We start from the raw sequence: 113,613 nt of genomic DNA on the forward strand, positions 1-113,613 counted from the left end.
CATGGTCGGTTCGCTGAAAAGCCGGATGCGCGGGTTCTGCGCCGTGCCGGTGACGGCCACGCCCACGCGCACGTCTTCCAGATCGGGCCGGGTGGCTTCGATGTCGAGGCGCGGGTTCTCGGGCGGGCCGCTGAAGCTGATGATGCTGCGGTCGACCCTGAGCTTCTGGCCGTAGGCCGCGTAGGTGCCGTCGACCGCCTGGATGTTGCCCTGCACGGCGAGCTTGTTGTTGGGGCTGGTCAGGCGCAACTCGCCTGCCAGCCGGGTGTTGAGGCCGCGGCCCTTGAGCACGAAGGCCGGTCCGAGGTCGGTGCGCAGGTCGAGCGTGACGGTGCGGCGGCTGCGCGGTGCGGCAGCGCGCTCGCGTTGCAGGGCCTCGGTTTCGGCGCGGACCACGCGGACATCGTCGGCCAGGCTGGGCGCATCGCTCTGGGTGAAGTCGAAGCGGCCTTCGTCGGCCTGCACGCGGCCCTTGAGGGTGGTGCTGAGGGCGTCGAACGTCAGGTCGGCCTCGCCGCTGGCGACCACGCGGCGGTCGACTCGCTGCAGTGCAGCGAAGTGGTCGGCGCGGATTTTCAGTACGGCGCGCGGTGTGGCGCCCAGCTGCGCGTCGCCGCTGGCGCTGAGCGTGCCGTTGCCGGCGCGCACGCTGAAGGTGTCGATGCGCGCGGTATCGCCCGCGAGCGTGACCTTGACCTGCGCGTCACGCCAGTCGACGCCCTGCAGCACGTTGCGTACGGCGATGTTGTCGCCGGCGAGTTCGCCGCTGAATTCCGGCGCGCCGAAGCGCCCGCTGACGCGCGCCTGCGAGCCGAGCCGGCCGGTGAGCCGCCAGCCCGCCGGCAGCCAGCGGCCCCAGTTGCCGAGCTGCGCCACCTGCAGGTCGATCTTGCCCTGCACCGGCGCGCGGGCGTCGGGCCACAGGGCTTGCGGTGGCGCGGTGACGGTCTGCTCACCCAGCAGGTAGCCGAGGTTGCCGCCCGTGATGAGCTGGCTGAGCTGCCAGCGGCCATCGTGCGCCGCCAGCGCGAGCTTGAGGCCGACCAGCCCCAGGCGCTGCGGCGGGCTGCCGGCCTCCAGGTCGGTCACGGTGAGGTCGCCGCTTTCGCGGTGGATGTCGGCGTCGGCCTGAAAGTGCTCGGGCGTGGAGCGCACGTTGATCTGACCCGCCAGCCGCAGATCACCGCCCCAGCCAAAGCCGGGCTGGGCACGCACCAGCAGCGGCGCGACGATCAGCGGCTCCAGCCGGGCGCGCAGTTGCAGACGGGCGCCGGGTGCGCCGGCCTGGGGGCCGACCGGCGTGCTGGCGCGGCGCCAGTCGAGCTCATCAAGCGCCAGCCGCGCGTCCAGCAGGGCCAGCCGCGTGGCGCCCATGCTCAGGTGCAGGCCGGTGGGATCGCTGATCAGGCTCAGGGCGGTGGGTTGCAGCAGGAGCAGCGGGGCGGGTAGGGTGGCTGCGGCGGTTGTCGCGGCTTTGGCCGATGCGCCGGTCTTGACCTCCGCCGCACGCAGTTCCAGTTGCTGCACCAGTCCTTGCCAGCCCAGGCGCTGCTCGGCGGGCTCGTTGAGCCAGCTGCCCTTGGCCTGCAGGCGGGCCGCCCACAGGCTGGGCAGCGGGTTGTTGCCATTGCCGTTACTTTCTGCACTGGCCTTGACCGGCCCGGCTTGCGCGAGCGCGAACGTGATTTCGTGCGCCGCGCTGGTGCCGCTGGCCTGCAGCGTCAGGTCTTGCAGCCGGCTGCTGGAGGTCTGCAGTTGCGCCAGCCGCGCCTGGATGACGAGCGGATCTTGCGACTGGCTGCCCAGCCGCCAGTCGATGGACAGATCGCGCAGGTCGATGCTGGTGGTGGCTGCCGGGGTGGCTGCCGGGGTGATGGCATCGGCGCTGCGTTCGCTCCACTGCAGCACGGGCAGGCTGACGTGGCCGCTGCTGCGCAGCCGGGGCCAGCGGCCGTCGATTTCGGCCTCGCCCACGCTGCTGCCGCTCAGGCGCAGGGCGGTTTGCTGCGGCGCGAACAGGCGCAGCCAGGGCTGCAGGCGCTCGAACGAGCTGCTCTGCCAGGCCAGCCGCCAGCGGTCCTGCGCCTGCAGCGGGTCGAGCTCGCCGTGGGCTTGCAGCGCGATGGCGTTGGGGCCGGGATCGGTCACGGTCTGGCTGGCTGCAGGCGGGCCGAGCCGCAGGTCGATGTCGGCCACCAGGCGCGGCAGATCGCGCGGCACCGGCACGCCGGGAATCAGGTCGGCGGCGCTGGCCGCACCCTTGGCGGCGGGGGCCTTGCCAGCCACGCGGGTCGAGTGCAGTGCGAGCCGGCCGCTGACCGGTTGGCCGGCCAGCAGGCTGGGCATCAGGTCGACCTGGGCCTGGCCTTGCAGCAGCGCCAGGCGGCCCAGGCCATGCTCGTTCTGGCTGCTTTGCGGCAGCTGCAGGTCGAGCGTGGCACGGCCGTCGAGGCGGTGCGGTCCTGCGCTCAGCAGGCGTTGCAGTGTGCTGTCCGGCCCGGTGCGGGTGGAGTCGGCAGGCGGGCGCTGCGGCAGCGGCGCGGTGGCGGGGCTGTGCCACCACAGGCTGGGGTCGAAGGCGCGCAGCTCGCTCTCCAGCTGCAGCTTCCACAGCGCGGCGGTGCGCTGTAGTTCGCCGCGGGCTTGCAGGCGCGCGGCGCCGGCCTGGATCTGCAGGTCCTGCACGTGGAGCTTCTGCGGGTGGGCGTCAGCTGCCAGCTTGAGGCGTGCGGCGGGCAGGCCTGCGCCCATCAGCTGGCCTTCCAGGTCGGTGGTCAGCGTGGTCTGCCAGGCGGGTGGTGCGCCGGGCAGGGTGTCGTTCCGGGCGGCATCCAGCGCCAGATCCAGGTCCCAGGCCAGCGGCCCGCCCAGCTGCAGCGCCGGCGCGCGGCTGTCGAGGCGTGCGGGCCGCACCTCGGTCAGCTGGGCCGTGAGCTGGAGTGCCAGCCGGCGTTGTGGTGCCGTGCCGCTGACGGCCCAGCGGCCTTCGCCTTGTACCTGGCCGGCGGATTGGCTGGCGCTGCCGAGTTCCAGCTGCAGCGCCTCGACATGGCCGATCTCGGGCTGTTGCGCGTCGCTGTGCGCCAGCAGATCGAGCCGGCGCACCGGCAGCTGACCGGTCGACCACGCGCCGGCCAGGCTGTTGCGCAGCGCAGCGTTCAGGCGCAGGCCGAGCGGCTTTCCGGCCTGCGCGGCCGGCTCGAAACCCAGATCCAGCTCGCCGCTGAGTGCCGTGCGGGGCAGGTTGCTGGCGAGCGCGGCCAGGTCGAGCGCTTCCAGCCTGGCCTGCAGGCGGGCGACGGGCCAGGGCTGCTCCAGCTGCAGGCGGGCCTGGGCGTCCAGGCTCTGGCCGTGTCCACGCAACTGGGCCACCAGCGACAAGTCCGCCAGCGGGCCTTGGCCCTGCACGCTCATGTGCCAGTCGCCGGGGGCGGTGTGGGCGGCGACCGGATCGATTTCGGCGCCCGCCTTCAGGTTCAGCGGCGCGGCGGCGTCCAGCGTGGCCTCGCCGGTGGCCTGCAGTTGATCCCAGCGCAGGCTCAGGCCGCGCAGGGTGTGGACCGCGCGCGGGCCGGGTGCCAGCGTCAGCGCAGCACGGGCCTCCTGGATGGGGTGGGCACCGAGGTCATCGGCCTCGATGGCACGGACGCGAATGGCGTCGATCTGCAGCCCCAGCGGCAGTGTCAGGCGGGTCGGCAGGCGCACCGGTTGGCCGTCGGACGGGCCGCGCAGCGCGATCCGGTCGGCCTCCAGGCGCGTGACCTGCAGGTGCGGCGCGCCTTGCGTCCACGACCAGCGCAGGCCCTGCCAGCGCAGTTGTTCCACGCTCAGATGGCGGGTGGTGCCCATGGGCACGGTCAGCCGCGAGGCCTGGAAATCGCCCCGCAGCAGCGCGCCTTGCGGCTGCTCGACCTGCACGTTCACGCCCAATGACGGCAGCGCGGCCAGCAGCCAGGCGCTGCCGCGTGCCGTGAACGGCAAGCTCAGCACGGCGCCCAGCAGCAGCAGCGGCAGCACGCACAGCAGCACGGTCAGCGTGAAGAAGCGGCGCCCGGTGCGCACCGGGGTGGGTGTGGTGGGCGTGATGGGGGCCGCAGCGGAAGAGGGCGCGGCGTCGTGGAGGTCGCTCATGTCAGAACGTGATGCCCACGCTCAGGTGCAGCCGGAATTTCTGCGTGGCCTGACCGTAGGCCAGGTCGATGCGCAGCGGCCCGACCGGGCTGCGCCAGCGCACGCCGACGCCATAGCCGTAGGCCGGGCGATAGTCTTCCCAGCGGGTGGCGGCATTGCCGGCGTCGACAAACACGGCGCCCCACCAGGCGGGCGAGCGGCTGCTGAACGGGCGTGCCAGCTCGAAGCTGGCGTTGGCCATCACGCGGCCGCCCACGCTGGTGCCGTCTGCTGCCGTCGGCCCCAGGCTCTGGTAGCCGTAGCCGCGCACGGTGTCGTCGCCGCCGCTGCGGAACAGCAGCGTGAAGGGCACGGCCACCTCGCTGGCCGAGTAGACCTCGCCCAGCTGCAGCCGCGCCTGGCCGTACCAGTTGGCGCCGGGCGTCCAGTAGCCGGTCACGCGCGCCAGGCTGCGCCCGAACCAGCCGGCCTGGGCCGTGCTGGCGAAGGAGCGGCCCACGCCGGCTTCGGCCGACAGGCTCACGCCGCGGGTCGGCAGAACCGGGTGGTCCAGATCGCGCCAGACCCACTGGTAGTTGTAGGTCAGCGACGAGGCGTCATCCACCGCGCCCCCGTCGCTCAGGCTGCGCGTGAAGGCACGCTGCCACTCGAAGTAGTACAGCCGCTCGATGCGCTCGCCGTCCTGCGTGCGGCCCAGGCGCACGCGTTCGCTGGTGACGTGCAGGCCGCTGGCCTCGGTACTGCTCAGCGCCAGGCCGACCAGATTGCGGTGCGGCCCCGGCAGCGGGTGCGAGGTCAGGTCGACCTGCGCGATCTGCTGCTGCCGACCGAGCTGCAGCTTGGTCTTGGCCTGCCAGCTGTAGTCGAGCGGACGCTGGTGCAGGTGCTCGATCGTCACGCGCGGGCCGGTGGCGTCGGACATGCCGATGCCGAAGGTGGCCTGCTGGAGCGCCCGCTCGGTCACGCGCACCGTGATCGGTGCGGCGGCGGCATGCGCGGTGTCGGGGTCGAACTCCACGGCCACGGCATCGAACAGCCCGGACTTGACCAGCCTGTCCTGATAGTCCAGCAGCGGCTTCTCGCGCAGCGGCTGGCCTTCGCTGAAGGTCAGCAGCGCCTGCAGCGCAGCCGGGCGGACGTGGTCGAGGCCTTCGAAATGAACGGTGCCAAAGCGGAACAGCGGCCCGCTGTCGGCCACGACGTACAGCCGGGCCTGATGCACCTCGGGTGTCTTGACTTCGACCTCGGCCACCGTGCCGCTCCAGCTCGCCTGGGCGTAGCCCTCGGCGCGCAGCAGCGTCAGCGTGCTGGCCTTGGCATCGCCCCAGGCGTCTTGCGTGTAGGGCCGGCCTTCAGACAGCGGCCAGCGCTGGCGCAGGCTGTCGATGAGGGCCTGTGCGTCCTGGCGGACGGCGGCCGTGGCGGCGTCGGTGGTCTCGGCTTGTGCGGCGAGTTCGCCGGCCACCTCCAGCCGCACTTGCTCGACGCGTGTGAGCGCGCCCGGCCGGGCGTCCACGCGCACCTTGACCGGCTGGCCGGGCGCTGCGGTGCCGACCACGGCGGCGCTGACCTGGGCGTCGAAATAGCCCTCGGTCTCCAGCAACTGGCGCGCCTGCAGCGGTGCGGCGGCCAGCAGCCGGGCGAGTTCGGCGCGGGTGATGCCTTCGGCCGAGGCGTTGTCCACGCGCTGGAAACGCGCCAGGTCGAGGTAGCGCTCCAGCAGCGCGCGCAGGTCCTCGGGGGCGTCGATCGTCAGCTGCCAGGTGATCAGGCTCTGATCGACGCTGTCGGGGTTGTCCGCGCCGGTGGGCTCCTGCAGACTGATGTCCGGCCCGGCAGGCGCGGCCAGCTCGACCGGAACGACCGCCCGGCTCGGGACTTGAGCCTGTGCGCCCGCCATCAGCATGGCGGCGGTAGCCGCCAGCAAACCCTCGCGCCGCATCACTTGGACAGCAAGCGCATGGCCTGGTCCAGCCCGGCCAGCGACATCGGGAACATGCGCTGGCCCATCAGCTGCTGCACCAGGGCGACGCTCTGGCGGTACTCCCAGACGCCGACGGGCTCGGGGTTGATCCAGGCGAACTTGGGGAAGGCGTGCGTCAGGCGCTGCAGCCATTCGGCGCCGGCCTCGGCGTTGTTGTATTCGACGCTGCCGCCCACCTGCGTGATCTCGTAGGGACTCATGGTCGCGTCACCGATGAAGATCAGCTTGTAGTCGCGGTTGTACTTGCGGATCATGTCCCAGGTGGACAGCTTCTCGGCGTGGCGGCGCTGGTTGTGCTTCCAGACGTGGTCGTAGACGCAGTTGTGGAAGTAATAGAACTCCAGGTGCTTGAACTCGCTCTTGGCGGCTGAGAACAGCTCTTCGACCCGGTGGATGTGGTCGTCCATGGTGCCGCCCACGTCCATCAGCAGCAGCACCTTGACCTTGTTGTGGCGCTCGGGCACCAGTTTGATGTCGAGCAGGCCGGCGTTGGCTGCCGTGCGGTGGATGGTGTCGTCGAGGTCGAGCTCGGTCTCGGCGCCTTCACGCGCAAAGCGGCGCAGGCGGCGCAGCGCGATCTTGATGTTGCGGGTGCCGAGTTCGAGCGTGTCGTCGTAGTCGCGGAAGGCGCGCTGCTCCCAGACCTTGACCGCGCTGCGGTTGCGTCCCGGCCCGCCGATGCGTACGCCGGCCGGGTTGGTGCCGCCGTGGCCGTAGGGGCTGGTGCCGCCGGTGCCGATCCACTTGGCTCCACCTTCGTGGCGCTCTTTCTGCTCTTCGAGACGTTTTTTCAGCGTCTCCATCAGCTCGTCCCAGCCGAGGGTCTTGATGCGGGCGCGCTCCTCGGCGCTCAACTCGCGCTCCAGCACCTGGCGCAGCCAGTCGAGCGGAATGTCACGGTTGAAGTCGGTCAACAGCTCCACGCCTTTGAAGTAGGCGGCAAAGGCGCGGTCGAACTTGTCGAAGTGGGCTTCGTCCTTGACCAGCGTCAGGCGCGCGAGGTGATAGAACTTGTCGACCGTGGGGCCGCCGTCGTCATCGAGCACGCCGGCCTGCAGCGCTTCGAGCAGGCTCAGGAATTCCGGAATCGAGGCCGGCAGGCGGGCGCTGCGCAGGGTGTAGAAGAAGTCGATCAGCATGGGAGGCCAGGGTCTGGCGCCGGTAGGAAGTCACACGGCGCCCGGCCTTATTGTGGCTTCCCCGGCAGGCGGTGCGCGGCCAGCCAGCTCAATACTTCCCGGTACCAGAGCCGGTTGTTGCTGGGCTTGACGATCCAGTGGTGCTCGTCCGGAAACCACAGCAGCCGGGCGGGCACACCGCGCGCCTTGAGGGTGTTGTAGTAGGCCAGTCCCTGCGCGTCGGGCACGCGAAAGTCCTGCGCGCCGTGCGTCACCAGCGTGGGCGTGTCCATGTCGGCGGCGTAGGTGTGCGGGCTTTGCGAGGCGACCTGCGCCGGGTCGTCCCAGTAGGGCGCGCCCAGCTCGCGGGCGTGCCAGACGTAGGCGTCGTCGGCAAACATCGCCGTCCAGTCGAAGCAGCCGGCGTGGCACACAAAAGCCGCGTAGCGACCCGCCGGCACGCGGCCGTTCAGCCACGCCGCCAGGTAGCCGCCGTAGCTGCCGCCGGCGGCATAGAGCCGGCGTGCGTCGGCCCATGGCTGGGCCAGCAACCAGGTGCTGGCGGCTTCGATGTCCTGCAGTTCCAGTTCGCCCCAGCGCTGGGTGATCGAGTCCAGAAACGCGTAGCCGAAGCCGCTGGAGCCATGGAAGTTGACGCACGCCACCACATAGCCCGCGCCGGCCAGCACCTGCTGGTTCCAGCGCCAGTGCCAGTTGTCGGCAAAGGCCGAATGCGGCCCGCCGTGCAGCAGGTGCAGCACCGGATAACGCTTGGCCGGATCGAAATCGGGCGGATAGATCAGCCGCATCTGCACCGTGTCGCCCAGGGCGCCGCTGATCGGCACCAGCTCGCTGTGCCCGAAGCGGTGGCGTGCCAGCAGCGCGTCGTTGAAGTGCTCGATGCGGCGCAGCGCCTGGCCCGGCAGCGCGCCCGGAATCAGCGCGCGGATCTGTGGCGGCTGGTCGATGTGGTCGAGGTTGAGCACCGTGGTGCCGGCGCGCTTGTCGAAGCTGTTGACCACGCCTGTGTGCTCACCCCTCAGGTCGCCATTCACCACGCGCTCGGCTCGCGCATCCGGCAGATCAAAGCGCCAGAGCGGCCGGGTGCCCTTGTCCTCGGCCAGCAGCAGCACGGCCTGGCCGTCTTCCTCCCACAGCAGCGGCGGGTTGACGACGTGGTCCCACGCCGCGCTGACCACCTCCCAGCGGCCGGTTTCGCTGTCCCATAGCGCCAGCTGCGCCGGCATGGTGTGCTTGACGCCCTGGTGGCTGGCCACGAAGGCGATGCGGTCGCCCGCCGGGCTGTAGCGCGGCGCCAGGCAATCCCAAGCCGGGTCCTGCACCAGCGTGCGCCAGTGGCTGGTGAGCACGTCGATCTCCGCCAGCGCGAATCGGTGGTCGATTTGCTTGGTGGGCGCCGGGTCGTGCGCGAAGACGATGCGCGCGCCGTCGGGTGCGATGTCGAAGCACAGCGCGTCCGGGTCGGTGCGCGTCAGCTCCAGCGGCGTGCCCTCGAACAGGTCGTGTACCTCGCCGCTCGCCACGTCCAGCACGTGCAGGTGCGGCACGCGGTCCTGCGGCAGGTTCTGGTTCCACCAGCGGTAGAGCGTCTCGCTGGTGGCGTAGCCGGTTTCCTGGCGCTCTTTCCAGGCCTTGAGGCGCCGGGCCTGCGCGGGGGCGCCACGCTCATCCGGCCAGACCCAGCTGATGAAGGCGATGTGCTGGCCATCCGGAAACCACTTGAAGGCCTCGACGCCGGTGGCGACCGTGGCCACGCGGCGGGCCTCGCCGCCATCGGGCGCGATCAGGTAGAGCTGGGGCGCCTCGTCCTTCTGGCCTTGCTGCTCGCGCTGGGCGATGAAGGCGATCTGGTCGCCGTGCGGGCTCCAGGCGGGCTGGCCGTCCTTGTCGCCGCCCTCAGTCAACCGGCGTGGCGCACCGCCCAGCGTGGAGAGCAACCACAGGCTGCTGCGGCTCTTGTTGTCGGTCAACGAGGGCGTGGCGACGGCGACCACCGCCTGCGCACCGTCCGGGCTCAGGCTGGGGGCGCCCAGGCGGTCGAGCGCCCAGAGGTCGTCGATGCTGAAGGTGGCGGGGGCGGGGGCGGGGGCTGGAGCAGGAGCAGGAGCAGGAGCAGGAGCAGGCGTGGCAGTCATCTGGGCTCTCCTCGGGATGCCCGCCGCAGTTTCAGCGCGGCTGGGCCAGTTGCCAGCTCAGGTGCTGGCGCACCGTGGGCCATTCTGGCGCGGTGATGCTGTAGACGCAGGTGTCGCGCAGGCTGCCGTCGGCGCTGCGCTGGTGGTGGCGCAGGATGCCGTCAAGTTGCGCGCCCAGGCGCTCGATGGCGCGGCGGCTCTGCTGGTTGAAGCGGTGCGTGCGCAGCTCGACGGCCAGGCAGTCCAGCGTCTCGAACGCATGGCGCAGCAGCATCAGCTTGCACTCGGTGTTGAGGGCGCTGCGCTGCACCCGCTGCGCCAGCCAGGTCGAGCCGATTTCCACGCGCTGGTGCACCGGGTCGATGTGCATGAAGGTGGTCATGCCGGCCGGCACGCCGTGGGCATCGAGCACCGTGAACGGCAGCATGCTGCCGGCGGCCTGCAGGCCCAAACGCCGGTCGATCTCGGCAGCCATGCCTTCGGGGCTGGGCACCACCGTGTACCAGAGGGCAGGCAGGTTGCCTTCACGGGCGGCCTCGGCCAACGCCGGCGCGTGCTCCGGCGCCAGCGGCACCAGGCTGGCGTGGTGGCCGCGCAGGCTGACGGGCTGCAGGCGCAGGTTGGGCCAGGCCATCAGCGTGGGCCCCGGGATTTCTTGGCGGCCGCGCGGGCTGCCTTGACTTCTCGGCGGGAGGGCTCGTCCTGGCTGGCCTGTGGCGGCTGTTGCGGTGTCGGGCGCAGCAGCTTGCGCGCGGCTGCCTTGCCCATGCCGGCGCCCAGGCCGACCAGCAGGATGCCGGCGATCGACGCGCCGCTCCAGCCCTGCTCGCCCAGGAAGTCGAAGCCCAGCGCACGGGCGATCAGGCCGCCGGCCAGCGCGCCGCCCACGAAGCCCAGCGCATCGACCAGACCCTCACCGAGGGCGTTTTTCATTTCTTGATTCATAGGACTCTCAACGGTTTTTCAGCGGTTTCTGGATTGCATGAACACGAGTTTTTCGAACAGCGTCAGGTCCTGTTCGTTCTTGAGCAGCGCACCCACCAGCGGCGGGATGCTGACCTTGTCGTCGGTGCTGCGCAGCACCTCGGGCGCAATGTCCTCGGCCACCAGCAGCTTGAGCCAGTCGATCAGCTCGCTGGTGCTGGGTTTCTTCTTGAGGCCCGGCAGGTTGCGCACGTCGTAGAAGCTCTTGAGCGCCGACGCCAGCAGCTGCGGCTTCAGGCCGGGGAAGTGCACATCGACGATCTGGCGCATCGTCTCGGACTCGGGGAACTTGATGTAGTGGAAGAAGCAGCGGCGCAGAAATGCGTCGGGCAACTCCTTCTCGTTGTTGCTGGTGATGAAGACCAGCGGGCGGTGGCGGGCCTTGACCAGCTCGCGCGTCTCGTAGACGTAGAACTCCATGCGGTCGAGTTCGCGCAGCAGGTCGTTCGGAAACTCGATGTCGGCCTTGTCGATCTCGTCGATCAGCAGCGCCACGGGCTGGTCCGCCGTGAACGCCTGCCAGAGCGTGCCCTTGACGATGTAGTTGCGGATGTCGCTGACCTTGTCGCGGCTGGCCGCATCAGCCAGCTGGCTGTCGCGCAGGCGGCTGACGGCGTCGTATTCGTAGAGGCCTTGCTGCGCCTTGGTCGTGCTCTTGATGTGCCACTGCAGCAGCGGCAGGCCGAGTGCGCTGGCTACTTCCTCGGCCAGCAGGGTCTTGCCGGTGCCGGGCTCGCCCTTGACGAGCAGCGGACGCTTGAGCGTGATGGCCGCGTTGACCGCCAGCATCAGATCGGGGGTGGCGACGTACTGGTCGGTGCCGGTAAATTTCATCGTGGCGTGAAACAAGTCATGAGTTCGATTCAGTATATCGACCGCATCTCTTGCCGCGCCTGACGCCGCCGTGCCGGTTTCAGGCGCCGGGCGACAGCAGCCGCTGCAGGTAGATCACGTCCAGCCAGCGGTCGAACTTGCGCGCCACCTCGCGGAAATGGGCGCAGCGCTGGTAGCCGGCGCGCTCATGCAAGGCGATGCTGGCGGCCTGTTCGGCGCAGGCGCCAGCGATCAGGCAGTGAAAGCCGTGCTGCTGGGCCGATGCGATCAGCCGCGCCAGCAGCCGCGCGCCGATGCCGCAGCCGGTGTGGTCCGGGTGCAGGTAGATCGAGTTTTCCACCGTGTGGCCGTAGCCGCCGCGCGTCTGGTGCGGCGCCAGCGCGGCCCAGCCGATGGCGGCGCCATCCAGCTCGGCCACCCAGATCGGGTGGCGCTCGTCGCGCCCGGTGATGAAGGCGCGGCGGCTCTCGAGCGTGACTGGCTCGGTCATGAAGGTCGAGGTCGAGTGGGCGATGTAGTGGTTCAGGATGGCCTGAATCGCCGCTGCATCGTCGGCCCGGCCCGGGCGCAACAGCAGTCGGTCGGGTGTGCCCGGGCCGGCGGCGGTCATGGCGGCGGTCACGGCAGCGGCGGCAGGCCGTGGCGGACGCGGGCGCGGTTGCAGGCGTCGTCGCCCCGGCCCAGCGGCGCCAGCATGCCGAACTCGCGGCAAGGCCCAGGTCGCCATTCATAGATGCCGCAGCTGGCCTTTTCGCCCACCGTGCCGACCAGCGCCGCGCAGCGCGGGCGGGCGTGGTCGGTGCCGCGCAGGCGGGCGGTGGTGTCGGTGACGGCCACCGTCAGCCCGTCCGGCACGCAGCCACCGCGCGACTGCAACTCCTCGGTCGAGAAGTCGACCCGGAAGCTGGCGCAGCAGGCGCCGCAGTTCAGGCAGGCGTTGTCGTGGCTCACGCCAGACGCGCTTGGTGGCGGGCGATCTGCAGCCGCACCTGCGCCGGCGCGGTGCCGCCCAGCGTGTTGCGGGCGTTGAGCGAGCCGGCCAGCGTCAGCGCCTCGTGCACGTCGGCGGTGATGGCGGCGTTGTAGCCCTGCAGCGTGGCCAGCGGCAACTCCGACAAGTCCTTGCCCAGCGCGATGGCGTCCTTGACAGCGTGCGCGACCACTTCATGCGCGTCACGGAAGGGCAGGCCCTTCTTGACCAGGTAGTCGGCCAGGTCGGTGGCGGTGGCGTAGCCGCGCAGCGCGGCGCGTTCCATCGCCTCGGCCTTCACCGTCAGCCCGCCCGAACGCGAGCCGTCGGCCGCGACCTCGCCGCCGATCATCTCGGCCATGATGCGCAGCGTGTCCTTGACCGTGTCCACCGTGTCGAACAGCGGCTCCTTGTCTTCCTGGTTGTCCTTGTTGTAGGCCAGCGGCTGGCCCTTCATCAGCGTGATCAGGCCCATCAGGTGGCCGACCACGCGGCCGCTTTTGCCGCGCGCCAGCTCGGCGACGTCGGGGTTGCGCTTCTGCGGCATGATCGACGAGCCGGTGCAGTAGCGGTCGCTCAGGTTGATGAAGCCGAAGTTCTGGCTCATCCAGATGACGATTTCCTCGGCCAAGCGCGAGACGTGGATCATCACAAGCGTGGCGAAGCTGGTGAACTCGATGGCGAAGTCGCGGTCGCTCACGGCGTCGAGGCTGTTCTGGCAGACGCCGTCAAAGCCTAGCGTGCGGGCGACGCGTTCACGGTCGAGCGGGTAGCTCGTGCCCGCCAGTGCAGCCGCACCCAGCGGCAGGCGGTTGACGCGCGTGCGCAGGTCGGCCAGCCGCTCGGCATCGCGCGCGAACATTTCCACATACGCCAGCAGGTGGTGCGCAAAGCTCACCGGCTGCGCCACCTGCAGGTGGGTGAAGCCGGGCAGGATCACCTCGACGTTCTGGCTGGCCACGTGGACGAGGGCCCGCTGCATCTCGGCCAGCAGCACGGCAGTGGCGTCGATCTCGCCGCGCAGCCACAGCCGCACGTCGGTGGCGACCTGGTCGTTGCGCGAGCGGCCGGTGTGCAGGCGCTTGCCGGCGTCGCCGACCAGGCTGGTCAGACGCGCTTCGATGTTGAGGTGCACGTCTTCCAGGTCGAGCTTCCACTCGAAGGTGCCGGCCTCGATCTCGGCGCGGATCTGGCTCATGCCACGCTGGATGTCGGCCAGGTCCTGCGCGCCGATGATGCCTTGGGCGGCCAGCATCTCGGCGTGGGCGAGGCTGCCGTCGATGTCTGCCTGCCAGAGGCGCTTGTCGAAGAACACGCTGGCGGTGTAGCGCTTGACCAGCTCGCTCATGGGCTCGGAGAAGAGCGCGGACCAGGCTTGGGATTTCTTGTCGAGTTGGTTGGTGGACATGGTGGCGGGTAGGCAGGGTTCAGATGAGGCGGCGGCCTTGGCAGGCCGGCATGCCTCAAATTGTAGGGAGCCGGTGCCCCGGCTCCCGCTGCACCGTTCAGCGCTCGACTGCGCCGAGGTCGGTCCTGCTGCCCTTGACGGTGCGCGCCACCGGCTTGAAGCTGCTGTCGAGTTGGTAGTCCACCGTGTAGGCGGCTGCGGCGCTGGGGCTTGCCACGCCTGCATCCACCAATGCCGAGCCTGCCAGTGGCACGCCTGTGCTGCGGTCGAACGGGGCCACATTCGCGCTGGCGCCGGTGATCAGGTTGGCCGTGCCGTTGAGCTGGCCAGTGACCGGGTGGTAGATGTCCGAGTCCAGCCAGCCGTTGCTGATCCAGTTGACGCCCAGGTTGACGATGCCGCCCGAGGTGTAGCTGGCGCCGACGTCCTGGCCCGCACGCAAGGAGCGGTTGCCGATCTGCACGCTGTCGTTGAAGTAGATGACGTTGTTCCAGACCTCGGCTTTTTCTTCGGTGGTGGACAGCTGGAAGATGGCCGCGCCGCTGCCGGTGACCTCGATCGTGTTGTTGAAGAAGTAGAGCGTGCCCTTGCGGTAAAGGCGCTCGTCACCCTGGTCGCCGCCGTAGTGGATGAAGCTGCCGATGTCGCCGCTCTTGCGGATCATGTTGCCGTAGACGAAGCTGCTGCGATAGGCGGGATCGGGGATCGCGACGGTTTCAAAGTCGTTGGCGTCCACCAGGTCGACTGCATGGGCGCCGTCTTCGATCAGGTTGTAGCGCACCACCGTGCCGGTCGAGCGGTCCTTGATCGAGTTGCCCATGGCGCCGCTGCGCAGCGCACCGTAGCGGTTGAACTCGATCACGATCCCTTGGCTGGCGGTGTAGGTGGTGTGCTCGTGGTCATCACCCGTGATGCCGTTGCCCCAGAAATAGTTGCCGGAGATGCGTATGTTCTTGGTGACGGAAAAGTCGCCCTCGTTCTTCGAGATGGTGTAGACCGCCTGGACGCAGTCGCTGATTTCGTTGTCGGCAATCAGGATGTTCTGGCCACGGTTGATGTTGATGCAGGCGCCGAAGCCGTCATAGGCTTGTGTGACACCCGCATGGTTGCTGAACGTGTAGGACGGATGCAGCTTGCGCAGGTTGAGGCCGTGGATCTGGATGTAGTTCGGGAAGCTTGTGTACTCAGGCTGATTCGACTTCAACATGATCAGGCTCTGTGCTTCCAGCTGGGCACGAAACACGTTGCTGCCCGAGATGCGGTCACCGTAGGCTTGTGTCTGCCGCGTGGTGGCGCCGTCGCCTTCGATGATCGGGCGCTCGTTGTTCGGTCCGCGTACACCGCACACCCGGATGGGGGCGTTGGCGGTGCCGGTCGACGTGATCATGAACTTGCCCTTGTACGGTGCAGCCCGGTAGAAAAGGCGCACGCTGTCGCCGGCCTTGAGGTTTTCCCACGGTACCTGATCCAGTGCGGTGTAGGTCTTGCCATCGCCCACCTGGTAATCGGTGGCTCCACTCACGCCTGAAGGCTCGCACGCCGGCAGGTTGAGTACGGCCAACGGCGGCGCAGGCGTGGGCGCTGCAATCGGTGACGGGCTGGGGGATGACGGGCTTGGCGTTGGGCTGCTGCTGTCCACCGGCGCCGTGCTGGGGCTGGCTGCATCGGTGGTGGCGCTTCCCCCGCCACACGCAGCCAGGGAACCGCTCAGCATCAGCGCAGCAAAAGCCCAGCGGGCGCGGAATTGAGGTGTCAGAGCGGCCATGGTGTCTTCCCTGAAAGCGGTGTTGAAGGCGGCATGATATTTTTTATGCATGAAATCTGAATCGTCAAATGACAAAGCGGCCACAAGCCCGCGAGGGCTTGTGGCCGCTTGCCAGGGTGCTCAGCGTTCTACCGCGCCCAGGTCGATGGCGGTGCCATTGATCGCGCGGGCCAGCGGCTTGTAGCTGCTGTCCAGCTGGAAGCTGACGGGGTAGCCGGTGGCGCCGCTCACGTTGGCCTGGCCCTTGTCGAGCAGCGCGCTGCCCGCCAGAGGTGCAAGCGTGGTCAGGTCAAACGGTGCGCTGCTGCCGGTGATGAGGTTGGCACTGCCGTTGAGTTGACCCTTGATCGGGTGGTAGATGTCCGTGTCGAGCCAGCCGGTCCGGATCCAGTTCACCCCCAGGTTGAGGATGCCGGCCGGTGTCCAGTAGGCCGTGTTCACGCCGTCCTGGTTCATGCGCATGCTGAGGGTCTGCACGCTGGGGTCGAAGTAGAACGCGTTGTTCCATGCCTGCACGGTTTCCAGCGTGGTGGAGATCTGGAAGATGGCCGCGTAGCTGCCGGTGCCGTAGATCGTGTTGTTGAAGAAATAGAGCGTGCCGCGGCGGAACAGCGACTCGCCCCAGTTGGCGCCGGGAACGCTGCCGGCGTGGTCACCCCCGTAGTGGATGAAGCTGCCGGTGTTGCCGTTCTTCTTGATCTGGTTGCCGTAGACGTAGGTGCTGCGGTAGGCGGGATCGGCCAGGGCGGTGAGGGGGAAGTCTTCGGCTTCGACCAGATCGATGGCGTGTGCGCCTTCCTCGATGCGGTTGTAGCGCACCACGGTGCCTGCAGAGCGGTCCTTAATGGCATTGCCGCCGGAGCCTGCGCGTACCGGGCCATAGCGGTTGAACTCGATCACGACACCCTGGCTCTCGGTGTAGGTGGTGTGCTCATGCTCGTCGCCGACGACACCATGACCCCACATGTAGTTGCCTGCAATGCGGATGTTCTTGGTGACGGAAAAGCTACCGTCATCGGTCGACTTGGTGTAGATCGCTTGCGTGCAGTCGCTGATCTCGTTGTCGGCAATGGTGATGTTGTGTCCGCGATCCACCCACACGCAGGCGCTGAAGGCGGTGTAGTTGCGCTTGGCACCGCCGGTGTCGGTGTAGCTGTGACTGGTGTGACCGTGCGTGATGTTCAGGCCGTCGATCTGCACGTACTGCGGTACGTTGGTCCAGCTGCGCGCGTCGCCCTTGATCAGCACGACCGAGCGGCTTTCATGGATCTGGCGCGTCGCTGCGTCGCCCGAGATGAGCGAAGCTACTGCGGGACGTGACGTCGCGCCGTTGCCATCGATGATCGGGCGCTCGTTGCTGGGGCCACGCACGCCGCAGACACGGATCGGTGCACTGGCCGTGCCTTGTCCGGTGACCAGAATCTTGCCCTTGTAGGGCGTGGCGCTGTAGAAGATGCGCACGGTATCGCCGCCCTTGACGGCCTCCCATGGCACTTGATCAAGGCTGGTGTAGGTCTTGCCGGCGCCCACTTGGTAGTCGGTGCCATTGCCGGAGGCTACGCAGGCGCTCAGGCCCAGGGTAACGGCCGGTGCGCTGGGGGCAGGGCTGGGCGCTGGCGTGGGGGCGGGCGCCGGTGCTGGGGTTGGAGCAGGAGCAGGAGCAGGAGCAGGAGCAGGAGCAGGAGCAGGAGCAGGAGCAGGGACCGGAGTCGGGGCTGGTGCTGGAGTCGGAGCCGGGCTGTGCTTGGTGCGACGACGGTGCAAGGCGTCCAGCGTCAGGTCGGTTGTCGTGCCGTCACTTGTCGCGGTGTCTGCGGCTGCGACGGTCGAGGTGTCTGCCACTGTCTTGTCTGCGCTCAGGGCACTGGTGGTTTCAGCGATGGTGCTGTCGTTACCACCTCCACATCCGGTCAACGCACCGGTCACGACCAGACCCGTGAGGGCCCACAGGGTTCTGACATTGGCTAATTTCATTTCGCTGCCTCTTGGACTCTTGCTGCAGGTGATGGCGGTATATCGACCGATCTGCTTTCTTCTTGAATGCGTAGATCGGTCTGCGCCGCCAGCGAGAGTCGCGAGGGGGTTCCAGGCTTGTCAGGCGGACCCCATCACGACGGTGAAGTCACGATAGGGGTGCGCTGCCTGAGCCCTGTTAACAAAACGGGCAAACGTAAGTGCGGGGCAGCAGACAGGTGGCCTGCTCAAGTGCAACTGGCTGAATCATCCGGTAATGCGAACACTGAACCAATTGAAAAACGCAACGACCAGGGTGTGCACGAGCACACGATTTGGTGGTTGTGGCATGTCGCAGATGCAACGGGATATTTCGAAATCGACCTATGGTGGTGGTCGTTTGTGGTTCTGAGCGTCACCGCTTGGTGACGCTTGGTCACGGATGCTGACGCGCCGGTACGTACCAGCACAGGCTCATGCCGAGATCCTGAGCCTCATGCCATGAGCTTTTACTGGCCTTCGAAGGCGCCCAGATCCATCGCTGCACCACGTTGCACGCGCGGGACCAGTCCAGCCGGGGCCATGAACTCGTGTGTGACACGCAGGCTGTCTGCTGAAATACCTGCTGGCCATGCCATGGCGCCGAGCGCGCCCTGGTCACGTCCAGGCGATCCCGGCAGCGGTCGTCCATCGGGGCCCACGGACGGATCACGCCCTTCAATCAAGCGGCCGGTGACGGTGACCTTGGAGCTGCCACCTGGCCCGCTGTTCGTCCAGTCGCGGCTGATCCAGTTGACGTCATCCATGCTGATCAGGCCCGACTCCTGACCCACCCGCAGTTGAGTGCTGCCGTTCATGGCGATGACGTTGGCGCGGGCGCTGATCTTCTGCTCTGCGGCAGGGATGTCGAACAGGATCGAGTACCAGTAATCGAGCTTGTCCATGCGCATCAGCACAGTATTGTTGTAGAAAAAGAGCGTGCCCAGGCGGAAGTAGCGCGGGTCGTTGTCGCCGCCCCAGTGAATGAGCTTGGCCGAGTAGGTACGGGTTTTCTGCTTGGCATCGTTGACGATCAGGTTGCCGTAGACCCAGGCGTAGGGGTAGTAGGGGTCTTTGAGGACTTGGGGCACGCCACCTTCGATCTCGACCAGATCGAGCGCCCGTGCCGCGGCTGCGATGTGGTTGTAGCGCACCACGGTGGCGCTGGAGCGATCCTTCAGCGACGAGCCCACGGCGCCCGGAATCAGCTGGCCGATGTAGTTGCCCTCGTAGAGCGATCGCATGGCCTGGATGTAGAGGTTGTGCTCGTAGTAGCTGCCGGCGTTGCCGTTGTCCCAGATCCGGTTGGCGCGGATCACGATGTGGCTGCTGGCCTCGTCGCCGGACTTGCTGTTGACGAACAGGCCGTTGCCATTGCCGGTGATCTCGCAGTTCTCGACCAGCAGGTGGTTGACCACCACGGCATAGATGGCCGCAGCTCCTGCGCTGTAACGCCCTGGGGTGCTGTCTTGTGCGGTGTAGCTGTTGCCCTTGTGGGCGCCAGTGATCATCAGGTTCTTGAACTGGATGTGCTGCGGCCGCCAGCCGTAAGGATCCTCGCTGGTCTTGTAGAGCAGGAAGACGCCCAGGTGTTCGCTGTACTGCTTGCTGAAGAAGCGCCGCTCGCGGGCGTCACGCACCGTCACCGCGTTCTCGCCGCTGATCACCGGGCGATTGCAGCGCGCATCGGTCACGCCGTTGATGATGATCGGCGCGTCAGCCCGTCCCTGGCTGCGGATGCCGATCTTGCTGCGGTACGGCTCGGCCCGGTGGTAGATGTTGACGACATCGCCTGCGCCCAGCGACAGCCATGGCACGTCGGTCAGGTCGCTGAACTTCTTGCCTGGCCCCACGTCGTAGGTTTTTCCGCTGCCCACCAGCGGCTGCGAGCAGCCGTTGGGGTTGAGCGTGGTTTGCGGGGCCGGTGGCCATGGCGGATCGGCCACTGCCGTCGCCGAGGTCCTGCGGTTGACGGGACTGTTGCTGGCGGTGCTGCTGTTGTCCGCACGCGCAGCCAGTGGCAGTGGCAGCGGTTGTGGCTCGGTGCCGCTGTCGACCTTGGGCACCGAGACGATCTGTGCCGGGCTGGCTGTCAGGTTCAGCAGCAGGGCCAAGCCCAGAGAGGCTTGAACGGCATGACGCATCAGCAGCGTCGGTTGAAAACGCAAAATGGCTCGGTTCACAAGCACTCCTGGCAATGGTTTTCACTCTGTGGAGACAGATGCGTTGGCCCGGGTCGGCGCACCGCATAACATCATCCATTCTTCCATTTGGCTGGTTCGTTTTCATGCGTTTGCTGCACATTGTTGATTCCCTTGAGTTCGGCGGACTGGAGCGCGTGGTCACCGACCTCGCCATAGAGCAACAGCGCCAGGGGCATGACGTGGCGGTCTTCAGCCTGCTCAACACGGAAGGTCTGGCACCTGAATTGCGCCGGGCCGGTATCGAGGTCGTGATCGGTGGCAAACAAGGTTCGGTCGACCTGCGCATGCTGCGTAGCTTGCGCAACGTGATCCGCAGCCGGCGTGTCGAACTGGTGCATGCCCACAACTTCGTCCCTAACTATCACGCGGCTGCCGCCACTTTGCTGATGCATCGCAAGCCGGTCATCGTGGGGACTTGCCATGACATGGGCACCCGGCTGTCCGACAAACGGCTCAGCCGTTACTACCGCTGGTCGTTGCCCTACACCGCCGGATTGGCCATGGTGGGCAAACAGGTGCACGACCGCTTTGTGAACGACGGCTATGTGCCGGCCGAGAAGGCCGTGACGGTGCTCAACGGCATTCCGGTCGAGCGCTTTCGCTGGACGCCCGAGCGCCGTGCGGCCGCGCGCGCCAGCCTGGGAGTGGCGCCGGATGAGTTACTGCTCGGTGCGGTGGGTCGGTTGGTGGGCCTGAAGAACCATCGTCTGCTCATCGAACAGATGCCTGCGCTGATCAAGCAGTTTCCGCGCTTGAAACTGGTGGTGATCGGCGGTGGGCCGTTGCAGCAGGAGTTGACGGCGCTGGCGGACAGCTTGGGTTTGGCGGATCGCGTGATGTTGCTGGGTCAGCGTGCCGACGTGGCTGATCTTGCAGCAGGTTTCGATGTCTTCGCGATGCCGTCGCTGACGGAGGGCTTGTCGATCGCGTTGTTGGAGGCCTGCGCCACGCGGCAGGCCATCGTGGCGACCCAGGTGGGCGGCAACCCGGAGATCGTGCGTGATGGCATCACGGGTTTGCTGGTGCCCCCGGCAGATGGACCGGCGTTGCGCGAAGCCGTGGCGCGCCTGTTGCAGGACGCTGTCCTGCGCGATCGCCTGGCCACCGAGGCCTGCGTCTGGGTCACTGAGAACGCCTCGATGCAGAACCTCGCGCGGGCCTACGAAGACTTCTACCAGCGGTGCCTGGTGACGCGTTAAGTGCCCGCTTGCGGCAGCGGCTGGCGGCTGCTGCTGCGCCAGCCTGAGCGTATGCGGGCGCGGATCGGCTCCTCGAAGAAGCGGAACGACAAATAGGCCAGGCCGACCGAGCCGGCAAGGGCTGCTGCCACGCCCAACGCGGAGCTGCTGCTCATGGCCTCCACGCGCTTGTAGATCGGCTGGGTGATGAACGGGTGCATCAGGTACATGCCGTAGGAGACTTGTCCGATCAGCACCAGTGGGCGCAGGTTCAGCAACCGAGCTACCCATCCTTGGCCACTGGCCGCGATGAGCATCAATGGAATCAGCAGGGCCAGCAAGACAGGCTCCAGCGCAAATGCCAGGCCGAACTTGAGCGCCACATTCGGGTGCAGGTATGTGGATACGGCAGCCAGCAGGCCGATCAACAGTGGGATAGACCACCAGTGCCGCGCTGCTGCATCGAATCTTGACTGCCAGAGAGGCTGGCGCAGCAGCACGGCCAGCAGGCAGCCGATGAGCAGATGGTCTGCACGGGTTTCCAGCGCGCGGTAGAGGTAGATCTCGCTGACGCCAAACCCTAGCATCAGCAGCGGGCGCAGCAGCCAGACACCCAGGATCAGCAGCGTCAGGGAGACTTCCAGTCGCACGCGACGGGCACGCAGGCCGACCAGCGCCAGTGGCCATATCAGGTAGAACTGCTCCTCGACGGCCAGTGACCAGCAGTGCGACAGATAGTGAGTCGGCGCACCGGTGAACGCCTGGTAGTAGTTGATCAGATAGACCACCGAGCTGCCGATGGCGCCCCAGTCCACCGGTTGGCGCCGCAGCGTCAGCAGCAGGTAGCCCACCAGAAGGTAGGCAAAGAAGATCGGCAGCAGTCGTGCAGCGCGCCTCAGGTAGAACCTGCCCATGTCGATGGTGCTGCGTTCGTCCAACTCGCGCAGCAGCATCCAGGTGATGAGAAACCCACTCACCACGAAGAAAAGCTGAACCCCGTCGATGATCAGCAGAGGTCCGATGCCGGGCAGTTCCAGATGCAACAGCAGGACAGTCAGTACCGCCACCATGCGCAGAAAGTCCAAGCCTGGCAGGTGATCCTGCTGAAGTACGCTCTTCAGTGAGATGGGGCTCATGGCGGGGCTCACATTCAGTAATGTGCCGATTACCGGCTGCTGCGCTGCCACGAGCCGCCATAGCGGCCCGTCGCGTAGCGCCATGAGGCGACCAGGAAAGCCCAGTTCAGCGCAAACAGGAAGGCCACCAGCTTGAGTGGCTTTGGCAGGCGCCAGCCTCGGTTGGTGGCCGCCAAAAGGGCTGCAGCACCCAGATAGCTCAGGGCTTGAGCCAGGGCAGACCAGCGCCAGACCCACGAATCCACAGCCAATACACACGATGCGGCCAAGGCCACGATCAGCAGGTGCGGTGCCACCCAGCGCAGTACCTTGTGCGAGATGTAGGAGAAGCGCGTGGCAACTGACGTGCGTAGTAGATATTCCGGGTGCCGAATCAGTGCCTGGAAGTTACCGATGCCGATGCGCACGCGGCGCTTGAACTCTTCATCAATGCGCTCGGGCGTGTCTTCTTCGGCCCAGGCGCGCGGTTCATAGCGCAACTGCGCCGGCGCTGCAGCCACGTTCATGGCGACGCAGAAGTCATCACATATGGTGTCCGACGCCAGGGGTTTCCAGAGCGCACGACGAATCGCATAAATCGCCCCGTTTGCACCCAGCAGGGCACCCAGTCGGGCTTCGAAGAACTTCAGGAATTGCTCGATGCGCCAGTACAGACTGTCCTGGTTGTCGCCACCGGTGCCCCTCAGGCGCAACTCGCCGCTGACACCGCCCACTTCCGGGTCTTCAAAGCCTACGACCAGTTTCTTGAGTGCGTCCGGGCGAAAGAAGGTGTTGGCGTCCGAGAACACCAGGATAGATTCGCTGCCGCGCGAAACCAGATCATTCAGCACGCTGGCCTTGCCGCGGTTTTGCTCGAAGGCGAAGCCCTTGATTCGCGGCTCGTGGCCGTAGCGACCCAGGATCTCGGCACTCCGGTCACGGCTGCCGTCCGAACCGATATAGGCGGTCAGCCGGTCGGCGGGGTAGTCGAGTGCGAGCAGGTTGTCGATGCGTTGACCGAGATGGCGCTCTTCGTTGTAAGCCGAGATCACGACCGCCACCTGTGGCCAGTCCGAGTTCTGTTCAGCGTCGTTGCGGCGATCCAGTTTTCGGAAGACGAAGGCTGCATCGCGCATGGCCTGGCTCAAGCCCGCGATGAAAAAAAGTACCAGCGGGTAAAGCGCATAGGAATACACCACGGCGCCTATGCAACCATAGACGAGCGCTGTCAGCGAACCCTCGAGCACGGTGTCAGGCCGCCTTGGCCATTTCGGCCGGGTGCGGTCGATAGCCAGGGCGTTTCACGATCAGGTCGCGGTACTCGCCAGGCTCACCGGCCAGATTGGCCTCGGCAGCCTTGGCGATGTTGTACATCTCGCGTGCGCTCACATAGTGCAGCTTCCAGTCCACACCGTCGTTGTACTTGGTCTGCAGGTGCTCGAAGGCCTCGCGCATCTTGGGGCCCAGCAGGGTGTTCATGTCGCGCTCCTGGGTGCCATGGGTGTGCACCTTCACGAAGATCCACTCGGGCTTGCCTTCGACGTGGATGCCTGTCTCGATCCAGGCGTCCACACGCTCTTTGGTAGGCGCCGAACTGGTGCGCACATCTGCGTTCTCGATGCGCGGGATGACGCCGAACTTGCGGTTGTGCCACATGAAGCCCAGCGGGCCCTGGATGATCATCAGATCGCCACTCGGTTTTCCACCGACCCGAACACGTACGCCGTGGTCGTGCGACTTGCCGTGGTGTGGATCATCCTTGGCGTAATAGATGCTGTTGATGATGCTGGTCTGGCAGGGGTCCGGCGCGGCGGGCAGCGTGTAATCCACATAACAGCCTTCTTCGCGCAGCACGATCAACTCGTTGTTGACGCCGCAGCCAAAGCCGTCCGGGTGTGCGTTGTCCAGCGCCCAGTTGCCATGGATGAAGGCCCATTGCGGCTGTCCTGTTTCAGGGTGCACGGGCAGCGCGTCATGGCGATCCACCAGGATTCGGGTGAAGTCGCGCAGTTTCTCCCGCAGGCCCGCTTCTGTGTCCTGATCGTGATGCAGGTGAATCTCGATTTCGCCCAGACCCATGCGGCAGAGTTCGACGATCTTGTCCAGATGCTCGGGCCGGTATTCCTCGCCCGGGTAGAAGAAGGAGTGAGCGGGCTGCCGACCGTCAGCATCACGCAGACCTTCGCACAATTTGGGGTAATCGTCGCGCCAGCGTTGCACGCGTTCGCACTCGACTTCGTAGCTGGGCCGGCGCCACATCGGCTCGTAATGATCGACAAAACAGAACATTACATGACGTGTCGTTCCTGCAGGCACCGGTGTCCGCCAATCCTGCTTCAAGTAGCTGTTGAGCCACAGATGAATGTTGCGACGGCGGATGAAGACGATCAGCAAGCCTGAAAAGGCGATAAGGATGACGAGAATACCGAGCAAAAGACGCATCATGGGCTTGAGGATCGCTCAAAGAAGTCGAAGGGAACTGGATAAGTTACTGCGAAGTAGGCTGTGAGCCTCAAGCTCGTCGGCAGGGTTAATCCGGAGCACTTTGGACTCTAGCATCGTGTTTTGTCGGTTCGGTGCCCGGGCGTCAACCCCACGGATGACCTTGAGAACAACTGCGCACCACTTGCGATCACATGAATCTGTTATTTCGCACTTCAGGGCTGACGTGGGTTGTTCTTGCGTTGATGTACGACCTGCTCGCACACGGCCAGGGTGTCTGCGGCCACGTCGTCCCAGGTGCGTCGAATCTGACGGGCAATGACTGTTTCGTCCCATGAGCGGTGCAGCACATCCCACAAGGCAGTGACCAGTTTTTCAACGTCACGCGGCGGCACCATCACGCCGTTGCTTGCGTTGACGATCTCCTTGATCCCACCGACATCGGTGGCGACCACCGGCCGGCCGCACGCGATGGCCTCGACCAGCACGTTGGGGTAGCCTTCGCTCCAACTGGGCAAGGTCAGCAGGTCGCCAGCGTTGATCCATTCCGCCACGGTCTCGGGTGGCAGGCCACCGGGCAGGTGCACGCGTCCGGCCAGCCCTGCGTTGCGAACCAGTTCGATCAGGCCGTCCTTCATCACGCCATCGCCGACCAGCGCAAGCGTGATCTTGGGATCCCTCGCGGCAAGTTGCTGGAATGCGGCGATCAGCTCGCGCAGGCCTTTGGCCTCGATGAAACGTCCGACGTAGACGATCATCTTCTCGTCCTGCGCAATGCCGTGCTTGGTGCGCATCGCCTCGCGTCCCAGCAGCTTGAAGACCGAGGTGTTGAAGCCGTTGACCACGGTGTGAACCCGATCGGCGGATGCGCCGAACTCCCTGACCGAGTACTGGCGCATGGCTTCGCTGACGGTGATGACCGCATCGGCGCCAGAGATGGTCTTGCGTGTCATGTGATCGTTGATGCCCGAGCGGACATGGATGTCCGAGCCCAGCGCGCCGATCACGCAAGGGATGCCGAGCGTCCTGGCGCAGCGCAGGGCGGCGTACCCGTCAGGGTAGACCCAGTAACCAATGATCACGTCAGGGGCGAAGCGGCGTGCCCGCGGTGTCAGGATCCAGCTGGCGATGTGGCCGTTGACACCGCGGCTCACCACTGGCAGGGCAGGGTAGTCGTAGGCCTCGACGTCGCAGCCTTCGAGCTGATAGTCCGAGCCGACCTGGCCGTAGATGTAGCTCTGCGAACGCAGGCCCGGAATGCGCGGGTATTGAAGTGTCTGGAAATAGGTTCGTACGGTGGCCAGCTTGCTGAGGGAGCGTACCGTCTCGTGGATGAAGCGCCCGCGTGTCAGGTCGTAGGGCACGGGCAGCATGGGTGTGACGACGGCGATTCTGAGCATGTCGGGTAGCGTGTAGTTGGACGAGTCTTGGTCCCCAGGAGGGGTCAGGCCCCAAGCCGGTTGATGACGATGAAGCCGTATACCGCGACCAGGCTGGCAATCAGGTAGAAAACCGTGGTTTTGGCCCAGGGCACTTCAGCGAGTTGCGTGCGCAGCGGGCCTTCATCTGCGGACTGTTTGCCGATCCACCAGGCTGCGGTGCACAGCGCCAGCACGAAGTACATCGAGGGTGCATAAGTCCTGGACAGGAACCAGGCGCAGGTCAGGAAACCGACCAGTGCCGCCCGGAGTTGTCCCGCCATGTGCTTTTCAGCGCGGCCGTCGGGCAGGTCGTCCGCCACGCGGCTGAGGCTCTTGAAAATCAGCACGATCAGGCCAAGCCAGATGAAGTAGCCCACCAGGCCCAGCTCCGAGAAACCGAGCACGTAGGAGTTGTGTGCCGTCAGCCGGTTGTGGTCGCGGAAGTTGCCGTAGCCCGCGCCGAAGATCGGATACGACCGGATCAGCTGGATGCCGACGGTCCACGCCTCGATGCGCTCCTCGGCCGAGCGTTCCTGGCTGGAGAACCCCCGGCCCGCAGCCATGTTGCCCACGATGGCAACCAGGCCCAGCACGCCCAGCAGCATGAAGGTGCGCAGCGTGCCGAGCGTGCGCCGCACGCTGAAGAACAGCAGCGAGGCAATGCCCACCACCGCACCGCGCGACTGGGTCAGCATGATGGCGTAGGCCACCGTGGCTCCGGGCGCCAGCACCACCACCAGATTGCGCAGCCAGCGCCCGCGAATCCACGCTCCGCCCAGCAGCGGCAGCACCACGACCAGTGCCTGTGCCAGGTCATTGGGGTCGCTCAGGAACCCCATTCCACGGATGCGCCAGAGATACCAGCCCGAGGTGTCCTGCGCGGGTATGAGTTGCGCAGCATCGGTGGCCGAGACGTCGGTGCCTGCCAGTTCCGCATCGTCATGAGCGCTGCTGTTCTGTCGCAGCACGAGTTCTCTCGCCCGCTCACCCGTGTGATAGGCGTTGATGCTGAGCGCAGAGGCCATGATCATGGCGATCGAAAAAACCGCGCAGGTGGCTTTCAGCCGTCGCAGCGAAGTGATGTTGAGCACGGCCAGCACGAACAGCATGACCGAAGGGCTGAACTCGCTGAGCGCCACCACGGCGCCGCCCGCCCAGCCTGCCGCCACCTTCGACACCGCCACCGCGACACACAGTGCAACCAGCAGCCACAGGTGCGTGGCGCGTGCGGCGATTTCCTTGCGTGAGATGGCGCGGCCCAGGGCCAGCACGAAGGCGAGACCCCAGATCAGCATCATCGGCCGGTATTCGTTCAGCGCAGGCGCGAACAACTCGATCGGCCGGAAAAAGCTGAGGAAGATATAGAGCAGGAAAAGTGCGAATGTCATTGCCGCAGGCACATCAGAAGGGTGTTCTCCTCGCCAGTGCAGGAGGTGCTGGGCGTCGAGACAATAGCCGCAGGATGTTAGCCGCAGCACCACGACAGAAAAGCGGCACAGTTGGTCACTGTCTCACGTCCGCATGACCTTCCTTGGGGTTGCAACGGCATGGGTACGGCCTGGGCGCTGGAAAACGGCCATCCTTCACATCCGGATGAATGCTGCCTGCGGTGCGGTGCTTATCATCACTTCCCCTTAATGCTGATCTCTGACCCCCACCGCATGACGACCTCTGCTGCTCCCTTGAAACGCGTGCTCTACCACCACCGAACCCAAGGCAAGGCTGTCGAGGGCGTGCACATTCGTGGCATCACCGATGCGCTGCGCGTCGAGGGTGTGGCCGTGGACATCATCTCCTTGCCTGGTGCCGACCCCTACGCCACGCCCAAGGCCATGTCGCCGACCCAGCAGGCGCGGCCCTGGATGAAGTGGGTGACCAAGCTGCCCGAGCCCTTGTTCGAGTTGGCCGAACTGGCCTACAACGCTGTTGCAGGCTGGCGCATTCGCAAGTACCTGAACGCGAACCCCGATGTCGAGCTGATCTACGAGCGCTATTCGCTCTTCATGTTCATCACGGTGGTGATCGCCCGCCTGCGCAGTATTCCCATCATCCTGGAAGTCAACGACTCCGCCACGGTCGACCGTGTGCGGCCGGTGTTCTTCCTGAAGATGGCCACCTGGATCGAGCGCTGGGTGGTCCGCAACTGCACCGGCATGGTGTTCGTCTCGGGCGTGTTCCGCGACCGGCTGCTCAAGGCACATGGCCACATGGCACCCGCGATCGTCACGCCGAACGCGGCCAATATCGACAAGTTCAGCTTCAGTGCCGAACAGCGCAGTGCCGCACGCAAGCAGTACGGCCTGGAGGGCAGTGCGGTCTGCGGCTATCTGGGCGCTTTCGTGCCCTGGCACGCCATCGATCAGTTTGTCTACCTGATTGCCGATCGCCTCAAGGCCCGGCCCGACCTCAAGCTGCTGCTGGTAGGCGACGGCGCCACGTTCGACACGGTCAAGGACTTTGTGACTCGTGAAGGCCTGGCTCAACAGGTGATCCTGACCGGCCGCGTCTCACATGACCAGGTACCTGGCCTGCTGGCAGCGATGGACATGGCGGTGCTGCCGAGCGCGGGCGACTACACCTCGCCGGTCAAGCTGTTCGAGTTCATGGCCTGCGCGATCGCGCCGATCGCGCCCAACTTCGAGCCGATCCAGGAAGTGGTCCGCGAAGACCAGACTGGCTGGATGTTCAAGGCGGGCGAACTGGAGGACGCCGTGCAGATGGTGCTCCAGCGCAGTCGCGATGTGGACGCACTCAAGCGCGTCGGCTTGGCCGCACGTGCCTACGTGGCTGCCGAGCGTCAGTGGCGCAACAACATCCTGCAGTTGGTTGACTTCAAGCGCCAGCTGGCGCGGCGCTGATTCGCGATGCTGTCCCTGCTTCTTGCCGACCTGCGCGCCAAGCAGCGGCTGTATCAACAGTATGGTCAGCCGTGCTCGCTGCTCAAGGCTGTGCTGGCAGACGGCACGCTGGCCAACACCTTGTTCCGTCTGCAGGGCATGCTGGTCAGCCTGCGCCTGACGCCGCTGGCCTTGCTGCCGCACTGGCTCAACAAGTGGCTCAACGGTTGCGTGATAGGGGTTAAAGCGCAGTTTGGTCCCGGCTTCGTGCTGGTGCACCCGATCGGCGTGGTCATCAATTCAGCCGTACGCGGCGGCAGCAACGTCTGGCTTGAGAGCAGCGTGGTGATTGGCGACAACCGGGGCGGTGTGCCGGTGCTGGGCGACGAGGTGTTCGTCGGCTCGGGCGCCAAGATCATTGGTGGACTGCATATTGGCGACGGTGCGCGTGTCGGCGCCAACGCGGTCGTACTGCATGACGTGCCTGCCGGCGCAACGGCCGTGGGCATTCCGGCTCGATGCCGGCCGGTCAAATCAGCCTGAGCTATGCCGACGCTCATTAAAAAAGCCGCACGAGCACCTCGTGCGGCTTTTTGATGTGGCGTGTCGTGAACTCAGGCCGCCAGCGCTTGGGCAGTATGGTGGGTCGTTGAAGCCGGCGAATTCGCCATGCGACCGTCCTTGAGGACGTCCAGCACCTGACCTGTCATTTGTGGCGGGACCGGAATGCCCATCAACGTGAGCATCGTCGGTGCGGCATCCAGGTTGGTGCAGCCTGGCAGTTGCACGCCGCTGCGTACACCGGCGCCCCAGAAGGCGAGGATGCCGTCGATGTGGTGCATGCCCTGCTTGACGGTCGGTGTGTCCATCACGAACAGGTCCTTGAGTGCCCGGGTGGTTTTGCTGCCATCGGCCTGCACGAAGTCGTACTCGACCGCGTCCTTGTTCTGCGCCAGTCCCAGCGGCGTGAGCGTGAGCTGGTCGTGCGTTTCCTGGATGGCAAACGCGCTCTCGCTACGCCCGCCCTGACGGCGCGTGACTTGACTGAAGCGCTGGATCAGCTCGGCGCGACGGCCTACGTCGGGAACCGTGAGATTCCACTGCGGCACCATGGTGGGAGTGACGTCGGTGATGCCATCACGGCCGATCAGGTCCAGCAGCGCATCAATGTTCTTGATGCGCACCACGATCTTGCCCTCGGCGTACTTGTCGCTCACGAAGGGCTGCTGGCCCATGCTGGAGGCCAGCACGATCACGGTGTCGTCGCCGACCATGGCCATGGCGCGGCCCAGCAGCTCATCGCAGAGCTGGTAGCCGTAGGGCACGGCTTCACCGTACTTGGTGCGCTCTTCGGGGGTCGATTTGGCCGTGAATCCGCTGTCGTCCCAGGCGCGCCAGTAGTGGTGCATGAAGTGCGCGGCGTGGTTGCTGTGCCAGGTCGAAAAGGCCGGGTTCTCGCGCTGATACAGCGCGCTGAAAATGTCGAAGTTCAGCGCCGGCTGCAGGCAGACCCGCTTCCAGCGTTGATGCGGCGTCATGCGCTCGCGCACCAGTTGGGCGGCAATCTTGCCCATCGTGCGCGGGCGCAGGCCCAGGCGCACCAGCGCCGCGCCAGTGCGCAGGCTGTCACCCAGCGTGGGCGTGCTCTTGGCGCCGGCGTGCACCTGGGTGTAGCGGCGGTTGATGGCCTGTACCGGTTGCAAGGCGCGCGGATGGGTGTCGTCGCTGGGCGCGAACGGGCCTGGCACCATGAAGCCGGGTACCGGCTTGGGTGGGTAGGCACTGACGCTGCCGAAGATGCCGATGCTGCGGCCGGCATCGCTGACGTATTCCCAGATGCGCCGCGCGCTGATGGTGTCGGCCGACTGCTCCAGCACCGAGGCGCCGTGCACTTCGGGTCGTACGCCAGTCAGCAGTGTCACCCAGGTGATCCAGGGGTCCAGCAGCGGCGCGCGCTCCACGGCCGACTGCACCGCCCAACTGCCTTGCTGGCGCAGCTTGACGAAGTTGGGCAGGAAAGCCGCGCCACGTTGTGCGATCAGGGTATCGATCACCCGCCAGTTGATCTCGTTGAACTCTAGTAGCAGGACTTTTTTTGCGGTGCTCATGGGGCGGCCCTCAAGGTCGGATTCATTCGATATTTTCGGAGTGATCAAGGTTGCGGAGTCCCCCTCGATTCAGGGGGCGCAGCGCAGACAGGCGTCAGGAGTGACCCTTGCCCACATGGGAGGACATGCGCAGCAGGCGGGAAAACACGGCCATGTAAGAGGCTTCGTTCAGCACGAAACGTGGCAACTGGTAGATGTCCGCGTTGCGGTCTCCCACGCCGAAAGCAGTGGAAACTGCTGCCTGATAACCCGCTTCACGCACCATGTGTGCGTGCTTTTTGGAGTAGTCCGAGTGCGGCTTGCCATTGGGATAGGCGAATGTGCGCGGCACCGTGCCCAGCAGCGAATGAAGGGCCTTCCGGTTGGTGATGATTTCACGCTGTGCGGTGGCGTCATCGACTTTCTCGAGGATCGGGTGGTTCACCGTGTGTCCGCCGATCGACATGCCGTTCTTGGCCAGTACACGAATCTGGTCCGTGCTCATCATGACGTCGTCCGGCAGCGCCGTGTCGGCGTTGTGGGCCAGTTCGTCGCAGAACGCTTGACGTTTCTCGAATGCGAAGTACTTGATGCCACGAGTGATGGCCTGGATGGCACTGACACGAGAGGCTGTGTCTGTGATCGTGATGGAGGTCAGGCCCCAGTGCGACAGATCAAGCGTGCCGACGGGCAAACGGCGCACGGCTTCCAGCACTGTGTCATTGAACATGCGGCCACCATCCAGGAAGCCGTTGGCGATATAGAACGTTGCCGTGAGGCCGTGCTTGGCGAGCAGTGGCAGGGCGACATCGTGATTGTCACGGTATCCGTCGTCGAATGTGATGCACACCGATCTTGGCGGCAGGCGGTCCTCGCGCAGTAACTCAGCCGCCTCGTCCATGGGCAGTATCTTGAATAACTCGGCGAGCACCTGGAATTGCAGGTCTGCTTGGGCCGCGTCCGGCACGCCGGGCTGCAGCGGATCGGGTTGAGCCAGAACGCGGTGATACATCAGTACGGGCAGACGAACATTTCCACTGCGCCAGTAGGCAGTGCTGGTCGCGGTGGAAAGCAAATGCCGTCCCAGTTTGTTCATGAGTATTCCCTGGATGTTGTCTGCGAGTGCTTTTATACGGCGTATTTTCCAGACTGAATTGACTTCAGGCAGTTTTGCTTGAGGTCGAGGCTTCGTCTGCAGGTACACCTTTCGTCATCATATGTTGCTTGAGTCGGCGCAATGCGTCCTCGGCTTTGAACCGGAGCTTGTTGCGTTGCAGGACAGACCACTGCAGTTCGGACGAATGCGTCGACATGGAGCGCTTGTAGCGCTGCTCTCCGGCCATGAAGTCATAAATGTCCAGACCCGCTGCTGCGCAGTGGGAGACGGCCTGTGCATGGCAGACCAGACCGGGACTGACCGAGCCTTTGAGCATGTCGTAGTCAATGCCCGTCTGATAGTTGTAGACGTGGCCGTGGTGGATGAAGTTGTACAGATAGCCCAGTGTCTGCTCACCCACCGTGATTCGCAGCAGTTGCACCTCCTTGCGAGGGAATGCGTGCGTGATCAGGTGTTGGTGGAAACGGTTGGAAAAATCGCTGGCGAATGCGCCAGGCTCTCCGCGTGCGATCCAATAAGGCTGGTGCAGGTTCTTCAGTGCAGCCAGATACTCCAGGGCCTCATCCAGCGTGGCCGCTTCAGTCAGCGCAATTTCCCCCAATCTGGCAAAAGCTTTTTCAGATTTTCGTATTTGGTAGCGTGATTGCTGGCCCAGGGCAGCGGGGTAATCGCCATTCTTTTCCCTCACCTTGGCCAGATCGACGAGAAAAGCCGGTTTGACTTCGGTCTTGAAGCGTGTGCCTGGCGTTTGCATGACGTCCGGCGGCAGCGTCGACATACCCGGCATATACAGTTCGTCCCAGTCGAGTTCCTGCGTCAGCAGATGAACGAGCATGGCGCGCTGGAGCAGGTCGCTGCTGTCGCGCCGGACCAGAAAGTGGTTGTATTCGATCGCAATCGCATCCGACACCGGGTTGCCGCTGGCGTTGAGATGCAGGCTTCGGCTGTGGACGAAACCATGCCGGCGGCTGGTGCGCCGACCAAGAAAGGCCAGTCCGGCCATGTCGCCATCAACACGCATCTGCAGCAGGCGCGGTTGTGCATCGGCTGGCAGCGTGGCCAGCCAACTGCCTATCCATGTCCAGGAGGTGAAGAATGAGACCTCCGCCTGGGCTTCCAGGCCGCGCCAGATGGGTTCTAGCGAAGCGGGCGGTGGGCAATCCGTGAGCAACAGGTCAGTCATGTGTGGTTGTCGATCCCTGGCGCAGATTCTTGATGTGCCGCAAGCTGGTTCGCTTTGCGTTTGTGCCGTATGGCACGCAAATGCTGCAGCGCACGCCAGGCCAAGGCGCCCCAGGCGCTGGTCGGCACGAAGGCGGTGACCAGGCGGCGCTGCTGCGGCCAGAGCTTTTCAATGAAGGAGTTGGGCGCCGAGCCGCTGTCGATGTAGCTCAGGTCGGCGCAGACCGTGGGTGCGTAGCGCACCAGTTCCGCCTCGTTGAGGATGCCCACGCCGTACTTGCGCAGGCTCTCGTCCCAGCCGACCTTGAAGGCAAAGCCGACCTGGCCCGAGACGAAGTTGCTGGTTGACGCGATGACCTTGTTGTCCAGGCGCAGTTCGGTGAACAGCGCACGCCCGGCAGTGGCAAAGCGGTGCGCCATGTCACGAAAAAATGCCTCGTCGGCGGGGTTGGACATCAGCGCGGTGCCTTCTTCGCGCTTCCAGCCCGTGTTTTCCAGTTGCAGGAAAGCGTCGATCACGTCGCTGCTGACGGTCTCCCGGTGAATCAGCCACTGCAGTTCGCTCTGTTCGCTGAGGCGGCGGCGGCAGCGCTCCATCTCGGCGTACTTGCTGCGCAGCGCCTGCTTGAGGCTGTCGAGCCCCGCGTTGGCGGGCACCAGCATGGCACGCTGCTGCACGCCGATCAGGCCGAGCGTGCGGCCCTTGGCCTGAACCACCTCGCTGAAGGTGGCCAGCAGCGGGCCGTCGTGGTCGATGTTGCGGATCACCAGGCCTGCGCTCAGCGGTGCCAGGCGCGCCAGTTTCTTGAGCAGGCAGGCGGTTGCCGGATGGGCCATTTGCCGGTCGATCAAGGGCGCGCTCAGGTACGAGTGCCGCGAGGTGTAGATCTCCCAGTGCGGCAGCGGCAGGATGTCGCTGCGCTGGCGCCGGCACACGACGGCAACACCCGCCAGTTTGGTGACCCCTGCGGCACGGCGCTCGATCAGGATGATCTGTGCCCCGGCGTCGGGGTCCAGATGCTGCAGCGCGGGCAGCATGAAGCAGGGCGACAGATAGGCGTTGGCCTCCAGCGCCTGATCTTCCAGCGCGGCCCAGGCGCGCAAATCTTGCTCATGCAGCGACTGCGGCGTGGCGCTGCGTGCATGGAAAGTGGCGTTGGACAAGTCGGACAAGGCTTGCGAAGGGGAGGGTGGGACCAAGTTCATGGATCAGGGCCGTGAGAGTGCTTGTGCGAGGAAAATTTAGAATCTCAATGACTTTTGATGGGAAAAGTACACAGGACAGCAATGCAGGTCCTGTGAGACACCGCACTGCAGCATTTTCCGGTCTGCAAGAAGTTGTTTCGGCCACCTGTGTGCTCAAGAGCGGTGTCACCGCGTGACATTGCCGCAAATACCAATACTTTTTCCCCGTTCATTCCGCTATTGATCCAATGCATTACTTCCCGTTTCTTTCATTTTTGTTGAGTCATTTTTGCATTTGTCTGTGCGGGGAGCGTGAATGACCACCCTTGCCGTCGTCGGCCTTGGCTACGTGGGCCTGCCCCTTGCTGTCGAGTTCGGCAAGAAGTACCGCACCATCGGTTTCGACCTGTCACAGCCCAAGATCGACGCTTACAAGCGCTTTGTCGACCCCACCGGCGAGGTCAGCACGGCTGAGCTTCAGGCCTCGACCGGTCTGGCGCCCACCACCGATGCCGCCGCGCTGCGCGAGGCCGATTTCGTGGTGGTGGCGGTGCCCACGCCGGTGGATGACGCCCACAACCCCGACTTCACGCCCTTGATCGGTGCCAGCCGTTCGGTGGGCCGCAACCTCAAGCCCGGCGCCATCGTCGTATACGAATCGACCGTCTACCCCGGTGCGACCGAGGAGGTCTGCATCCCCATCCTGGAGGCCGAGTCGGGCCTGACGTGGGGCGTGGACTTCTTTGTGGGTTACTCGCCCGAGCGCATCAATCCCGGCGACAAGCTGCACACGCTCACCACCATCGTCAAGGTGGTGTCGGGTGATAACGCCGACACGCTCGACAAGGTCGCCGAGGTCTACGGCAGCATCATCACCGCCGGGGTCTACAAGGCCAGTTCGATCAAGGTGGCCGAGGCCGCCAAGGTGATCGAGAACACCCAGCGCGACCTGAACATTGCGCTGGTCAACGAGCTGTCGCTGATCTTCCAGCGCATCGGCATCGATACCACCGAGGTGCTCGAAGCCGCCGGCACCAAGTGGAACTTCCTGCCCTTCCGCCCGGGGCTGGTCGGCGGTCATTGCATCGGCGTCGACCCCTACTACCTGACGCACAAGGCCGAACGCATGGGCTACCACCCGCAGGTGATCCTGGCCGGGCGGCGCATCAATGACGGCATGGCCAAGTACGTGGCCGAGCAGACGGTCAAGGAGTTGATCCGCCTGGGCTCGCCCGTCAAGGGCGCGCATGTGATCGTGCTGGGCCTGACCTTCAAGGAAAACTGCCCGGACCTGCGCAACAGCAAGGTGATCGACGTGATCCGCGAGCTTGAGAGCTACGGCGTCACGGTGCACGTGCACGACCCGGTGGCCGAGGCCGAAGAGGCCGTGCACGAATACGGCGTCGAGCTGGTTGCCTGGGAGCACCTGCCCCAGGCCAACGCCATTGTCGCGGCGGTGTCGCACCAGGAGTTCGTGGACCGGCCGCTCGATCAGCTGCTGGCCAAGCTGGCGCCAGGGGGCCTTTATGTGGACGTCAAGGCCCAGATCGACCGCACGGCACTGCAGGCGCGCGGCTTCCATGTCTGGCGTCTGTGATGGGCGGGCTCATGGCCACCCCCGCGCTGTACGCCATGCCCGAGAACCTGCAGGCCGCGCTGCTGGCCCAGCCGCGCCACTGGCTGGTGACGGGCAGCGCCGGCTTCATCGGCTCGCACCTGATCGAGACGCTCTTGCGGCTCGGCCAGCGTGTCACCAGCCTGGACAACTTTGCCACCGGGCATCAGCACAACCTCGATCAGGTCCGCGCGTTGGTGGGTGAGGAGGCGTGGGCAAGGCATCGCTTCATCCGGGGTGACATCGCCGAGCCGGCCGATTGCGCTGCGGCCTGCGCGGGCGTGGACATCGTGCTGCATCAGGCCGCACTGGGCTCGGTGCCGCGCTCCATGGCCGATCCGCAGACGACGCACCGCGCCAACGCCACCGGCTTCCTGAACATGCTGGTCGCTGCGCGCGACGCCAAGGTGCAGCGCTTTGTCTACGCCGCGTCCAGCTCCACCTACGGGGACTCGCCGACGCTGCCCAAGGTCGAAGACGTGATCGGCAAGCCACTGTCGCCGTACGCCGTCACCAAGTACCTCAACGAGCTGTATGCCGATGTGTTCGGCCGCTGCTACGGCCTGCCCACGGTGGGCTTGCGCTACTTCAATGTCTTCGGCCCGCGCCAGGATCCGGACGGCGCTTACGCGGCGGTCATCCCCAAGTGGGTCGCGGCCATGCTGCGCGGCGAGCGCTGCCGCATCAACGGCGACGGCGAGACCTCGCGCGACTTCTGCTTTGTGGCCAACGCGGTGCAGGCCAATCTGCGCGCCGGCATCGCCAGCGACGCCGAGGCGATCAATCAGGTCTACAACGTGGCAGTGGGCGACCGCACCACGCTGAATCAGCTGCACACGGCGCTGACCGACAACCTGCAGCGCGAGCGGCCGGCCTTGCAGATCGAGGCGCCGGACTATGCCGATTTCCGGGCCGGCGACGTGCGCCATTCGCTGGCCGACGTCAGCAAGGCGGGCCGTCTGCTGGGCTACGTGCCCACGCACGACGTGCACGCCGGGCTGGCCGTGGCGACCGGCTGGTACATCCGTCACGCAGGTGGATGACGCAGGTCCATGACCCCGCACATACCCTAGTGCAACTTTGACCGCAGGGGTGTAGTCTGAATCGGTCGATGGATGGTGAACCCGTCTGAGGTCGGCATATCAGAGCATTCGCCTCCCGGCTTGCGTCGGGGGGCGTCTTTTTTTATGCGCACTCCGTCCGATGCATGCCGGCCTAGGCGCCAGCGCCCATTCAGCGCCGCGACGACACCGCAATGCCCGCCACGATCAGCCCGAAGGCCGCAGCGTGGAAGGGCTGGGGCGCTTCGCCGATCATCACCGTCGACAGCAGCGCCGCAAACAGCGGCGTCAGGTTGACGAAGATCGACGCGGTGGTCGGCCCGGCCACCGCCACCGCCTGGCCCCACAGCGCGTAGGCCACCAGCGACGGGCCGATCACCACATACGCCAGTGCCGCCAGCACGCCGGGCGACCAATGCGGCACTTGCGTGGACAGCGTGCTTTCCACGCCCGCCGCACCGCCGGCCCACAGCACGCCGAACAGCGCTTGCACCAGCAGGAATTCGGCCCAGTTCCAGGGGCGGCGGCGGCCGTCGGCCTGCGTCACGCCGGGGCGTTGTGCGCCCAGCATGTGCGCGGGCGGGCGGGCCAGCATCCAGCTGTAGCCGGCCCAGGCGGCGGCGGCCACCAGCATGTAGAGGTCGCCGCGCACAAAGTGCAGATCGCCCAGCGCCGCCCAGTGGCCGCGCGTCAGCACCGTGGCCACGCCGGCCAGCGACAGCACGGCAGCCAGCACCTGCTGGCGGCGCGGGCGCTCGCCGTAGAAGAGCGCGCCCACGCTCAGCATCCACAGCGGCATGCTGGCGGCGATCAGCGTCACGTTGATGGGGGTCGAGGTGGTCAGCGCCAGGTACTGCAGCGCGTTGTAGGCGCCCACGCCCAGCAGGCCCAGCAGCGCGAAATACGGCCAGCGCGCCCGCACGGCCGCGCGGTCCTGCGCGCCGGCGAGCGCCCGCCAGCCGAGGGCCAGCAGCACCAGCAGCGCAATGCCCCAGCGCAGCGCGTTGAGCAGCAGCGGCGGCACCAGCGGCACCGTCATGCGCCCGACCACGGCGTTGCCGGCCCACAGCAGCGGTGGCAGGGTCAGGCAGAGCAGGGTGCGGGCATTGAGTTGCATGAAGGGACCGGGGAGGCACAGGGCTGCGCGATCGTAGCGGTTGGGCTAAGCTGGCCGCTCCCAAAACGACATGAGGAGACACGACATGCCCCGCGCCATCCAGATCCAGCAGTTCGGCGGCCCCGAAGTCCTGCAGCTCGTTGACTTGCCGGTGGGCGAGCCCGGTCCTGGCGAGGTGCGCATCCGCCACCACGCGGTCGGCCTGAACTTCATCGACATCTACCAGCGCACCGGCCTCTACCCCAACGCGCTGCCGCTGGCGCTCGGCATGGAAGGCGCCGGCGTGATCGAGGCGGTGGGCGAGGGCGTCACCCACCTGCAGCCCGGCGACCGTGCCGCCTACGCCAGCCAACCCCCAGGCAGTTATTGCGAAGTGCGCGTGATGCCCGCCAAGTGCGTGGTGCAGCTGCCCGACGGCATCGACTTCGAGACCGGCGCGGCCATGATGCTCAAGGGCCTGACCGCGCAGTACCTGCTCAAGTCGACCCTGCCGCAAGGTGGGCTGCAGGCCGGCGACTTCGTGCTGTTCCATGCCGCTGCCGGCGGCGTGGGCCTGATCGCCTGCCAGTGGGCGCGCGCGCTCGGGCTGCAGCTGATCGGCACCGCCGGCAGCGATGCCAAGTGCGCACTGGCGCTGGCTCATGGTGCGAGCCACGTCATCAACTACCGCAGCGAGAACTTCGTCGAGCGCGTCAAGGCCATCACCGGCGGCCGTGGCGTCAAGGTGGTCTATGACTCGATCGGCAAGGACACGTTTGAAGGCTCGCTCGATTGCCTGCAGCCCTTCGGCCTGTTCGCGACCTACGGCAACGCCTCTGGCCCCATTCCGCCCTACAGCCTGGGCGGCCTGGGCGCCAAGGGCTCGCTCTACGTGACGCGGCCGACGCTGTTCACCCACATCGCCACCCGCGAGCGCACACAGGCGATGGCTGATGACCTGTTTGCGGTGGTCACCAGCGGCGCGGTCAGGATCCGCATCGACCAGCGCTACCCGCTGGAGCAGGTGGCGCAGGCGCATCGCGACCTGGAAGCGCGCGCCACCACCGGCTGCAGCATCCTGACGCTGTGAATGAGCGCTGCAGGGCGTGGCTCAGGCCGCGCTTGGCAGGGCAGCGCGCAGCGTTTCGGCCAGCGGCGTGGTCGGACGGCCGATCAGGGCGCTGAGCTGGCGGCTGTCGTCGAACAGCGCGCCGTGGGCGGCGCCGGTGTCGGAGTCGGCCAGCAGCGCGGCCAGGCCCTCGGGCAGGCCGATGCTTTGCAGCGCGGCCTGGAAGGCGGCTTCGGGCATGTCCTGGTACTGCACCGGCTTGCCGGACTGACGGGCGATTTCGGCGGCGTACTCGGCCAGGGTGTAGGCGCTGTCGCCGGCCAGCTCGAAAGTGCGGCCGGCCAGGTCGTCGCGGGTCAGCGCGGCCACGGCGGCAGCGGCGTAGTCTGCGCGTGATGCGGTCGAGAAGCGGCCCTCGCCGGCGCAGCCCAGCACCACGCCGTGCGCCAGCGCGGCGCCGACGGACATGGTGTGGTTCTCGGTGTACCAGCCGTTGCGCAGCAGCGTGAAGGGCAGGCCACTGGCGCGGATCAGTGCCTCGGTGTCGCGGTGCTCGGCGGCCAGGCCCAGCGGCGAGGTGTCGGCGCGCAGCACGCTGGTGTAGGCCAGCTGGCCGACGCGGGCGCGCTGTGCGGCCTCGATCACGGCGCGGTGCTGCGGCAGGCGCTGGCCGACTTCACTGGACGAGATCAGCAGCAGCCGCTCGGCGCCGGCAAAAGCCGCATCCAGCGTGGCGGGCTGACTGTAGTCGGCGTGGCGGACCTGCACGCCGCGTGCGGCCAGGTCTGCGGCCTTGGCGGGCGCGCGCACGGCGGCGACGATGTGGCTGGCAGGCACGTGGGCCGCCAGCAGTTGGTCGATGACGAGGCGGCCGAGTTGGCCGGTGGCGCCGGTGATGACGATCATGAGGAAAAGTCCTTGGTGGGCTGGAACAGGGTCGGCAGAATACCGGCCTAACTTACTTTTAGTAAGTACGTACCTGGAGGTAAGTGCCATGTCCACCGATTCCCTGCCCGAACGGGCGCCCGTGACCGTGGCCACGGCGGTCACCTTGACCGATCAACTGCGCCGAGGTGAGTTGTTCTCGGCCGACTGCCCATCGCGCGAGGTGCTCAAGCACGTCACCAGCCGCTGGGGGGTGCTGGTGCTGGTGGCCTTGCTGGCAGGGACGCACCGCTTCAGCGACCTGCGCCGCAAGGTCGGTGGTGTCAGCGAGAAGATGCTGGCGCAGACGCTGCAGTGGCTCGAAAGCGACGGCTTCGTCCACCGCGAAGCCCGCCCGGTCGTGCCGCCTCATGTCGAATACAGCCTGACGCCTCTGGGCCATGACGTCGCCCAGCATGTGCAGGCGCTGGCCGACTGGATCGAGGTGCAGCTGCCCCAGATCCTGGCCAGCCGGAGCACCCCTCAGGGTGGGCTCCGGCGTCTGGCTCTCGCACGCATCACCCCGACAGCTGCAGCAGCCTGACGCTGCGAGGCGAGAGGCTCAATCGGCCGCGTCCGTGGCGGTGTCGACGCCGGTGTCTATGCCCGCCTCCACGTTCAGCGGCTGCGCCACTTCGGTGGCAGCTGCGGCCACCTGTTCCTGACGCGCCTGCTCGACCAGGTAGGTTACCGCCGACATCATCAGGTTGGCGACGCGGTGCGGCGGGCTGGCGTAGAAGTCTTTCCAGGCCTGGGCGCGGTGCTCGTTGTAGTCGGCCGCAGCGGCCTGTCCGGCGTCCAGGCCCTGTTCCCAGCCCTGGCGCACTGCGATGCCCACCAGCACGTCCATCACCAGCCAGCTGTCGAGGTGCAGGTCGGCGTTGGCGCGGAAGATGTCGCTCAGCGCCAGCAGCGCCTCGATGTTGAGCTGGCGGTATTCGGGCGCGTGGATCTTGTTGAGCAGGTCCTCGACCTGCAGCGCGAAGCCGCGCTCGCCGGGTGTGGTGTCGGCACGCGCCAGGGCGCTGTCGAGGCGGTTGCGCACATCGAGCTGGTCGCCGATCACCAGGCCGGGCACCTGGCGCAGCAGCGCCCAGACGCGCTCGTAGAAGTCGGCCGGCACGCGGGTGAGCACGCCGCTGAGTTCGCGCCAGGCCAGCCAGCCGGGCACGTCTTCGGGCAGCACCGCGTCGTTGTCGGCCGGGAATTCCACCGCCACCAGCGCGCCGTTGCCCCGGCCGGCGTGGATGTGCAGCGACTGCAGGCGCACCAGATTGAGGCTCATTTCCTGTTCGCGCGCGATCACCTCGCGCAGCCGCGCCAGCAGCGCCTGCGGGCTGCATTCGAGCAGGTGGTCGAAGGCCTCGCCCTGGCTCAGGCCATGCTCCAGCGCCAGCGTGCCGGTGATGAGCAGCAGCAGGTACCAGGGCCGCAGCGTCAGCGTGCCCTTGAACAGCGGCGCGTCGGCCTTGATGAGCGTGCCCAGCAGCAGCACGATTTCCTGGATCAGCACGCGGCCGCGCACGTCGGTGCCGCCGTAGCGGCGCAGGCGCTCGAACAGCTCGACGTTGCCCAGCGGCGTGCTGATGATGGCCTGCGCGTTGTAGGCGCGGCCAACCGAGACCTGCTTCTGGCGCATGACGATCTGGGCGACGGCGTCCTCGAAGGTCTCGTCGTGGATGTCGAGCACCGCGGCCGCGCGGCGGATCACGCCCCAGCGGCGCTGGCGGCTGGCGCGGGCGTAGATCGCCTCGGTCAGCTGGCGCAGCGTCACGCCCGGTGCAGTGTGCGCGTCCAGCCCCCAGCGCTGCACCAGCAGGCCGAGGATCTCGATCTGCTCGTACGGGTTGCGGCTGCGGTCGAGCTGGCGTTGCAGCCAGTGATCGTCCTGCGTGCGCTCCAGCGTGGCGGCGCGGGCGGGGCTGAGGGCGCGGGTGGCGGCCTCTTCCCAGTGCAGCACGGCAGCCGCGGCGGTCTGATCGGGCGCCGGCGCGGCTTCGGCGGGCAGCGGCGGCAGGTGGTCGAGGTGGCAGACCTCGGCCTGCGGCAGCAGCTCGGCCAGCGTACCGGTGCGCACCGGTACAGCCGCGTCGCCGGTGGGCGCCGACAGCTCACGCAGCGCGGCCAGCAGGCCGTCGGCGCCCGGCGCATCGAGCATCGGCAGGCTGATGAGCAGCGTCAGCAGCGGTTGCGCGGGCGAGGTGGAGGTGGAACCACTGGCCGTACCCGTGCGCCAGTGGCCGCGCAGGTAGGCGACTTCGGCCTGGATCTCGTCGACCAGCAGGCGGTTGTCCAGGCTCAGGTAGAAGCCCTGGCGGTTGAACAGCGCGGGCAGGAAGACCTCGATCTGGTCGCCCTGCCGGTAGGCGCGGCTGGTGGCGAGGCTGCCGGGGCGCTCGCGCGGGCGACCGCTCAGGCCGAGATCGTCCCAGCGGCCGAGTTGCGTCAGCGCGGCGTCCAGTTCATCGGCATAGCGCACCTGCACCGGCTGCACCTGGGCGAGCGTCTGCGCAGCAATGCCGTGCGAGGCCAGCCGCGCCTGCACCAGCGGGCCGGTGGCCAGCAGCGCCAGCTGCACGCAAACGGGCGCGGCCGCCTGCGCGGCCACCGACGGCTTCAGCACGCGGTGGCGGCCGAGCGGGTCGAGCTGCTCGGGCCGCACCAGCCCTTCGTGCAGCAGCACGCCGACCAGGTAGAGGCTTTGCGCCCAGACCAGCGGCACGTTGTCGTTGGGCACGCGGTCCTGGCTGCGCGGGTTTTCGCGCTCGGCCTCGACCGCCTCGGGCGGCACGAAGTACAGCTCGGGCAGCAGGCGCTGGCCGTCGCGCTCGACCATCAGGCCGTCCAGCCGCGCGCGGTAGTCGGCCGCCAGTGCGGTGTCGCCGCGCAGTTCGGCGTCGATCAGCAGGTAGGTGAAGAACAGCGGCCACTCGCTCTCGATGCGGCGAAAGCGCTGCAGCTCGCCCGGTTCGTAGTGCAGCCGGCTGTGGTCCTCGACCACGGTCTGGTGGCCGTCGCGCAGGAAGCGCTTGCAGCCGTAGCGGCCCTGCAGCTTGGCGACGACGCGCTCGCGCGTGGCATCCGCCAGCGCCACGTCGCCCACCGCAAAGGCCGGGAAGCCGATGATGGACAGCAGCGCGCCGTCGGTCTCCTTGCTCTCGGATTCGCGCGGCAGCAGGCCGGCCAGCGTCGTGCGGGCCTGGGCGATGTCGTCGGGCTGCACGCCGATGCGCGGCGCGCGGCCGGGCAGCAGGTCGAAGCCGCTGATGGCTTCGAGCGCCGCCTTGGCCATGCCGACCGAGCTGGCATTGATCTCGGCCCGGCCTTCGTTGCGCTTGTGGCCGCGCTCCCAGATGCCGTAGTCGGGCGTGCGGTGCGCGTGCGCCAGGTAGTGCACCAGGTTCTGCACAAAGGCCACTTCGGCGGGCGTCTGCACGATGGCCAGGCCGCTGGCGCTCATCTGCGCCAATTGCAGCAGGAAGATCGCGGTGGCGTCGATCTGCAGGTGGCCCCATTCGGCGTCGCCCACCACCCAGTCGCCGCTGCGCGTGGAGTACTTGGCGTGCAGCGCGTCCAGCGGGTGCTGGGTGTGCTTGAAGCGCTCGACCTTGTGCGCCTGCTTCATCATCGCCGCCAGCAGGCCGCGCATCAGCGCGACCACGCGTTGCTGCAACTCGGCGGCCACGTCGGGCTGGCTCTCGCGGTGAGCCAGCTCCAACGCCCAGACGCCCAGGATGCTGTAGACGTTGTCGCGCACCCAGGCGTGGGTGTAGTCGCCGTGCACCGTGATGGCGGTGCTGGCGGGCAGCAGGCCGGTGTTGGGGTCCTGGCGCGTCAGGATGATGGCGCGGGCCTGCGCGGTGTACGCCGCCAGGGCATCAGCGGACACAGGCGAGGTTGAAACGGAGTCGGTGCGTGAGGTCATGTGCTTCATGAAGCAAGACCAGCGCCAGGCATGGGTGCGGGTCTTGCTCCAACATCAGGGAATACCCTGACCTTAACCCATCGCCAAGCGCCAGGGTTTCAATCCAGGGAACAAAGACAACGGCCGCCCGAAACAGGTTGTCCGGGCGGCCGCGAGAGGGTGTCTGCGCCGGTCGTCAGCTTGTGGCGCTCGGGGCGTTCAGCACCAGCATCACGGTGGCCAGCGGCGGCACGGTCAGCACCAGCGATTGCGCGTGGCCGTGCGAGGCCTGCTCGTCGGTGGCCAGCACCGCGTTGTGCAGGCCGCTGCCGCCGTAGATGACGGCGTCGGTGTTGATGATCTCGCGGTAGTTGCCCGCCGCCGGCACGCCGATGCGGTAGCCAGGACGCGGCACGGGCGTGAAGTTGCACACCACGACGACGCTGCTGCCGTCCTCGGCATGGCGGGTGAACGACAGCACCGAGTTCTGCGCATCGTCATGGCTGATCCAGCCGAAGCCCGCCGGCGTGAAGTCCAGTTGGTGCAGGGCGCCGAAGTCGCGGTAGACCGTGTTCAGGTCGCGCACCAGGCGCTGCACGCCTTGATGGTGCGGGTAATCGACCTGATGCCACGGCAGGCTCTTCTCGGCGTTCCACTCGTCGCCCTGGCCGAACTCGCAGCCCATGAACAGCAGCTTCTTGCCGGGGTGGCCCCACATGAAGCCGTAGTAGGCGCGCAGGTTGGCAAAGCGCTGCCATTCGTCGCCGGGCATGCGGCCCAGGATCGAGCCCTTGCCGTGCACCACCTCGTCGTGCGAGAGCGGCAGCACGAAGTTCTCGCTGAACGCATAGACCAGCCCGAAGGTCATCTGGCCGTGGTGGTGCTGGCGGTGGATCGGGTCCTGCTGCATGTAGCGCAGCGTGTCGTTCATCCAGCCCATATTCCACTTGTAGTGGAAGCCCAGGCCGCCGCTCTGCAGGTCGGGGCTGGGCGGGCGCGACACGCTGGGAAACGCGGTCGATTCCTCGGCCACCGTGATGGCCTCGGGCCGCTGCGTGCCGACGATGTTGTTCATGCGGCGCAGGAAGTCGATCGCCTCCAAATTCTCGCGGCCACCGAACTGGTTCGGAATCCACTCGCCTTCCTTGCGGCTGTAGTCGCGGTAGAGCATCGATGCCACCGCATCCACGCGCAGGCCGTCGATGCCGTAGCGCTCGATCCAGTACAACGCGTTGCCGACCAGGAAGTTGCGTACCTCGGTGCGGCCGTAGTTGTAGATCAGCGTCTGCCAGTCCTGGTGGAAGCCTTCGCGCGGGTCGGCGTGCTCGTACAGGTGCGTGCCGTCGAACTGGGCCAGGCCGTGGGCGTCGGTCGGGAAGTGGCCCGGCACCCAGTCGAGGATCACGCCCAGGCCGGCGTCGTGCGCGGCACGCACGAAGTGGCGGAAATCGTCCGGGCTGCCGAAGCGCGAGGTCGGCGCGTACATGCCGGTGGGCTGATAGCCCCACGAGCCGTCGAACGGGTGCTCGTTGACCGGCAGCAGCTCCAGGTGGGTGAAGCCCATGTCGCGCGCATACGGAATCAGCTGGTCGGCCAGCTCGCGGTAGGTGAGCCAGTCGCCGGCGGCGTTGCGGCGCCAGGAGCCCAGGTGCACCTCGTAGATGCTGACCGGCGCGCCCAGCGCGTTGGCGCTGCGGCGCTGTTCGGTGCCCGGCACCACCGGCGGCAGGCCATGCACGACCGATGCGGTCTGCGGCCGCATCTCGGCGCGGAAGGCGACCGGGTCGGCCTTGAGCGACAGGCTGCCGTCGGCGCCCTTGATCTCCAGCTTGTAGAGGTCCCCCGCGCCCACCAGCGGCACGAAGACTTCCCACACGCCGCACTCGCGCCGCAGCCGCATCATGTGGCGGCGGCCGTCCCAGTTGTTGAAGCTGCCGACCACCGAGACGCGCTGCGCGCTCGGCGCCCAGACGGCGAAGCGGGTGCCGGCCACGCCGTCGATCTCGGCCAGGTGCGCGCCCAGCTGCTCGAACGGCCGGTGGTGCGTGCCCTCGGCCAGCAGCCACAGGTCGGTGTCGCCCAGCAGCACGGGGAAGCGGTAGCAGTCCTCCAGCAGCTGGCGGTGGCTGCCCCAGTCGACGTCAAGCTGATAGGCCGGGCGATCACCGCCGGGCGCCACCACGGCCTCGAACAGGTCGGAGTCCGGCGCGCGCTGCAGCGCCGCCAGCGTCTTGCCGCTGGTCTTGTCGACCACCGCCACCGACACCGCGCCGGGCAGCAGCGCCCGCACGGTCCAGGCGCCGCCGGCCTCCTGGTGCGGCCCGAGCACGGCATAAGGGTCGCCGTGGGCGCCGGTCATCAGGGCAGAGACTTCGTCGCGGTTGAGCATGGGGGACTCCTCAGATCGTTATGGACTCGCCGCCGCAACGGCGAGCCTGGAAATTCAGCGGGGGCACTGCAGCCAGAGCATCTGGTAGGCGCCGAGTGTGACGTCAGCGCGCAAGTCCAGGGCCAGGTTGCTGATCAGATCGACCGCCTGCGCCGGCATGCCGGCCAGCACTTCGGCACTCACGGTCTGCGGCAACTCGCTGAAGTTGCCCAGCACCAGCACCTCGGACTGCAGGCGGCCATCCTGCCAGAGCTGGCGCTGGTAGCCCAGCACGGCGGCGTTCTTGGTCCAGAACGCGGCCAGGCGGCCGTTGGCGAAGGCCGGCAGGTGCTGGCGCAAGTTGATCAGGTGGCGCAGGCCGGCAAAGATGCGGCCGGGCGCCGTGCTCGGGTCGTGACGCTGCGCGGCGCGCGCCAGGTCACGGCGCGGGCGGTGCACCCAGCGGCTGTCGCCGGCCTGGGCCGGGTCGGCGGCCCAGTGCGGGTCGTTGAGCGCGCCGACTTCGTCGCCCAGGTAGATCAGCGGAATGCCGCCCGACGACAGCGCCACGCCGTACAGCAGCAGCAGGCGCGCGACCGCGTGCGGGTCGTCCTGCTCCAGCCCGACCAGCGAGGCCGCCGTGCCGCTGATGCGGCAGTCGCCGGTGGCCGGGTTGTCCTGGAACGGCACGCCGCGCGCGAAGCTGCCTTCGAAGCGGTTGACGAAGAAGCGGTTCAGGAAGGTACGGTGATCAAAGCCGTTGATGCCGAACTGGATCGCGTCCTCATCGGCGAATGTCCAGCCGATGTCGTCGTGGCTGCGCACGTAGTTGACCCAGGCGGTGCCGTCGGGGATGTGGTGGCGCTGCTCCAGCGCCTGCTGCAGCATGTTGACCTCGCGCGTGGCCAGCGTGTTCCACAGCAAGGCCATCTGCAGCGGGTTGTACGAGATCTGGCACTCGGCCGGCTCGATGTACTTGACCACGTCGTCCGGGTGCACGATGGCCTCGGACTTGAACAGCAGCGCGGGTGCCGCGATGCGCGCCAGCGCGTTGTAGGCGCGCAGCAGGTGGTGCGCCTCGGGCAGGTTCTCGCAGGAAGTGCCCATGCGCTTCCAGATGAACGCGACAGCGTCCATGCGCAGGAACTCGACGCCGAGGTTGGCGATGAACAGCATCTCGCCGGCCATCGCGTTGAAGACCTCGGGGTTGCTGTAGTTCAGGTCCCACTGGTAGCTGTGGAAGGTGGTCCAGACCCAGCGGCCGTCGGGCAGCTGGCTGAAGGCGCCGGGGTGCTCGTCGGGGAAGATCTCGCGCACCGTGCGCTCGTAGGCGTCGGGCTGCTGGCGGTCGGGGAAGATCAGGAAGAAGTCGCTGTGGAAGGCGTCGTGCGCCTTGGCGGCCACCGCCCACTCATGTTCGTCGCTGGTGTGGTTGAAGACGAAGTCCAGCACCAGCGAGATGCCTTCTTCGCGCAGGCGCTCGGCCAGGCGACGCAGGTCGGCGATGCGGCCCAGGCTGGGCTTGACCTCGCGGTAGCTGCTGACCGCGTAGCCGCCGTCGCTGTGCGGCTCGGGGCACAGATAGGGCGGCATCAGGTGCAGGTAGGTCAGGCCGAGTTCCTTGAAGTAGGGAATCTGCGCCTCGACGCCCTTCAGGTCGCCGGCAAACAGGTCGACGTAGCAGACGCCGCCCAGCATGCGGTTGGACTGGAACCAGTCCGGTGCGGCCTCGCGCTGCGCGTCCAGTGCCTTGAGCGCCGGCGAGCGCTCGCCCCAGGCGCTGTAGGCGTTGGCCAGCAGCTTGATGAGGAAGGCCTCGAAGTCCTCGCGCCAGCCGTACAGCGGTGCCAGTTCCTGACGCAACGCGCCAGCGTGGGCACGCACGCGGGCGTCGAACGCCGGCCAGTCGGCCTGGCCGGCAAAGCGCTGGGCCAGCTCGGTCCAGACGCGGCCCAGTTGCGCGTCCGGCGCGACCCAGGCCGGTGCGGCGGGCACGGCAGGCGCTGCAGCCACGGCCACAGCCACTTCCGCAGGCGCAGCAACCGCCACGGCCTTGGGCGCTTTCGGTGCCCTGGGCGCGCGCGGCTTCGGCGTCTTGGCCGCCGGGGGCGTGGCAGCCGGATCAGTGGCAGCGGTCTGGGTGACAGTTTTGGGGGTGGATTTGGAGATAGTGGCCATCAATGCAGTCTCATCTAGCCCGGCAGCATCAGGCCGCCAGGCGCAGAACACGCGCCTCGTAGGGGCGCAGGGTCAGGGCGCGCAGGTCGTCTGCGGCGCTCGTATCGTCGTAGTTGCCCATCAGCAGCTCGGTCGCGTGACCGGGCACCTCGGCCGGCAGGCTGAAGGCCTGCGGCGCGGCGCTGAAGTTGCACAGCACCAGCAGCCGTTCATCGGCCAGCGTGCGGGTGTAGGCATAGAGGTGCGGGTGATCCGGCAGCAGCAGGTCGTAGCGGCCCTGCACGATGACCGGATGCGCCTTGCGCAGCGCGATCAGTCGCTGGTAGTAGTGGAAAACCGAGCCGGGATCGGCCAGCGCCTGCTCGGCGTTGATCTGCGGATAGTTCGGGTTGAGCGCCATCCACGGCGTGCCGGTGGTGAAGCCGGCGTGCGCGCCTGCCGTCCACTGCAGCGGCGTGCGGGCGTTGTCGCGGCTCTTGACGTGGATGGAGTGCAGCATGTCGGCCGGCGCCACACCGCGCTCGGTGGTGGCGACGCGGTAGATGTTGAGCGTCTCGATGTCGCGGTAATCGTCGATCGACGCGAACGCCACATTGGTCATGCCCAGCTCTTCGCCCTGGTACACATAAGGTGTGCCCTGGTGCAGGTGCAGCCAGGTGGCGAGCATCTTGGCCGACACCACGCGATACGCATCGCTGTCGTCCCCGAAGCGCGATACCGAGCGCGGCTGGTCGTGGTTGCACAGGTACAGGCTGTTCCAGCCGGTGCCCGCCAGCTCGTCCTGCCAGCGTGACATGGTGCGCTTCATGTCGCGCAGGTCGAGCGGTTTCAGGTCCCACTTGCCACCGATGTGGCCGCCCTGGCTGTCGAGGTCCATGTGCTCGAACTGGAACAGCATGTTGAGCGAGCCGGTCTGCGCGTTGGTGATCTCGCGGCCCTGCTGGGTGGTGGCCATCGGCGCTTCGCCGACGGTGATGGTGTCGTAGTGGTCCAGCACCTCGCGCTTCATTTCGGCCAGGAACTCCAGCAGGCGCGGGCCGTTGCAGGTCAGCGCGAAGCCGGGCTGCAGGAAACCGTCGCGCACCACCGGCGCATCGGGCAGGCTGCCGTCCTCGCGCCAGGGCTTGGAGATCATGTTGATGACGTCCATGCGGAAGCCGTCCACGCCGCGGTCGAGCCAGAAGCGCATCAGCGCATAGACCTCCTGGCGCAGCGCCGGGTTCTCCCAGTTGAGGTCGGGCTGCTTCTTGCTGAACATGTGCAGGAAGTACTCGCCGGTGGGCTCGTTCCACTCCCAGATCGAGCCGTTGAAGGCGGCTTCCCAGTTGTTCGGCGCGTTATGGGGAAAAACGCCATCGGCTTTCGGCTCGCGCCAGATGTAGTGGTCGTGGAAGGGGTTGTCGCGGCTGGTGCGCGCCTGCTGGAACCAGGCGTGCTCGTCGGAGCTGTGGTTGACGACCAGGTCCATCATCAGCTTGATGCCGCGCGCGTGCATGCCGGCCAGCATCTCGTCGAAGTCGGCCAGGGTGCCGAATTCGCTCATGATGTTGCAGTAGTCGCTGATGTCGTAGCCGTTGTCGTCGTTGGGCGAGGAGTAGATCGGCGAGAGCCAGATCACGTCGACACCCAGCTGCTGCAGGTAGTCGAGCTTGCTGGTGATGCCCTTCAGGTCACCGACGCCGTCGCCGTTGCTGTCGCAGAAGCTGCGCGGGTAGATCTGGTAGACGACGGACTCTTTCCACCAGGAGGACAAAGGAGGAACGACGTGCGGGGCAGCGTGGCTCATGGCGGGATTCCCGGGTTCAATGACGTTTCGGCGACGTAAAAACGCCCCGCCCCACACCAGGGTGGTCGGGGCGGATGCGGCGCTCGGTGGCAGACACCGGCTGAGCCGGTGTCGCGGACTTCAGGCCGGCAACTGGGTGGTGCGGCGATAGGCGTCGCCGCTGGCGTCGAACAGGTGGCAGTGCTCGGGGCGCAGGCGCAGCGTGACGTTGGCGCCGGGCGACTGGGTCGCATGGCCTTCCAGGCGCAGCGTGGCCAGCGGCGCGTCAGGCGCCACATCGAGATACAGCAGCGAGATATCGCCCAGCCGTTCCATCTGACGCAGGCTGGAGTGCAGGATCGAGCCTTCGCCCGAGTCGCCCGCCAGCAGGTGCTCGGGGCGGATGCCCAGCGAGACCTTGTCGCCGGCCTTGGCCGAGCGCGCATCCACGGCGACGGTGATCTGCTCGCCGCGCACTTCGACCACGGCGTGGTCGGCCTCGGCCCGCACCAGGCGGCCGGGCAGGATGTTCATCTTGGGCGAGCCGATGAACTCGGCCACGAACAGGTTCTGCGGCCGGTGGTAGAGGTCCATCGGCGTGCCGAACTGGGCCACGCTGCCCTTGGTCTCGACGTCCTTGCCGGCGCGCAGCAGCACGATCTTGTCGGCCAGCGTCATGGCTTCGACCTGGTCGTGCGTCACGTAGATCATGCTGGCCGAGCCGAGGTCATGGTGCAGCTTGGCGATCTCCAGACGGGTCTGCACGCGCAGCGCGGCGTCGAGGTTGGACAGCGGTTCGTCGAACAGGAAGACCTTGGGCTCCTTGACGATGGCGCGGCCGATGGCCACGCGCTGGCGCTGGCCGCCCGAGAGCGCCTTGGGCAGGCGGTCGAGCAGCGGCGTGAGCTGCAGGATGTCGGCAGCGGCGTTGACCTTGCGCTCGATGGCAGCCAGATCAGCGCCCAGCACCTTGAGGCCGAAGCCCATGTTCTGGCGCACCGTCATGTGCGGGTAGAGCGCGTAGCTCTGGAACACCATCGCCACGCCGCGCTTGGCCGGCTCCAGGTCGTTGACGCGCTGGCCTTCGATCAGCAGGTCGCCGCTGGTGATGTCTTCCAGTCCGGCCACCATGCGCAGCAGCGTGGACTTGCCGCAGCCCGACGGGCCGACGAAGACGCAGAACTCACCCTGCTCGATCGTCAGGCTGGCGTTGTGGATGGTCAGCGGCAAACCGGGGGCATAACGCTTGTTGACCTGCTTGAAATCGATGCGGGACATGGCGCTCTTTCAGGTGATGGGCTTCGGGTGGGTATCGGAATCAGGGCTGCGCTTCAGCCCAGGCGCGCAAACAGCACGCCCCAGGGGGCAAACGTCAGCGTCTGGCCTTGAACGCTGACGCCATCGGCGCCGCTGTCGCTCAGCACATGAGCCACGGCGTGGTTGGCGTCCAGCGTCAGGCGGGCTGGCGTGTCGCTGAAGTTGAAGGCGCAGAGCACGCGCTCGTCGCCCTGGCTGCGCACATAGGCCAGCACTTGCGGGTCGGCCGGCAGCAATTGCAGCGCACCCTTGATCAGGGCGGGCTGCGTGCGGCGCCAGGCCAGCAGGTGTTGGTAGTAGTGCAGCAGCGAGCCGGCATCGGCCTGCTGCACGTCAACAGCCTGCGCGCGGTGCGCCGGCGCCACCGGCAGCCAGGGGTTGACGGGTGCGGCAGCGCTGCTGAAGCCGAGATCGGCCTGGGACGAGTCCCACGGCATCGGCGTGCGGCAGCCGTCGCGGCCCTTGAACTCCGGCCACATCGTGATGCCGTAGGGGTCCTGCAGGTCCTCGAAGGCGATGTCGGCTTCGGTCAGGCCGAGTTCATCGCCCTGGTAGATGCAGACGCTGCCGCGCAGGCTCAGCTGCATGGCCGCCGCGGTGCGCAGCATGGCGGCGCGCGACGCCACGCTCAGGTGGCCGCCCCAGCGCGTGGCCAGGCGGGTGACGTCGTGGTTGGCCAGCGCCCAGCAGGCCCAGCCTTGCTCGGGCGTGGCGGCCACGTCCTCGAACTTCTTGATGATGCTGCGGATGAAGGGCGCGCTGCCGTCGGGCGCGAGCAGGTCGAAGCAGTAGCCCATGTGCAGCTTGTCGCCGCCTTCGGTGTACTGCGCCACCATCAGCATGCCGGACTCGTCGCCGATCTCGCCGACCATGGTGGTGTCGGGGTACTGGTCGGTCAGTTCACGCATGCGCTGCAGGAAACCGAGCGCATCGGGCCGGCTGCGGTCATAGACGTGCTTCTGCCAGGCGTAGGGGTTGTTGGCCTGCACGGTAGGGTTGCTGCCGTCCGGCTCGCCCAGGCCGGGATTGGAGCGCAGCTGTTGGTCGTGGAAGCAGAAGTTGATGGCGTCGAGCCGGTAGCCGTCCACGCCCATTTCCAGCCAGAACTTGACGCTGGCGAGCAGCGCGTCCTGCACCTCGCGGTTGTGGAAGTTGAGGTCGGGCTGACTGGCCAGGAAGTTGTGCAGGTAGTACTGGCGGCGGCGCGTGTCCCACTGCCAGCTGCTGCCGCCGAAGACGCTCAGCCAGTTGTTGGGCGGGTTACCGTCATCGCGGGCGTCGGCCCACACATACCAGTCGGCCTTGGGGTTGTCGCGGCTGGAGCGGCTTTCCTTGAACCATTCGTGCTGGTCGGAGCAGTGCGACAGCACCTGGTCGATCATGACCTTGAGGCCAAGCGCGTGGGCGCGGTCGATCAGGGCCTGGAAGTCGGCCAGCGTGCCGAACATCGGGTCGATGTCGTTGTAGTCGCTGACGTCGTAGCCGAAGTCCTTCATCGGGCTCTTGAAGATCGGCGAGAGCCAGATCGCATCGACCCCGAGCGCGGCCACGTGGTCGAGCCGGGCGGTGATGCCGGGCAGATCGCCGATGCCGTCGCCGTTGCTGTCGGCAAAGCTGCGCGGGTAGATTTGGTAGATCACGCCGCCGCGCCACCACTCGTTGTTGGGCGCCTTGGTAGGGGTCAGGGAACTGGTCATGTCGATGTGGAAAAGTTCAGAGCACCCGGGCGAGGCGCGCGAACAGCACACCCCAGGGCTCGAAGGTCAGATGGGCGCCATGGCCGTCGTGCTGGGCGCTGGCGCCTGCGGCGCCGCTCTCATGCAAGACCGAGGCCACGGCCATGCCGGCGGGCAGCTCGAAGCGCGCCGGCTGATCCGACAGGTTGAAGGCGCACAGCACCTGCTCGTCGGTGTGCTCGGCGCGCTGTTCGCGCACGTAGGCCAGCACCTGCTCATGCACCGGCAGCAGGTGCATGTCGCCGTGGATCAGCGCCGGCACGCCACGGCGCCAGCGCAGCAGTTGCTGGTAGTGGTGGAAGAGCGAGTGGGCATCGGCGGCCTGCACATCAGCCGCCAGCGCGCGGTGCGACTCGGCCACCGGCAACCAGGGCTTGGCGGGTGCAGCGGCGGTGCTGAAGCCCAGGTCGGCCTTGCCCGATTCCCACGCCATCGGCGTGCGGCAACCGTCGCGGCCCTTGTAGTCGGGCCACATCGTGATGCCGTAGGGGTCTTGCAGGTCTTCGAAGGCGATCTGCGCTTCGGGCAGGCCGAGTTCGTCGCCCTGGTAGATGCAGGAACTGCCGCGCAGGCTCAGTTGCAGCGCCGCCGCCAGCCGCAGCAGGCCCGGCGCCGGGTGCGCTCCCCCCCAGCGGGTGGCGACGCGCGGAATGTCGTGGTTGGTGATGGCCCAGCACGGCCAGCCGCTGCCGACCACCTGGTTGAAGCGGGTGAAGACGCCGTGCAGGTAGGGCGCGCTGTGTGGCTCGCCGAGCAGGTCGAAGCAGTACGCCATGTGCAGCTTGTCGCCACCGCTGGTGTACTCGGCCACGCGGGCCAGGCCGTCGTCGTCACCGATCTCGCCGACCATGGTGGTGTCGGGGTACTGGTCGAGCAGCGCACGCAGGCGTTGCAGGAACACCAGGTTCTCGGGCTGGCTCTTGTCGTGGCGGTGCCACTGCCAGGCGTAGGGGTTGACCGGGCTGACCGCCGGGTCGCTGCCGTCAGGCATGCCCCGGCCCGGGTTGCTGCGCAGTTGCTGATCGTGAAAGTAGAAGTTGACGACGTCGAGCCGGTAGCCGTCCACGCCCAGCTCCAGCCAGAACTTGACCGACGCCAGCACCGCGTCCTGCACCGCAGGGCAGTGGAAATTCAGGTCGGGCTGGCTGGTCAGGAAGTTGTGCAGGAAGTACTGCCGGCGGCGGGTGTCCCACTGCCAGGCGCTGCCGCCGAAGATGCTCAGCCAGTTGTTGGGCGGGTTGCCGTCGTCTTTCGCATCGGCCCAGACGTACCAGTCGGACTTGGCGTTGTCACGGCTGCTGCGGCTCTCGACGAACCAGGGGTGGACATCGGCGGTGTGCGAGTACACCTGATCGATCATCACCTTGAGGTTCAGCGCGTGAGCCCGCGCCACCAGTGCCTTGAAATCGTCGAGCGTGCCGAACATCGGGTCGACATCGCAGTAGTCGCTGATGTCGTAGCCGAAGTCCTTCATCGGGCTCTTGAAGAACGGCGACAGCCAGATGCCATCGGCGCCGAGCGCGGCGATGTGGTCGAGCCGGGCGGTGATGCCCGGCAGATCGCCCACGCCGTCGCCGTTGCTGTCGGCAAAGCTGCGCGGGTAGATCTGGTAGATCACCCCGCCGCGCCACCAGTTGGCATTCGATGTCTTGGCTGCCGTCATCACGCTCACCTCAACCCTTGATGGCGCCTGCGGTCAGGCCGGAGACGATCTTCTTCTGGAACACCAGCACCAGGATCACCAGCGGCACGGTCACGATCACCGAGGCGGCCATGATGCTGCCCCACGGCACTTCATAGGCGGTGGCACCGGTGATCAGCGAGATGCCGACCGGTACGGTGCGCTGGCTGTCGTCGGACACGAAGGTCAGCGCGAACAGGAATTCGTTCCATGCGCCGATGAAGGCGAGCAGGCCGGTGGAGACCAGCGCCGGCGCGAGCAGCGGCATGAAGATCTCGAAGATGATGCGCAGCGGGCCGCAGCCGTCCATGATGGCCGCCTCTTCCAGCTCTTTGGGCAGGCCGCGCATGAAGGTCGTCAGGATCCAGACCGTGAACGGCAGCGTGAAGATGGTGTAGGGCACCACCAGGCCGATCGAGCGGTTGTAGAGGCCCAGGGCCTGCATCAGCTCGAACATGCCTGACAACACCGCCACCTGCGGGAACATCGACACCGCCAGGATCGCCAGCAGCAGCATGCCCTTGCCCTTGAACTGGATGCGGCCCAGTGCGTAGGCGGCGGTGATGGCCATCAACATCGAGATCACCACCGTCACCGAGGCGACCAGCACCGAGTTGGCGAGCTGGCGGCCGAAGGGCTGGCGCCCCTCGAACAGCTGGATGTAGTTCCTGAGGGTCGGCTCGTCGGGAATCAGGTTCGGGCTGAACAGCGCCGAGCCGGTCTTCAGCGACGTGGCCACCGTGTAGATGAAGGGGTAGACCGACGCCACGACGACCAGCGTCGCCAGCGCGTACAGAACGATGGAACCCCAGAGCGGGCGATGGTTCATCAGTTCGACTCCTCGTTGAGCTTGACGCGGGCGGCACGCATGAAGAGCAGCGCCGTCAGGAAGATGATGATCGTCAGCGACGTGGACGCGGCCGAGCCGTAGCCCAGGTTGCCGTTGTCCACCATCTCGCGGCGCACGAAGCCCGACATGCTGATGGTGCTGCCGCTGTTGGAGGTCAACACGAAGATCAGGTCGAAGATGCGCAGGGCGTCCAGCAGGCGGAAGATCACGGCGACCATCAGCGGGTGCTTGATCAGCGGCAGCGTCACGCTCCAGAACACGCGCAGCGGGTGCACGCCGTCGACGCGCGCTGCTTCGTAGCAATCCTTGGGTAGGGTCTGCAGGCCCGCGAGGATCAGCAGCGCCATGAAGGGCGTGGTCTTCCAGACGTCCACTGCCACCACGGTCCACAGTGCATAGGCCGGGTCCGCGGTGAAGGCGATCTTGGCGGAGATGATTCCCCAGTCGAGCAGGATCTGGTTGAACAGGCCGAACTGGTCGTGCAGCATCCAGCCCCACATCTTGGCCGACACGATGGTCGGAATGGCCCAGGGCACCAGCACGGCGGTGCGCACCAGCGCACGGCCCTTGAATTCCTGGTTGAGCAGCATGGCCACGCCCAGGCCGCACAGGGTTTCGAGGATCACCGAGACGATCGAGAACTTGAAGGTGTTCCGGATCGAGGTGCCCCAGTCGCTGGCCCAGAAGCCTTCGGTGTAGTTCGAATTGGCAAACAGGCCGAATTCGCCGAAATAGTTGCCAAAGCCAACATAAGTGCTGGCGGTGATGTCGTTGATGTTGGTTTCAGTGAAGCTGAACCAGATCGATCGCCCCAGCGGCCAGCCCGCCACCAGAAGCATCAGGAACAGCATCGGCGCCAGGAAGATCCAGGCTGTGCGAGTTCGGTTTTTCATCGGGGTGCGCCCAGGCATACGGAACGATCAAGCGGGCAAGCAGCTCCTGCCGCCACCCGCCACAGGGACCCGTCACACGCGTGACGGGCACCGATTCAGCAGATCACCACTTGGTGCGCTTGATCTGCTTGAGCTTGCCTTCAAGCTTCTTGACGGCTTCTGCGCCGGTGGTCTTCTTTTCCATCACGTCGTGCGCTGCGTCCCAGAACGCGTTCGACACTTCCGGGTACTTCAGGCCCGTGGCGGTGGCCGGACGGGCTGCCGCGTTGGTGAAGACGTCCAGCAGCTCGACCATGAAGGGGTTCGCCTTGGCGATGTCCGCGTCCTTGTAGAGGTCAGGAATGGTCGGGTTGTACGAACCACCCACAGCGCGCTTCTTCTGGATCTCCGGGCTGGTCATGTACATGGCCAGGCTGGCGGCAGCATCGACGTTCTTGGAGTACTTGGACACCGCCAGTTGCCAGCCACCCAGGGTGGCGGCCTTCTTGGCGCCCGTGCCCGAGCCTGCCGGCAGAGCGGCGACGCCGATCTTGCCCTTGATCGGGCTGTCGGCGGCCTGACCCAGCGACCACGCATAAGGCCAGTTGCGCATGAAAGCGGCATTGCCGTTCTGCCACACGCCGCGCGAATCTTCTTCGCCGTAGTTCAGCACGCCAGCCGGGGCGATGGTGCCGATCCACGAAGCGGCCGTGTCCAGCGCCTTGGCTGCACCCGGGTTGTTGATGGTGATGTTGCCGTCCTTGTCGACGATGGTGCCGCCGCCGAAGCTGTAGACCCACTCGAGGGCGTCGCAGGTCAGGCCTTCATAAGCCTTGGCCTGGAACACGAAGCCCTGGAAGTCGGCCTTGCCGGCAGCGCGCTCGCCGTCCTGGATCTTCTTGGCCGTGGCGGCCAGTTCTTCCCAGGTGTTGGGGGCCTTGGCGCCGTACTTCTCGACCAGGTCCTTGCGATAGAACAACAGGCCGGCGTCGGTGAACCAGGGCATGCCCAGCAGCTTGCCGTTGACGGTGTTGTTGGCCACGATCGCGGGGAAGTGCTTCTTCTCTGCACCCTTGCTGTACTTGCTCAGGTCGACCAGGTGATCCTTGATCACGCCGGGCCAGACCACGTCGATCATGATGACGTCGAGGTCGGACGACTTGGCCGCGAACTGCTGGCGCAGCAGCGCCAGGTTGTCGGTGGTGCTTGCCGGAGGCGAGTACATCTTGACGGTGTGGCCGTTGGCCTTGCCCCAGTCTTCGGCGTACTTGCCGCAGTACTCCACGTCCGCCGCGTTCGAGCCGCAGGAGATGGTGATGGTGGCCGCGTGCGTGCCTGCGAGGGCACCGAACGCCAGCGCAATGCCGGCTGCAACTTGCTTGATCATGATGGACATGGTTGTTTGTCTCCGCAGATTGGGTGGCTAGACTTGCCACAATCAAGAATGTAATTTTCTTACATCGACACCGGAATCAGGGTAAACACCAAGCGCGCAACAAGCCAAAAAAAGAAATTCTTGCAATGAACTACTTGGGATGCAAACGATTGCGTTGAAGAGGTCGTTTCACTCAAGTGCCACTTGCATGGCTGTAATGACTCAACACAGTTACGGCGTAATTTCATTACAATTTATTTGCATGAAACCTGTTGATCCTCACCCCTATGCCGATGGACCGCGGCTGCTGGCCGATGTGGGGGCCTCGAACCTGCGGCTGGCGCTGGAGTCGGCGCCCGACGTCTATCTGGCCTATGACGTGCTGGCCGCCGATCGCTTCGATACGCTCGAAGCCGCGCTGCGCACCTTTCTGGCCGAACACGGCCAGCCGGTGGTGCGGCATGCCGCGTTGTCGCTGCCCAACCCGATCACGGGCGACGAGGTCCGGCTGACCAACCGGTCGTGGGCGTTCTCCGTCAGCGCCATGCGCCGCAGCCTGGGGTTGAAGACGCTGGTGGCGGTCAACGACTACAGCGCGCTGGCGATGGGCCTGACGCGACTGGAGGCGCATGAGCGCGTCAAGGTCGGCAGCGGCGAGGCCCAGCCCGGTGGCGTGATCGGCGTGATCGGCCCGGGCAGCGGCCTGGGCGTGTCGGCGCTGGTGCCGGTGCAGGACCGCAGCGTCGCGCTGGCCAGCGAGGGCGGCCACGTCAGCTATCCGCCGCAGGACGACGATGAAGCGGCCATCGTCGAGCGCGCGCTGGCGCGCTACGGCCACGCCTCGGGCGAGCGGCTGATCTCGGCCTCGGGGCTGGAGTTGATCCATGAGGTGCTGGCCGAACGCGCAGGGCAAATGTTGATCACACCGCTGACCGCGCCGGAGATCTCGGCCGCCGCCCTGGCCGAGCCGCCTGACGCGACCGCCCGGCGTGCGCTGGCGGTGTTCTGCGCCATGCTCGGCACGGTGGCGGGCAATCTGGCGCTCACGCTGGGCAGCACCGGCGGGCTCTACATCGGCGGCGGCATCGTGCCGCAGATCCTGCCGTTCTTCGAGCACTCGGCTTTCCGCGAGCGCTTCGAGCGCAAGGGCCGCTTCGCGCCCTGGCTGGCGCGCATTCCGACCTGGGTGGTCGACGCGCCGCATGCAGCGCTGCGCGGTGCATCGGCGTTCCTGGAAGACCACCTCACCGCCGACCAGGGCGCCGCGCCCCTGCTCGATGACATCCGCGCCGCGCTGGAGCGGCTGACCGCTTCCGAGCGATTGGTGGCGCAGGATCTGCTGTCGGCACCGCGCGCCTGGATGAGCGACCCGATCGTACGCATTGCCGAGCGCTGCGGCGTCAGCACGCCCACGGTGATGCGCTTCTGCCGCTCGATGGGCTTCAAGGGCTTGGCGGACTTCAAGCTGCGGCTCGGCTCGGGCCTGTCGGGCACGACCAAGGTGGCGCACAGCGAGGTGCAGGCCAGCGACCCGGCGGCCGAACGCATCGGCAAGATCCTGAACAACTCGATCTCAGCCTTGATCGCGCTGCGCGACCGGCTGCACCCGGATGTGTTCGAGCGCGCGGTGCACACGCTGGCGCGTGCCCGCCGCATCGAGATCTACGGCACCGGCAACGCCGCGATTGCGGCCGAGGACGCGCAGAACAAGTTCGGCCGGCTGGGCCTGACGGCGGTGGCGCGCACCGACGCCGCGCTGCAGAGCCTGAGCGCGGCGTTCCTGGGGCCTGACGATGTGTTGCTGGTGCTGTCCAACTCCGGCGCGATGGAGCCGCTCAACGAAGCGGTGGCGCGGGCGCGCCGCGCCGGCACACCGGTGATCGCGATGTGCCCGCAGCGCAGTGAGCTGGGCCGCATGGCCGACATGGTGCTGCCGGTCGAGCACGCCGAGGACGCGCAGGCCGTGGTGCCCATGGTCTCGCGCCTGATGCAGACCGTGATCCTGGACGTGCTGGTGAGTGACCTGGCGCTGGAGCGGCGCGCGCTGATCAACGCCGCGCTGGCCCGGCAGGATGATCAGCGCTTCGGCAAGCTCAGCTCGCACAGCCGCTGATCGTCCGGGGTGGCTCCCTGCGGGGGAGCCCCCGGCTTTCGGCTTTTACTTCGCCGTCGGCATCACGAACTCGGCACCCTTGGGCGTGCTGGCCGCCCAGCGCTGCATGACGCTCTTCTGCTTGGTGTAGAAGCGCACGCCTTCTTCGCCGTAGGCGTGCATGTCGCCGAACAGGCTGCGCTTCCAGCCGCCGAAGCCGTGCCAGGCCATCGGCACCGGAATCGGCACGTTGATGCCGACCATGCCGACCTGGATGCGGCGGGCGAATTCGCGCGCCACGCCGCCGTCGGCGGTGTAGCAGGCCACGCCGTTGCCGAACTCGTGGGCGTTGACCAGGTCCACCGCGTCGCCAAACGACTTGACGCGCACGCAGGCCAGCACCGGGCCGAAGATTTCTTCCTTGTAGATGCGCATCTCGGGCGTGACGTGGTCAAACAGCGTGCCGCCGGTGAAGAAGCCGTTTTCGAACCCTGCGACCTTGTGGCCGCGGCCATCGACCACCAGCTGCGCGCCCTCTTCCACGCCGATGCCGATGTAGCCTTCGATGCGGTCGCGCGCCTGGGCGGTGACGATCGGGCCCATTTCGGCGTCCAGCTCCATGCCGTTCTTGATCTTGAGCTGGCGGGCGCGCTCGGCCACCAGCGGCACGATCTTGTTGGCGATCTCGTCACCGACGAACACCGCCACCGAGATCGCCATGCAGCGCTCGCCGGCCGAGCCGTAGGCGGCGCCGATGAGGGCGTCCACGGTCTGCTCGACGTCGGCATCCGGCATCACGACCATGTGGTTCTTGGCGCCGCCCAGGGCCTGCACGCGCTTGCCGTTGTGCGCGCCGGTTTCGTAGATGTACTGGGCGATGGGGGTGGAGCCGACAAAGCTCAGCGCCTTGACGTCAACGTGGTTCAGCAGCGTGTCCACCGCCAGCTTGTCGCCCTGCACGACGTTGAAGACGCCGTCCGGCAGGCCGGCCTGCTTGAGCAGGTCGGCCATGAACAGGCTGGGCGACGGGTCGCGCTCGCTGGGCTTCAGCACAAAGGTGTTGCCGCAGGCGATCGCCACCGGGAACATCCAGGCCGGCACCATGACGGGGAAGTTGAACGGCGTGATGCCGGCGACCACGCCGAGCGGCTGGCGCAGCGTCCAGTTGTCGATGCCGGTGGAGACCTGGTCGGTGAAGTCGCCCTTGAGCAGCTGCGGAATGCCGCAGGCGAACTCGACGATGTCGATGCCGCGCATCACTTCGCCTTGCGCGTCGGTGAAAACCTTGCCGTGCTCGGCGGTGATCATGGCCGCCAGCTCGTCCTTGTACTGGTTGAGCAGCGCCAGGAAGTTGTTCATGACGCGGGCACGGCGGATCGGCGGCGTGTCGGCCCACTTCGGGAAGGCGGCCTTGGCCGAGGCGACAGCGGCGTTGACTTCATCGACCGAAGCCAGCGCGACCTGGCGCGCCACCGCACCGGTCGTGGGGTTGTACACCGCCTGCGAGCGGCCGCTGCTGCCGGCGACGCGCTCGCCGTGGATGTAGTGGCCGAGATCGGCGGTGGCGGTGTAAGCGACGGGTGCGGCCATGGGAAATCTCCGAATCAGTGGGGGCAGGACGATGCATCGCAGTCTAGGCAGCCGCGCAACCGCTGACTATCCCTGGCGACGGGATACACCGTTCAATAAAATGAACAATCTTCAATACAAACCCTAAACAACCATGGAAGCCAAACGCGTCGACGGACTCTGGTCGCACATGCACTGGCTGACGGTGCTGGGCGACCTGGGCAGCTACACCGCCGCCGCCCAGCGGCTGGGCGTGAGCAAGGCGGCAATGAGCCAGCGCATCTCGGAGCTGGAGCGCGCCATGGGCGTGCCGCTGGTGCAGCGCACCACGCGCAGCGTGCGCCTGACCGAGGCCGGCCAGCAGCTGGCCGACGCCACGCGCAGCGGCTTCGAGCAGATCGAGCGCGGCTTTGCCGGCGTCAAGGACCTGGCCGCCGCGCCGCGCGGGCTGCTGCGCGTCACCGCGCCCGTGGCGCTGGGCCGCCAGCAGATCGTGCCCACGCTGCCCGACTTTCTGCGCTCGCATCCGGAAGTGCGCATCGAACTGGTGCTGTCGGACCAGATCGTCTCGCTGGCGCAGGAAGGCTTCGATCTGGCCGTGCGCCACACTGCCCGCCCGCCCGAAACCCACGTCGCCTGGACGCTGACCGAAACGCGCTCACTGCTGGTGGCCAGCCCGTCCTACCTGCAGCAGCGCGGCACGCCTCAGCACCCGGGCGACCTGGCCGCCGACGCAGCGTTACACGATTGCCTCTACTACCCTCGCGCCGGCGCGGCGCCCACCTGGCAGTTCCGGCATACGGATATCAGCGTGGCGCCGATCACCGTGGGCATCCGCGGGCCGTTCAGCGCCAACAACAGCGAGGCGCTGCGCGAGGCCGCGCTGGCCGGGCTGGGCGTGGCGCTGCTGCCCGACTTCAGCGCGCAGACCGAATTGCGCAGCGGCCGCCTGCTGCAACTGCTGCCCGACTGGGCGCCGATGGGTGTCTTCGGCGAACACCTCTACGCGCTGCGCCCTTACAGCCCCTACGTACCACGCGCAGTGCACGCGCTGGTGGCGCACTTGCGGACGGTGTTCAAGCCGGGGTTCGGGCTGTGACGCAGCGACGAAGTCGGCTTAGGACTGGGCTTCGCGCGCCGCGCGCCGGTAGGTCTCGCTCAGGCGCTGAAAGTCCGGGTCGGCGCTGACCCGCTCGTCCAGACCGGCCGGCCGCGTGGCCAGGGCGAATTCGATTTCGTCGGATTCGTCCGCGTCCTGCACCGACACCTGCTCATCGGCCAGTGACAGGCGGCGGCCGGATTCGGCGCTGCGCATCGCCAGCTCCATCACCTGCATCGTCAGCAGCGCCTGCGTGGCGGGCACCGGGTTGTCGCCCTGGCCTTGCAGCGCGGCGGCGATGCCGGCGTAGTAGTGGCGATAGTCGCCGGGCAGGCGCGCCAGCGGCGTGGCGGCGCGCTCGGTGCGGGTGTTGGCGCCGGTGAGCACGTCGCGCCAGTCCATCCACTGCATCGGGCGCGCATCGTCGCCCCAGCCGGACGCGCCGGGCACCATGCCGGCCTTGAGCTGGTCTTCCTGCGTGTCCAGGCCGTGGCAGGTCACGCTGCCCAGGCTGCCGTGGGCCTCGAAGCGCGGGCCGGGCAGGGCGGCCAGGCGGGTGCAGTGCAGCGTGACGCGGCACGGGCCGGCGCCCAGTGCGGTGGCGCGGTCGTAGCCCAGCACGACCTGGGCGTAGTCGGTTGACTGGCTGCCGGCGCGCAGCGTGGCCAGGTCGGCGCTGACGGTGTCGGGCGCGCCCAGCAGGCACAGCGCCTGGTCGACCAGGTGCGGGCCCAGGTCATACCAGAGACCGGCGCCCGGGCCGGCGTTTTCGCGCCAGCGGTCGCGCGGGATCGGGTCATAGCGGTCAAAGCGCGAGGTCAGCTCGCGCACCTCGCCCAGCGCGCCGCTGCGCAGGTGCGCCGCCAGCGTCAGGAAGTCGCCATCCCAGCGCCGGTTGTGGAACACCGATAGCAGCAGGCCGCGCTCATCGGCCAGCGCGACCAGTTCGCGCGCCTCGGCCAGCGTCACGGTGAAGGGCTTGTCGATCACCACCGCCTTGCCCGCCCGCAGCGCCGCGCGCGCCAGCGGGTGGTGGCTGTCGTTGGGCGTGGCGATCACGACCAGATCGATGCCCGGCGCCTGCACGGCGGCCAGGTAGTCGGCCGTCACCGCCACATCAGGCAGATCGGCGTGCACGCGCGCCGCGTCGCTCGACGCTACCAGCGCAAGCGCCAGCCCCGGCACGCTGCGGATCAAGGGGGCATGGAAGGTGCGGCCGACGTAGCCGTAGCCGATCAGGGCGACTTGGAGGGGGGTGGAATTCATGGTGGTCGGGGAGGAGGGCGTGCGGGGGCTGAAGCCGGTCAGGCGGCGATCACGAGGTCGGTGTATTTGCGCAAGACCGCATCGGCCGAAAGGAGCCTGAGGGGTTCCGTCATGGCCTGGGCCAGCAGAAGATGATCGAATGGATCGTTGTGATACCGGGTGATCCGGCTCACCTGGGCCGAGTGTGCGGCGCGGACAGGAAGTTCGATGAAGCCGCTGGCGTCGATGGCCGCAACCAGTTCGTCGGTATCGGCCTCGATCTTGCCCAGTCGAGCTTTGATGGCGATTTCCCAGATCGATGCTGCAGACACATAGACCTCATCGGCTGCCTCGATCAGTCGCATCAACGGCCCTCGAATTCAGCCAGGACTTCAGCGGTTAGGGGAGCATCGAAATCGGGCGCTATTTGCACCTTGTCGCGCAGCACACCAAACTTGACGACCCGCTTGGGTGGCTCCAGTTGCGTGATGCGCACGATCGGCTTGCCACGGCGGCTGACCACGATCTCTTCGCCAGAGACCACCTTGTCGACCAACTGGGATAAGTGCAGCTTGACGTTCTGAATGTTCACGGTCTCCATAGCGGTGACTCCTGGTGGGTGCCTTACAAGCACAGGCGCCACGCAGTTTAGTGCGGATCAGGCTGGCTGGGCGGATGTCTCCCCCTGGAATCCCTCGCCCAAAAAAAGACCGCAAGCACCTTGCGGAGCTTGCGGTTTGAATGAACAAGTCATCGCCCGGAGAGAGGGCCAGAGGGTCAGCTCCAGCTCTCTCGGTATCCCGTACAGCGGCGCTCCGGAGCAGGTGCCGCTGTGCACATGCCCAACCGCGCGAGGCGGGAGGGCAGGGAATCAGAATGCGTAGTTGACGCGAACTGCGACGCCAGATTTGGCAGCGGTGTTGGCTGCGTCGTTCTTTTGCTTGCTGTACGAAGCAGCCGGGGTGATGGTTGCACCCGTAGCGAACAGCGGCAGCGAGTAGGCCACATAGAACGTGTTTTGCTTGGCATCGCCGGTCTTGTCAGCGATGTAAGCCACGCCAGCTGCACCGAACACGCCAACCAGGCCGAAGCTGGTGCTCTTGACGTCAGCAGCGCCAGTGACCTTGACCTTGGCGGTAGCTGCGTTGACGTTCACGGTGCCGCCCATCAAAGGCACACCAACCGTGCCGCCGAAACCGGTCAGCTTCGACTCAGCAGCAGTTGCCGTAGCGTTGGTCTTCGAAGTTTCGAAACCCAGCTTGACAGACACGGGGCCTGCGTTGAACGACACGGCGGGGCGGACGCCCTTGGTCTCGCCAGCGTTCTTGGTCTCGACGATGCCGAGCTCAAGGCCGACGCCCGGAACTGCGTTCACCGACAGGGCCAGGTGCACCGGGTTGCTGCCGAAGCGGCCGCGCAGGGTGTTGGCACGGTAGCCGTTGACGCCGTCGTTCTCGACGTAAACGTCCTTGCCGACCGGGAACAGGTCAGCGGCTTCGAAGCGGCCGAACTTGACATCGGCAACCGAGGTGCCGATCTGGCCCCACATGTCGTCCACGCCGGTCGTGCCGTCTTTCTTCAGCAGCAGCGTGCCGCGGCCAGCAACGAAGCCGTTGTCACCACCGGCCTTGCCAGCGACGTTGACTTCAACTCGGCCGCTTTGGCTAAGACCACGGTCTTGATTGCCGTACTTGGTGTCCAGTTCCAGGTTGGCGTCGATCGTCGGTGCTGCGAATGCAGCCGTAGCCATGAACGTAGCTGCAGCAATGGCGGCGAGTTTGAAAGTACGGGTCATGTGAGTATCTCCTCTTTGGTTGGAACAAAAGACCGTGAGTCGGCCATCGAAAAACACTGACTAACTGGGTAAATCAATTGCGTTGCATCAGCGCGACTTGCAAATGTATCGGCGCTTTAATTACTGTCAATTGCGCCGTTGCTTGTTAGCCACGCTTGCCGCTTATCTGCATTGTGGTCGGGCATCGGTAAACGCCGGTGAACTTTCGCTGTGGGGAGCTCTCAGGTTCTAGAGCGTTACAGCGTCATTCATGAGGCTGGATTCTGCCGTTTGCTCGCAACAGCGCAAACGATTGCGCTGAAGAGGTGACTCTGAAGCGCCAAAAGCTAGGGTAGATACTTGTTGCTGATTGGCAACGGTTACTGAGGGGTTACAGCGTGGAGAAGGCGCTATATCAGTAGAAACCCGAGCATCTGTTCCGATGCCCGGGGAGGGTTGCCTCGTGGTGTTCAGCTCTTGAGCATCCACTCATGTGCGGGGTCATTCTTGAAATGCCAGGCCCGGCCCGGACCTGCCATCACATTCAGGTAATACAGGTCGTAGCCGTGCGGCGCCACGCAGGGGTGATAACCCCGCGGCACCATCACGACATCATGGTTCTCGACGGCGCAGGCCTCGTCGATGCTGCGGTCATCGGTATAAACCCGCTGGAATGCAAAACCCTGGGGTGGGTTGAGGCGGTGGTAATAAGTTTCTTCGAGCAGGGTTTCCTCGGGGGCTGCTTCGCGGTCATGCTTGTGCGGCGGATAACTGCTGGAGTGACCGGCGGGGGTAATGACTTCGGTGACCAGCAGGTGGCTGGCGGTCGGGTTGTCGACCATCAGCACGTCACGCACGGTGCGGCTGTTGCTGCCCTGGCCGCGCACGGTGCGGCGCATGTCGGCGCCGTCCAGGCGGCGCACGGTCTTGCTGCTGCCCGCGTCGTCATAGGGTGCCGTGCACAGCGCGACCTCGGCGGCGCCCCGGGCCGTGATGGTCACGCTCTGGCCGCCGGGTACGTAGAGCGCATCGGGCGCGGCATCATCGAACACGCTGGCCCGCGACCCCAGCGCCTCGTAGGCGGTGCCGGCCACGGTGATGTCGACGGTGCCGGTCAACACCACCACGCACAGTTCGCGCGCGCCGGTGTCGAGCTGCTCGCTCTCGCCCGCTGCCAGGCGCAGGGCCCGGAAGCCGACGTGCGTCCAGCCGGCCGATTCGGGCGTGATGTCACAGATCTCGCGGCCGGGCGCGGCCTTGACCAACAGGGGGGAAGGCATGGGCGGGCTCCTCAGGCGCTCAAACGGTCGACGAGGGCGCGCAGCGTGTCGTAGCCCTTCTTGGCGTACTCGTAGCTGGGAGCCACGGCCGGGTCCTGCTCGGCCTCGACCACCAGCCAGCCTTCGTAGCCGGCGTTCTTCAGGGTGGTGAGCACGGCGTCGTAGTCCAGCGCGCCGTCGCCCGGCACGGTGAAGGTGCCGTTGATGACGCCGTTGAGGAAGCTCCAGCTGTCGTTGCGCGCGGTGGCGATGACCTGCGCGCGCACGTCCTTGCAGTGCACGTGCACGACGCGGCCGACGTGCTTCTTGAGCAGCGCGACCGGGTCGGCGGCGCCGCCGAAGTAGGCGTGGCCGGTGTCGAACAGCAGGAAGACCTTGGCCGGATCGGTCAGCGCCATCAGCTTGTCGACGTCGGCGGGCGACTCCACATACGCGCCCATGTGGTGGTGGTACGCCAGCTTGATGCCGTAGGTGGCGATCAGGTGTTGGCCGAACGCGTTCAGGCGCTCGGCGTAGGCCTGCCAGAGTTGCTCATTGGCGAAGTGCGGGCGCTTGGCCACCGGCGTGTCGATCTGGCCTTGAATGGTGCCGGCGCATTCGCCGTAGACCACGACCTTGACGCCGTTGTATTGCAGCTTGCTCATGTGCGCTCGTGCGCGCTCGATTTCGGCGGCGACGGCGTCAGCGTCGGTCATGCCGGCAGGCACTTCAGCCAGGAAGCCCGAATACCAGCCCGACACGCAGGCCAGGCCGAACTCGTCGAGCTTGGCCTTGAGGCCGGGGCCGTCCTTGGGGAACTTGTTGCCCAGCTCGAAGCCTTCGTAGCCGATCTGCTTGCCTTCGGCGAGCGCCGTTTCCAGCAGCGTCTCACCGCCCAGCGAGGGCAGGTCGTCGTTCATCCAGGACAGGGGGTTGATGCCGATGCGGACGTTCCAGGTCATGACGGGTTCTCTTTCAGTCTGTAGAAGATAGGGATGATCAGATGCGCTGCGCTTGCTTGGCCGCGTCGTAGCGTGCGCGCGCCTCGACCACTTCGCTGCGTTGCGAGACTTCGGGAATGGCGACTTCCCACCAGCAGCCGCCGTCGGTGGTGCGCGTGTGGGTGGTGTCGATCACGATCACCTGGGTCTTCCTGGCGGCGCGGGCGGCGACCATGGCGGTCTTCAGCTCAGCCACGTTGCCGACATGGACCGAGTGCGCGCCCATGGCGCGGGCGTGCATCGCGAAGTCGATCTCGCTCGGCTGACCGCCTTCGGGTACGCAGTCGTCGAGCATGTTGTTGAAGCTTGGCACGCCCGACTTGCCCTGCAGGCGCTCGATGCAGCCGTAGCCGCGGTTGTCGAGCACCACGACGATGATCTTGACGCCCAGCATCACCGAGGTGGCGATCTCGGCGTTGAGCATCATGTAGGAGCCGTCGCCCACCATCACGATCACCTCGCGGTGCGGCGCGCCCATCTTGGCGCCCAGGCCGCCGGCGATCTCGTAGCCCATGCACGAGTAGCCGTATTCCATGTGATAGGTGCCCGGCGCGCGTGAGCGCCACAGCTTGTGCAGCTCGGCCGGCAACGTGCCGGCGGCGCAGACCACCAGGTCGTTGACGCCGCTGTCGCCACCGGCGTCGTTGAGCGAATCGCGCACCGCGCCGATCACCTCGGCGTCGTAAGGCAGCACGCCTTGCGGCTCGGCCGTGGTGATCTGGGTGATCCAGGCATTGCCGGCAGCGGCCTGGTCCTTGGCGCGGGCGGTCCAGCCGGCGTCGGCGCGCCAGTCGGACACGGCGGCGGTGAGCTGGCCGAGGCCGACCCGGGCGTCTGCCACCAGCGAGGTGGCGTTCCACTTGCCGGTGTCGAACGGCTGCACGTTCAGGCTCAGCAGGCGCGACTGGGCGAACAGCGCGTGCGAGCCGGTGGTGAAGTCCTGCAGGCGGGTGCCGATGGCCAGCACCACATCGGCTTCGCGCGCCAGGGTGTTGGCCACGGTCACGCCATCGACGCCGATGGCGCCGAGGTTCAACGGGTGGTCCCACGCCAGGCTGCTCTTGCCGCCGTGCGACTCGACCACCGGAATGCCGTGCGCCTCGGCGAAAGCGCGCAGCGCCTCGCCGGCCTGGCTGTAGAGCACGCCGCCACCGGCCACGATCAGCGGCTGGCGGGCGGTCTTGAGCAGCGCGGCGGCGCGGGCGAGTTCACCCGCATCGGCCGGCGGGCGGCGCCAGCGGATCAGCTCGGGGTGCAGGAAGTCCTCGGGGCAGTCGAACGCATGCGTCTGCACGTCCTGCGGCAGCGCCAGGCAGACCGGGCCGCAGGCAGCGGGGTCGGTCATGATCTGGATGGCGCGCGGCAGCGCGGTCAGGATCTGCTCAGGCCGCGTGATGCGGTCGAAGTAGCGCACCACGGGGCGGAAGCAGTCGTTGGCGCTGCTGTCGCCCTGGCCGAAGTTCTCGATCTGCTGCAGCACCGGGTCCGGCGCGCGGCTGGCGAAGGTGTCGCCCGGCAGCAGCAGCACCGGCAGGCGGTTGACGTGCGCCACGGCAGCGGCCGTGACCAGGTTGGTCGCGCCCGGGCCGATGCTGGTGCTCACGGCCATGATGCGCTGGCGGAACTGCGCCTTGCTGTAGGCGATGGCCGCGTGCGCCATGCCCTGCTCGTTGTGGGCGCGGAAGGTGGGCAGCGGGTTGCTGGCGTGATCGCGCTGCGCGTACAGCGCCTCGCCCAGGCCGGCCACGTTGCCGTGGCCGAAGATGGTGAACACGCCGCCGCAGTAGGGCTGGACGCTGCCGTCGCCCATTTCGACGCGCAGTGCGGCCAGGTGCTGCACCAGGGCCTGGGACAGGGTGAGTCGGGTGGTTTTCATGGCGGTGATTCTCTTGGATCGCTCAGGTCAGGCCGCGTGTCATGCCGCTTGATGGCGGCTCTTCCAGGCGTCGACCAGGGTCGTGAAATTGGCGGCGACTTCGTTGATGAAGGCCGCGTCGTCGATCTCGCCCTTGAACCAGCGCAGCGAGGCGCTGACCCAGAGCGTGCGCCCGACCATGAAGCCCTTGACGATCGGGTTGGTGGCGTGGGCAAAGCTGTCGGCCAGGTACTGCAGCGGCTGGTTCAGGCCCAGGATGACGGCGCCCCGGCAGAGCGGATCACGCTCGGCCACCAGCGCGGCCAGCGCGGTCCAGCCGGCCGGGCTCATGGGCGCCAGCTTCCACCACTCGGGCTTGAAGCCGAGGTTGTAGAAGCGCTTGACCGCGCGCAGCACGGCGGCGTCTTCGGTGCCGGCCGGCGTCATGGCCTTGGGCGGAATGATCTCCAGCAGCAGCTCGTTGCCGCTTTCGCGCGTGGCTTCCCACAGCTCGCGCACGCGCGCTTCCTGCTCCAGGCGCAGGTCGACGGCGTCGTCGGGGTGGTAGTGCACCAGGCACTTGACGACCTGCTCGGTCGGCCAGTGGGTCAGCGCGCTGCCCACTGAATGCGTGCCGTCGAAGCGCAGCGGGCGCGAGCTGGGCAGCTCGACCGGGCGGCCCACCCACCAGCCGCGGCCGGTGGCGGCGGCCAGCGCGTCGCGGCCGTAGTCGCTGCCGTCGATCAGTACGCCGGTGTGGCCTTGCAGGCCCCGGCTGCGCTCGACCTGCTCGGCCGCCTTGACCAGCAGCTGCTTGAGGGCGGGCACGCGGCTGTCGGACACGCCGGCCTCGCGGGCGATGTCGAAGAACTGGCTGCGGTGGTCGAAGGCCATCACGCACAGCTCGTTCCATTCCTTGCGCGCCGCGCTGGTGCGGTGCAGGTGGGCGAGCTGCTGGTCGGCGTCGGGCTTGGGATTGCGGTTGCCCGAGAACCAGTGCGCCAGTTCCGCCGGCGTCGGCATGGCCGCCGAGCAGGCGTGGCGCGACACCACGATCGCGCCGCAGGCGTTGGCCACGCGGGTCGATTCGGCCCAGTCCTTGCCCTGCAGCAGGCTGGCCATCAGGCCCGACAGGAAGGCGTCACCGGCGCCCAGCACGTTGAGCACCTCGACGCGCTCGCCCTTGAAGGTCGGCGCGTCGTCGATCGATGCGGGAATGGCGCCCTCGATCACGCTGCAGCCTAAAGCGCCGCGCTTGACCACCAGCGTGGCGGCCGAGATCTTGCGCACCTCGCGCAGGCAGGCCATCAGGTCATCGGGCACGCCGCCGGCGATGAAGAACTCTTCCTCGGTGCCCACCAGCAGCTCGAAGTCGCCCAGTACTTCCTGCAGTTGCTGGGTGACGCGGGCGTCGGGCACGTAGCGGTTGTCGCCGGCGCCGCGGCTGGTCAGGCCCCACAGCACCGGGCGGTAGTCGATGTCCAGCACGCGCATCACGCCGTGGCGTTTGGCGTAGGCCAGCGCGGTGGTGGCGGCCTTGCGGGTCACGGGCGTGGACAGGTGCGTGCCGGTGATGGCCAGCGCGCGGCACTGGGCGATGAAGTCTTCGGAGATCTGCGACGCGTCCAGCGCCATGTCGGCGCAGTTCTCGCGCACGAACAGCAGCGGGAAGGTGTCGCGGTCCTTCAGACCGAGCAGCACCAGCGCGGTCAGGCGCTCGGGGTCGGTCTGCAGCTGGCTGATGTCGCAGCCCTCGCGCTCCAGCGTCTGCTTGAGGAAGTGGCCCATCTGCTCATGGCCGACGCGCGAAATCATCGCGCTCTTGAGCCCCAGGCGCGCCACGCCGAAGGCGAGGTTGCCGGACGAGCCGCCCAGCGTCATCGACAGGCTGCGTGCGTCTTCAAGATGGCTGCCGAATTGCTGGGCATACAGATCGACGGCGACGCGGCCCAGACAGGCCAGATCGACGCGACGGCCGGAGGGAAAGTTCAAGGCACTCATGCGGATTCAGCCCGGTCGGGCTGCCTTCGGGTATGGGGGAATGGCAAGGAGAGACGGGTCAATGGCGGTTGGCGTCGAGTCTAAATTCTAGAGAAATTAACTTCTCTAGGTAAAACTCCTTAGAAATTCATTTTCAAAAAAAGGAAGGACGCAGCTAAAGTTGCACCGTGTTGAAAGCGCTGCAGGGCGCAGCCAACCACCCAAACCGTCCAACATGTTTAGGAGACTGAGATCATGAAAAAGATGCTGATTGCTGCCGCTGCAGCCGCTGCCCTGGTGTCCCCGGCGGCTCACGCCCAGAAGGTCGGCCTGGCGATGGCCCAGCTCGACACGTTCCTGACGATCCTGAAGAACGGCACTGTCGAGGCGGGCAAGAAGGCCGGCGCCACGGTGCAGGTCGAGGACGCTCAGAACGACGTGGGCAAGCAGCTCAGCCAGATCCAGAACCTGATCGCACAGAAGGTCGATGCCATCATCGTCAACCCGGTCGACACCGACGCCTCGCCCAAGATCACCAAGATGGTGACCGACGCCAAGATCCCGCTGATCTACGTGAACCGCAAGCCGGTCGACTTCGACAAGCTGCCCGCTGGCGTGGCGTTCGTGGCGTCCGACGAAAAGGTCTCGGGCACGCTGCAGACCCAGGAAGTCTGCCGCCTGCTCAAGGGCAAGGGCTCCGTGCTGGTGCTGATGGGCGAGCTGAGCAACGAAGCCGCACGCACCCGCACCAAGGACATCGAAGAGGTCGTGGCCACCAAGGAGTGCAGCGGCATCAAGATCGCCGACAAGCGCGAAGGCAAGTGGGATCGCACGCAAGGCCAGGACATCACGACCAACTGGCTGTCGTCGGGCGTGAAGTTCGACGCCATCATCGCCAACAACGATGAAATGGCGATCGGCGCGATCAACGCCCTCAAGGCAGGCAAGAAGTGGACGCCGGCTTCGATCGTCGCCGGCATCGATGCCACCCCCGACGCACTGGCTTCGATGAAGGCCGGCGACCTGAAGGTCACCGTGTTCCAGAACGCCGCCGGCCAGGGTGCAGGTGCCATCGAAGCCGCACTGAAGCTGATCAAGAAGCAGCCGGTCGAGCGTTTCGTCAACGTGCCGTTCGAGCTGGTGACCCCGGCCAACCTGAGCAAGTACTCGGGCAAGAACTGATCCAGTTCTGAAGCGGCGCGCCTCCCGGCGCGCCGCTGTGGTGTTTGCACTCAGTGCACGAAGGAAGTCCTATGTCTTCAGCCATTCTGGAAGCTGCACCGGCCGCGCCTGACGTCACGTCCGCGCCCGCCGTCGAGCGCTCCACCGGCTATCTGCTCGAAGTTCACGGCGTGCGCAAGGCCTTCCCCGGCGTCGTCGCGCTCGACAACGTGCAGTTCAAATTGCGTCCCGGTACCGTGCACGCCCTGATGGGCGAGAACGGTGCGGGCAAGTCGACGCTGATGAAGATCATCGCCGGCGTCTACATCCCCGACCAGGGCGAGTTGCGCGTCAAGGGCCGTGCCCTCACGCTGACCGGCCCGCTCGATGCGCTCGAGAACGGCATCGCCATGATCCATCAGGAGTTGAACCTGATGCCCTTCATGACGGTGGCCGAGAACATCTGGATCCGCCGCGAGCCGCTCAACCGCTTCGGCTTCGTCGACCACGCCGAGCTGCGCCGCCGCACGCAAGCGCTGTTCGACCGCCTGGTGATCGACATCGATCCCGAGGCCGAGGTGCGCAGCCTGTCGATCGCCAGCCGGCAGATGGTCGAGATTGCCAAGGCCGTGAGCTTCGACTCCGACGTGCTGATCATGGACGAGCCGACCTCCGCGCTGACCGACAAGGAAGTGGCCCACCTCTTCCGCATCATCCGGCAGCTGCGCACGCAGGGCAAAGGCATCGTCTACATCACGCACAAGATGAACGAGCTGTTCGAGATCGCCGACGAGGTGTCGGTCTTCCGCGACGGCAAGTACATCGACACCAAACTGTCCACCGAGGTCACGCGTGACGACATCATCAAGATGATGGTCGGCCGCGAGATCACGCAGATGTTCCCCAAGGAGACGGTGCCGATCGGCGACGTCGTCCTGTCGGTCAGGAACCTCCGCGTCGACGGCATCTTCCGGGACGTGAGTTTCGACCTGCGCGCGGGTGAGATCCTCGGGCTGGCCGGACTGGTCGGCTCGGGCCGCAGCAACGTGGCCGAGGCGCTGTTCGGCGTGGTGCCGGCCACCAGCGGCTCGATCGCCATCAACGGCCAGCAGGTCGTGATCGACACGCCGGCCAAGGCGATGAAGAGCGGCATGGCCTTCCTGACCGAAGACCGCAAGGACACCGGCTGTTTCCTGACGCTCGACATCCTGTCGAACATGGATACGGCCGTGCTGAGCCAGCGCTACGTCAAGTACGGCTTCGTGCAGAGTGGCGCGCTGGAGCGCGACTGCGAAGCCATGGCGCAGTCGATGCGCGTCAAGACGCCCAACCTGCAGGAAATCATCCAGAACCTGTCGGGCGGCAACCAGCAGAAGGTGCTGATCGGCCGCTGGCTGCTGATCCAGCCGAAGATTCTGATCCTCGATGAGCCCACGCGCGGCATCGACGTCGGTGCCAAGGCCGAGATCCACCGCCTGGTGAGCAAGCTCGCCGGCGAAGGCGTCGCAGTGCTGATGATCTCGTCGGAAATGCCCGAAGTGCTCGGCATGAGCGACCGGGTGATGGTGATGCACGAAGGCCGCATGACCGGCATCGTCGACCGCAAGGACGCCGATCAGGTCACGATCATGGAACTGGCCTCGCAGTAAGCGCGGCGGAACAAGTTAGACGGAGTCGATATGTCCAGCAACAACGCAACCGTGGGCGCGCAGTCCATGACCTTCAAGCCGACCAAGGGCAAGTGGCCGCCCGAGGCCGGCATCTTCCTGGTGCTGATCGGCATCAGCCTGTTCTTCGAGGCCCTCGGCTGGTATGTCAACGGCCAGAGCTTCCTCGCCAACCCGGAGCGGCTGCAGATCATCATCCTGCAGATGGCGGTGATCGGCATCATCGCGGTGGGCGTCAATCTGGTCATCATCACCAGCGGCATCGACCTGTCGTCGGGTTCGGTGGTGGCGGCGGCGGCGGTGGTCTCGGCCAGCCTGGCGCAGGTGTCGGATTTCCCGCGCGCCATCTTTCCGCAACTGACCGACCTGCCGGTGTTCTGGCCGCTGCTGGCCGGCATGACGGTGGGCCTGGTGATCGGCCTGATCAACGGTTCGCTGATCGCCTACACCGCCATTCCGCCCTTCATCGCCACGCTGGGCACCATGGTGGCCGCGCGCGGCTTTGCCAAGTGGTTCACCGGCGGCATGCCCGTGAGCATGCTGACCGACGAATTCGCCTGGGTGGGCGAGGGCATCCAGCCGGTCATCATCTTCCTGGTGATTGCGGCGATCTTCCATGTGGTGCTGCGCTACACCCGCTTCGGCAAGTTCACCTACGCCATCGGCGCCAACCGCCAGGCGGCGCGCGTCTCGGGCATCAACGTCAACCGCCACCTGATCTGGGTCTACACCATTGCCGGCCTGCTGAGCGGCATCGCCGGCAGCGTGACTGCGGCACGGGCCATCTCCGGCCAGTCCGGCATGGGCGTGATGTATGAGCTGGACGCGATTGCGGCGGTCGTGATCGGCGGCACCTCGCTGTCGGGTGGCGTGGGCCGCATGACCGGCACGGTGATCGGCGTGCTGATCCTGGGCGTCATGACCTCGGGCTTCACCTTCATCCGCATCGACGCGTACTACCAGGAGATGGTCAAGGGTGCGATCATCGTCGCCGCCGTGGTGGCCGACCAGTACCGCCAGCGCAACCGGCGCGGCTGAGTTTCACCGGGCTCCCGGCCTGAAAGGCGTGCGGTCAAACGCACGCCTTTTTCGTTTCTTGAAGGTGCGGTTCAGCTGACATTCTCGGGTGTGAACAACTCCATCGCCTGCGGGAACTGGCCGGCGCTGGGTGGGGTGCCGGAGGCTTGCAATTCCAGTGCGCGCAGCATCTGCGTCACGGCGGTCTGGGCGATGCGGGTGGTGGGGGTGCCGATGACCAGGTCGACCACGCCGTCGATCAGCGCGGTGCGGTTGTCGGGCGTCAGCTCGTTGCAGACCAGCACGACGTGATGGGCCGGCGCCTGGGTTTGGATCTGCCCGGCCTGATGCTCGCGCAGCGCGCGGATGATGCCCTGAACACCGCCGCCCACCTCGTAGAGGCCGGCCAGGTCGGGGTGGCGGCGCAGCAGGTCGAGCGTGGCCTCGTGCGCCAGCTGCGCGTCTTCCAGGTTGACGCGGGTCTCCAGCACGTGGAAGTCCGGCGCGTGTTCGCGCAGGTAGGCGCGCAAGCTCATCTCGCAGGCCTCATGCCCCAGGTAGCGGTGGCTGCCCACGAACACTCCCACCGGCCCGGGCCGCCGCGCCAGCCGGCTGATGGCCCAGGCGGCCGTGCGGCCGCACTTTCGGGGATCGACACCGATGAAGCCGGCGCGCAGCGGTGCGCTCAGGTCCGACAGCAGCGCAAAAGTCGGCCTGCCCTGCGCGTGCAGCGCCTCCACCGCCGCGCTCACATGCGGGTGGTCGACCGCCACCACGCCCAGCGCGTCGGTGACCTGGCCGAGCCGCAGCATCTGCTCGGCGATGGCGGCCGGCTCCAGCGAATCCATGTACTCCACCACCGCCACGCAGCGCCCGGACGGATGCTGGCTGGCCGCCGCCGATAGCTCGCGCCCGAAGGCCTGATAGAAGGCCGCATGGCTGCGCAGCAGGCAGAAGCCCAGCGTGCGGATCTGGCGCTCGCCGGACTCCATCAGCCGGGCGCGCATCAGCTGCGCGCCGTGATAGCCGATGCGCTCGGCCGCTGCGATCACCCGCATCGCGGTGGCCTCCTTGACCGGCAGGCGGCTGTTGAGCACCCGGTCGACCGTGGCGGTGCTGACGCCGGCGGCCAGGGCCACGGCGGTGAGGGTCGGGCGTTTCAGTGGGGTGGCCATGATGGAAATGCAATGATGCGGCGCATCATGAATGATGGAATTTGATAGTGATTGCACCGGCTCGATTGCCAGCAGATGCGGTCGAAACCTAGTATCCGCTCCATGCCAGCCCGGTTGATGCGCTGGCTGGCAGAAATGATGTGATTACATCAGGAGATGATGGAAAAATGAACACCCGCAGTCAAGACGACTACAAGCTCATCGGCGGTTGGGGCGAGCGCGCCGCCGCTGCCGGCCTGGTCAACGCCACCTGGTACAAGTGCCCGGTGCCGCGCGCCACCATGAAGGAGCTGATGAAGCGCGACGACGCCCATGCCCTCCGCGACACCGCGCTGTGGTTCAGTCTGGTGATCGCCAGCGGCGCGCTGTTCGTCGCCACCTGGCTGGCGCAAGGCGCGGGCAGCGGCTGGACCTGGGCTGCGTTCTTCCTGTACGCCACGCTCTATTGCGGCCCGGCCGACTCGCGCTGGCACGAATCCAGCCACGGCACCGCCTTCAAGACCCGCTGGATGAACGACGCGCTCTACCAGATCGCCAGCTTCATGGTGCTGCGCCGCGCCACCCGCTGGCGCTGGAGTCATGCCCGCCACCACACTGACACGCTCGTCACCGGCCGCGATCCCGAGATCGCCGTGCCGCTGCCCACCGACGTGCTGGGCACGCTGCTCAACGTCTTCGCGCTCAAGAACGGCCCGACCGAATTCGCCCGCGTCGCCGCCAATGCCGTCGGCCACATCAGCGAAGAAGAAAAGACCTTCGTGCCCGAGATGGAGTGGCCCAAGCTGGTGCGTGAAGCGCGCGGCTGGGGGGTGGTCTACGGCGCGCTGATCGCCGCCGCCCTTTACTTCGCCACGCCGCTGCCGCTGTTGCTGATCGGTGCACCGTCGTTTGCCGGCGCCTGGCTCTACACCTTCTTCGGCCTGACCCAGCACGCCGGCCTGCCCGAGAACGTCACCGACCACCGCCAGAACTGCCGCACCGTCTACATGAACCCGGTGTTCCGCTTCCTTTACTGGAACATGAACTACCACGTCGAGCACCACATGTTCCCGATGGTGCCGTACCACGCGCTGCCCCAGCTGCACGAAGTGATGAAGCACGACTGCCCGCCGCCGTACCACGGCACGATCGCCGCCTACGCCGAAATCATCCCCGCCGTGCTGCGCCAGGCCCGCGAGCCGAGCCACCACGTGGTGCGCCAGATGCCCTCTGCGGCCGCCTGATCACCCCCTTTCCCAGATCGATAAAAGGAGACCCACCATGAGCCAATGGACCAAAGCCTGCGCCTTTGACGACATCGACGACGAAGACGTCAAGCGCTTCGACCACGCCGGCAAGACCTTCGCCATCTACCGCTACGAAGACAAGGTCTACGCCAGCGACGGCCTGTGCACCCACGAGCACGTGCACCTGTGCGACGGCCTGGTGCAGGAGCACGTGATCGAGTGCCCCAAGCACAACGGCCGCTTCGACATCCGCAGCGGCGCTCCGCTGGGCGCGCCGGTGTGCGTGGCGCTCAAGACCTATCCGGCCAAGGTCGAAGGCGGCGAGATCCTGATTCAGATTGGTTGAGTTTTTCGTCAGCCCACTCAAGCGCGCTGCTGCTCCACCCGCTGCAACAGCGCCGCGCTGAAACGTTCAGCCGGCCAGCCTTCCGCCAGCGCCTGGTTCATCAAGGCCTGGTGGCTGGCGGGTGCCAAGCCGCCCAGTGGCGGGTCGAGGTCGAGGTTGGTCGGGAAGGCATAGCCTTCGGCGCAGGCGGCGATGGCGCGTTCGGCGTCGGCCGTGCTCAGGCGTCCGGCCTCGACTTCCGCCAGCAGTACCGGGTAGAGCGCCAGGCTCATGCCCACCCGGTCGACGCTTTCCATCGCGCGGCCGAAGGCCGATGAGATCTGCAGCAGGTTGGCCAGCCGGCGGATGTCGGTCGAATGGTTGTTGCCGGCGGCGTGGATCAGTGCCGGGTTGAAGAACAGCGCATCGCCCTTGCGCAGCGCCAGCTGCACGTGGTGGGCGGCAAAGCAGGCGTCGAACTCGGGTCGGCCGGCGACCAGGTAGCCGGCGGTGTACTTGTGCGAGTGCGGCAGCAGCAGGGTCGGGCCGCTTTCGAGCGGCATGTCGACATGCGCCACCGCGCCCTGCAGCGTCAGGTGCGGCGACAGGCGGTGCACGGTGGTCGGGTAGCGCATGGCCTGCGCGGCGCTGCAGAAGCCCAGGTGGTAGTCACGGTGCGGCATCTGCGCCGCGCCGCCCGGGTTGACACAGTTGATCTGCGATGTGACCTGGTAGGCCGGGCCCAGCCAGGCCTGGCAGATCAGCGCCAGCGGCGGGTTGGCGTAGTAGCGCGCGAACAGCGCCGGCTCGCGCAGGCAGAGTTTCTGCAGCGCGTTCCAGACCCGGTTGTTGGCGCCGGCCTTGGCGAAGTGGTCGCCGCCGCTGTGGCTGCCGCGTTCGTCGTCGATCAGCGCGTGGAAGGCGCGGGTCACGGCGTCGAGCAGGTCGTGGTCGGCATAGGCGCTGCGCAGCACCAGCACGCCGGCGCCGTCGGCCAGCACGTCGTGCCATTCGGCCATCAAGGCGCTGGGGTCGGCGGTGGTCTCGGCCGCGAGCGCGGCCATGTCGTAGATCGGCACGCCGCTGAGCTGCTCGGTGGCGCAGGGTGGTTTCAGCATCGAGCGGCCGGCTTCGAGCACGGCGATCAGGTCATCGACCCGGCTGGCTTCGGCGTCCAGCCAGACCGGGTCGGTGGGGCGGGGGTTGTGCAGGCTAGACATGGCGGTGGTGGAGGCAGTGGACATGGCGCACAGCGTAGCCAGCGCAGCCCTCTTTCAGGGCGCAGAAAACCATCAGGAATCCATCAGGAATTCCATCGGTTTCGCTGCCTGCGGCTGCTACGCTGGCCGCCATGTCACGTTCATTTCTGGTCAAGGACATCGCCCAGCAAGCCGGTGTCAGCGTCGCCACGGTCGACCGGGTGCTCAATGGCCGCCCGAACGTGCGCGCCCACATGGCCCGCCGCGTCGAGCAGGCGGTGCAGGAGCTGACGCAGCAGAGCCGCCAGGTCGGCCTGGTGGGCCGCAAGTTCATGATCGACCTGGTGATGGAGACGCCCGAGCGCTTCTCGCGCGTGGTGCGCCAGGCGCTGGAGCGCGAGATGGCGACCCTGCAGCCGGTGGTGTTTCGTGCCCGCTACGCGCTGCAGCCGCTGTGGAGCCCGGCCGAGTTGGTGGCGCAGCTCGACCGCATTGCCAGCCGGGGCAGCCACGGCGTGCTGCTGAAGGCGCCGGACCTGCCCGAGATCGTCGCGGCGGTGAACCGGCTGGTGGAGCGCGGCATTCCGGTGATCACGCTGGTGACCGACCTGCCGCTGTCACGCCGCCAGGGCTATGTCGGGCTGGACAACCGCGCAGCCGGCGAAACGGCGGCCTACCTGATCGGCCAGTGGCTGGGCACGCGCCGCGCCGGCGTGCTGGTGTCGCTCAGCAGCGTGCGGTTCCGGGGCGAGGAAGAGCGCGAGATCAGCTTTCGCCAGGCCCTGCGGCGCCGCCATCCGCGCCTGACCCTCCACGACGTCAGCGAAGGCCACGGCGAACACGCCCGCACCGCCCGGCTGGTGCAGGCCAAGCTGCTGGCACATCCGGATCTGGTGGCGGTCTATTCGATCGGCGGTGCCAACGCAGCGATCCTGGAAGCCTTTGCCCAGGTGGGGCGGCGCTGCCGCTGCTTCATCGGTCATGACCTGGATGCCGACAACCTGCCGCTGCTGCGCGCCGGCCAGCTGAGCGCCGTGCTGCATCACAACCTGAGCCACGACATGCGCAATGCCTGCCTGCAGGTGATGGCCGCGCACGGCGCAGCGGGTGGCGTGGCCTCGGGCTTGTCGAACATCGAGGTCATCACCCCGTTCAACCTGCCGGCGAACGCCGGTTTTTGAGCGGGCTTCAGATCACGTTGTTGCCGCAAACGCCCATGACGGCGCGTTCAAGACGCGCTGCCAGTCCTGCAGATCCGGCGGGCCACTTGGCACCACGGTCAGGCGGTGGCCATCCCACTGCAGGCCGCTGTGCAGGTCGAGCATTTCACCTGTCATCGGGTGCGCAATCTGCAACCGCCACGCATGCAGCCACAGCCGCTGCTGGCCCAGGCGCTGCGCCCACCAGCGGTTGAGCGGGCCCTTGCCGTGCGTGGCGTCGCCCAGGATCGGGTGGGCGATGTGCTTGAGGTGGCGGCGGATCTGGTGGCGCCGGCCGGTGGTGGGCCGGGCTTCGACCAGGCTGGCGCGGGTGGTGGCGAAACCAGGGTCGGCGGATTCTGGCCAGTCCAGCGTCGCCAGCCGGCGCAAGCGGGTGTGGGCAGATTGCGCTGGCGTGTCGGGCGGCGTGTCGTCGGGGCGCAGTGGGTGGTCAACCTCCACCTCCGTCGGCGCCCAGCCGCGCACCAGCGCCAGATAGCGTTTCTCCACCGCATGGCTGGCAAAGGACATCGCCAGGCCGCGCGCCGCTTCCGGGTGCAGCGCCAGCAGCAGCACGCCGCAAGTGCCTTTGTCCAACCGGTGCGCCGGGTAGACGTGCTGGCCGCCCAGCTGGTCGCGCAGGGTCTGGACGATGAAGCGGGTTTCGCCCGCGTCCAGCCCGGTACGGTGCACCAGCCAGCCGGCGGGTTTGTGGATGGCGATCAGGTGTTCGTCGCGCCAGAGGATGGGCAGCTCGGTCATGGGCTGCAGTCTGGCAGCAACGCGCTCAGAGCGGTCCTTGGAGGCCGGCCCACTCCTGGCGCAGCCAGGCCGCACAGGCCAGGTTGTTGTCCCAGATCGAATAGCGCCCGCCGCCGCCGTAGTCGGCAAAGGGGATGAACTCGCAGCTGATCTGCTGCGGCGCGGTGTCGGGGTGGGCGCGCATCCAGGCCAGCAGGTCGGTGACGGCCTGCTTCCAGGGGGCGAGCGCTTCTTCCTGCCATTCGGTGTGGAAGCTGCCGGGCGCGGGGCGGATCAGCGGGTACTGGATCGCCCGGCCGGGCAGGCCACGGCGGCGGTTCATGGCGGCGTTGTGGCTCACGCCGGGCGCCACGCTGCGGGTGTGGGCGTGGGCGACCCAGCCTTCGCGCAGCCACATGGCGTAGAGCGTGCGCGGCTGGCCGGGCGCGAGCAGCGAGCGGGCGCCGTCGGGCATGTCGCCCAGCTGGCTCAGCGCCAGTTCCTCGGCATGGCCGATCTTGTAGATCAGGTGCGAGTGGTCGAGCGTCAGGCGCAGCTTCACGTTGCTGCGCGCCAGCAGCTCAGCCACGCGTTCGATGCGGCGGAAGTCTTCGCTCCACATGTCGACGTGCACTTCCAGCGTCGGCAGGCAGCCGACCGGCGTGCCGTGCTCCAGCGCGTCGAGGTAGAAATCCGCCACCTGCGCGTCGCTCAACGGCCGGCCGTTGTTGTGGCGGGCGTAGAGCTGCATGTTGAACAGGCGTGCGCCCAGCTTGCCGCCGGTGGCGATGCCCCAGCGCATGCGCGCTTCGTCCTGCCCGGCGCAGAAGATGCCGCCGAACACGCCGATGGGCACGCCGTAGCGTCCGACCAGATCGAAGTAGGGCGCGAAGTCCTCGCCCGGATCGATGTTCTTTTCGATGTAGTCGAACGCGCCGCTGTGGCGCACCCAGGCGAAGCGGGTGGCGGCCTTGGGCGTGGCCAGGCCGTCGTGCACCAGCACGCCGTCGAGGTTGATGCCCACGCGCAAGGGCGCGGCCGTGCTCACTTGAAGACGACGGTCTTGTGGCCGTTGATCAGCACGCGGTGCTCGCTGTGCCACTTGACGGCGCGTGCCAGCACCTGGCTTTCGGTGTCGCGGCCGACGGTGGTCAGGTCTTCGACCGTCAGGCTGTGGTCGGCGCGGGCGACGTCCTGCTCGATGATCGGGCCTTCGTCCAGATCGGCCGTCACGTAGTGCGCCGTGGCGCCGATCAGCTTCACGCCCCGGTCGTGCGCCTGGTAGTAGGGCTTGGCGCCCTTGAAACTGGGCAGGAAGCTGTGGTGGATGTTGATGGCCTTGCCCGAGAGCGCGCGGCACATCGGGTCGCTCAGCACCTGCATGTAGCGCGCCAGGATCACCAGCTCGGCGCCTTCGGCACGGATGATGTCGAGCTGCTTGGCCTCGGCCTCCTGCTTGGTCGCCGCCGTCACCGCGATGTGGTGGAAGGGGATGTTGTAGCTGGCCGCCAGCTGATAGAAGTCGCGGTGGTTGGAGATGATCGCCTTGACGTCGATCGGCAGCAGGCCGCTCTTGTGGCGGAACAGCAGGTCGTTGATGCAGTGGCCATGCTGGCTGACCATGATCACGGTGGGCATGCGCTGCGCGGCCAGGTGCAGCTCGACCGTCATGGTCCAGGCGGCGGCGAGTTCCTGCAGCGCGTGGTCGAGCTGGTCGCGCGTGGCCTGGTCGCAGGCGAACTGCACGCGCATGAAGAACAGGCCGGTCTGCGCGTCGTTGTACTGCGCCGCTTCTTCGATGTTGCCGCCGTGCTGCAGCAGCAGGCCGGTGACGCCGTGCACGATGCCGGGCTTGTCGGGGCAGGACAGGGTGAGGATGTAGGACGAGGCCATGGTGTGAGGTGTCAGCGGTAGAGATTCAGGGACGGTAGTTTGCCGGCCTCGCAGGCGAGGCGCACGGTCAGGGCGGCGACTGACCCTCAATGACCCAGCGCCTGCGCGAACTTTTCCAGCTCTTCGGCGTTGATGGCGACGCTGTGTTGCGCCTGCGGGTAGGCACCGCTGGCCACGTCGGCCTGGTATTCCCCGAAGGCGGCGACGCGCTCGGCCTGCAGGCGGTCGTATTCGGCGGCGAAGTTGCGGTAGGTCTTGGCGTGGCGCGGCACGTGGCCGCGGTTGAAGCCGAGCACGTCGCTGGCGAACAGGTATTGCGCGTCGCAACCGGCGCCCGCGCCCATCGAGATCAGCAGCAGGCGGGTGCGCTGCGAGATCAGCGTGGCCACCTCGGCGGGCACGACCTCGATTTCAGCCGCAAACGCGCCCGCTTCTTCGAGCGCCTTGACCTGGCGATAGACCAGCATGGCGGTCTCCAGCGTCTTGCCGACCGCCTTGAAGCCGCCGGTCCAGGTCGCCTGCGACGGAATCAGGCCGCTGTGGCCGCAGACCGGAATGCCTTCGTCGCGCAGCCGGCGCACGATGCCCATGCTGGCGGCGCAGTAGACCGCGTCGCCGCCGGCGCGCATGGCCGCAAAGGCGGCGCGCAGGTAGTCCTCGGCGGTGATGAAGTCGCCGTACTCCAGGCCAGGCACGGCAAACAGCGTCGGCGCAGCTTCACGGAAGGCCGGGCTGAGCAGCGCGGGCGGCACCGACACCAAGTCGATGCCGGCCTGCTGTGCGGCAGCCGCTTCGTCGAGCGTCTCGACCCGCAGCATCGAGAGTTGGCGCTTGCCTTTGAGCGCGCGCAGGTCGGCGATGGTCGGGCGGTAGGATTTTTTCATGGGGTCTCCGGCGGATGGGGTGGATTCGGTCTCAGGCGGCCGACAACAGTGACTTGAGCTTGACCGTGGGGTCGGCCAACTGCTCGGCGCTGGGCCGTGCGCCGCGTTCGACCAGGGTGCGCGCCAGCTTCAATTCCTTGGCCACGACATTTGTCGGGCCGCAGCCGCTGCAGCCGACCAGGCGGCCGGTGGCATCCAGATAGAAGTGCAATTCAGCCTGCTCACCCAGCGTGCGCATGACGCTCTGCGCGGCCAGCGCCGGCTCGCCGGTGACCTGCAGCTGGAAGTCGTACTGGTCGGACCAGAACCAGGGCGTGCTGCGGTAGGCCTCGGCGCCGCCCAGCATGTTGACGGCGGCGGTGCGGGCCTGGGTTTCGGCGTTGTGCCAGGTTTCCTGGCGGATCAGCTCGCCGGAGAACGCGCTCGGAAACTCGGCCACGTCGCCGGCTGCAAATACGCCCGCCGCGCTGGTGGCCAGCGTGGCGTCGACGACGATGCCGCGCTCGACCCGCAGACCGGCCGCCCGCGCCAGCTCAGCCGCCGGCGTGATGCCGATGCCGACCACGATCGCATCCGCCGCCAGCACGCTGCCGTCCTGCAGCAGCACTTCCAGCGCGTCACCAGCCTGGCGGAACTCGGCCGGGCCGCAGTTCAGGCGCACATCGACGCCCTGGCTGCGGTGCAGCGCCAGCACCCTGTCGCCAATGCTGGCCGGCACCGCGCGGCCCAGCAGGCGCGGCGCGCCTTCCAGCACCGTGACGTGGGCGCCCAGCTTGCGCGCCGAGGCCGCCACCTCCAGCCCGATGAAGCCGCCGCCCACCAGCACCAGCCGCGCGCCTGCTTTCAGGCGCGGCGCCAGCGCGGCCGCATCGGCCAGCGTGCGCAGTTCCAATACGCCAGGCAGATCGGCACCCGGCAGGCTCAGTTGGCGAGCCTTCCCGCCGGTGGCCAGCAGCAGCGCCTGGTAGGCGATCTGCGTGCCATCGGCCAGCGTGACCTCGCGGCGCGCGGTGTCCAGCGCCGTGACCTGGGCCACACGGTGGGTGATGCGGTCGCGCTCATAGTCTTCGGCGGCGCGCAGGGCGCAGCGCTCGGCGGCCATCTCACCCGTCAGCACCGCCTTGGACAATGGTGGGCGTTCATAGGGAAGCGCAGGCTCGGCACCGATTAGCTCGATGCGGCCTTGCCAGCCCAGTTCGCGCAGCACCTGTGCGGCGCGTCCGCCCACATGGCCGGCACCGACGATGACCATGGCCGCATCAACGGAGGGCGCCGGATCGGCAAACTGTGGGCCTGTGGATTGCATGGTTTTGGGGTGCGCGGTGAGGGGGTGGAAACTGCCTCGATTCTAGGAAGCAGGTCTTGCACATGCAAATGAATTTCTAAAAATACACATAAGGGAAAACGATGTTCTAACCCAGTAGGCGCCCGGTAAAATGAACATTTATGGCCAAAAACAAGACCGTCGAGACAGAGACCTTAGCGATGCCCGAAAAAACCACCGTCGATGAACTGCTGCAGCGCATCTCGCAGGAGTACGAAGCCCTGAGCCGGCAGCTCAAGGTGATTGCCCGCCACGTCGAGCAGCACCGCGATCACCTTGGGCTGGAAGGCATTCAGGACGTGGCGGTGCAGTGCGGCGTGCAGCCCTCGGCGGTGGTGCGCTTTGCCAAGCACTTCGGCTTCTCGGGCTACACCGAGTTGCAGCGCATCTTCCGTGATGGTTTGAGCCAGCAGATCGCGCCCAGCCGCAACTACAAGTCGCGCATCCGCGAGGTGATCGACTCCGGCGCCGGCAGCCTGTCGTCGACCGAAATCGCGCACGAGTTCCTGGCGGGCAGCCTGGCCGGCATGCAGGAGTTGCAGAACACGCTCGACGAGCCGGCCTTCAAGCACGCGGTCGACCTGCTGGCCGACACCCAGGTGATCTGGATCACCGGCTCGCGCCGCAGCTTCTCGGTGGCGGCCTATCTTGACTACGCGCTGCAGCACACCGACAAACGCATCATGCTGATCACCGCGCTGGGCAGCATGCATGAGGGCCAGGTGCGCTCGGTGCGCCCCGGCGACGTGATGATCGCGATCTCGTTTGCGCCCTACGCCGAGGAAACCATTCTGGTGGCTCAGCAGGCGGTCCAGCGCGGCGCCAAGCTGATCGCGCTGACCGACAGCCGCATGAGCCCGCTGGCGCGCGAATCCGAGGTCTGCCTGATCGTGCAGGACAACTCCACCTTCGGCTTCCGCGCCCTCACCAGCACCATGGGCCTGGCGCAGAGCCTGTTCATTGCGCTGGCGTATCGGCTGGAGTTGCCGTACCGGCCAACGACCACGGCAGCGCGCGAGCCGCTGGTTTGAGGCCCCTCAGCCGCGCAGCGATGCGGTCAGCGGCGCCTCCAGGTAATTGAGCGCCCGCGGCAGGTTTTCGGCGCAGAACAGCCGGAACTCGTTCGGCTCATTCGCGGCTGGTTGCTCGACGTAGCCGCAGCGGTGCAGCAGGTGCTGCAGGCCGCTGACGATCTGGCCGTCGGGGTTCTGGTCGATCACCCAGTCCATCAGGCCGACCTTGAGCCACTGCCGGTGCTCGTCGCTCAGTTCATGGCCCACCCAGGGCAGGTGCGCGCCGGCTTGGTGTTGATGTTTGTGCAGCGCGCTGGCGATGCCGCTGCTGCCGGCACCGCTGTGATACAGCCCCAGCAGCGGGCGGCCGCTCTGTTCGGCATGGCGCAGCGCGGCGGTCAGCGCCAGGTGGCAGCGGTCGGCGTCGTCCAGGCAGGCGACCGGTTCGCTGCAGCGCAGGTGCGGGTAGCGCTCGGCCACCGCCGCCACGCAGCCGGCCAGGCGTTCGGCGTGGGCGCGGTAGCTCAGGGTGTGCGTCAGCAGCAGGATGTCGCCGGGCGTGGTGCCCAGGCGCTGGCCGATCAGGTGGCCCGCCGTGCGGCCGGCGGCCAGGTTGTCGATGCCAGCGTAGTGCAGGCCGGGCACCTCGTCGCCGGCCGTGCCGATGGCGCTCATCAGCGTCACCACCGGCACGCCGCGTGCGATCTGGCCGCGCAGCGCCACGCGCACCGCCGGGCTGTCGTGCAGCGCGACCATCAGGCCGTCACGGCGGTGGCCTGCCGGGCGGTCGGTCTGCTGGATGGCGTGCAGCACGCGCGCCTCGTCCTGCGCGTCGACGCGGTGGCGGTGGATGACGATGCGCGTGTCGAGCATCTGCGCTGCGCGCTGCAGCGCCAGCTCCAGCCGGCTGAAGTAGGGCGTCGGGCTGTGCGCCAGGATCACGTCGAAGCGCGTCAGCCCATGACGCGGGTCGGGCAGCACGCGTGGCACGCCCAGTTGCTTGGCCGCGGCGACCACCCGGGCGCGGGTGTCGGCCGAGACACTGCCGTGCTCATTGAGCACCCGGTTGACGGTGGACATGCTCACGCCCGCCGCCGAGGCAATCTCGACGAAACGGGCGCTGCGCTTGCGACGCGTCATGGCGCGTCACGGCTCAAGCCGGGCTCATGCTGTGAGCCTGATTCAGGCGGCGGTGGCTGCGGCCACGGCATCGCGCAGATAGGCCATGCTGGCGGCGAGTTCGGCTTCGATGTCCGGCGCGGCGGCGACCGACTCGGCAAACGGCTCGAACGACACATAGCCGCTGTAGCCCGCATCCAGCAGACGGCGCAGTTGCGGCGCGTTGCCCAGGCGGTCATCGGCGCCGACCAGCACGCGGTGGCCGTCGCGCATGTCGCCCACGGTCACGGTTTCGTCTTCGACGCCGGAGATGTGGATCAGGCCGGTCCACTCGGGGAAGAACAGGCCTTCACCGGCAAGGTGGTGGTGGAAGGTGTCATGCACGAGGCGGAAGGTGCCGTCGGCCTTGATTTCCTCGAACGCGCGCACCGCCTGCGACTTGAGGCGCACGGCGCATTCCTCGAAGCCCAGCGGCTCGACCAGGCCGATCAGGCCGTGCTCATCCAGGATGGGCTTGAGCGCGGTCAGCGCGTGGACCAGATCGGCGTGGCGCTGCTCGGGCGTGCGGCTGTCGGCGCGGCTGTTGGTCGGGCAGAGCACCAGCGCTTCGGCGCCGCAGTCGCGGGCGTAGCGGGCCAGCTCGATGGCCTCGGCCTCGCGCTCGGCGTTGAACTGCTCGAAGCGCTGCAGCGCGTTGATCGAGCGGATCACCAGGCCCTGCGCCTTGGCCGCCGCGCCCACGGTGGCGGCCGGCGTGCCGTCGGTGATCTCGACGCCCGTCAGGTCGTTGCGGATCTCGATGGCGGCCACGCCCAGGCGGCGCGTCATGGCGACGAAGGCGTCGAAGCTCATGCGCGGGGCGGACATGCGATTGATGGCGAATTGAAGTTGTGACATGACGAATTCCGTGGGCAGGGTGGGGGTGGGAACTGCCCGCACTCTAGGCAGACGTGCCGGTCGCAGCAGCACAAACTTTGAACATAAATGGTCAAAAACCCCGGCGATTGATTCTGCAGCGTGAACTTCTAGAGGAGAACACCAAAGTTCTATGAAAAACCCTAATGGAAATTAATTTCCATTTTTTTGAGGCCAGGGCTATAGTTCGCAGCGATCAGATTCCCCCTCCAGGAGACCCACCTCATGAAAAACGTCGCCGTCTTTGGCGCGGGCCGCATCGGCCGCATCCACGCCACCAACCTGGCCGCACTGCCGGGCGTGAAGCTCAAATACATCTGCGACCCGATGGGCGAGAGCGCTGCGCAGCTGTCGCAGCAGCTCGGCGCCGAGGTCTCGACCATCGAAGCCGTGCTGGCCGACAAGTCGATCGATGTCGTCGCGATCACCTCGCCGACGTCGACCCACTCCGACCTGATCACCCGCGCCGCCGCGGCCGGCAAGCACATCTTCTGCGAGAAGCCGGTCGACCTGTCGGTGCCGCGCGCCATCGCCTGCGGCGAAGCCGTCAAGGCCGCGGGCGTGGCCTGCATGATCGGCTTCCAACGCCGTTTCGACCCGACTTTCAACGACGCCCGCACCCGCATGGACGCCGGCGCCATCGGCAACCCCGAGATGCTGATCATCACCAGCCGCGACCCGGGCGCGCCGCCGGCCGAATACATCAAGGCCTCGGGCGGCATCTTCCGCGACATGCTGATCCATGACCTGGACGTGTTCCGCTGGATCCTGTGCGCCGACGGCGACGAAGCCGAGTGGCTCAGCGCCACCGGCTCGGTGCTGACCGACCCGGCGATCGCCGACCTGGGCGACGTCGACAGCACCGCCGTGACGATCCGCACCAGGAAGGGCCGCCTCTGCCAGATCAACACCAGCCGCCGCGCCGCCTACGGCTACGACCAGCGCTTTGAAGTGCTGGGCTCGCTCGGCATGCTGCAGTGCGGCAACCAGGCGCCCAGCGAAGTGGTCGAGTGGAACGCCAACGGCATCACCGCCAACAAGCCCGAAGCCTTCTTCCTGCAGCGCTATGCCGCCGCCTACAAGGCCGAGCTGGCGCACTTCTTCGACTGCCTGCAGACCGGTGGCGCGTTCCGCACCACGGTGGCCGACGGCGTGAAGGCGCAGATCCTGGCGGATGCGGCGGCCGAGAGCTGCCTGAGCGGCCAGCCGATCAAGTTCTGATCAGCGCCGATCTGACGAAACCATGAAAGGCTGCCCTGCAGCGGCCTCCTGAACGCGGCGAGCCTGGGGCTCGCCGTTCTGCGTTGCACCCTTCGACAAGAGAGACACCATGACCGCACCGATTGCTTCCACCCCCGCCCGCCTGCGTGTCGGCATCGCCGGCCTCGGCCGCCTCGGCAAGCGCCACGCTGAAGCGCTGGCTTTCCGCACCCGCCACGTCGACCTGGTCGCCGCCTGCAGCCCGGTCGAGGCCGAGCGCGATTTCGCCCGCAGCGAGTTGGGGGTGGAGCGCCTGTACAGCGACTTCGACGCCTTCCTGGCTGACCCGGCCATCGATGCGGTCGTGCTGGTCACGCCCACCTCGCTGCACGCCGACCAGACCATCGCGGCGCTGAAGGCCGGCAAGCACGTCTTCGTCGAGAAGCCGCTGGCGCTGAACGTGCCCGATTGCGAGCGCGTGCTGGCCGTGGCCGCGCAGTACCCGCAGCAGGTGGCGATGGTCGGCTTCGTGCGCCGCTTCGACCCCAGCTACGCCAGCGCGGCACAGGCGGTGGAGGCGGGCGAGATCGGCCGGCCTTTCCTGGTGCGCTCGCAGACCTGCGACCAGAACGACCCGGACGGCTTCTTCGTGCGCTTTGCGCCCACGTCGGGTGGCATCTTCATGGACTGCAGCGTGCATGACATCGACCTGGCGCGCTGGCTGCTGGGCCGGCCGAAGGCCGTCCGCGCCTTCGCCAGCGGCACCATTGCGCTGCACCCGGCGCTGGCCGAATGCAAGGACGTCGACAACGGTCTGGCCATCGTCGAATTCGAGGGTGGCGCCCGCGCCGTCTTCTACGCCAGCCGCACCATGCCGCACGGCCACGAGACCACCACCGAGGTGATCGGCACCGCCGGCACGCTGCAGGTGGGCATGGGCGCCGCGCGCGACCGCATCGAGCGCCGGGATGCCGGCGGCGTGCGCCACGCCGTGCTGGCTGATTTCTACGAGCGCTTCGAGGCGGCTTTCGCGCATGAGATGACCGCCTTCGTCGCCGCCTGCCGGGGCGAAACCCCGCTGACGCTGACGCTGGACGACGCGATGGAGGCCACCCGCATCGGCCTGGCTATCACCCAATCCCTGCACAGCGGCATGCCCGAGGCGGTGTGAGGTCCTGAGATGGGTCGAGCGTGGCGCCAGATGGCGCCGGAGCGGGTCGACTAGATCAGCGGTCGCAGCGTGTTGACGGTGTCGATGATGGCGGGCACCAACCGCTCCAGGACCCGTTCCGGATTCCAGTGGTGGCTTTGCACTGTCATGCCGATGGCGCCTTTGCAGGTGCCGAACCGGTCTTTCAGCGCGGAAGCCACCCCGATCAGGCCCGCATCCAGCCGACCGACCGAAATCCAGTGGTCTTGCCGGCGCGCGGCCAGAACATCCTGGCGAAACTGTTCCCGGTCGACCACGGTGCTGGACGAAAAGGCCAGAAACTCGTGGCGGTCGATCCAGTGCGTGAGGGCGCCGTCCTTGAGCATCGACAGCAAGACGACGCCCGGACTCACCACGTGCGCCGGCACACGCGCCCCGGCATGAAAGCCGATGGAGACGACGCGCGGACTGTTGCTGCGGGCGACGTACACCACCTCGTGCCCATCGAGCACGCTGACGTTGACGGTTTCGCCGGTGGCCATGGACAAGCGCTGGATGAAGGGCTGGACCAGACGCGGCAACCGCGCGCCGTCCAGGTAGCTCTGCCCGAGTCGCAGCACGCGGGGCGCCAGCCAGAAGCGCTTGCCATCGCTCTCCGCGTAGCCGAAGTGACACAGGCTTTGCAGATGGCGCCGTGCGGCGGTGCGCGGAATGCCCGTGCGGTCGGCGACCTCGGCGCAGGTCATGCGCGAGTGCTCGTCATCGAAGCTCTCGATCACAGCCAACCCGCGGCCCAGCCCGGCGATCAGGTCGGCGCGATCAATCGGGTAGCCGGCGCTGCCTGGCAGGTTGCCTGACGGATCGGGGCTGGACTCAGGGCGCTGCGCCATGGTGAATTCCTAGGGTAAACCAGAGTAATAACCGATTATCGGACAAGAGTGTCCGTTGATCGGAATACTGACCGGGTATCCCTCTTGTCGCCCCCTTGCCCCGCTGCCTACAGTCCGCTTCCAGCGCAAACCGATGCGCTCATTCAGGTGGATTCGATGCAGATATCAGGTCGTACGCGTGTGTTCATGGTGGTCGGAGATCCGATTGCTCAAGTCCAGGCGCCTCTTATTTTCAACACGCTGTTCATGCGGCACGGTGTCGATGCCGTGCTGGTGCCTGCGCACGTGCGTCCGGCCCTGTTCGACTCCTTTGCCCGATCGGTACTGGCCGCTGAAAACATCGATGGGCTGTGGCTGACCATTCCGCATAAAACAGCCCTGCTTGAGCGACTGGCGCACTGCGACCGTGCGGGCCAGTTGGCGCAATCGGTGAATGCCGTGCGCCGCCGTGCCGATGGCAGCCTGGAGGGCGGACTCTTCGATGGCTCGGGCTTCATACGCGCACTGCATCACTTCGGCTTTGCTCCCCAGGGTCAGCGCGTGCTGCTGGTGGGTGCCGGCGGGGCCGGTGCGGCCATCGCCGTGGCGCTGATGGATGCGGGCGTCAGCGAACTCGCCATCCACGACCTGGGCGCGCGCGCCACGGAACTCGCTGCCCGACTGCAACGGCACGCGCTCGGCAGCCAGAAAGTGCGCGCAGCCGGTAACGACCCGGCCGGTTTTGATCTGGTCGTCCACGCCACGCCACTGGGCCTGCACCCGGGTGATCCGCTTCCTTTCGATGTGCAGCGCCTGGAGGCCCACGCCTGCGTCATCGACATCCTCATGAAGTCGGCGCCCACGCCGCTGCTTCAGGCTTGCCGCCAGCGTGGCATTGCCGCCCACCCGGGCTTTGAAATGCTGGTGCAGCAAGTGCCGGACTACCTCGAATTCTTTGGTCTTCACGAGGCCGCCCAGGCCGTGCGTGCCGACTTGTCCGCCGTGCGGGACTCGCTGCCTGTGCAGTGAGCACCGCTTTTTTCTGTCCTTTTTCCTGTCTCTTCAAAGGATTCTTCATGCATACCCTGCGTCGTATTGTTCTTGCCTCCCTGGCCGCGCTGGCGGTCAGCGCCGTCGGTTCAGCCGCTGCTGCCGACATCGAGGCCCGCACCATCAAGTTCCCCTCGGCCAGCAACAAGGGCCATCCGCAGGTGATCGGGGTGGAGAAGTTCGCCGAACTGGTCGCCAAGAAGAGCGGCGGCAAGCTGAGCGTCAAGCCCTTCCCCGGCGGCGCGCTCGGCCCGGACCTGCAGACGGTGTCGGCCATGCAGGGCGGCACGATGGAGATGACGGTGATGAACGCCAGCCTGCTGGCCGGCAACGCCAAGGAAATGGCGATCTTCGACTTCCCCTTCCTGTTCAACAACACCCGCGAGGCCGACGCCATCGCCGACGGCCCGATTGGCCAGAAGCTGCTCGACAAGCTGCAGGAGCGCGGCCTGGTCGGCCTGGCCTACTGGGACCTGGGCTTCCGCCAGATGCACACCCTCAAGCGGCCGATCGCCAAGGCCGACGACTTCAAGGGCCTGAAGATGCGCGTGATCCCGACGCCGATCTACGTCGACTTCATGAAGGCGCTGGGCGCATCGCCGGTGCCGATGCCCTTCACCGAGACCTACACCGCGCTGGAGCAGGGGGCCATCGACGGCATGACCAACCCGCTGCTGAACATCCTCGACGGCAAGTACAACGAGGTCTCCAAGCACCTGACGATCACCAACCACATGTACACGCCGCAGGCGGTGATCGTCAGCAAGAAGTTCTGGGACAAGCTCTCGCCGGTCGAGCAGAAGATCCTGCGTGACGCCGCAATGGAAACGGCGGTGATCCAGCGCAAGATCGCACGCGAAGAGGCGGCCAAGGTGCTGGCCGAGCTCAAGAAGCTCGGCATGACCGTGCACGAGCTGCCGCCCGAAGAGATCGCCAAGCTGCGCGAGCGCGCCAAGCCGGTGATCGAGAAGTACACCAAGGAACTCGGCCCGGTGGTGCAGGAGATGGTCGCCGCGATCGACAAGGTTCGCGCCACGAAATGACGCCAGCCCGAGCGTGGCTCAGCGTATCGCGCTCGGGCTGAGGCGGCTCACCAGCCAGTGCAGGCCGCCGGTCAGGGCCAGGATCGCGGCCAGCCCCAGGCCCCACACGACCCAGACCACCGGCACCAGCCAGCCGATGACATCGCCGGCGACCGGCGAGGACGCCTGCAGCGCCTCCAGCGTCCAGACGGCGGCGTCACGCAGCATCTCGATCAGCGCGGTGTCCGCCCACAGGCCGAGCCAGGTCGGCAGCGGCCAGTCGGCCACCGCCCGGCCCAGGCCGATGGCTTGGCCGGAGGTCATCAGCGCCGCGCCCCAGTCGATCAACGAAGCGGTGATCCAGGCCCCGCCGGTCCACAACAGGGCCACGAACAGGCCACCCAGCCAGAGTGCGATCTTCAAGCGTCATCCTTCCTGCGTTGGTGTGCGCCGGCTGGCGCATGGGTGTGATCTTCGCCCAAGGCCAAGGCCTCGGCCTGCGTCACGGCCATCACCGCATCCAGCACCGCCTCCGGCGTGGCGGGTGCGCGCAGCGGCGGCTGAATGCGGTGACCGCCCACGGCGGACACCGCATCGCGCAACGCCAGGAACACGCTGAAGGCCAGCAGCAGCGGCGGCTCGCCCACCGCCTTGCTGCGGTGGATGGTGTCGGCCGGGTTGCGCTGGTCGAACAGCTGCGTGTGGAAGGCCGCCGGCACGTCGTTGGCGGTCGGGATCTTGTAGGTGCTGGGCGCGTGGGTCATGAGCTTGCCGGCGTGGCGCGAGCCGTCCATCGGCTGCCACCACAGCTCCTCGCTGGTCAGCCAGCCCATGCCCTGGATGAAAGCACCTTCGATCTGGCCGATGTCGATGGCCGGGTTGAGCGACGCGCCCACGTCGTGCAGCAGGTCGGCGCGCAGCAGGCGGTGCTCGCCGGTCAGCGTGTCAATCAACACTTCGCTGACGGCGGCGCCATAGCAGAAGTAGAAGAAGGGCTTGCCCTTGAGCCGTTCGCGGTCCCAGTGCAGGCCGGGCGTGGCGTAGAAGCCGTCGCTCCAGAGCTGCACGCGTGCCAGATAGGCCTGGGCAACCAGCTCGGCAAAGCGCATTTGCCATTCGCCGGCCTGCACCACGTCGTCGGCAAAGTGCAGTTGACTGGCGTCAATGCCGTACTTGTCGACGGCAAACTGCGCCAGCCGCACGCGGATCTGCCGTGCCGCGTCCTGCGCGGCCTTGCCGTTCAAGTCGCTGCCGGTCGACGCTGCCGTGGCGCTGGTGTTGGCCACCTTCTGCGTGTCGGTCGCGCTGACGCGCACGCGCTTCAAGTCCACGCCCAACTCGTGCGCCACCACTTGCGCCACCTTGGTGTTGAGGCCCTGGCCCATCTCGGTGCCACCGTGGTTGACCAGGATCGAGCCGTCGGTGTAGAGGTGCACCAGCGCGCCGGCCTGGTTGAAATGCGCGACGTTGAAGCTGATGCCGAACTTCACCGGCGTCAGCGCCAGCCCTTTCTTGAGCACCGGGCTGGTGGCGTTCCAGGCGGCGATGCCGGCGCGGCGCGCGGCGTAGCCTGACTCGACGGCCAGCCGATCCACCAACGGGTGAATGATGTTGTCCTCGACGACTTGGTCGTAGGGTGTGACGTTGCGCTCCTGCGTGCCGTAGAAGTTGGCGCGCCGCACCGCCAGCGGGTCGAGCCCGAGGTGGCGGGCGATCTCGTCGAGCATCACCTCGATGGCCAGCGCGCCCTGCGGCCCGCCGAAGCCGCGGAAGGCGGTGTTGCTCTGCGTGTGGGTGCGGGCGCAGAAGCCGCGCATGTGCACGTCGGGCAGCCAGTAGGCGTTGTCGAAGTGGCTGAGCGCGCGTGTCATCACCGGCGCCGACAGGTCGGCCGAGTGGCCGGCGTTGCTGATCATGTCGACCGCCACGCCCAGCACGCGGCCCTGGCCGTCGAAGCCGAGCTGGTAGTCGTACTCGAAGCCGTGGCGGCGGCCGGTGATGAGGAAATCATCATCGCGATCCAGCCGCAGCTTGACCGGCCGCCCCAGCTTTTGCGCCGCCAGCGCGGCGATGCAGGCAAACGGCGCCGACTGCGATTCCTTGCCGCCAAAGCCGCCGCCCATGCGCCGGCATTGCACCTGCACCTGATGGCTGGCCAGGTTCAGGGCGTGCGCCACCAGGTGCTGCATCTCGCTCGGGTGCTGGGTGGAGCAGTGCACCAGCAGGCCGGCGTTTTCCTGCGGCAGCGCGTAGGAGATCTGGCCTTCCAGATAGAACTGTTCCTGCCCGCCGAGGCTGAACTGGCCCGTCAGCCGGTGCGGCGCGGTGGCCAGCGCCCGCGCGGCATCGCCGCGCACCATCGCCATCGGCGGCACGACGTACTGGCCCAGCGCGTGCGCCTCGCGCGCCGTCAGCACGGCGGGCAGGGCGTCGGCGTGGATCGCCTGCTTGGCCAAGGCTGCCGCGCGCCGGGCCTGGTCGCGGCTGCGGGCGATGACGGCAAACACCGGCTGGCCCAGGTAGCGCAGTTCGCCGTCGGCCAGGATGGGCTCGTCGTGAACGATCGAGCCGCAGTCGTTGACGCCGGGAAAATCCACCGCCGTCAGCACCGCCACCACGCCGGGTTGGGCGCGCAGCAAATCGAGGTCAATGCCGCGCAGTTGCCCATGCGCCAGCGGCGACAGGCCGAGCGCGGCGTGCAGCGTGCCGGCGGCTTCGGGAATGTCGTCGATGTAGGGCGCAGCACCCGCCACGTGCAGGTGCGCCGATTCATGCGGGCGTGGCTGTCCGACCTGCGCCCAGGGCTGAAGTTTCTCGGGTGCGTTCATGCTTGGGATCCCCAGACGGTGGTGGCGCTGGCGGCCAGCGGCGCGTCGGCGCGCGTTTCCAGCCAGAGCCGGCGCAGCAGGTTGCCTGCGACCTGGCGGCGGTAGGCGGCGCTGGCGCGCAGGTCGGAGAGCGGCGAAAAGTCCTGCGCCAGGGCGTCGATGCCAGCTTGCAGCGCGGCTTCGGTCCACGGCTGGCCGACCAGTGCCGCCTCGGTTTGCGCGGCGCGCTTGACGATGCCCGCCAGCCCGCCGAAGGCCAGCCGCGCCTGCGTCACCACGCCGCCGTCCAGCTGCAGCAGCAAGGCGGCGCAGACGGCGGAGATGTCGCTGTCGTAGCGCTTGCTGATCTTCCAGACCCGCAGCTGCGCTGCTGGCGCTGGCAGCGGCACGATCAGCCGGGCGATGAACTCGCCGGGCTGCAGCACGGTCTTCATGTAGTCGAGGTAGTAGTCCTGCAGTGCCAGCTCGCGCTCGACCGCGCCGCGCCGCAGCACCAGCCGGGCGCTGAGCGCGATCAGCACCGGTGCGCCGTCGCCGATGGGCGAGCCGTTGGCGAGGTTGCCGCCGAGCGTGCCGGCGTGGCGGATCGGCGGCGAGGCGAAGCGCAGCCAGACCTCGCGCAGCGCCGGCAACTGTGCGGCCAGCGCGCCCCAGGCGGCTTCGAGCGTGGCGGCGGCGCCGATGACGAGTTCGCCGTCGCGCTGCTCGATGCGGTGCAACTCGGCCACCTCGTTGATCGAGACGATTTCGCCCAGCGCCCGGAGCTGCTTGTTGACCCACAGGCCGACGTCGGTGGCGCCGGCCAGCAGCCGGGCTTGCGGCAGTGCCTCGCGCAGCGCGGCGAAGGCGTCGAGCGTGCGCGGGGCGTGGAAAATTTCGTCCGGTGCACCGTCCGGCGCGGCGTAGTGCAGCGGCGCGTCTTGAGCCAGTTGCTGCAGTTGCGCCAGCAGCGCCGCGCGGTCGAGCCGGCGCGGTGTGGCGTCGAACATGCGCTCGGCGGCGTCCAGGATCGGCCGGTAGCCGGTGCAGCGGCACAGGTTGCCGGCCAGATCGTCGGCGAGTTGCTGGCGCGTGGGGCGACGGGCGCAGGCCTGTTCGCGTTCGTAAACCGCGGTCATCGTCATTGCGAAACCGGGCGTGCAGAAGCCGCACTGCGAGCCGTGGCAATCGACCAGCGCCTGTTGCGCCGGATGCGGCGTCTGCGTTGGCGTGTCGATGCCGGCCAGATCCTCCACCGTCAGCACCACCTTGCCATCGAGCGTGGGCAGGAAGGCCAGGCAGGCGTTGAGGTTGCGCAGGCGCAGGGCGGGCTGGGGCTGCGCCGGGTCCAGGTCGGCCACGATCACGGTGCAGGCGCCGCAGTCGCCCTCGTTGCAGCCTTCCTTGGTGCCGGTGCAGCGCGCGTCTTCGCGCAGCCAGTGCAGCAGGCTGCGGGTGGGCGCGGCGTCGTGGATCTGCTGCAGCGCGCCGCCCTGGAAGAAGCGGATCGGGCGGGTGGGGCTGGAGGCGGGCGTGTCTGGTGTGCTCATGGGTCGTGGTCCCTCAGGGGTTTCCCGAAACAGACTCTCGCATGATTCTTGCCAGCTGAACAGGCGCAGGAACGATATGACAATACGCCGATGCTGAACCAGGCCCATTCCCCTCCCACCGACAAGAACAAGCAGGCCTTGCGGGCGGACCTGCTCGACTTCACGGCCGATCCGGGTTGGGCGGCGCCGGCTGCGGCAGGCGGTGTGCGCTGGCGGCCGGACCACTGGTTGATGATCGACGGCGGCCGCATCACCGGCGTCGAGCCGGCCGAGCGCCTGACGCCGGGCGACGACTGGCAGCGCATCGACCACCGCGGCCAGCTGCTGCTGCCGGGCTTCATCGACACGCATGTGCACAGCCCGCAGCTCGACGTGATCGCCAGCTATGGCACCGAGCTGCTGGACTGGCTCAACACCTACACCTTTCCGGCCGAGCAGCGCTACGCCGATCCCGTGGTGGCGCAGGCGGGTGCGACTGTATTTCTGGATGCGCTGCTGGCGCACGGCACCACGGCGGCGGTGGTGTTCCCGACCGTGCACCGCGTCAGCGCCGAGGCGCTGTTCGAGGCCGCCCACGCCCGTCACATGCGCCTGATCGCCGGCAAGGTGCTGATGGACCGCCACGCGCCGCCCGCGCTGTGCGACGACGTCATCGGCGCCGAGGCCGACTGCCGCGCGCTGATCGAGCGCTGGCACGGCCACGGCCGGCTGGCCTACGCGATGACGGTGCGTTTTGCGCCCACCAGCACGTCTGAGCAGCTGGCGATGGCCGGCCGGCTGATGGCCGAGGTGCCCGGCCTCTACCTGCAGACCCACGTGGCCGAGAACCGTGCCGAGGTCGACTGGGTGGCCGCGCTGTTTCCGCAGGCGCGCAGCTATCTGGACGTGTACCGTCACCACGGTCTGCTCAACGAGCGCGCGGTGCTGGCGCACGGCATCTGGCTCGACCACATCGACCGCGCGCTGCTGGCCGACACCGGCGCGCAGATCGCCCACAGCCCCAGCTCCAACCTGTTCCTGGGCAGCGGGCTGATGGACTGGCCGGCGCTCGAAGCCGCCGGGGCGCGGGTCAGCGTCGCCAGCGACGTGGGCGGCGGCACCAGCCTGTCGATGCTGCGCACACTCGCCGACGCCTACAAGGTGCAGGCGCTGCGCGGCGCGCGGCTCACCGCCTTCAAGGCGCTGCACGCGGCCACGCGCGGCGCGGCCGAGGCGCTCGGGCTGGTGGGCGAGATCGGCTCGTTCGACGTGGGCTGCAGCGCCGATCTGTGCGCCTGGGACTGGTCGCACGGCCCGGTCGGTGCGCACCGCCACGCGCTGGCGCGCGATCTGCACGAGAGACTGTTCGCCTGGATGACGCTGGGCGACGAACGCAACCTGGCCGCCACCTACGTGGCCGGCCAGCTCGCTTACCGGCGGGTACAGGCCGACCCCGGCCGGCTTGCCTGGAGAGAAGAACCATGAACCCATCCCTGCAGCCGCCCCGGCTGGCGTTGCACGCCATCACCAAGCAGTACCCGGCGGTACGCGCCAATGACAGCGTCAGCCTGACCGTGCAGCCCGGCCAGATCCACGCCGTGCTGGGCGAGAACGGCGCGGGCAAGTCGACGCTGATGAAGATCATCTACGGCGCGGTGCGGCCCGATGCCGGCGAGGTGCGCTGGAACGGCCAGCCGGTGCAGATCAGCAGCCCGGCGCAGGCACGGGCGCTGGGCATCAGCATGGTCTACCAGCACTTCAGCCTGTTCGACACGCTCACCGCAGCCGAGAACGTCTGGCTCGGCCTCGACAAGGGCCTGACGCTGGCTCAGGTGACGAGCCGCATCCGCGAGGTGGCGGGCGAGTACGGCCTGGAGGTCGACCCGCTGCGGCCGGTGCATTCCCTGAGCGTGGGCGAGCGCCAGCGCGTGGAAATCGTGCGCGCCTTGCTGACGCGTCCGCAGTTGCTGATCCTCGACGAGCCGACCTCGGTGCTGACGCCGCAAGCGGTCGAGCGCCTGTTTGTCACGCTGCGCAAGTTGAGTGCAGCGGGCTGCTCGATCCTCTACATCAGCCACAAGCTCGACGAGATCCGCGCGCTGTGCCACCACTGCACCGTGCTGCGCGGTGGCAAGGTCACGGGCGAGGTCGACCCGACGCAGGAGAGCAACGCCAGCCTGTCGCGGCTGATGATCGGCGCCGAGCCGCCGCAGCTGCAGCACCGCCCGGCACAGCCGGGCGTGGTGGCGCTGCAGGCTCAGGCGCTGAGCCTGGCCAAGGCCGAACCTTTCGGCACCGATCTGCGCGAGCTGGCGCTGGAGGTGCGCGCGGGTGAAATCCTCGGCATCGCCGGTGTCTCGGGCAACGGCCAGCAGGAGCTGATGGCGGCGCTCTCAGGCGAAGACCGCCGCGCGCCTGGCGGCAGCATCCGGCTGTTCGGCCACGACATTGCCCAGGCCTCGCCCGGGGCGCGGCGCAAGCGTGGGCTGCACTTTGTACCGGAAGAACGTCTCGGGCGCGGCGCGGTGCCAGGCCTGAGCCTGGCGCAGAACACGCTGCTGACGCGCACCGAGCTGGTGGGCGCGGGCGGCTGGCTGCGCATGGGCCAGGTCGAGCGGCTGGCGACCGACCTGATCGCGCGCTTCAAGGTCAAGGCCGGCGGGCCAGGGGCGGCGGCCAAGTCGCTCTCGGGCGGCAACCTGCAGAAATTCCTGGTCGGGCGCGAGATTGACGCGGCCCCGAAGCTGCTCATCATCAGCCAGCCGACCTGGGGCGTGGACGTGGGCGCGGCGGCGCAGATCCGTGCCGAGTTGCTGGCGCTGCGCGACGCCGGCTGTGCGCTGCTGGTGGTGAGCGAGGAACTCGACGAGCTGTTCGAGATCTGCGACCGCCTGCAGGTGATGGCGCAGGGGCGGCTGTCGCCGTCGGTGCGCACGGTGGATGCGACGGTCGAGCGCATCGGCATCTGGATGTCGGGCCTGTGGGAAGTTCCCGCAGCGTCTTTGAATACCGAGGAGACCCTGCATGTTCAGGCTTGAAGCGCGGCCCGAGCCGTCGCGGTGGATGTCGCTGGCCTCGCCGGTGATCGCGCTGGTGTTGACGGTGCTGATCGGCGTGACGATCTTCGTGCTGCTGGGCAAGGACCCGGTCCGGGGGCTGCAGATGTTCTTCATCGAGCCGCTGAAGAACGCGCGCGCGTTGTCGGAGCTGAGCGTCAAGGCGGTGCCACTGGTGCTGATTGCGCTCGGGCTGGCGGTGTGCTTTCGGGCCAACTTCTGGAACATCGGTGCCGAAGGGCAGTTCATCCTGGGCGCGCTCGGCGGCGGCTGGGTGGCGATGCAGGCGGACGCGGGCAGCTCGCGCTGGATCGTGGCGGCCATTCTGGCGGCCGGTGTGCTGGGCGGCATGGCCTGGGCGGCGATCACCGCGCTGCTGCGTGACCGCTTCAACGCCAACGAGATCCTGGTCAGCCTGATGCTGGTCTACGTGGCCGAGATGGTGCTCAGCTACCTGGTCTACGGGCCGTGGAAGGACCCGGCGGGCTTCAACTTTCCGCAGACCATCACCTTTGCGGCCGTGACCAAGGTGCCTCGCCTGGTGGAGGGCCTGCGCGCCAACATCGGCGTGCTGATCTCGCTGCTGGCGGTGGCGCTGGCGTGGGTGTTCATGTTCCGCACCTACCGCGGCTTTGCGCTGCAGGTGGGCGGGCTGGCACCGGCGGCGGCGCGCTATGCAGGCTTCTCGTCGCGCACGGCGTTGTGGACGGCGCTGCTGCTCTCAGGCGGCATGGCCGGGCTGGCGGGTGCGCTCGAAGCCGCCGGACCGCTGGGCCAGTTGACGCCGTATGTGCCGGTGGGTTACGGCTTTGCCGCCATCATCGTCGCGTTTGTGGGCCGGCTGCATCCCGTGGGCATCGTGGCCTCGGGCGTGCTGATGAGCATGTTCTACATCGGCGGCGAGCTGGCGCAGTCGCGCCTCGGGCTGCCCAAATCGATCACCGGCGTGTTCCAGGGCCTGCTGCTGCTGTCGCTGCTGGCGTGTGACACGCTGATCGCCTATCGCATTCGCCGGAGGGCGTGACCATGAATGAAATCGCCTTGCTGATCGCCGCGACCCTGAGCGCCGGCACCGTGCTGGCCATTGCCGCGCTGGGCCTGCTGATCAATGAACGCGCCGGCGTGGTCAACCTGGGCGCCGAGGGCATGATGCTGGTGGCCGCGATTGCCGGTTTCGCCACCTCGGTGCACACCGGCAATGACGGGCTCGCTTTTGGTGCGGGCGCCCTGGCCGGCGCGCTGCTGGCGAGCGTCTTCGGCGTGCTGGTGATCTGGCTCAACACCAACCAGTACGCCACCGGGCTGGCGTTGAGCCTGTTCGGCGCCGGCCTGTCGGCGTTTGCGGGCCTGCGCTACACGCAGGAAAAGCTGGCGGCGCGACCGCACTTCGAGGTGCCGTTTTTGACCGACATCCCGCTGCTCGGGCCGGCGCTGTTCCGCCATCACCCGATGGTCTATCTGACGATGGTGCTGGCGCTGGCGCTGGCGTGGTTTCTGTACCGCTCGCGTGCCGGGTTGGTGCTGCGCGCGGTGGGCGAGTCGCCCGAATCGGCTCACGCGCTGGGCTACCCGGTGCGCCGCATCCGGCTGCTGGCGGTGCTGGCGGGTGGCGCGCTGTGCGGTGTGGCGGGGGCGTATCTGTCGGTGATCTACACGCCGCTGTGGGTCGAGGGCATGACGGCGGGCAAGGGCTGGATTGCGCTGGCGCTCACCACCTTTGCCACCTGGCGGCCGGCGCGGGTCTTGCTGGGTGCCTATCTGTTCGGCGGCGTGACGATGTTGCAGTTCCACCTGCAGGGCGAGGGCGTGCAGATCGCCAGCCAGTGGCTGACGATGCTGCCCTACCTGGCCACCATCGTGGTGCTGGTGCTCATCTCGCGCAACCCGGCCTGGATCCGCGCCAACATGCCGGCGTCGATCGGCAAGCCGTTTTTCCCGGGATCGTGAAGCGATCCGATAATGTTTTCCCGTTCTGTTTTTCGTTCGGTTTTTTCCACCTCCTTTTGTTACCAGGAGAACGCATGACCCAATTCACCAAGCGCCGGCTGCTGTCGGCTTCCGGCTGGGCGGCTCTGGCCGCTTCCGCGGCCCTGATGGGCTGCGGCAAGAAGGAAGAGGCCGCTCCGGTCGCCGAGCCCGCATCGGCCCCGGCGTCCGCGCCGGCCAAGCCTGAGCCGCTGAAGGTGGCGTTCGCCTACGTCGGCCCGGTGGGCGACGCCGGCTGGACCTTCGCGCACGACAACGCCCGCAAGGCGGTCGAGGCCGAGTTCGGCGACAAGATCGTCACCAGCTTCGTCGAGAACGTGCCCGAGTCGGCGGACGCCGAGCGCGTGATGCTCGACCTGGTCGGCCAGGGCAACAAGCTGATCTTCGGCACCACCTTCGGCTACATGGAGCCGATGCTGAAAGTCGCGGCCGAGAACACCGGCGTCAAGTTCGAGCACGCCACCGGCTACAAGACGGCCGAGAACATGCGCACCTACGACAGCCGCACCTATGAAGGCGCGTACATGGCCGGTGTGATGGCCGGCAGCATGACCAAGTCCAACACGCTGGGCGTGGTGGCGTCGATCCCCATCCCGGAGGTGATCCGCAACATCAACGCCTTCACGCTGGGTGCGCAGAGCGTCAACCCCAAGGTCAAGACCAAGGTGGTCTGGGTGAACAAGTGGTTCGATCCCCCGAAGGAAGGCGAAGGCGCGCAGAGCCTGATCTCGGGCGGCGCTGATGTGCTGTTCCAGAACACCGACTCCAGCGCCGTGCTGCAGAAGGCCGAAGAGAAGGGCAAGTACGCTTTCGGCTGGGATTCGGACATGAGCAAGTTCGGCCCCAACGCACACCTGGCGTCGGCTGTCATCAACTGGGCGCCGTACTACAAGAAGGCCGTCAAGGACGCGCTGGACGGCACGTGGTCCACCGGCGGTGTCTGGTGGGGTGTCAAGGAAGGCGCGATCGACGTGGTATCGATCTCCGACAAGGTGCCCGCCGACGTCAAGGAGCGTGTCGCCAAGGTCAAGGCCGGCCTGACCGATGGCAGCTTCGTGATCTGGAAGGGCCCCATCCTGGGCCAGGACGGCAAGGAAGTGCTCAAGAAGGACGAAGCCGCCGATGACAAGTTCATGCACGGCATCAACTTCTACGTGAAGGGTGTCGAAGGCAAGGTGCCGAGCGGCAAGTAAGGCCGGTTCGTGGGGTCGCTGGCGGCCTCACCCGTCTCAAGCCCATGAGGAGGCGCTTCACCGCGCTATACTCATGGGCTTTTCCGCTTTTTGGCTGCGCGGAAAAGTGCGGTGTCAAACCGCACCCAGCCCTGAGAGGTCGCACCCCATAAGCGGCACCGATGGGCAGGGTCAGCAGCCGCAAACCCTTTAAGCAAAGTGATTTGCCATGAAAACCTTCAGCGCCAAGCCGGCCGAGGTCGTGCATGAGTGGTTTGTGATTGACGCAACGGACAAGATCCTCGGACGGGTGGCCAGCGAAGTCGCCCTCCGTCTACGCGGCAAACACAAGGCTATCTACACGCCTCACGTGGATACCGGTGACTTCATCGTCATCGTCAACGCAGACAAGATTCGTGTCACCGGCACCAAGTCGATTGACAAGAAGTACTACCGTCACTCGGGCTACCCGGGCGGTATCTTCGAAACCAACTTCCGCGACATGCAGGCCAAGCATCCTGGCCGTGCAATCCAGAAGGCCGTCAAGGGCATGCTGCCCAAGGGTCCGCTGGGTTACGCCATGATCAAGAAGCTGAAGGTCTATGCCGGTGGTGAACACCCGCACGCCGCTCAGCAGCCCAAGACGCTGGACATCTAAGGAACCGACATGATTGGTGATTGGAACTACGGCACGGGCCGTCGCAAGTCGTCGGTTGCACGTGTCTTCATCAAGAAGGGCACCGGCCAGATCGTGGTCAATGGCAAGCCGGTCGAGCAGTACTTCGGCCGTCAAACCTCGATCATGGTGGTCAAGCAGCCTCTGCTGCTCACCAACAACGCTGAAACGTTCGACGTCAAGGTCAACGTGCATGGCGGCGGTGAGTCCGGCCAGGCCGGCGCAGTGCGCCACGGCGTGACCCGTGCGCTGATCGACTACGACGCAGCACTCAAGTCGGAACTGAGCCAAGCCGGCTTCGTGACGCGCGATGCACGTGAAGTCGAGCGTAAGAAGGTCGGTCTGCGTGGTGCTCGTCGCGCCAAGCAGTTCAGCAAGCGCTGATCGATCAAGCAGTACAAGACGGTGGCTTCGGCCACTGTCCTGCAACAAAGGGCCACCTCGTGTGGCCCTTTGCAATGGTGAGTCGCCTTGGTGTATGGTGCGCGGCTCCACTTCAAGGACTCCTCTCAGGCATGCGCTGGAAGCTACTTCGTCGTCGACTCTCGGTCAGTGCCCCGCTCGTCACCGTGCGCAGCCGCCTGCCGTGGCCGCTGCGCTGGATCGGTCTCGCGCTGGCGCTGGGCTTTTCCGCCTCGATGGCGCTGTGGGCCTACGAGTTCGGCAAGGACATTGCCGGCCTCGACCGCAATTCCCAGCAGCAACTGGTGCAGTTGCGCGAGGAAATGACCCGTTTGCGCGCCGAGCACGAGCGCGCGGTCTCCATCGCCAATTCTGCCGACACCCTGCTCAAGGCCGAGCGCGCCGCGCAGGAAAGTCTTGCCGCGCGCCTGAAGACGCTCGAGGCCGAGAACATGGCCCTGACGCGCGATCTGGGCTTCTTCGAGAAACTGGTGCCTTCCGTGGGGGGCACCGCAGCCAGCAAGACCCTGTCCTTGCGCGGTCTGCAGGTCCAGCAGGAGGCGCCAGGCCGTATCCGCTACCAGGTGCTGCTGATGCAGCCGGCGGGGCGCACCGGTGAGTTCAAGGGCCGCTACGAGGTCCAGGTCAGCGGCACCCAGGCCGGGCGCGCCTGGGTCTGGCCTGCCGATGCAGCCTCCAGCGGCGCGGCCGTCAGCGTCAAGCAGTACCAGCGTTTGGAGGGGGTGGTGGAATTTGCCGCGACTGCCGTGGTAAAAATGCTCGAGATCAAGGTGCTGGACGCCAGCGGCAAGGTCCAGGCGACCGAAACCGTGCGTCTTTGAGCACCGATTCCCTTCAAGCCCGCCCTGTTCTAGCGAGAAAACCCATGTTTGGTTCCAAGAAGCAACCCGCCATTCGCAGCCTGATCGGCGAAGGCACCAGCATTGAGGGCACCTTGCGCTTCAGTGATGGCCTGCGCATCGATGGTGAAGTGACGGGCGACATCATCGCGCTGGCCGGCAATAACAGCATTCTGGTCATCAGCGAGAAAGCCAAGGTCGTCGGTACGGTGAAAGCCGCTCATGTCATCATCAATGGCACCGTGATCGGCCCGGTCGAGTCCAGCCAGTTGCTGGAATTGCAGCCCAAGGCCTGCATCCAGGGCGATGTGCGCTACGAGGCGCTTGAAATGCACCAGGGTGCCACCATCGAAGGTGCATTGCAGAAGCTGTCCGGCGCCAGCGCCACCACCGCCGCATTGCTTGAAGACAAGTCACCCCTGAAGCTGCTGGCTTCGGGCAAAGAGAAATAATCATCCATCCGAGGGCCGTCACGGCCCGCCACAGGAGTTGCTCATGAGCGCCGTTGCCGAAAACATCCAGACCGACATGCCCCCCGTACCGCTCGTCTTCACCGACAGTGCGGCCCTGAAGGTGGCCGACCTGGTCGCCGAAGAAGGAAATCCCGACCTCAAGCTGCGCGTGTTCGTGCAGGGTGGCGGTTGCTCGGGCTTCCAGTACGGCTTCACGTTTGACGAAATCGTCAACGAAGACGACACCCAGATGAGTAAGAACGGCGTCACGCTGCTGATCGACGCCATGAGCCTGCAGTACCTGGCCGGCGCCGAGATCGACTACAAGGAAGACCTGCAGGGCGCGCAGTTCGTGATCAAGAACCCGAATGCCAGCACCACCTGCGGTTGCGGTTCGAGCTTCTCGGTCTGAACTCATGCCGGGCTTCGGGCCCGGCCCAACTGCACGAAGCCGCCGCTCAGGCGGCTTTTTCATTTCAGGCTGGGTAGAAGGCGCCCAGGACACGCGGGCCGCGCGCACCTGTCACGGCCGGCACGCTGGCCGCACGTCTTTGGCAGTGCATCGCGGCCAGCCAGGCAAATGCTGCTGCCTCGACCTGCAGGGGCGGCAGGCCGGCCGTGACGCTGGATGCCACCCGCACGCTCGGCAGAAGCTGCTGCAGTCGCCGCATCAGATCGAGGTTGAGCGCACCTCCGCCGCAAACCAGCAGTTGGCGTGCGCCGCCAGCCTGATCGCGCAGGTCGTTGGCGATGGCTCGGGCGGTCAACTCGCAGAGCGTGGCCTGCACGTCCTGTGGCGCGGCATCGGGCGCCATCTGGCGCAGATGGGTGTCCAGCCAGTCGGCATGGAACAGGTCGCGCCCGGTGCTCTTGGGCGGCGTGCGCTGCAGATAGGGCTCGGCCAGCAGTGCTTGCAGCAATGCCGTGTCGACCCGGCCGCTCGCGCCCCAGGCGCCATCGGCGTCGTAGGCCAGACCGCGGTGGCGGGCGATCCACAAATCCAGCAGCACGTTGCCCGGCCCGCAGTCCCAGCCGCGCGGGGGCTGGTCTGGTGTCAACACAGTCAGGTTGCTGATGCCGCCGATGTTGACCACCGCACGCGGCACCTCCGGCGACCCGAATACGGCTGCATGAAACGGCGGCACCAGTGGCGCACCCTGACCGCCGGCGATCACATCACGGCTGCGAAAGTCCGCCACCACCGCGATGCCGCACCACTCGGCCAGCAGCGCGGGCTGGTTGATCTGGCAGGTGTAGCCGATGCCGTCATGCAGGCCGGGCTGGTGGCGCACGGTCTGGCCGTGGGCGCCCACGGCTTGTATTTGCGACGGTGGGGTGCCGGTGGCCTTCAGCAGGTCCGCCACGGCGGCGGCATAGACCCGTGCCAGCGCGTTAGCGGCGAGCGCGGCGCGGTGCAGTTCGTCGGGGCCGCTGGATTGCAGCGCCATCAGCGCGGCACGCAGCGTGGCGTCGAACGGGCGGTGGGCGTGGCCGATGACGCCTAGCCACTGGCCGGCCGCGCCGATGCGGCACAGCGCGGCGTCGACGCCGTCCATCGACGTGCCCGACATCAGGCCGATGTAGAGATCGGACATGCCAGGCCGCCTTTGGGTCCTACTCCATGCGCGCTAGCGCGACCGGCTCGCGGCGTGCGCTGGCCAGGCGTTCACGTGCCAGCGCTGCAGCCGGCACGAAGCGGGTGCGGTCGGCGGCGGTGAGCGTCACGGCTTCGGAAGCGCGCGCAATCTGGATCGGGTCGACCTGCGTGCCGCTGACCTTGAACTCGAAGTGCAGGTGCGGGCCGGTGGCCCAGCCGGTCGAGCCGACTGCGCCGATGTTCTGGCCCTGCGCCACCTTCTCGCCACGCTGCACGCCGATGCGGCTCAGGTGGGCGTAGACCGTGCTGCGCCCGCCGTTGTGGCGCACCACCACGACGTTGCCGTAGCCGTTCTGCACGCCGGCGAATTCGACCTCGCCGTCACCGACGGAGCGCACCGGCGTGCCGGTGGGCGCGCCGTAGTCGACGCCGAGGTGGGCACGCCAGGTCTTGTGGATCGGATGAAAGCGCATCGCAAAGCCCGAGGTCACGCGCGAGAACGCCAGCGGCGAGGCCAGGAAGCTGCGCACCTTGCTGACGCCGTCGGCACCGAAGTAGCCGCCGCGCGCACTGCCCTCGGGCTGGAACCAGACCGCCTCGTGCGGCTTGCCCTTGTTGATGAACTGTGCGGCCAGCACACGGCCGGTGCTGGAGTTCCAGGTCACCGGCTCGCCGTCTGCGGTGTGGGTTTCGTAGACCACCGAGAAGCTGTCGCCCTTGCGCAGTTCGCGTCGGAAGTCGATGTCGGCGCCGAAGAGTTCGGCCATCTGCATCGTCACGGCGTCGGGCAGGTTGGCGTCGTCGGCGGCGGCGAACAGGCTGCTGTGGATGGTGCCCGCGCCGAGCTGGATCTCGGTCGTCAGCGGCACGTCCTGCTGGTGGGCGCGCAGGCCCTGGGCGGTGCGTTCCAGCGTGATGCGGCTGAAATGGCTGTCGGCGCGGCTGCTGTCCGCAGCGGGACCGCGCACGATCAGGCTTTGCAGCTGACCGCCGCCGGGGCTGTCGCTGCTGCGCACCTGCACCTGCTTGCCGGGGCGGCCCATCAGGATGCGTTGCGCAACCGCGTCGCTGCGCAGAAAGGCCGCGGCCTGCGGATCGTTGATGCCCAGGCGGCTCAACAGGCTGTCGGCGGTGTCGCTCACGCGCGTGACGTCGCTGCGGTGCAGTGCCATCTGGTGCAGGTCGAGCGCCTGCAACTGCTCGCTCAGGCCGGGCAGCGCCAGCTCCTGGGTGACGGTGCGGGTGAAGGCCGGTTCGGTGGGCGCGGGCAGGGTCAGGGGCGCAACGCCGAAGGCGGCCATGCCGCTGCCGAGCAGCAGGCTCAGAACGGCGGCAGAAACAGTGCGGGGGTGACGGTGGACGGCCGATTGGGCGCGATCGAATGATCGTGCAAGGGTCAGGGCCAGGCGGCTTCGGGTCGAATCAGGTGGAAAGTTTAGCAAGGCAGTAACTGTGTAGGGCGGGGGCAGTGATGCAACCCGGGTTCAGCAGGACAGCCCGGGATCAACCCCGAACCAGCGACAGTGGGCGCCAGTCAGGCGCAAGGGCTCACACCCTAGAATCTGCAGAAGATGCAGCCGGCGGAGTATAACGAGCCGCTTTTGCGTGAATTTAGTAATAACCTGTATCGCAATCCATGTCCTCCAGTTCCCCGTCCGCCACGTCTGCTACCCCCCTGCTCCCTGATGTTTCTTCACCTGCGGCGGCCCCTGCGGTCCTGAGCGATGCGGTACGGCACGCGCTTGCCGTCACCCGTCGCGGGGTGGATGAGTTGCTGCCCGAGGCCGACTGGCTCAAGAAGCTGCAACGCGCCGAGGCCAGCGGCACGCCGTTGCGCATCAAGCTCGGGCTGGACCCGACCGCGCCCGACATCCACCTCGGCCACACCGTGGTGCTCAACAAGCTGCGCCAGCTGCAGGACCTGGGCCACACGGTGATCTTCCTGATCGGCGACTTCACGTCGATGATCGGCGACCCGTCCGGGCGCAACACCACCCGCCCGCCGCTGACGGCCGAACAGATCAAGCTCAATGCCGAGACCTACTACCGCCAGGCCAGCCTGGTGCTCGATCCGGCCAAAACCGAGATCCGCTACAACAGCGAGTGGAGCGACCCGCTCGGCGCGCGCGGCCTGATCGCGCTGGCCAGCCGCTACACGGTGGCGCGCATGATGGAGCGCAACGATTTCCACGACCGCTTCAAGGCCGGCACGCCGATCGCGGTGCACGAGTTCCTCTACCCGCTGATGCAGGGCTACGACTCGGTGGCCTTGAAGAGTGATCTGGAGTTGGGCGGCACCGACCAGAAGTTCAACCTGCTGATGGGGCGCACGCTGCAGGCCGAATACGGCCAGGAGCCGCAGTGCATCCTGACCATGCCGCTGCTGGTCGGGTTGGATGGCGTCGAGAAGATGTCCAAGAGCAAGGGCAACTACATCGGCATCAGCGAGCCGGCCAACGACATGTTCGCCAAGCTGCTGTCGATCAGCGACACGCTGATGTGGAGCTACTTCACGCTGCTGAGCTTCAAGAGCGAAGCCGAGATCGCCGTGCTCAAGGCCGAGGTCGACGCCGGCCGCAACCCGAAAGACGCCAAGGTGCTGCTGGCCAAGGAGATTACCGCGCGCTTCCACAGCGCGGCGGCGGCGGACGCGGCCGAGCAGGACTTCAACAACCGCGCCAAGGGCGGCATTCCGGACGAGATTCCCGAGCTGAGCCTCACGGGCGCACCGCTGGGCATCGCCGCGCTGCTCAAGCAGGCGAACCTCGCGCCCTCGGGCAGCGAGGCCACGCGTCTGATCGAGCAGGGCGGTGTGCGCATCGACGGCGCCGCCGTCAGCGACAAGGCGCTCAAGCTCGACGCCGGCACCTACGTCGTGCAGGTCGGCAAGCGCAAGTTCGCGCGCATCACGCTCGGCTGAGGCGGCTCGCACCGGCCATGAAAAAAGCGCCGCCGGCACATGCCGGCGGCGCTTTGCCTTGTGCGCCTGACTTGTCGATCAGTCTGCGTACTGGCCGGCGGCCTTGATGACCGGGCCCCACTTGTTGATTTCCGCCTCGACGAACTTCTTGTGTTCGGCCGGGTTGTTGCGCGCATCCTGAATGATCACGGCGCCCAGCGCTTCTTCGCGCTTGATGAAGTCGGCGTCCTTGAGTGCCAGCTTGAGCGCGGCATTGAGCTTGTCGAGCACGGGCTTGGGCGTGCTCTTGGGTGCGTAGAGGCCGTGCCAGATGGCGACGTTGAAGCCCTTCAGGCCGGACTCGTCGAGCGTCGGCAGCTTGGACAGCGCCGGCGTGGTCAGGCGCTTGGTGCTGGTCACGGCAAAGGCCTTGACCTTGCCGGCCTCGATCTGGCTGGTGGTGTTGGTGGTCTGGTCGCACATGATGTCGACCTGGCCACCCAGCAGATCGTTCATGGCCGGTGCCGTGCCCTTGTAGGGCACGGTGGTCATGTCGACCTTGATGGTGCTCTGGTACAGCAGGCCGCACAGGTGCGAGGCTGAACCCAGTCCGGCGTTGGCCAGGTTGATCTTGCCCTGGTTGGCGCCGACCCACTTGGTCAGCTCGCCGTAGTTGGCTGCCGGCAGCGTGGCGCGGCCGATCAGCGTCATCGGCACCTCGTTGATCATGCCGACGTACTCGAAGTCCTCCAGCGTCTTGTACGGCATGTTGCGGTACAGCGAGGGCGACGTGGCCATGCCGATGTGGTGCAGCAGCAGCGTGTAGCCGTCCGGTGCCGCCTTGGCGACCTTGGCCGAGCCCAGCGTGCCGCCGGCGCCGCCGACGTTGTCGATCACCACGGCGACGTTGCCCAGCTGCTTGCGCAGCGCTTCGGCGAAGTCGCGTGCAACCTTGTCGGTCGGGCCACCCGCCGTGAACGGCACGACGATGGAAATGGCTTTCTCAGGGTAGGTCTGTGCCGAGGCCGAGCTGGCCAGCGCGACCGCTGCAGCGGCCCAAAACAACTGTTTCATGGAGATTCCTGGAAGGACAAGGGGTGGATGATGCAGATGATTCCCGACTCTAGCTCGCTGCTCGGGCCATCACCATTCCGGGAACTACGTAAGCCGCGGCCCAAGGACGCCTCATCGGTAAGTGCGCGCGTCCTCGATCACCCGGCCGTCGTTGGGCAGGCTGCCGGGGGCGAGCAGCTGAACCTCGCCGCGCAGCTTGGTGATGTCGCGCAGGGTGTCGCGCAGGCTCTCTGCCAGTCCGGCCGAGGCCGGCGTGGCGGTCTCGACCTTGAGCGTCATGCGGTCGTTGGCCATCTCGCCCTCGACCACCAGCCGGGCGCGACCGGTCTCGGGATGGCGCTTGAGTACCTCGGCCACCTGCGACGGGTGCACGAACATGCCGCGCACCTTGGTGGTCTGGTCGGCCCGGCCCAGCCATCCCTTGATACGGGCATTGGTGCGGCCTGTGGGGCAGTGGCCGGGCAGAAAGGCCGACAGGTCGCCGGTGCCGAAGCGCACCAGCGGGTAGTCGGGGTTGAGCGTGGTGACGACCAGTTCGCCCACTTCGCCTTCGGGCACCGGATCGCCGGTGCCGGGGCGCACGATCTCGACGATCACGCCCTCGTCGATCACCAGCCCCTCGCGGGCGGCGGTTTCATAGGCGATCAGCCCCAGGTCGGCGGTGGCGTAGCACTGGTAGGCAGTCACGCCGCGCTCGGCCAGCCAGTCGCGCAAGCTGGGCGGAAACGCCTCGCCGCTGACCAGCGCCCGGCGCAACGAGGTGATGTTGATGCCGGTCTCGGCCGCCTTCTCGACTGCGATCTTCAGAAAGCTCGGCGTGCCGGCGTAGCCGTGCGGGCGCAACTCGGCCATCGCCTGCAATTGCAGCTCGCTGTTGCCGACGCCGCCGGGAAACACCGTGCAGCCCAGCGCGTGCGCGCCGGTTTCCATCATCGAGCCGGCCGGCGTCAGGTGGTAGCTGAAGCTGTTGTGCACCAGGTGGCCGGCGCGGAAGCCGGCGGCGTGCAGCGCGCGGGCGATGCGCCAGTAGTCGGGCGCGGCGCCTTCGGGCTCGTAGATCGGGCCGGGCGACTGGAACACGCGCCGGGCGCCCGCGCTGCGCACCTGGCCGGCCCAGCCGATGGCGGCGTAGCCGCCAAACACATCGGCAGCACCGCTG

At 67.1% G+C, this 113,613-nt stretch carries 91 protein-coding genes (2 of these 91 cut by a window edge); 31 read left to right on the plus strand and 60 right to left on the minus strand.

Annotated elements, in window-relative coordinates:
• From AC5IG3_RS03300 to AC5IG3_RS03360, 13 genes are all read right to left on the minus strand, one after another.
• Window positions 1-4,131, minus strand: partial view of a translocation/assembly module TamB domain-containing protein gene (locus AC5IG3_RS03300; protein WP_491904848.1) — the 5' portion only. 459 nt of this gene lie to the left of the window's left edge; only the first 4,131 of its 4,590 coding nucleotides appear in the window; the start codon lies at window positions 4,129-4,131; its stop codon lies beyond the left edge, outside the window.
• 1 nt (window position 4,132) lies between these two features.
• Window positions 4,133-6,058, minus strand: coding sequence for an autotransporter assembly complex protein TamA (locus tag AC5IG3_RS03305; RefSeq protein ID WP_491904849.1), 1,926 nt, complete (start codon window positions 6,056-6,058; stop codon window positions 4,133-4,135).
• Window positions 6,059-6,072: 14 nt separating this feature from the next.
• The gene (locus AC5IG3_RS03310; RefSeq protein WP_491904850.1) at window positions 6,073-7,254 is read right to left on the minus strand and encodes a vWA domain-containing protein; all 1,182 of its coding nucleotides are present in this window, start codon (window positions 7,252-7,254) and stop codon (window positions 6,073-6,075) included.
• Between the two features lie 47 nt (window positions 7,255-7,301).
• Window positions 7,302-9,389 carry a S9 family peptidase gene (locus tag AC5IG3_RS03315; protein ID WP_491904851.1) on the minus strand — a complete coding sequence of 696 codons (2,088 nt, stop codon included), beginning with the start codon at window positions 9,387-9,389 and terminating at the stop codon, window positions 7,302-7,304.
• A 31-nt stretch (window positions 9,390-9,420) separates the two neighbouring features.
• Window positions 9,421-10,023: a GNAT family N-acetyltransferase gene (locus AC5IG3_RS03320; protein WP_491904852.1), complete on the minus strand. Its 603-nt coding sequence runs from the start codon at window positions 10,021-10,023 to the stop codon at window positions 9,421-9,423.
• The gene (locus AC5IG3_RS03325; RefSeq protein WP_491904853.1) at window positions 10,023-10,322 is read right to left on the minus strand and encodes a hypothetical protein; all 300 of its coding nucleotides are present in this window, start codon (window positions 10,320-10,322) and stop codon (window positions 10,023-10,025) included. The genes AC5IG3_RS03320 and AC5IG3_RS03325 overlap by 1 nt, the downstream gene beginning before the upstream one ends.
• Window positions 10,323-10,352: 30 nt before the next feature.
• The gene (locus AC5IG3_RS03330) at window positions 10,353-11,207 is read right to left on the minus strand and encodes an AAA family ATPase (protein ID WP_491905038.1); all 855 of its coding nucleotides are present in this window, start codon (window positions 11,205-11,207) and stop codon (window positions 10,353-10,355) included.
• 79 nt (window positions 11,208-11,286) lie between these two features.
• On the minus strand, window positions 11,287-11,829 hold the full coding sequence (locus AC5IG3_RS03335; RefSeq protein ID WP_491904854.1) for a GNAT family N-acetyltransferase: 543 nt from the start codon (window positions 11,827-11,829) through the stop codon (window positions 11,287-11,289).
• Window positions 11,826-12,158, minus strand: a complete 333-nt coding sequence (locus AC5IG3_RS03340; protein ID WP_491904855.1) for a YkgJ family cysteine cluster protein — start codon at window positions 12,156-12,158, stop codon at window positions 11,826-11,828. The genes AC5IG3_RS03335 and AC5IG3_RS03340 overlap by 4 nt, the downstream gene beginning before the upstream one ends.
• The gene (argH, locus tag AC5IG3_RS03345; RefSeq protein ID WP_491904856.1) at window positions 12,155-13,585 is read right to left on the minus strand and encodes an argininosuccinate lyase; all 1,431 of its coding nucleotides are present in this window, start codon (window positions 13,583-13,585) and stop codon (window positions 12,155-12,157) included. The genes AC5IG3_RS03340 and argH overlap by 4 nt, the downstream gene beginning before the upstream one ends.
• A 97-nt stretch (window positions 13,586-13,682) precedes the next feature.
• Entirely contained in the window at window positions 13,683-15,350 is a 1,668-nt protein-coding gene (locus AC5IG3_RS03350) for a hypothetical protein (protein ID WP_491904857.1), read from the minus strand.
• A 120-nt stretch (window positions 15,351-15,470) separates the two neighbouring features.
• Entirely contained in the window at window positions 15,471-17,324 is a 1,854-nt protein-coding gene (locus AC5IG3_RS03355) for a right-handed parallel beta-helix repeat-containing protein (protein ID WP_491904858.1), read from the minus strand.
• 488 nt (window positions 17,325-17,812) lie between these two features.
• Complete coding sequence (locus tag AC5IG3_RS03360) at window positions 17,813-19,486, minus strand: right-handed parallel beta-helix repeat-containing protein (RefSeq protein WP_491904859.1); 1,674 nt, start codon at window positions 19,484-19,486, stop codon at window positions 17,813-17,815.
• Window positions 19,487-19,629: 143 nt separating this feature from the next.
• On the opposite strand from AC5IG3_RS03360, the gene AC5IG3_RS03365 reads away from it, so the two are divergent.
• Entirely contained in the window at window positions 19,630-20,745 is a 1,116-nt protein-coding gene (locus AC5IG3_RS03365; protein ID WP_491904860.1) for a glycosyltransferase, read from the plus strand.
• Here AC5IG3_RS03365 and AC5IG3_RS03370 read toward each other — a convergent pair.
• The 5 genes from AC5IG3_RS03370 to AC5IG3_RS03390 all read right to left on the minus strand — a co-directional run bounded on the left by AC5IG3_RS03370 (window position 20,742) and on the right by AC5IG3_RS03390 (window position 27,090).
• The gene (locus tag AC5IG3_RS03370) at window positions 20,742-21,944 is read right to left on the minus strand and encodes an acyltransferase family protein (RefSeq protein ID WP_491904861.1); all 1,203 of its coding nucleotides are present in this window, start codon (window positions 21,942-21,944) and stop codon (window positions 20,742-20,744) included. The genes AC5IG3_RS03365 and AC5IG3_RS03370 overlap by 4 nt on opposite strands.
• Window positions 21,890-23,086, minus strand: a complete 1,197-nt coding sequence (locus AC5IG3_RS03375; protein ID WP_491904862.1) for a glycosyltransferase family 2 protein — start codon at window positions 23,084-23,086, stop codon at window positions 21,890-21,892. Before AC5IG3_RS03375 ends, AC5IG3_RS03370 begins: the two co-directional genes overlap by 55 nt.
• A gap of 4 nt (window positions 23,087-23,090) precedes the next feature.
• Complete coding sequence (locus AC5IG3_RS03380) at window positions 23,091-24,281, minus strand: hypothetical protein (protein WP_491904863.1); 1,191 nt, start codon at window positions 24,279-24,281, stop codon at window positions 23,091-23,093.
• A gap of 215 nt (window positions 24,282-24,496) precedes the next feature.
• A complete protein-coding gene (locus AC5IG3_RS03385) occupies window positions 24,497-25,681 on the minus strand; it encodes a glycosyltransferase (protein WP_491904864.1) in 1,185 nt (394 codons plus the stop codon).
• A 44-nt stretch (window positions 25,682-25,725) separates the two neighbouring features.
• The gene (locus AC5IG3_RS03390) at window positions 25,726-27,090 is read right to left on the minus strand and encodes an O-antigen ligase family protein (RefSeq protein ID WP_491904865.1); all 1,365 of its coding nucleotides are present in this window, start codon (window positions 27,088-27,090) and stop codon (window positions 25,726-25,728) included.
• Between the two features lie 273 nt (window positions 27,091-27,363).
• Here AC5IG3_RS03390 and AC5IG3_RS03395 point away from each other — a divergent pair, with 273 nt between their 5' ends.
• On the plus strand, window positions 27,364-28,560 hold the full coding sequence (locus tag AC5IG3_RS03395) for a glycosyltransferase (RefSeq protein ID WP_491904866.1): 1,197 nt from the start codon (window positions 27,364-27,366) through the stop codon (window positions 28,558-28,560).
• Window positions 28,561-28,566: 6 nt separating this feature from the next.
• Complete coding sequence (locus tag AC5IG3_RS03400) at window positions 28,567-29,082, plus strand: serine acetyltransferase (protein WP_491904867.1); 516 nt, start codon at window positions 28,567-28,569, stop codon at window positions 29,080-29,082.
• Between the two features lie 71 nt (window positions 29,083-29,153).
• Here AC5IG3_RS03400 and AC5IG3_RS03405 read toward each other — a convergent pair whose 3' ends face one another.
• The 4 genes from AC5IG3_RS03405 to AC5IG3_RS03420 form a co-directional block, all read right to left on the minus strand.
• Complete coding sequence (locus tag AC5IG3_RS03405; protein ID WP_491904868.1) at window positions 29,154-30,647, minus strand: hypothetical protein; 1,494 nt, start codon at window positions 30,645-30,647, stop codon at window positions 29,154-29,156.
• 94 nt (window positions 30,648-30,741) lie between these two features.
• Complete coding sequence (locus AC5IG3_RS03410; protein ID WP_491904869.1) at window positions 30,742-31,722, minus strand: polysaccharide deacetylase family protein; 981 nt, start codon at window positions 31,720-31,722, stop codon at window positions 30,742-30,744.
• A 64-nt stretch (window positions 31,723-31,786) separates the two neighbouring features.
• On the minus strand, window positions 31,787-32,926 hold the full coding sequence (locus AC5IG3_RS03415) for a GNAT family N-acetyltransferase (RefSeq protein ID WP_491904870.1): 1,140 nt from the start codon (window positions 32,924-32,926) through the stop codon (window positions 31,787-31,789).
• On the minus strand, window positions 32,923-34,131 hold the full coding sequence (locus AC5IG3_RS03420) for a GNAT family N-acetyltransferase (protein ID WP_491904871.1): 1,209 nt from the start codon (window positions 34,129-34,131) through the stop codon (window positions 32,923-32,925). The genes AC5IG3_RS03415 and AC5IG3_RS03420 overlap by 4 nt, the downstream gene beginning before the upstream one ends.
• 295 nt (window positions 34,132-34,426) lie before the next feature.
• Between AC5IG3_RS03420 and AC5IG3_RS03425 the strand changes: the two genes are divergently transcribed.
• On the plus strand, window positions 34,427-35,707 hold the full coding sequence (locus AC5IG3_RS03425; RefSeq protein ID WP_491904872.1) for a nucleotide sugar dehydrogenase: 1,281 nt from the start codon (window positions 34,427-34,429) through the stop codon (window positions 35,705-35,707).
• A gap of 11 nt (window positions 35,708-35,718) precedes the next feature.
• Window positions 35,719-36,768 carry an SDR family oxidoreductase gene (locus AC5IG3_RS03430; RefSeq protein ID WP_491904873.1) on the plus strand — a complete coding sequence of 350 codons (1,050 nt, stop codon included), beginning with the start codon at window positions 35,719-35,721 and terminating at the stop codon, window positions 36,766-36,768.
• A gap of 190 nt (window positions 36,769-36,958) precedes the next feature.
• Here AC5IG3_RS03430 and AC5IG3_RS03435 read toward each other — a convergent pair whose 3' ends face one another.
• Entirely contained in the window at window positions 36,959-37,903 is a 945-nt protein-coding gene (locus tag AC5IG3_RS03435) for a DMT family transporter (RefSeq protein ID WP_491904874.1), read from the minus strand.
• A gap of 85 nt (window positions 37,904-37,988) precedes the next feature.
• On the opposite strand from AC5IG3_RS03435, the gene AC5IG3_RS03440 reads away from it, so the two are divergent.
• Window positions 37,989-38,972, plus strand: a complete 984-nt coding sequence (locus AC5IG3_RS03440; RefSeq protein WP_491904875.1) for a quinone oxidoreductase family protein — start codon at window positions 37,989-37,991, stop codon at window positions 38,970-38,972.
• 21 nt (window positions 38,973-38,993) lie between these two features.
• Here the strand turns inward: AC5IG3_RS03440 and AC5IG3_RS03445 are convergent, their stop codons facing one another.
• Window positions 38,994-39,857, minus strand: a complete 864-nt coding sequence (locus tag AC5IG3_RS03445; RefSeq protein ID WP_491904876.1) for an SDR family oxidoreductase — start codon at window positions 39,855-39,857, stop codon at window positions 38,994-38,996.
• Between the two features lie 88 nt (window positions 39,858-39,945).
• Here AC5IG3_RS03445 and AC5IG3_RS03450 point away from each other — a divergent pair, with 88 nt between their 5' ends.
• Window positions 39,946-40,419, plus strand: coding sequence for a winged helix-turn-helix transcriptional regulator (locus tag AC5IG3_RS03450; protein ID WP_491904877.1), 474 nt, complete (start codon window positions 39,946-39,948; stop codon window positions 40,417-40,419).
• Window positions 40,420-40,437: 18 nt separating this feature from the next.
• Here AC5IG3_RS03450 and AC5IG3_RS03455 read toward each other — a convergent pair whose 3' ends face one another.
• The 10 genes from AC5IG3_RS03455 to AC5IG3_RS03500 all read right to left on the minus strand — a co-directional run bounded on the left by AC5IG3_RS03455 (window position 40,438) and on the right by AC5IG3_RS03500 (window position 57,942).
• On the minus strand, window positions 40,438-43,800 hold the full coding sequence (locus AC5IG3_RS03455; protein ID WP_491904878.1) for a glycoside hydrolase family 15 protein: 3,363 nt from the start codon (window positions 43,798-43,800) through the stop codon (window positions 40,438-40,440).
• A gap of 175 nt (window positions 43,801-43,975) precedes the next feature.
• Complete coding sequence (gene glgB / locus AC5IG3_RS03460) at window positions 43,976-46,168, minus strand: 1,4-alpha-glucan branching protein GlgB (protein ID WP_491904879.1); 2,193 nt, start codon at window positions 46,166-46,168, stop codon at window positions 43,976-43,978.
• A 54-nt stretch (window positions 46,169-46,222) separates the two neighbouring features.
• Window positions 46,223-48,325 (minus strand): alpha-amylase family protein, encoded by a 2,103-nt coding sequence (locus AC5IG3_RS03465; RefSeq protein WP_491904880.1) that lies wholly within the window; start codon window positions 48,323-48,325, stop codon window positions 46,223-46,225.
• Between the two features lie 28 nt (window positions 48,326-48,353).
• Window positions 48,354-50,111 carry a glycoside hydrolase family 13 protein gene (locus AC5IG3_RS03470; protein ID WP_491904881.1) on the minus strand — a complete coding sequence of 586 codons (1,758 nt, stop codon included), beginning with the start codon at window positions 50,109-50,111 and terminating at the stop codon, window positions 48,354-48,356.
• Between the two features lie 120 nt (window positions 50,112-50,231).
• On the minus strand, window positions 50,232-51,368 hold the full coding sequence (locus AC5IG3_RS03475) for an ABC transporter ATP-binding protein (RefSeq protein ID WP_491904882.1): 1,137 nt from the start codon (window positions 51,366-51,368) through the stop codon (window positions 50,232-50,234).
• A 53-nt stretch (window positions 51,369-51,421) separates the two neighbouring features.
• Window positions 51,422-53,104: an alpha-glucosidase family protein gene (locus AC5IG3_RS03480; RefSeq protein WP_491904883.1), complete on the minus strand. Its 1,683-nt coding sequence runs from the start codon at window positions 53,102-53,104 to the stop codon at window positions 51,422-51,424.
• Window positions 53,105-53,120: 16 nt separating this feature from the next.
• Entirely contained in the window at window positions 53,121-54,806 is a 1,686-nt protein-coding gene (locus AC5IG3_RS03485; RefSeq protein WP_491904884.1) for an alpha-glucosidase family protein, read from the minus strand.
• A 10-nt stretch (window positions 54,807-54,816) separates the two neighbouring features.
• Complete coding sequence (locus tag AC5IG3_RS03490; RefSeq protein ID WP_491904885.1) at window positions 54,817-55,653, minus strand: carbohydrate ABC transporter permease; 837 nt, start codon at window positions 55,651-55,653, stop codon at window positions 54,817-54,819.
• Window positions 55,653-56,567, minus strand: a complete 915-nt coding sequence (locus AC5IG3_RS03495) for a carbohydrate ABC transporter permease (protein WP_491904886.1) — start codon at window positions 56,565-56,567, stop codon at window positions 55,653-55,655. Before AC5IG3_RS03495 ends, AC5IG3_RS03490 begins: the two co-directional genes overlap by 1 nt.
• Before the next feature lie 103 nt (window positions 56,568-56,670).
• Window positions 56,671-57,942: an ABC transporter substrate-binding protein gene (locus tag AC5IG3_RS03500; RefSeq protein ID WP_491904887.1), complete on the minus strand. Its 1,272-nt coding sequence runs from the start codon at window positions 57,940-57,942 to the stop codon at window positions 56,671-56,673.
• Between the two features lie 241 nt (window positions 57,943-58,183).
• Between AC5IG3_RS03500 and glk the strand changes: the two genes are divergently transcribed.
• A complete protein-coding gene (gene glk, locus AC5IG3_RS03505) occupies window positions 58,184-60,034 on the plus strand; it encodes a glucokinase (RefSeq protein ID WP_491904888.1) in 1,851 nt (616 codons plus the stop codon).
• 45 nt (window positions 60,035-60,079) lie between these two features.
• Here the strand turns inward: glk and AC5IG3_RS03510 are convergent, their stop codons facing one another.
• Window positions 60,080-61,603 (minus strand): CoA-acylating methylmalonate-semialdehyde dehydrogenase, encoded by a 1,524-nt coding sequence (locus AC5IG3_RS03510; protein ID WP_491904889.1) that lies wholly within the window; start codon window positions 61,601-61,603, stop codon window positions 60,080-60,082.
• A 133-nt stretch (window positions 61,604-61,736) separates the two neighbouring features.
• Here AC5IG3_RS03510 and AC5IG3_RS03515 point away from each other — a divergent pair, with 133 nt between their 5' ends.
• Window positions 61,737-62,681, plus strand: a complete 945-nt coding sequence (locus AC5IG3_RS03515) for a LysR family transcriptional regulator (protein WP_491904890.1) — start codon at window positions 61,737-61,739, stop codon at window positions 62,679-62,681.
• An 18-nt stretch (window positions 62,682-62,699) separates the two neighbouring features.
• Here AC5IG3_RS03515 and AC5IG3_RS03520 read toward each other — a convergent pair whose 3' ends face one another.
• The 8 genes from AC5IG3_RS03520 to AC5IG3_RS03555 form a co-directional block, all read right to left on the minus strand.
• Window positions 62,700-63,947, minus strand: coding sequence for an oxidoreductase (locus AC5IG3_RS03520; RefSeq protein WP_491904891.1), 1,248 nt, complete (start codon window positions 63,945-63,947; stop codon window positions 62,700-62,702).
• A 38-nt stretch (window positions 63,948-63,985) separates the two neighbouring features.
• The gene (locus AC5IG3_RS03525; protein WP_491904892.1) at window positions 63,986-64,291 is read right to left on the minus strand and encodes a type II toxin-antitoxin system VapC family toxin; all 306 of its coding nucleotides are present in this window, start codon (window positions 64,289-64,291) and stop codon (window positions 63,986-63,988) included.
• Window positions 64,291-64,527 (minus strand): type II toxin-antitoxin system Phd/YefM family antitoxin, encoded by a 237-nt coding sequence (locus AC5IG3_RS03530; protein ID WP_491904893.1) that lies wholly within the window; start codon window positions 64,525-64,527, stop codon window positions 64,291-64,293. Before AC5IG3_RS03530 ends, AC5IG3_RS03525 begins: the two co-directional genes overlap by 1 nt.
• 270 nt (window positions 64,528-64,797) lie before the next feature.
• A complete protein-coding gene (locus tag AC5IG3_RS03535; protein WP_491904894.1) occupies window positions 64,798-65,721 on the minus strand; it encodes a carbohydrate porin in 924 nt (307 codons plus the stop codon).
• Between the two features lie 449 nt (window positions 65,722-66,170).
• Complete coding sequence (gene iolB, locus AC5IG3_RS03540; RefSeq protein WP_491904895.1) at window positions 66,171-66,980, minus strand: 5-deoxy-glucuronate isomerase; 810 nt, start codon at window positions 66,978-66,980, stop codon at window positions 66,171-66,173.
• 11 nt (window positions 66,981-66,991) lie between these two features.
• Window positions 66,992-67,921: a myo-inosose-2 dehydratase gene (gene iolE / locus AC5IG3_RS03545; RefSeq protein WP_491904896.1), complete on the minus strand. Its 930-nt coding sequence runs from the start codon at window positions 67,919-67,921 to the stop codon at window positions 66,992-66,994.
• A gap of 37 nt (window positions 67,922-67,958) precedes the next feature.
• Entirely contained in the window at window positions 67,959-69,836 is a 1,878-nt protein-coding gene (iolD, locus tag AC5IG3_RS03550) for a 3D-(3,5/4)-trihydroxycyclohexane-1,2-dione acylhydrolase (decyclizing) (RefSeq protein ID WP_491904897.1), read from the minus strand.
• A 39-nt stretch (window positions 69,837-69,875) separates the two neighbouring features.
• Window positions 69,876-71,816, minus strand: coding sequence for a bifunctional 5-dehydro-2-deoxygluconokinase/5-dehydro-2-deoxyphosphogluconate aldolase (locus AC5IG3_RS03555; RefSeq protein WP_491904898.1), 1,941 nt, complete (start codon window positions 71,814-71,816; stop codon window positions 69,876-69,878).
• A gap of 234 nt (window positions 71,817-72,050) precedes the next feature.
• Between AC5IG3_RS03555 and AC5IG3_RS03560 the strand changes: the two genes are divergently transcribed.
• The 3 genes from AC5IG3_RS03560 to AC5IG3_RS03570 all read left to right on the plus strand — a co-directional run bounded on the left by AC5IG3_RS03560 (window position 72,051) and on the right by AC5IG3_RS03570 (window position 75,661).
• On the plus strand, window positions 72,051-72,977 hold the full coding sequence (locus AC5IG3_RS03560) for a sugar ABC transporter substrate-binding protein (protein WP_491904899.1): 927 nt from the start codon (window positions 72,051-72,053) through the stop codon (window positions 72,975-72,977).
• A gap of 71 nt (window positions 72,978-73,048) precedes the next feature.
• A complete protein-coding gene (locus tag AC5IG3_RS03565) occupies window positions 73,049-74,605 on the plus strand; it encodes a sugar ABC transporter ATP-binding protein (protein WP_491904900.1) in 1,557 nt (518 codons plus the stop codon).
• A 30-nt stretch (window positions 74,606-74,635) separates the two neighbouring features.
• Window positions 74,636-75,661 (plus strand): ABC transporter permease, encoded by a 1,026-nt coding sequence (locus AC5IG3_RS03570; RefSeq protein WP_491904901.1) that lies wholly within the window; start codon window positions 74,636-74,638, stop codon window positions 75,659-75,661.
• A gap of 71 nt (window positions 75,662-75,732) precedes the next feature.
• Here AC5IG3_RS03570 and AC5IG3_RS03575 read toward each other — a convergent pair whose 3' ends face one another.
• A complete protein-coding gene (locus AC5IG3_RS03575; RefSeq protein WP_491904902.1) occupies window positions 75,733-76,815 on the minus strand; it encodes a LacI family DNA-binding transcriptional regulator in 1,083 nt (360 codons plus the stop codon).
• Window positions 76,816-76,982: 167 nt separating this feature from the next.
• On the opposite strand from AC5IG3_RS03575, the gene AC5IG3_RS03580 reads away from it, so the two are divergent.
• Window positions 76,983-78,038 (plus strand): fatty acid desaturase family protein, encoded by a 1,056-nt coding sequence (locus AC5IG3_RS03580; RefSeq protein ID WP_491904903.1) that lies wholly within the window; start codon window positions 76,983-76,985, stop codon window positions 78,036-78,038.
• A gap of 37 nt (window positions 78,039-78,075) precedes the next feature.
• The gene (locus AC5IG3_RS03585) at window positions 78,076-78,387 is read left to right on the plus strand and encodes a MocE family 2Fe-2S type ferredoxin (RefSeq protein WP_491904904.1); all 312 of its coding nucleotides are present in this window, start codon (window positions 78,076-78,078) and stop codon (window positions 78,385-78,387) included.
• 17 nt (window positions 78,388-78,404) lie between these two features.
• On the opposite strand, the gene AC5IG3_RS03590 is transcribed toward AC5IG3_RS03585, so the two are convergent.
• Complete coding sequence (locus AC5IG3_RS03590) at window positions 78,405-79,610, minus strand: phytanoyl-CoA dioxygenase family protein (protein WP_491904905.1); 1,206 nt, start codon at window positions 79,608-79,610, stop codon at window positions 78,405-78,407.
• Between the two features lie 107 nt (window positions 79,611-79,717).
• On the opposite strand from AC5IG3_RS03590, the gene AC5IG3_RS03595 reads away from it, so the two are divergent.
• The gene (locus tag AC5IG3_RS03595) at window positions 79,718-80,746 is read left to right on the plus strand and encodes a LacI family DNA-binding transcriptional regulator (RefSeq protein ID WP_491904906.1); all 1,029 of its coding nucleotides are present in this window, start codon (window positions 79,718-79,720) and stop codon (window positions 80,744-80,746) included.
• A 12-nt stretch (window positions 80,747-80,758) separates the two neighbouring features.
• Here AC5IG3_RS03595 and AC5IG3_RS03600 read toward each other — a convergent pair whose 3' ends face one another.
• The 5 genes from AC5IG3_RS03600 to AC5IG3_RS03620 form a co-directional block, all read right to left on the minus strand.
• Window positions 80,759-81,526: a pseudouridine synthase gene (locus tag AC5IG3_RS03600; protein WP_491904907.1), complete on the minus strand. Its 768-nt coding sequence runs from the start codon at window positions 81,524-81,526 to the stop codon at window positions 80,759-80,761.
• A 25-nt stretch (window positions 81,527-81,551) separates the two neighbouring features.
• Window positions 81,552-82,553 (minus strand): xylose isomerase, encoded by a 1,002-nt coding sequence (locus AC5IG3_RS03605; protein ID WP_491904908.1) that lies wholly within the window; start codon window positions 82,551-82,553, stop codon window positions 81,552-81,554.
• Window positions 82,550-83,398, minus strand: coding sequence for a formyltetrahydrofolate deformylase (gene purU, locus AC5IG3_RS03610; protein WP_491904909.1), 849 nt, complete (start codon window positions 83,396-83,398; stop codon window positions 82,550-82,552). The genes AC5IG3_RS03605 and purU overlap by 4 nt, the downstream gene beginning before the upstream one ends.
• An 86-nt stretch (window positions 83,399-83,484) precedes the next feature.
• Window positions 83,485-84,282, minus strand: a complete 798-nt coding sequence (locus AC5IG3_RS03615) for a 3-methyl-2-oxobutanoate hydroxymethyltransferase (protein ID WP_491904910.1) — start codon at window positions 84,280-84,282, stop codon at window positions 83,485-83,487.
• Between the two features lie 31 nt (window positions 84,283-84,313).
• Window positions 84,314-85,588, minus strand: coding sequence for an NAD(P)/FAD-dependent oxidoreductase (locus tag AC5IG3_RS03620; protein ID WP_491904911.1), 1,275 nt, complete (start codon window positions 85,586-85,588; stop codon window positions 84,314-84,316).
• Between the two features lie 179 nt (window positions 85,589-85,767).
• On the opposite strand from AC5IG3_RS03620, the gene AC5IG3_RS03625 reads away from it, so the two are divergent.
• Window positions 85,768-86,637 (plus strand): MurR/RpiR family transcriptional regulator, encoded by an 870-nt coding sequence (locus tag AC5IG3_RS03625; protein ID WP_491904912.1) that lies wholly within the window; start codon window positions 85,768-85,770, stop codon window positions 86,635-86,637.
• A 6-nt stretch (window positions 86,638-86,643) separates the two neighbouring features.
• Here the strand turns inward: AC5IG3_RS03625 and AC5IG3_RS03630 are convergent, their stop codons facing one another.
• Together AC5IG3_RS03630 and AC5IG3_RS03635 are read right to left on the minus strand one after the other, a co-directional pair.
• Window positions 86,644-87,759 carry a LacI family DNA-binding transcriptional regulator gene (locus tag AC5IG3_RS03630; RefSeq protein WP_491904913.1) on the minus strand — a complete coding sequence of 372 codons (1,116 nt, stop codon included), beginning with the start codon at window positions 87,757-87,759 and terminating at the stop codon, window positions 86,644-86,646.
• Window positions 87,760-87,801: 42 nt separating this feature from the next.
• The gene (locus AC5IG3_RS03635) at window positions 87,802-88,635 is read right to left on the minus strand and encodes a TIM barrel protein (RefSeq protein WP_491904914.1); all 834 of its coding nucleotides are present in this window, start codon (window positions 88,633-88,635) and stop codon (window positions 87,802-87,804) included.
• Between the two features lie 243 nt (window positions 88,636-88,878).
• On the opposite strand from AC5IG3_RS03635, the gene iolG reads away from it, so the two are divergent.
• On the plus strand, window positions 88,879-89,874 hold the full coding sequence (gene iolG, locus AC5IG3_RS03640) for an inositol 2-dehydrogenase (protein WP_491904915.1): 996 nt from the start codon (window positions 88,879-88,881) through the stop codon (window positions 89,872-89,874).
• 109 nt (window positions 89,875-89,983) lie between these two features.
• Window positions 89,984-91,024 carry a Gfo/Idh/MocA family oxidoreductase gene (locus AC5IG3_RS03645; RefSeq protein ID WP_491904916.1) on the plus strand — a complete coding sequence of 347 codons (1,041 nt, stop codon included), beginning with the start codon at window positions 89,984-89,986 and terminating at the stop codon, window positions 91,022-91,024.
• A 50-nt stretch (window positions 91,025-91,074) separates the two neighbouring features.
• Here the strand turns inward: AC5IG3_RS03645 and AC5IG3_RS03650 are convergent, their stop codons facing one another.
• The gene (locus AC5IG3_RS03650; protein WP_491904917.1) at window positions 91,075-91,893 is read right to left on the minus strand and encodes an IclR family transcriptional regulator domain-containing protein; all 819 of its coding nucleotides are present in this window, start codon (window positions 91,891-91,893) and stop codon (window positions 91,075-91,077) included.
• Window positions 91,894-92,049: 156 nt separating this feature from the next.
• On the opposite strand from AC5IG3_RS03650, the gene AC5IG3_RS03655 reads away from it, so the two are divergent.
• Together AC5IG3_RS03655 and AC5IG3_RS03660 are read left to right on the plus strand one after the other, a co-directional pair.
• Complete coding sequence (locus AC5IG3_RS03655; RefSeq protein WP_491904918.1) at window positions 92,050-92,901, plus strand: shikimate dehydrogenase family protein; 852 nt, start codon at window positions 92,050-92,052, stop codon at window positions 92,899-92,901.
• A gap of 47 nt (window positions 92,902-92,948) precedes the next feature.
• On the plus strand, window positions 92,949-93,965 hold the full coding sequence (locus AC5IG3_RS03660) for a TRAP transporter substrate-binding protein (protein WP_491904919.1): 1,017 nt from the start codon (window positions 92,949-92,951) through the stop codon (window positions 93,963-93,965).
• An 18-nt stretch (window positions 93,966-93,983) separates the two neighbouring features.
• Here AC5IG3_RS03660 and AC5IG3_RS03665 read toward each other — a convergent pair whose 3' ends face one another.
• The 3 genes from AC5IG3_RS03665 to xdhA are packed head-to-tail and all read right to left on the minus strand — an operon-like array spanning window position 93,984 to window position 98,301.
• A complete protein-coding gene (locus tag AC5IG3_RS03665) occupies window positions 93,984-94,367 on the minus strand; it encodes a hypothetical protein (protein WP_491904920.1) in 384 nt (127 codons plus the stop codon).
• Window positions 94,364-96,772 (minus strand): xanthine dehydrogenase molybdopterin binding subunit, encoded by a 2,409-nt coding sequence (xdhB, locus tag AC5IG3_RS03670; protein ID WP_491904921.1) that lies wholly within the window; start codon window positions 96,770-96,772, stop codon window positions 94,364-94,366. The genes AC5IG3_RS03665 and xdhB overlap by 4 nt, the downstream gene beginning before the upstream one ends.
• Window positions 96,769-98,301 (minus strand): xanthine dehydrogenase small subunit, encoded by a 1,533-nt coding sequence (gene xdhA, locus AC5IG3_RS03675; RefSeq protein WP_491904922.1) that lies wholly within the window; start codon window positions 98,299-98,301, stop codon window positions 96,769-96,771. Before xdhA ends, xdhB begins: the two co-directional genes overlap by 4 nt.
• Before the next feature lie 90 nt (window positions 98,302-98,391).
• On the opposite strand from xdhA, the gene guaD reads away from it, so the two are divergent.
• The 10 genes from guaD (at window position 98,392) to erpA (ending at window position 107,296) form a co-directional block, all read left to right on the plus strand.
• The gene (gene guaD, locus AC5IG3_RS03680) at window positions 98,392-99,765 is read left to right on the plus strand and encodes a guanine deaminase (protein WP_491904923.1); all 1,374 of its coding nucleotides are present in this window, start codon (window positions 98,392-98,394) and stop codon (window positions 99,763-99,765) included.
• Window positions 99,762-101,318 carry an ABC transporter ATP-binding protein gene (locus AC5IG3_RS03685; protein ID WP_491904924.1) on the plus strand — a complete coding sequence of 519 codons (1,557 nt, stop codon included), beginning with the start codon at window positions 99,762-99,764 and terminating at the stop codon, window positions 101,316-101,318. Before guaD ends, AC5IG3_RS03685 begins: the two co-directional genes overlap by 4 nt.
• Window positions 101,305-102,360, plus strand: coding sequence for an ABC transporter permease (locus AC5IG3_RS03690; RefSeq protein WP_491904925.1), 1,056 nt, complete (start codon window positions 101,305-101,307; stop codon window positions 102,358-102,360). The genes AC5IG3_RS03685 and AC5IG3_RS03690 overlap by 14 nt, the downstream gene beginning before the upstream one ends.
• 2 nt (window positions 102,361-102,362) lie before the next feature.
• Window positions 102,363-103,283, plus strand: a complete 921-nt coding sequence (locus AC5IG3_RS03695) for an ABC transporter permease (protein WP_491904926.1) — start codon at window positions 102,363-102,365, stop codon at window positions 103,281-103,283.
• 74 nt (window positions 103,284-103,357) lie between these two features.
• Window positions 103,358-104,515: a BMP family ABC transporter substrate-binding protein gene (locus AC5IG3_RS03700; protein WP_491904927.1), complete on the plus strand. Its 1,158-nt coding sequence runs from the start codon at window positions 103,358-103,360 to the stop codon at window positions 104,513-104,515.
• A gap of 208 nt (window positions 104,516-104,723) precedes the next feature.
• Window positions 104,724-105,152, plus strand: coding sequence for a 50S ribosomal protein L13 (rplM, locus tag AC5IG3_RS03705; protein WP_491904928.1), 429 nt, complete (start codon window positions 104,724-104,726; stop codon window positions 105,150-105,152).
• Window positions 105,153-105,161: 9 nt separating this feature from the next.
• The gene (rpsI, locus tag AC5IG3_RS03710) at window positions 105,162-105,554 is read left to right on the plus strand and encodes a 30S ribosomal protein S9 (RefSeq protein WP_491904929.1); all 393 of its coding nucleotides are present in this window, start codon (window positions 105,162-105,164) and stop codon (window positions 105,552-105,554) included.
• 131 nt (window positions 105,555-105,685) lie between these two features.
• The gene (locus AC5IG3_RS03715; RefSeq protein ID WP_491904930.1) at window positions 105,686-106,414 is read left to right on the plus strand and encodes a DUF6776 family protein; all 729 of its coding nucleotides are present in this window, start codon (window positions 105,686-105,688) and stop codon (window positions 106,412-106,414) included.
• A 44-nt stretch (window positions 106,415-106,458) separates the two neighbouring features.
• Window positions 106,459-106,884 (plus strand): bactofilin family protein, encoded by a 426-nt coding sequence (locus AC5IG3_RS03720; RefSeq protein WP_491904931.1) that lies wholly within the window; start codon window positions 106,459-106,461, stop codon window positions 106,882-106,884.
• 43 nt (window positions 106,885-106,927) lie between these two features.
• A complete protein-coding gene (erpA, locus tag AC5IG3_RS03725) occupies window positions 106,928-107,296 on the plus strand; it encodes an iron-sulfur cluster insertion protein ErpA (protein ID WP_491904932.1) in 369 nt (122 codons plus the stop codon).
• A 64-nt stretch (window positions 107,297-107,360) separates the two neighbouring features.
• Here the strand turns inward: erpA and AC5IG3_RS03730 are convergent, their stop codons facing one another.
• Both AC5IG3_RS03730 and AC5IG3_RS03735 read right to left on the minus strand, forming a co-directional pair.
• Window positions 107,361-108,479 (minus strand): anhydro-N-acetylmuramic acid kinase, encoded by a 1,119-nt coding sequence (locus AC5IG3_RS03730; protein WP_491904933.1) that lies wholly within the window; start codon window positions 108,477-108,479, stop codon window positions 107,361-107,363.
• A gap of 19 nt (window positions 108,480-108,498) precedes the next feature.
• Window positions 108,499-109,782, minus strand: a complete 1,284-nt coding sequence (locus AC5IG3_RS03735) for a M23 family metallopeptidase (RefSeq protein WP_491904934.1) — start codon at window positions 109,780-109,782, stop codon at window positions 108,499-108,501.
• A gap of 335 nt (window positions 109,783-110,117) precedes the next feature.
• Between AC5IG3_RS03735 and tyrS the strand changes: the two genes are divergently transcribed.
• Window positions 110,118-111,401 (plus strand): tyrosine--tRNA ligase, encoded by a 1,284-nt coding sequence (tyrS, locus tag AC5IG3_RS03740; RefSeq protein ID WP_491904935.1) that lies wholly within the window; start codon window positions 110,118-110,120, stop codon window positions 111,399-111,401.
• Window positions 111,402-111,479: 78 nt separating this feature from the next.
• Here the strand turns inward: tyrS and AC5IG3_RS03745 are convergent, their stop codons facing one another.
• Both AC5IG3_RS03745 and AC5IG3_RS03750 read right to left on the minus strand, forming a co-directional pair.
• Entirely contained in the window at window positions 111,480-112,454 is a 975-nt protein-coding gene (locus AC5IG3_RS03745; RefSeq protein ID WP_491904936.1) for a tripartite tricarboxylate transporter substrate-binding protein, read from the minus strand.
• A gap of 111 nt (window positions 112,455-112,565) precedes the next feature.
• On the minus strand, window positions 112,566-113,613 hold the 3' portion of the coding sequence (locus tag AC5IG3_RS03750) for a phenylacetate--CoA ligase family protein (protein ID WP_491904937.1). 227 nt of this gene lie beyond the right edge of the window; the window shows 1,048 of its 1,275 coding nt (coding positions 228-1,275); the start codon falls outside the window, past its right edge; its stop codon occupies window positions 112,566-112,568.

The organism is Leptothrix sp. (in: b-proteobacteria), from assembly GCF_965250675.1.
Classification (GTDB): Bacteria; Pseudomonadota; Gammaproteobacteria; order Burkholderiales; family Burkholderiaceae_C; genus Sphaerotilus.

Excerpts from the sequence above, each read along its gene's own strand:
- AC5IG3_RS03380 (WP_491904863.1), bottom strand. The coding sequence starts at position 24,281 with ATGCGTCTTTTGCTCGGTATTCTCGTCATCCTTATCGCCTTTTCAGGC.
- AC5IG3_RS03615 (WP_491904910.1), bottom strand. The coding sequence starts at position 84,282 with ATGAAAAAATCCTACCGCCCGACCATCGCCGACCTGCGCGCGCTCAAA.
- AC5IG3_RS03560 (WP_491904899.1), top strand. The coding sequence starts at position 72,051 with ATGAAAAAGATGCTGATTGCTGCCGCTGCAGCCGCTGCCCTGGTGTCC.
- AC5IG3_RS03390 (WP_491904865.1), bottom strand. The coding sequence starts at position 27,090 with ATGACATTCGCACTTTTCCTGCTCTATATCTTCCTCAGCTTTTTCCGG.
- AC5IG3_RS03450 (WP_491904877.1), top strand. The coding sequence starts at position 39,946 with ATGTCCACCGATTCCCTGCCCGAACGGGCGCCCGTGACCGTGGCCACG.
- AC5IG3_RS03330 (WP_491905038.1), bottom strand. The coding sequence starts at position 11,207 with ATGAAATTTACCGGCACCGACCAGTACGTCGCCACCCCCGATCTGATG.
- rpsI (WP_491904929.1), top strand. The coding sequence starts at position 105,162 with ATGATTGGTGATTGGAACTACGGCACGGGCCGTCGCAAGTCGTCGGTT.
- erpA (WP_491904932.1), top strand. The coding sequence starts at position 106,928 with ATGAGCGCCGTTGCCGAAAACATCCAGACCGACATGCCCCCCGTACCG.
- AC5IG3_RS03695 (WP_491904926.1), top strand. The coding sequence starts at position 102,363 with ATGAATGAAATCGCCTTGCTGATCGCCGCGACCCTGAGCGCCGGCACC.
- AC5IG3_RS03620 (WP_491904911.1), bottom strand. The coding sequence starts at position 85,588 with ATGCAATCCACAGGCCCACAGTTTGCCGATCCGGCGCCCTCCGTTGAT.
- AC5IG3_RS03355 (WP_491904858.1), bottom strand. The coding sequence starts at position 17,324 with ATGAAATTAGCCAATGTCAGAACCCTGTGGGCCCTCACGGGTCTGGTC.
- AC5IG3_RS03580 (WP_491904903.1), top strand. The coding sequence starts at position 76,983 with ATGAACACCCGCAGTCAAGACGACTACAAGCTCATCGGCGGTTGGGGC.
- AC5IG3_RS03440 (WP_491904875.1), top strand. The coding sequence starts at position 37,989 with ATGCCCCGCGCCATCCAGATCCAGCAGTTCGGCGGCCCCGAAGTCCTG.
- AC5IG3_RS03515 (WP_491904890.1), top strand. The coding sequence starts at position 61,737 with ATGGAAGCCAAACGCGTCGACGGACTCTGGTCGCACATGCACTGGCTG.
- AC5IG3_RS03315 (WP_491904851.1), bottom strand. The coding sequence starts at position 9,389 with ATGACTGCCACGCCTGCTCCTGCTCCTGCTCCTGCTCCTGCTCCAGCC.
- AC5IG3_RS03490 (WP_491904885.1), bottom strand. The coding sequence starts at position 55,653 with ATGAACCATCGCCCGCTCTGGGGTTCCATCGTTCTGTACGCGCTGGCG.
- AC5IG3_RS03455 (WP_491904878.1), bottom strand. The coding sequence starts at position 43,800 with ATGACCTCACGCACCGACTCCGTTTCAACCTCGCCTGTGTCCGCTGAT.
- AC5IG3_RS03655 (WP_491904918.1), top strand. The coding sequence starts at position 92,050 with ATGCAGATATCAGGTCGTACGCGTGTGTTCATGGTGGTCGGAGATCCG.
- glgB (WP_491904879.1), bottom strand. The coding sequence starts at position 46,168 with ATGCTCAACCGCGACGAAGTCTCTGCCCTGATGACCGGCGCCCACGGC.
- AC5IG3_RS03600 (WP_491904907.1), bottom strand. The coding sequence starts at position 81,526 with ATGACCGAGCTGCCCATCCTCTGGCGCGACGAACACCTGATCGCCATC.
- AC5IG3_RS03700 (WP_491904927.1), top strand. The coding sequence starts at position 103,358 with ATGACCCAATTCACCAAGCGCCGGCTGCTGTCGGCTTCCGGCTGGGCG.
- AC5IG3_RS03685 (WP_491904924.1), top strand. The coding sequence starts at position 99,762 with ATGAACCCATCCCTGCAGCCGCCCCGGCTGGCGTTGCACGCCATCACC.
- AC5IG3_RS03430 (WP_491904873.1), top strand. The coding sequence starts at position 35,719 with ATGGCCACCCCCGCGCTGTACGCCATGCCCGAGAACCTGCAGGCCGCG.
- AC5IG3_RS03475 (WP_491904882.1), bottom strand. The coding sequence starts at position 51,368 with ATGTCCCGCATCGATTTCAAGCAGGTCAACAAGCGTTATGCCCCCGGT.
- AC5IG3_RS03555 (WP_491904898.1), bottom strand. The coding sequence starts at position 71,816 with ATGAGTGCCTTGAACTTTCCCTCCGGCCGTCGCGTCGATCTGGCCTGT.
- guaD (WP_491904923.1), top strand. The coding sequence starts at position 98,392 with ATGCTGAACCAGGCCCATTCCCCTCCCACCGACAAGAACAAGCAGGCC.
- AC5IG3_RS03585 (WP_491904904.1), top strand. The coding sequence starts at position 78,076 with ATGAGCCAATGGACCAAAGCCTGCGCCTTTGACGACATCGACGACGAA.
- AC5IG3_RS03595 (WP_491904906.1), top strand. The coding sequence starts at position 79,718 with ATGTCACGTTCATTTCTGGTCAAGGACATCGCCCAGCAAGCCGGTGTC.
- AC5IG3_RS03350 (WP_491904857.1), bottom strand. The coding sequence starts at position 15,350 with ATGGCCGCTCTGACACCTCAATTCCGCGCCCGCTGGGCTTTTGCTGCG.
- AC5IG3_RS03635 (WP_491904914.1), bottom strand. The coding sequence starts at position 88,635 with ATGTCACAACTTCAATTCGCCATCAATCGCATGTCCGCCCCGCGCATG.
- AC5IG3_RS03735 (WP_491904934.1), bottom strand. The coding sequence starts at position 109,782 with ATGGCCGCCTTCGGCGTTGCGCCCCTGACCCTGCCCGCGCCCACCGAA.
- AC5IG3_RS03570 (WP_491904901.1), top strand. The coding sequence starts at position 74,636 with ATGTCCAGCAACAACGCAACCGTGGGCGCGCAGTCCATGACCTTCAAG.
- purU (WP_491904909.1), bottom strand. The coding sequence starts at position 83,398 with ATGGCCTCGTCCTACATCCTCACCCTGTCCTGCCCCGACAAGCCCGGC.
- AC5IG3_RS03715 (WP_491904930.1), top strand. The coding sequence starts at position 105,686 with ATGCGCTGGAAGCTACTTCGTCGTCGACTCTCGGTCAGTGCCCCGCTC.
- AC5IG3_RS03530 (WP_491904893.1), bottom strand. The coding sequence starts at position 64,527 with ATGGAGACCGTGAACATTCAGAACGTCAAGCTGCACTTATCCCAGTTG.
- AC5IG3_RS03435 (WP_491904874.1), bottom strand. The coding sequence starts at position 37,903 with ATGCAACTCAATGCCCGCACCCTGCTCTGCCTGACCCTGCCACCGCTG.
- AC5IG3_RS03630 (WP_491904913.1), bottom strand. The coding sequence starts at position 87,759 with ATGACGCGTCGCAAGCGCAGCGCCCGTTTCGTCGAGATTGCCTCGGCG.
- AC5IG3_RS03360 (WP_491904859.1), bottom strand. The coding sequence starts at position 19,486 with ATGCGTCATGCCGTTCAAGCCTCTCTGGGCTTGGCCCTGCTGCTGAAC.
- iolB (WP_491904895.1), bottom strand. The coding sequence starts at position 66,980 with ATGCCTTCCCCCCTGTTGGTCAAGGCCGCGCCCGGCCGCGAGATCTGT.
- AC5IG3_RS03465 (WP_491904880.1), bottom strand. The coding sequence starts at position 48,325 with ATGGCCACTATCTCCAAATCCACCCCCAAAACTGTCACCCAGACCGCT.
- AC5IG3_RS03425 (WP_491904872.1), top strand. The coding sequence starts at position 34,427 with ATGACCACCCTTGCCGTCGTCGGCCTTGGCTACGTGGGCCTGCCCCTT.
- AC5IG3_RS03410 (WP_491904869.1), bottom strand. The coding sequence starts at position 31,722 with ATGAACAAACTGGGACGGCATTTGCTTTCCACCGCGACCAGCACTGCC.
- AC5IG3_RS03405 (WP_491904868.1), bottom strand. The coding sequence starts at position 30,647 with ATGAGCACCGCAAAAAAAGTCCTGCTACTAGAGTTCAACGAGATCAAC.
- AC5IG3_RS03510 (WP_491904889.1), bottom strand. The coding sequence starts at position 61,603 with ATGGCCGCACCCGTCGCTTACACCGCCACCGCCGATCTCGGCCACTAC.
- argH (WP_491904856.1), bottom strand. The coding sequence starts at position 13,585 with ATGTCCACCAACCAACTCGACAAGAAATCCCAAGCCTGGTCCGCGCTC.
- xdhA (WP_491904922.1), bottom strand. The coding sequence starts at position 98,301 with ATGAGCACACCAGACACGCCCGCCTCCAGCCCCACCCGCCCGATCCGC.
- AC5IG3_RS03745 (WP_491904936.1), bottom strand. The coding sequence starts at position 112,454 with ATGAAACAGTTGTTTTGGGCCGCTGCAGCGGTCGCGCTGGCCAGCTCG.
- AC5IG3_RS03575 (WP_491904902.1), bottom strand. The coding sequence starts at position 76,815 with ATGGCCACCCCACTGAAACGCCCGACCCTCACCGCCGTGGCCCTGGCC.
- AC5IG3_RS03480 (WP_491904883.1), bottom strand. The coding sequence starts at position 53,104 with ATGACCAGTTCCCTGACCCCTACCAAGGCGCCCAACAACGAGTGGTGG.
- AC5IG3_RS03625 (WP_491904912.1), top strand. The coding sequence starts at position 85,768 with ATGCCCGAAAAAACCACCGTCGATGAACTGCTGCAGCGCATCTCGCAG.
- AC5IG3_RS03415 (WP_491904870.1), bottom strand. The coding sequence starts at position 32,926 with ATGACTGACCTGTTGCTCACGGATTGCCCACCGCCCGCTTCGCTAGAA.
- AC5IG3_RS03730 (WP_491904933.1), bottom strand. The coding sequence starts at position 108,479 with ATGTCCGATCTCTACATCGGCCTGATGTCGGGCACGTCGATGGACGGC.
- iolD (WP_491904897.1), bottom strand. The coding sequence starts at position 69,836 with ATGAAAACCACCCGACTCACCCTGTCCCAGGCCCTGGTGCAGCACCTG.
- AC5IG3_RS03535 (WP_491904894.1), bottom strand. The coding sequence starts at position 65,721 with ATGACCCGTACTTTCAAACTCGCCGCCATTGCTGCAGCTACGTTCATG.
- AC5IG3_RS03650 (WP_491904917.1), bottom strand. The coding sequence starts at position 91,893 with ATGGCGCAGCGCCCTGAGTCCAGCCCCGATCCGTCAGGCAACCTGCCA.
- AC5IG3_RS03445 (WP_491904876.1), bottom strand. The coding sequence starts at position 39,857 with ATGATCGTCATCACCGGCGCCACCGGCCAACTCGGCCGCCTCGTCATC.
- AC5IG3_RS03395 (WP_491904866.1), top strand. The coding sequence starts at position 27,364 with ATGACGACCTCTGCTGCTCCCTTGAAACGCGTGCTCTACCACCACCGA.
- AC5IG3_RS03565 (WP_491904900.1), top strand. The coding sequence starts at position 73,049 with ATGTCTTCAGCCATTCTGGAAGCTGCACCGGCCGCGCCTGACGTCACG.
- AC5IG3_RS03500 (WP_491904887.1), bottom strand. The coding sequence starts at position 57,942 with ATGTCCATCATGATCAAGCAAGTTGCAGCCGGCATTGCGCTGGCGTTC.
- AC5IG3_RS03485 (WP_491904884.1), bottom strand. The coding sequence starts at position 54,806 with ATGACGGCAGCCAAGACATCGAATGCCAACTGGTGGCGCGGCGGGGTG.
- AC5IG3_RS03525 (WP_491904892.1), bottom strand. The coding sequence starts at position 64,291 with ATGCGACTGATCGAGGCAGCCGATGAGGTCTATGTGTCTGCAGCATCG.
- AC5IG3_RS03495 (WP_491904886.1), bottom strand. The coding sequence starts at position 56,567 with ATGAAAAACCGAACTCGCACAGCCTGGATCTTCCTGGCGCCGATGCTG.
- AC5IG3_RS03310 (WP_491904850.1), bottom strand. The coding sequence starts at position 7,254 with ATGCTGATCGACTTCTTCTACACCCTGCGCAGCGCCCGCCTGCCGGCC.
- AC5IG3_RS03590 (WP_491904905.1), bottom strand. The coding sequence starts at position 79,610 with ATGTCCACTGCCTCCACCACCGCCATGTCTAGCCTGCACAACCCCCGC.
- iolE (WP_491904896.1), bottom strand. The coding sequence starts at position 67,921 with ATGACCTGGAACGTCCGCATCGGCATCAACCCCCTGTCCTGGATGAAC.
- iolG (WP_491904915.1), top strand. The coding sequence starts at position 88,879 with ATGAAAAACGTCGCCGTCTTTGGCGCGGGCCGCATCGGCCGCATCCAC.
- AC5IG3_RS03660 (WP_491904919.1), top strand. The coding sequence starts at position 92,949 with ATGCATACCCTGCGTCGTATTGTTCTTGCCTCCCTGGCCGCGCTGGCG.
- AC5IG3_RS03470 (WP_491904881.1), bottom strand. The coding sequence starts at position 50,111 with ATGAGCCACGCTGCCCCGCACGTCGTTCCTCCTTTGTCCTCCTGGTGG.
- glk (WP_491904888.1), top strand. The coding sequence starts at position 58,184 with ATGAAACCTGTTGATCCTCACCCCTATGCCGATGGACCGCGGCTGCTG.
- AC5IG3_RS03320 (WP_491904852.1), bottom strand. The coding sequence starts at position 10,023 with ATGGCCTGGCCCAACCTGCGCCTGCAGCCCGTCAGCCTGCGCGGCCAC.
- rplM (WP_491904928.1), top strand. The coding sequence starts at position 104,724 with ATGAAAACCTTCAGCGCCAAGCCGGCCGAGGTCGTGCATGAGTGGTTT.
- AC5IG3_RS03420 (WP_491904871.1), bottom strand. The coding sequence starts at position 34,131 with ATGAACTTGGTCCCACCCTCCCCTTCGCAAGCCTTGTCCGACTTGTCC.
- AC5IG3_RS03690 (WP_491904925.1), top strand. The coding sequence starts at position 101,305 with ATGTTCAGGCTTGAAGCGCGGCCCGAGCCGTCGCGGTGGATGTCGCTG.
- AC5IG3_RS03400 (WP_491904867.1), top strand. The coding sequence starts at position 28,567 with ATGCTGTCCCTGCTTCTTGCCGACCTGCGCGCCAAGCAGCGGCTGTAT.
- AC5IG3_RS03370 (WP_491904861.1), bottom strand. The coding sequence starts at position 21,944 with ATGGCGCTACGCGACGGGCCGCTATGGCGGCTCGTGGCAGCGCAGCAG.
- AC5IG3_RS03385 (WP_491904864.1), bottom strand. The coding sequence starts at position 25,681 with ATGCTCAGAATCGCCGTCGTCACACCCATGCTGCCCGTGCCCTACGAC.
- AC5IG3_RS03365 (WP_491904860.1), top strand. The coding sequence starts at position 19,630 with ATGCGTTTGCTGCACATTGTTGATTCCCTTGAGTTCGGCGGACTGGAG.
- xdhB (WP_491904921.1), bottom strand. The coding sequence starts at position 96,772 with ATGAACGCACCCGAGAAACTTCAGCCCTGGGCGCAGGTCGGACAGCCA.
- AC5IG3_RS03645 (WP_491904916.1), top strand. The coding sequence starts at position 89,984 with ATGACCGCACCGATTGCTTCCACCCCCGCCCGCCTGCGTGTCGGCATC.
- tyrS (WP_491904935.1), top strand. The coding sequence starts at position 110,118 with ATGTCCTCCAGTTCCCCGTCCGCCACGTCTGCTACCCCCCTGCTCCCT.
- AC5IG3_RS03720 (WP_491904931.1), top strand. The coding sequence starts at position 106,459 with ATGTTTGGTTCCAAGAAGCAACCCGCCATTCGCAGCCTGATCGGCGAA.
- AC5IG3_RS03325 (WP_491904853.1), bottom strand. The coding sequence starts at position 10,322 with ATGAAAAACGCCCTCGGTGAGGGTCTGGTCGATGCGCTGGGCTTCGTG.
- AC5IG3_RS03520 (WP_491904891.1), bottom strand. The coding sequence starts at position 63,947 with ATGAATTCCACCCCCCTCCAAGTCGCCCTGATCGGCTACGGCTACGTC.